The following is a 112,517-nucleotide window of genomic DNA, read 5'->3' on the forward strand; positions in this document are numbered from 1 at the left end:
TGCGCGACCGCGCTCTCGACGATCACGCCGATGCGCCGGGTGCGCTGGGTGGCGAGCGCCCTGGCGACGAGATTCGGGCGGTAGTCGAGCTCCTCGATCGCCTCGAGGACGCGGCGCTTCGTGTCGGGCTTGATGTTCGGGTGATCGTTGAGAACACGCGACACCGTCATGTGCGAGACGCCCGCGATGGTCGCGACCTGACGGATGTTGGGCTTGTCTGAGCCGACGTTCGCCATGCACACCTCCGTCGGCTGAGCCTCGGAGAATGTTACCGAGAACAACCGGGGTGGTGCAATGGATCCCGCTACAGCCCCAGGCGCTCGAGGTACGGGTTCACGAGACGACGCTCGGGGTCGAAGCGCCGCGCGAGGGCGGCGAAGTCATCCCACCGCGCATAGCGCGAGCGCACCTCTGCGGCGTCGAGAGTGAAGACCTTGCCCCAGTGCGGGCGGGCGGTCTCGGGCAGTGCCGCTTCGAGCGTGGGCAGGAACGCGCGCACGGCCGCCTCGTCGGGCTTCCAGGTGAAGTGGATGCCGACGGCATCCGTGCCCTGCGACGAGCTCAGCCAGAGGTAGTCGGGGGCGACCGTGCGGATCTCGTTCACGAGCAGCAGCGGCGCGATCTGACCGGCGAGCGTGCGCACCGCCTGGATCGCGGCGACGGCGTCGGCGCGGGGCACGAGGTACTCGCTCTGGATCTCGGCGCCGGCCGACGGCGTGAACTCGAGCTTGAAGTGCGCGAGGCGCTCGAACCACGGTCCCGACTCGCCGAGCTGCTCGGTGCAGGCGACAGGATCGACGCCGATGATCGGATGCCGCTTGGCGGTCGCCGGCTCCGCCCCCAATCGGGCGAAGAGGTCGTCACGGGCGAGCTCCCGGGCCTCGGGCTGGCGCTGCTTGACCCAGATCTGGTCGGCGAAGTCGGTGTGCTCCCAGCGCGAGAAGATGCTGACGCTCGTGCCGATGCTCGTCACCTCGTCGAAGTCGGCGAGGATCGCATCCCACGACGGATGCTCGAACACGTGCTGCGCCACCTCGTAGGTGGGCTCGACATCGAGCGTGACGTCGACGACAGCACCCAGCGCACCGAGGCTGACGACCGCGCCGTCGAACTCGTCGTCGCCGCGGGCGAGGGTGCGCGTCTCCCCCGCCGGGGTGATGATCGTCAGCGCGCGCACCGCCGAGGCCAGCGAGCCGATGGCGTCGCCCGAGCCATGCGTGCCGGTCGCGACTGCGCCGGCGATCGAGATGTGGGGCAGCGAGGCGAGGTTGGCGAGCGCGAGTCCCTCGGCGTCGAGCAGCGGAGCGAGGTCGCCGTAGCGCAGCCCGCCGGAGACGCGCACCGCGTCACGCGCATCGTTCACCTCGAACACGACGGGCAGCCGATCGAGGGCGATGAGCAGGCCGTCGGTGTCGGCGATGTCATTGAAGCAGTGCCTCGATCCGAGGATGCGCGCGGCTCCGCCCCGGGCGAGCAGATGCCGCAGCTCGTCGATCGAGTCCGGGTGCTCGACGGCGGAAGCACGGTAGGTGAGGTTGCCTGCCCAGTTGCGTTCGATGGTCATCGGGCCATAGTAGTCAGCGAGTGCGGACATTCCGCGGCGCGGCGGACTCGCGGGCGAGCCGGTGGATAGGCTGACCGGATGACAGCGATGCCGCCGCCGCGCGCGACGATGAAGGACGTCGCCGCACTCGCGGGCGTCTCACCCAAGACGGTCTCGAACGTCGTCACCGGCACCGTCGCCGTGCGCGAGGAGACCAAGCTCAGGGTCGAGGCCGCGATGACGCAGCTCGACTTCGTGCCGAACCTCAACGCCCGAGGACTCCGCAAGGGCCGCTCGGGCATCATCGCCGTCGCCCTGCCCGACCTCGCGACCGCGTTCTCGGCCGAGCTCATGCACCGCATCGTCGACGCCGCGCATGATCGCGGCCTCGCCGTGCAGATCGAGGAGACCGCGACCGACCCCGAACGCGAGAGGGAGCTCGTCTCCCGGGCTCGCGCGCACCTGGTCGACGGACTGATCCTGAACCCCATCCGCCTCGAGGACAGCGTGCTGAAGTACGCCGACCGGCTGCCCCCTCTCGTCGTGCTCGGCGAGGTGGAGCAGAACAGGGCCGACCATGTGCGCATCGACAGCCGCCGAGCCGCGGCCGATGTGACCAGGCACGTGCTGTCCCGCGGAGCGACGCGCATCGCCGTGATCGGCGCCGACGACGACCCGTCGGTCGCGACCGCGACGGGCCGTCTGCGACTCGAGGGCGTGCACGACGCGCTTCGGGAGGCCGGCATCCCCCGTGACACCGCCTTGGAGATCAATCCGATGCCGTGGTCGATGACCGGCGGGGCGGATGGCGTGCAGACGCTGTTCCGACGGGGAGTGGCGTTCGACGCGATCATCGCCTTCACCGACTCGCTCGCGCTCGGCGCGCTCCACGCACTGCACGACCACGGCGTGAACGTGCCGGAGGACGTGATCGTGACGGGCTTCGACGACGTCGAGTTCTCGCGCTATACGTCTCCGTCGCTCACGACGCTCGCCTTCGACCGCCGCGCCTTCGCCGATGCGGCGCTCACCCTGCTCGAATCGCGCATGGACGACCGCTCCGCCCCGCCGCGGGCGCTCACCCTGTCGCATCACCTGCTCGAGCGTGACAGCACGCGGGGCCGCCCGCGCGGCCACCGCCCCTGACACGCACCCGCGCAGGGTTCTCCGCCCGCTGGCCCCGCGCTCACCCGGGTTGCGGACTTCACTCTTGCGCCGCCGATTACATCGATGTAATGATGAGACCCGACCCCGCCCGCTGTCACGAAGGAGTGACGATGACGCCCCCGCTCGATCTGTCTCGGCGGCAGTTCCTGACTGCCGCCTCCGTCACGGCCGCCGCAGCGCTGCTCGCCGGCTGCGCCCCTGGCGCCGTCCCCGGCTCGAACGCCACGACCCTGCAGTTCTGGCATCTGCTCTCCGGAGGCGACGGCGTGACCATGTCGCAGCTGCTCGACGCCGCCAACGCGGCGCAGAGCGACTACCGCATCCGCCCCACGGTGCTCGCATGGGGCACTCCGTACTACACGAAGCTCGCCATGGCGGGTGCCGGCGGCCGGGCCCCCGACGTCGCGATCATGCACGCGACGCGCACGGTCGGCTGGGCACCCGGCGGCCTGCTCGACACCTGGGACCTCGACCGGCTCGCAGACCTCGGAGTCGACGCCTCGACGTTCCCGAAGCCGATCTGGGAGAAGGGCTTCGTCGGCGAGAACATGTACAGCGTCGCGCTCGACGCGCATCCGTTCGTCGCGATGTTCAACACCGACATCTGCGACGCGGCCGGCGTGCTCGACAGCGACGGCCGACTGCAGGAGACCTCCTCTCCTGAGGAGTTCCTCGATCAGCTGCGCGCCATCGGGGGCCAGGCCGAGGGTCACGCGCTCTCGTACGGCTACCTCGGCGACGGCGCCCAGATGTGGCGTCTCTTCTACACGTTCTATTCGCAGCACGGGAGTGCGATGGAACTGCCGGCCGGCGGCAAGGCCGTGATCGACAAGGACGCCGCTGTCGCGTCTCTGACGCTCATGCGCACCCTGCTCGACGGGGAGATCGCCCTCGCCCAGGCCGACTACGGCAGCGCGGTGGCCGAGTTCGCCACCGGCAAGAGCGGGATGCTGTTCAGCGGCGTGTGGGAGCTGCGCACGATGCAGGCGGCCGAACTGCCCCTGGACGCCACCATGATCCCCACACTGTTCGGCACGCCGGCGGTCTACGCCGACTCGCACTCGTTCGTGCTGCCGCATCAGACCAACGCCGATCCCGCGAAGCGCGACCTGACCTACCGGTTCGTCGCCGACATGCTGAAGGGCTCGTTCGGGTGGGCCGAGGCCGGGCACATCCCTGCTTTCCTCCCGGTCACCGAATCGCCCGAGTACGCCGACCTCATTCCCCAGGCCAACTACGCCGAGGCCGCGCAGCACGTCGTCTACGACCCCACCGCGTGGTTCACCGGCTCGGGGTCGAGCTTCCAGGGCGAGTTCGGCGCCGCCGTGCAGGGGGTGCTGCTCTCGGGCGACGACCCCGCGGCGGCCATCGACCGGTTCGAGGCCCGGGTGAACACACTCCTCCGACAGCCCAACCCGGCCGACCCCGAGGGGACGTTCGCATCATGACCACCGCGACGGACTCCACGCGCACCATCGTCACCGGCTCGAAGTCGGCCCTGCCCGCTCGACGCGCCGGCTCCTCCCGCAACCGAGAGCAGCTCATCAGCTGGGCGTTCCTCGCTCCCTTCCTCCTCGCGTTCGTGCTGTTCCTCGCGTGGCCGATCGTGCACGGCATCATCCTCAGCTTCACCGACCAGTCGCTCACCGGGGCAGGCGGTTCCTTCATCGGCTTCGCGAACTATGCCGAGGCGCTCGCCGACCCCAAGATGTGGCAGTCGATGGGCAACACGGTGTGGTTCACGCTGCTCTCGACCGTGCCGCTCGTCGTGATCGCGCTGCTCATGGCCGCTCTCGTCGACCGCGGCCTTCCCGGCCAGTGGCTGTGGCGGCTGTCGTTCTTCATGCCCTATCTGCTCGCCTCGACCGTGATCTCGCAGATCTGGGTCTGGATCTTCAACCCGCAGATCGGCGCGGCGAACAACATCCTCGAGTTCTTCGGCCTCGAGCCGCTGGCCTGGCTGCAGAACCCCGACACCAACATGCTGTCGATCGTCATCGCCACCATCTGGTGGACGGTCGGATTCAACTTCCTTCTCTATCTCGCCGCGATGCAGAACATCCCGCCGCAGCAGTACGAGGCCGCATCGCTCGACGGCGCGGGCCCGTGGCGGCAGTTCTGGTCGATCATGCTCCCCCAGCTGGGACCGGCGACCGTGCTGATCCTGATCCTGCAGATCCTGGCATCGCTGAAGCTGTTCGATCAGGCGTACCAGATGCTCGGCGGCGTCGCGAGCGACACCACCCGCTCGATCGTGCAGTACATCTACGAAGCCGGCTTCGTCAGCTACCGATTCGGCTACTCGGCCGCGATCTCCTACGTGTTCTTCGCTCTCATCGTCATCATCGGCGTCGCGCAGGCTCTGATCATGCGCCGCCGGAAGGAGTCGCAGCTGTGATGTCCACCGCCACACTCACCGAGACCATCACCACCGCCAAGCCGGCGCGAGCCCGCCGCTCGCACCTGCCAGGTCAGAAGCCGTTCGGTGCGCTGCGCATCAGCGCCCTCGTCGTCCTGATCATCCTCGCGATCGGCTGGCTGCTGCCGTTCCTCTGGGCGGTCGCGACCGCCTTCAAGACCGAGACGGATGCCGCCAGCGGCGACCCGTCGTGGATCGGCGCCTCGGGCCCGACAGTCGAGGCCTTCGCGGCGATCCTGTCGCAGGGCAACGTCTACACCTGGGCGTTCAACAGCCTGTGGACGTCGGTCGCGGTGACCCTGATCACCCTGACGATCTCGGCACTCGCCGCCTACGCGTTCTCACGGCTCGACTTCACGGGCCGCAAGTGGCTGTTCGTCGTCATCATCGCCTCCATCGTCGTGCCGCCGCAGGTACTGATCATCCCGCTGTTCTACGAGATGCTCGCGTTCAACATGATCGACACCTACTGGGGCCTGATCCTGCCGCAGGTCGTCGCCCCGGCGATGGTGTTCATCCTCAAGCGCTTCTTCGACGCGATCCCGATCGAGCTCGAAGACGCGGCCCGCGTCGACGGCGCCAGCCGCCTGCGCATCTTCTGGTCGATCGTGCTGCCGCTCTCGCGGCCGATCCTGGCATCCGTCGCGATCTTCGTCTTCATCGGCGCGTGGAACAACTTCCTCTGGCCGTTCCTCGTCATCAACGACACCACTTTGATGACGCTGCCGGTCGGCCTGCAGACGGTCATCAGCGCCTACGGCGTGCAGTACGCGCAGGTCATGGCGCAGGCCGTGCTCGCCGCGCTGCCGCTGATCATCGTGTTCATCATCTTCCAGAAGCAGATCGTCAAGGGAGTCGCGACCAGCGGCTTCGGCGGTCAGTAGTCCCCCACAAGCCACAATCAAGGAGAGCAATGAGCAAGGCCCGCATCACCATCGATCGCGACTTCACTATCGCCGACGTCCCCCGAAGGCTCTTCGGGTCGTTCGTCGAGCACATGGGGCGCTGCGTGTACACCGGCATCTACGAGCCGGGCCACCCGCAGGCCGACGAGCGGGGCTTCCGTCAGGACGTGCTCGCCCTGGTGAAGGAGATGGGTCCGACCGTCGTCCGCTACCCCGGGGGCAACTTCGTCTCCGGCTACCGCTGGGAAGACGGAGTGGGCCCGGTCGAAGACCGCCCCGTGCGCATCGACGGGGCATGGCACACCATCGAGACCAATGCGTTCGGGCTGCACGAGTTCATGGACTGGGCGAAGGAGGCCGACGTCGAGGTCATGGAGGCCATCAACCTCGGCACCCGCGGCGTCGAAGAGGCACGGTCGCTCGTCGAGTACGCGAACCACCCGAGCGGCACCTACTGGTCGGACCTGCGTCGCAAGAACGGCGCTGAGAAGCCGTTCGACATCAAGCTGTGGTGCCTGGGCAACGAGCTCGACGGACCGTGGCAGATCGGCGGCAAGACCGCGACCGAGTACGGCCGCCTCGCGCAGGAGTCGGCCAAGGCCATGAAGCTGGTCGACCCGACGATCGAGCTCGTCGCGGTCGGCTCGTCTGCGCGGTCGATGCCGACGTTCGGCACGTGGGAGCACACGGTGCTCACGCACGCCTACGACGAGGTCGACTTCGTCTCGATGCATGCCTACTACCAGGAGCACGACGGCGACGCCGAGTCGTTCCTCGCCGAGTCGGTCGATATGGATGCGTTCATCGACGGCGTCATCGCGACGATCGACGCCGTGAAGGCCGCGGGCAAGCACACCAAGCAGGTCGACATCTCGTTCGACGAGTGGAACGTGTGGGACCAGGTGAAGTACAACGACGTCGAGGCCGGCGAGGTCGCGAAGTCGGGCTGGCGGGAGCACCCGCGTCTGATCGAGGACACGTACAACGTGACGGATGCCGTCGTCGTGGGCACGCTGCTCAACAGCCTGCTGCGCCACGGCGACCGCGTGAAGATCGCCAACCAGGCGCAGCTCGTCAACGTGATCGCGCCGATCCGCTCGGAGGAGAACGGTCCGGCCTGGCGTCAGACGAGCTTCTGGCCGTTCGAGCGCATGGCTCGCCTCGCGAAGGGTCGCATCCTGCGCCTCGCGGTGTCGGCACCGCAGATCGAGACGAAGCGCTACGGCGGCGTCGACGCGGTCGATGCGGCGGCGACGTGGGATGAGGAGACCGGACGCGTCGTCGTCTTCGTCGCGAACCGCTCGCTCGACGAGGAGAGCGACCTGACGGTCGAGCTGCGCGGTCTCACGGCGCTCCGTGTCGTGAACGCCGAGACGCTGACGATCCCCGAGGGCGGCGACCGCCACACCTCGAACCTCGAGACCACGCAGGATGCCGTGCACATGGTGCCGCTCGCAGCCGCAGAGGTCGTCGACGGCGCCGTGCGCGCGACGCTCCCGCCACTGTCGTGGTCGGTGATCGAACTCGCCTGAGGCTCGCCTCGACCGCAGAAGGCCCGGCATCGCAGTCCGATGCCGGGCCTTCCGCTGTGCTCACGGCATCCGCTCGTCGGCGCACGCGGCACCCCGCAGACGGCCGCGCTGTGGAGACGGCGGCGTCCCGGAGATGCGAAGAAGCCCGGCATCTTTCGATACCGGGCTTCTCGGCGAGGGGTTCACGGCCGAAGCCGGTCACACCCTCAGGAGGTGATCAGTGTGTCAGCTCTCGATGAGCTGGCGACGACGGAAGACCAGCAGCAGTCCACCCGACAGCAGCGCGAGCGCGATCGCTGCGGCGGAGAGCGGGACGAGCAGGTCGGCACCGGTCACGGCGAGTCCGCCGTCACCGGGTGCCGCTGCGCCACCGTCACCGGGAGCTGCTCCGCCACCACCGGCGACCGGGGCCGCGAGGACAGCGAACGCCAGGTCGGTCGGAGCCGACGAGACGCCGTCGATGGCCTGCGTGGCCGACACCGTGTATGTGCCCGACTCGAGAGCCGCACCGAAGTCGACGCTCCATGCGCCGTCCTCGACCGTGGCCGTGAACGTGCCGCTCGCTGCGGCGAAGGTGCTTGCGAGAGCCGCGGTGTTCGCCGTGGCCGGCTCTGCGCCGTTGAGCTTCACCGTGACGGTCGCACCGTCGATGCCCGTGCCGGCGAGACCTGCGGGGCCGTCGTTGTGGGCGAACTCCGCGCCGTTCGCGACCGAGGTCACGGCCGGCGAGACCGGGAGGACGGAGAACGTCGAGGTGGCCTCAGGCGAGACCTCGTCTTCGCCCTCGATCGTGCGGGTCTGCGTCACGACGACGCTGTGCGAGCCGTACTCGAGGTTCAGTCCGTCGACGGTCCAGGAACCGTCTGCGGCGACCTCGGTCGTGCCGAGGACATCGCCCTCAGCGTCAGCCACCGTGATGGTGGTGGTCGGCAGGCCGGTGCCGCTGACCTCGGTGACGGTCTCGTTGACCGTCGAGCCGTCTGCTGGCGAGGTGATGACCGGTGCGACGAGCGGTGCGGGCACCACGGTCACGTCGAGCGTGACGGTCTCGGAGGAGCTGAAGCCGGTGCGTGCACGGACCGAGGCGGTGTGGTCGCCGAGCTCGACGGGACCGACGACCGAGAAGGCGCCGTTCACGACGTCCACAGTCTGGTCTGCACCGAAGCCGGTGACCGTGACCTTGGCTGCGCCAGGAGCGGTTCCGGTGATGGCCGTTCCAGGCTGCACCTCGGCACCATCGGCCGGGCTCGTGATGACCGGTGCGTCGAGGTCGAGTGCGACCTCGTAGCCGTCGGTCTTGGGCAGAGCGGTCACGAGCGATGCCGCCCAGGTGAACTGCTCTTCGGTCTCGGTCGCCTCGGACCCACCGCTGATGAGGCCGACGGCCGCATTGCCCTGGATGACCGCGCCGCCGGAGTCACCGGGACCCGCGAGCGTGTTGCTCGAGAAGCCCTGCACCCAGTGTCCGTCGATGTTCGCCCATCCGTCGAGGATGTCGTTGCCGTCGACCGTGCCGGTGGTGAAGCCGGTCGTGCGACCGCTCTTCGAGACCTCTCCGAGCACCGGAGCGGCGACCGACTTGATCGGGACGACGCTGTCAGCGAGCGAGCTGAGCGAGTCGCCGGCCGTGGTCCAGTCGGTGACCGCGGGGACCGGGTTCCATCCAGCGGCCCCGTCGATGTCGATGACCGAGATGTCGGTGGCGGTGGTGTCGCCGTTGAAGCCTGCGCCGCCGTCTCCGCCGCCGAACTGGGCGAAGCCGAACGTGCCGAGCAGTTCGATGTCGCTGGGCAGTGCGACCCGGTCGCTGCCAGCTGCCTTCTCGCTGCTGGGGACGGTCAGCGTGGTGTCGGTGAGGCGCTCGTCGTTCTCGCCGAAGGCGCAGTGTCCGGCGCTCAGCAGCGCGGGATCACCCTCGGGCGAGAATGCGGCGAAGCCGATCGAGCACGACCAGGCCGCGCTGCCGGGCTCATCGGCGAGGAAGCCGGGAAGGTCGGGAGCAACGGACAGGTAGCCCTGTCCGCCGACGACGTCGCCCTCGTCGAAAGCAGTGAGTACCTTGTCGACCTTGACGACGGAGCTGGCGTCGGGCACGCCGACATCTACCGCGACCGCCTCCGAAGACCTGTTCGCCGTGCTGTCGGCGGTCACTACAACCACCTTCTCGCCTTCGGCGGTCGTGCCGACGGCGACGAGATCGATGTCGTTCTCCTCGGCGGCCTTCTGGGAGTTGAGAACCTCGGCAGGAACCTCCGACGTCTCGGTCGGGGCCGGAGCCGGAGTCTGGTCTGCGCCATCTTCAGCGAACGCCGCAGGCGCTCCGAGGAAGAGGCCCGAGAGGGCGAGCGTGGTGGCGGCCGTCAACGCCAATGGGCGTCGGCCTGTCACTCTGTGCTTCATGTGATGTATGTCCTTGCTGGTCACGGATCGTCAGTCAGTTTCATATCCGGCAGTGTGCGATGCACACAGAACCGTTCGCCTCCCGGTGGAGGCGTGAACTGCGACGCTGGCCCCCCGACAAGCAGGATCCTGTCCGTCGGGACGAACAGGGATCTCTAGAAGAGTACCCAGTAAATCCACAGAATGGGGAAATTGTTTACCGGAATTTCACCCCTTGACCTGGACGTCCTCTGTGCGATAAGCGCGCACGCGCGTCGTCGTCCGACAGGGCGAACCGATCGGCCCCGGCCGGATCGAGACTGCGATCGCATTCGCAGGCGGCACCGTTAGCATGGCCAGCATGAGCACCCACCGCAGAGCACGAAACCTCGTCGGCCTCGCGATTCTGGGAGCCTTCGCGCTGATGGGCGCGGCCTGCGCGACGGGGGCACCGGGTGGCGCACCCACCTCGAGCAGCGACGACGACGCCGTCATCGAGAAGCTCGTCGGGCTGTGGGGCGAGGATTCCTCGGGCCAGCCGCACCTCGAGTTCGCCGCCGACGGCACGGTGCACGGCAGCGACGGATGCAACGGCATCACGACGACCTACTCGGTGAACGGCGACCGCGTCGACCTCGCCCGGTTCGCATCGACTCTCAAGGCCTGCCCCGGGGTCGACGACTGGATGCGCGGCATCCGCGCGGTCGAGATCGACGGAGACGTCCTGGTGATCAAGGATGCGTCCGGCGCCGAGCTGGGAAACCTCGCCCGCGCGAGCTGATCACCACCGCAGCGGCGAGCGCGGCCTCCGACGAGCACCCGACGAGCACCCGACGAGCACCCGACCCGGGTGCGCTGACCCGGGCCGGTGCCCTGCTCAGTCCTCGATGTGACGCTCGTCGACGCCGTCATAGAGCGACAGCGGGCGGATCAGCGCGTTCGCTCCGGCCTGCTCGATCACGTGCGCGGTCCACCCGGTCACGCGCGCCGCGACGAACAGCGGCGTGAACGTGAGGGTGTCGAAGCCGATGAGGTTGTAGGCAGGGCCCGACGGATAGTCGAGGTTCGGGTAGATGCCCTTGCGCGCGACGAACTCCGACTCGAGCGCGTCGTACAGCTCGGCCACCTCGGGGCGGTCGTAGTGCTCGACGAGAGTGTCGAGAGCGGCCTTCATGGTGGGCACACGCGAGTCGCCGCTCTTGTAGACGCGATGACCGAATCCCATGATCTTGCGCTTCTCGGCCAGGGCGTCGTCGAGCCAGGGCACGACGTTCGAGGCCTCGCCGATCTCGTCGAAGATGTGCAGCACGGCCTCGTTGGCACCGCCGTGCAGCGGGCCCTTGAGCGCGCCGATCGCTCCGACCACGGCCGAGTAGAGGTCACTGAGGGTCGAGGTGATCACGCGGGCTGTGAACGTCGAGGCGTTGAACGAGTGCTCGGCATACAGGATCATCGAGCGGTTGAACGCATCGACGACCACCGGATCGGGCTCCTCACCGAACGTCATCCAGAGGAAGTTCGCCGAGTAGTCGAGGTCGTCGCGGGGCTCGATGAGCTGCTCCCCTCGGCGGCGACGCTGACCGTAGGCGACGATCGCCGGCAGCGCCGCGAACAGACGGATGCTGCGCTCGAGGTTCTGCTCGGGGCTGCCGCCGGCATCCAGCACCGATCCGCCCGCGTTCGGGTCAGAGGCGCCGATCAGGCTGACCGCCGTGCGCACCTCGTCCATCGGGTGGGCCTCGACGGGCACCAGGTCGATCGCCGTCTTCACGTTGTCTGCCAGCGCGCGGTGCTCACGCTCCGTCGCGCGGAACGCCGCCAGCTGTGCGGCATCCGGCAGCTCTCCGTGCCAGAGCAGGTACGCGACCGCCTCGAAGGGCTGCGTCGCCGCCAGCTCCTGCACGGGGTAGCCGCGGTAGAGCAGGCTGTTCGTCTCGGGGTTGACCTTCGAGATCGCGGTCGTGTCGACGACGACCCCGGCGAGGCCCTTCTTGATGTCCGGCTCGGTCATGCTCACTCCTTCGTGACGGTGAAACCTGCGACGCCCGAGTCGAACTGCTTGTAGGACTCGTAGTCGATCAGGTCGTAGAGATCGGCACGGTGCTGCATCTCACCGAGCTTCGAGGTGAGGTGCCCCTCCTCGTTCAGCGTATCGAGCGCACGGCCCGCCGCGCCCATCGCGATGCGCAGCAGCGACACAGGCCAGATGACCATGTTGACGCCGACGTCGCGCAGCTGGTCGACCGAGAACAGGTCGCTCTTGCCGAACTCGGTCATGTTGGCCAGGATCGGCACGTCGAGTGCGGTCGCCATCGCCTCGAATTCGGAGAGCGTCCGCATCGCCTCGGGGAACACGGCGTCTGCCCCGGCATCCACCAGCGCCTTGGCGCGGTCGATCGCGGAATCGAGCCCCTCGACGGCGCGGATGTCTGTGCGCGCCATGATCAGGAAGTTCGGGTCGCGACGGGCGTCGGCCGCCGCTCGGATGCGACGGATCGCCGTGCTCTCGTCGACCACGCTCTTGCCGTCGAGGTGTCCGCAGCGCTTCGGGTTGATCTGGTCTTCGATGTGGGTGCCGGCGAGGCCCGCATCCTCGAGCTCCTGGATCGTACGGGCGACGTTCATCGGCTCGCCAAAACCGGTGTCGGCGTCGACGATCGCCGGGATATCGGTCATGCGCGCGATCTGCTTCGCCCGCCCCGCGACCTCGGTCAGCGTGGTGAGGCCGATGTCGGGAACCCCGAGGTCGGCGGACAGCACCGCGCCCGAGATGTAGACCCCGTCGAATCCCTTCTGCTCGATCAGGCGGGCGCTCAGCGGGTTGAAGGCACCGGGGAACCGCAGCAGCTCGCCGCTCGCGAGGCGTTCGCGGAACAGGCGGCGCTTCTCGGCCGGGGTGACGTGCGAGTACAGCATCAGTTCTCCTCAAGCGTGTCGCGCATCGATACCGCGTTTCGTCTCGCTCGGCTTCGCCGTGCTCGCTCAACGACCGGGGGTCCCGCTCCCTCGGTCGTTGAGCGAGGCCCGCGAAGCGGACCGAGACGAAACGCAATGCCCTCGGTCGTTGAGCGAGGCCCGCGAAGCGGACCGAGACGAAACGCGGTGAGATTCATCAGAACAGGCCCTTCGGAGCATCCGCCGCGTCGAGCAGGCCGGGCTTGGCGATGATCGACAGTTCGCCGACCTCGGCGGCCGTGAGCTCGGGCAGGCGCTGCACGAGCTCGAGGAACCGCTCGATCTCGGCCGGCTCGAGCACGGGCTCGGCCAGCAGTCGGAACTTCGCGATGTAGTTGGCGCGGGCGAACGGGCGCGCGCCGAGCGGATGCGCGTCGGCGACGGCGATCTCGTCGACCACGGTCGTGCCGTCGGTCAGGCGGAACTCCACGCGACCGCCGAACGCCTTCACATTGGGGTCTTCGGAGTGGTAGCGGCGCGTCCACTCGGCATCCTCGGCCGTGGTGATCTTGTGCCACAGAGCGACGGTGTCTTCGCGACCGGCCCGCTCGGGCGTGTACGAGTCGACGTGGTGCCAACCGCCGTCCTGCAGGGCGACAGCGAAGATGTACGGGATCGAGTGGTCGAGCGTCTCGCGCGAGGCCGTCGGGTCGTACTTCTGCGGGTCGTTCGCGCCAGAGCCGATCACGTAGTGCGTGTGGTGGCTGGTGTGCAGCACGATCGCCTCGATGTTCGCGGGGTCGCGCAGTGCCGGGTTCTCGGTGCCGAGCTTGCGGGCGAGGTCGATCCACGCCTGCGCCTGGTACTCGGCCGAGTGCTCCTTCGTGTACGAGTCGAGGATCGCGCGCTTCGCCTCGCCCGCGGCGGGCAACGGCACCTCGTAGGCGGCATCCTTGCCGTCGAGCATCCAGGCGATCACGCCGTCTTCACCCTCGTAGATCGGGGCGGGGCTGGTCTGCCCCCGCATCGCCCGGTCGACCGCCTCGACGGCGAGCTTGCCCGCGAAGGCCGGGGCGTGCGCCTTCCACGTCGAGATCTCGCCCTTGCGGCTCTGTCGCGTGGCGGTGGTGGTGTGCAGGCCCTGACCGACGGCCTGGTAGATCGTCTCGACGTCGAGCCCGAGCAGGGTGCCGATGCCGGCGGCGGCCGACGGGCCGAGGTGGGCGACGTGATCGATCTTGTGCTTGTGCAGGCAGATCGCGCGCACGAGGTCCATCTGGATCTCGTAGCCGGTCGCGATGCCGCGCAGCAGCGCGCGGCCGTCGGCCTGCACGTGCTGGGCGACGGCGAGGATCGGCGGGATGTTGTCGCCCGGGTGCGAGTACTCGGCCGCGAGGAACGTGTCGTGGTAGTCGAGCTCGCGCACGGCGACGCCGTTGGCCCAGGCCGCCCACTCGGGGCTGGTGCGGTGGTCGAGCGCCGCGCCGAAGACCGTGGCGCCGATGCCGCCGGTCGAGACGGGGTGGCTGAACGCCTGGGCGCGGGCCGCGTTGATGGGGCCGCGGGTGAGCGATGCCGCGGCCACCGACGCGTTGTCGATAATGCGGTTGATGATCATGTCGGCGACGTCCTGCTCGACCTCGACCGGGTCGGCGGCGACCTCGGCGATCTTCCAGGCGAGCTGGTCTTCTCGAGCGAGGTTCTCGTCGCTGCGGTGCACGCGGACGTGGTGGGTGACGGTCATTTCACACCTTCTGGGTTGGCTGTCAGGGAGTCGAGGATGCCGGTGAGCGCGTTGTGCAGATGCACGTGAGTGGCGTGCGCTGCGAGGTCGCCGTCTCGCGCACCGAGCGCTGCGGCGATCGTGCGGTGCTCGGCCGCGGAGGCCGCGAGGCGGTCGGGCTTGTCGCGGGCCATGCGCCGCACCCGCACGAGGTGGGTGCGCACGGTGCGCAGCGCCGAGGCGATGTAGTCGTTGTCGACGGCCTGGTCGAGAGCGGCATCGAAGCGGGCGATGAGGGCGTAGTACGCGTCGCGGCCTTCGACGGCGGCGAGATCGACGTGCGCGAATTCGTCGGCGAGCGCGGCGAACAGCGAAGCGTCCCCTCGCTGAGCGGCGAGTCTGGCGGAGGTCTCCTCGAGCGCGCGGCGGATCTCGAAGAGGGCGCGGATGTCGTCGGCATCCAGGTCTGCGACCACGGTGACACGCGGCGACTGCTGCACGACCAGGCCGTCGGCCGCGAGGCGTCGCAGGGCCTCGCGCATCGGCGTGCGGCTGATGCCGAGGCGAGCGGCCTGCTCGACCTCGCCCAGCACGAACCCGGCGGGGAGGGCGCCCGACTGGATCTCCTCCAGCAGTGCCGCGTGGGCACGGTCGCTCGCGGTAATGCGATCGGCGACAGAGCTCATGCCCTCAGTGTATACATAGAAGCGGTATCTGCGGACTGAGTGACCAATTCAGTGGTTAGACGTATACATTGAGTGCCCGGTGGCCGGATCCGCGCGGACCCGCTGTGCGCGCAGCCCGATCGGCGGATGGTCGAAAGAGCATCCCACGCCCGGTGGGTGGTCAAAGAAGCATCCGAAGAGCCGCCCAGAGGTGCGAATGTGACCACGCACCGGCACCCCGCGTGTGACTACCGCTGCGGCACCCCCACCGCATCCGGAATCGGTTCGACGAACTCCGCAGGGCGCGGCTCGCCGAGCTTCACGACCACCACTCCGACGAGCACGAGCGCTCCGCCGAGAGCCTGCAGCAGGTCGGGCAGCTGTCCGAGCAGCAGCCAGCCGAACAGCAGTGCGGCGACGACTTCGGAGAGTGCGACGAAGGATGCGAGGCGCGAGCCCAGCATCCGGGTCGATGCGATGCCGAGCACGTAGGCGAGGGCAGTGGCGATGAGGCCGATCGCCAGCACCGGCACGAACCACGGCACGGTGCCGAAGCGGTAGGTGATGTCATCGGTCGTCCAGGCGATGGGCAGGATGCCGACGAGGCCGGCGATCGTGAGAGCGACGGCGCCGAGCAGCAGCCCTCCTCCGGCGAGCGCTATCGGCGGCAGGCCGGTGTCGGCCTTGGCCGAGAGCAGGAAGTACGTCGCGGCGCCGACCATCGCGGCGAGCGCCCAGAGGATGCCGGCGACGTTGACCTCGGCACCGGTGATGATGTCGAGCATCAGCACGAGACCGACGAAGGCGATGGCCGCGCCGATCACACTGCGGCGACTCGGCCGTTCACCCCGCCGGATCCACAGCCAGAGGATGACGGCGATCGGGGCCGTGTACTCGATGAGCAGCGCGAGGCCGACGTCCATCACGGCCACAGCCTGGAAATAGCAGAGCTGCGTGGCGGTGACGGCGAGGAGTCCGTAGGCGGCGACCATGCCCGCGTTCTTCCTGAGCACTCCCCAGCGACCCCGGAGCGAGATGATCGTCGGCACGAGCAGCACGAGAGCAGCGACCCAGACCCGCGCGGTCACTGCCGCACCGGGGGTCCATCCCGCGTCGATGAGTCCTCGAGCCCAGGCGCCGGACATCCCGAACGCGAAGGCCGCGCCGATCGCCAGGGGCAGACCGAACCGCACACCCGGCGCAACGATGTCATTTGCAACCTTGCTCATGACAGGTGACGCTACTCTCGCGGGATGTAAGGTGTCAACATGAACTTCACCGATGACACGGAGGAGGCTCTGCGCTCGGCCGTCTGGCTGGTGAACTCGGCAGAGGACCCGGAGACTCTCGAGACGCTCGCCGACTACGACGCCTTCCTCGCCGACTTCCCCTACTCCGGCCGGCTCGACCGGGACGAGGCCGAGCTGGCTTCGCTGCGAGACCTGCGCCCGCGCCTGCGCGCCATGCTGCTCGCGCCCCGCGACGAGATGGCCGAGCACGTCAATGCCGCTCTCGCCGAGGCGCATCTGGCGCCGAGACTGGTGCGCCACGACGGGGTCGACTGGCACCTGCACGCCGTCGCCGACGAACGCCCGCTCGCCGAGCGCGTGCTGATCGAGACCGCCATGGCGCTGATCGACGTCATCCGCGCCGATGAGGGCTCACGCATCTCGATCTGCGCCGACGACACCTGCGAGGCACTCGCCCTCGACCTCTCGCGCAACCGCTCCAAGCGCTTCTGCTCGACGACCTGCACGAACCGCAACGCCGTGGCCGCCTATCGCGCGCGGCGCGCACGCGCCTGAGCCCTGCACCGTGGCCCGACCGGGCCTGAGCCGACGCGCCCTCGGCGTCGTCCGCGGCCCCGCCTGAGATCAGGAGAACCGCGCCGGATCAGGAGGATCTCCGCGGGATGCTCCTGATCTCGGCACACTCTCCTGATCTCGGCCGGGTAGCCTCGGTGACCGATGAGCATCTCCCCCTCCCCCTACGACATCTGGTTCGCCGACGCCGAGTTCGACGCGAGCTACGGCCACACGCTGAGCACGCTCCGTGCGATCGCTCCGGTCGCCGCACCCGATGGATTCGCCGAGCGGTGGCAGGGCTGGCGACAGCAGGCGAAGACGGTGGATGCCGCACCCACCGTGCTGTCCGCCGAGACCGCGCACGGCCGACGCGTGTCGGTCATCGAGCATGCGGGAGTCGACGGCACCCGCCTGCGCGCCTGGCTCGTCGAACCCCTCGCCGCCCCGGCGCGCGTCGGTGTCGTGCACAGCCACGGCTACGGCGGACGGGATGCGGTCGACCTCGCTCGCATACCCGACGATGCGGCCGCGATCTTCCCCGTCGCCCGAGGGCTGCCGACGCTGAACACGGGCGTCGGCGCCCCCGCACCCCAGGCCGAGCATGTGCTGGCCGGGATCGAGAGCCCGGACTCGTACGTGCTCGGCCTCTGCGCCCGAGACCTCTGGCTCGCTGCGGATGCTCTCACCACCCTCGTCGGCGCCCTGCCCCTCTATTACGTCGGCGAGAGCTTCGGCGGCGGCATCGGCGCCCTCGCCCTGCCGTGGGACGACCGCTACGTCGGGGCGACCCTCATCGTGCCGAGCTTCGGACAGCACGACGAGCGCCTCGCCGTGCACTGCGTCGGCAGCGGCGAGACCGTGCGCGACCACGTCGCGGCGCATCCGGAGGCCCGCGAAGTGCTGCGCCTGTTCGACGCCTCGACGGCCCTCGGCTTCGCCCGCATCCCGGTACGCGTCGAGGCGGCGCTGTGGGACCCGTACGTGCCGCCGCCCGGACAGTTCGGCGTCGCGAACGCGGCTCGGATGCTCGAACTCGCCGTCCTCCCCGCGGGCCACGCCGAATATCCGGGGGGCGAGGAGGTGGCGGCCGGGGCGATCCGCGACGGCAGGTCCCACCTCGCACGCGCCCTGCGCGCAGCACCCTGAGATCAGGAGAATGCGTCGAGATCAGGAGGATTCTCGCCGTTCTCTCCTGATTCGGGTCGATCCTCCTGATCTCGCGTCCCGCCGGCAACGGCCCCGCCACCCGCGCCCACACCCGCGCCCACACCCGCGCCCACGCCCGCGCGCTCACCCCCGCGCATCCGAGCACTGGACGCCACTTGTCATAACAGGTACACTCGGCTTGTCATTACAGGTTGCGCAGCGCCGCAGCACCCGTACGAGGAGCATCGATGCCCCAGTTCCACACCCCTCCGATCTCGCCGATGGCGATCGCGTTCGACGCCGAGAAGCTCACGCTCTCGCCCGAGGGGCCCACGCTCACGCGCCGGATGTCCGACCTCGAGGGCCTGTTCCTCGACGCGGATGCCTGGGCCGCCGCATCCGCCGGCGACGATCCCGTCGTCTACACGGTGACCAGCTCGCCCGTGCCCGAGGTCGACCGGGAGCTGCCGCAGTCGATCACGACGATCATGCCGGGAGACACCTCGGGTGAGCTCTGGATGACCAAGGGCCACCAGCATCCGAACCACCAGGGCGAGATCTACCTCGCGCTGAAGGGCCGCGGCGGTCTGCTCATGTTCGACGGCGAGCGCACCGAGTGGCTCGACATGCTCCCGGGCACCATCGGCTACATCCCGCCCGGATGGGCGCACCGGTCGGTGAACACGGGCGACGAGCCCTATGCGTTCCTCGCGGTGTATCCGGGCGGCGCCGGCCACGACTACGGCTGGGTGCTCGAGCACGGCATGGGCTCCCGGGCGTATCGCTCGGCCGAGGGAGTCGACCTGCGCCCCTATTCCGCGTCCCCCTCCGCGGAATAGGCTCGGCCATGCTGATCGCGCACGACCTCGGCACCACCGGCAACAAGGCGTCCCTCCACCACGACGACGGGCGCCTCGTGACCTCGGTCACGGTGCCCTACCCCGCACACTTCGCCGCCGGCGGCATCGCCGAGCAGGATCCGGCGGACTGGTGGGATGCCGTCGCCTCGGCGACCCGGCAGCTGCTCGCCCGCGCGGGAGTCGCCCCCGAGACCGTCGTCGGCCTCGTCGTCAGCGGCCAGATGATGGGCACAGTGCTGCTCGACGCCCACGGCGAGCCGGTGCGCCCCGCGATCATCTGGGCCGATACGCGCTCGGGTGCGCAGACCCGCGCGCTCGAAGAACGGCTCGGCGCCGCAGACGCGTATCGCGCGCTCGGCCACCGTCTGAACCCGACGTACTCGATCGAGAAGATCATGTGGGTGCGGGACAACGAGCCGGATGCCTGGGCTCGGGTGCGTCACTTCTGCGTCGCCAAGGACTACATCGTCTACCGGCTCACCGGACGCCTCGCGACCGAGCGCTCCGACGCCTCGGGTACGAACGCCTACGACCAGCTGCGCGGCACGTGGTCGGCCGAGGTTCTCGCCGCGGCCGGACTGGACGCCGCGCTCTTCCCCGAGATCCTCGAGTCGACGACCGTCGCCGGAACGCTCACGACCGCATCTGCGGATGCCCTCGGGCTGTCGACATCGGTCCGCGTGGTCATGGGAGGCGGCGACGGACCGCTCGCCGCTGTGGGCTCGGGCATCGTCGCCCCCGAAGACGGCGCCTACGTGTGCCTGGGCACGTCGTCGTGGATCTCGTTCGCCAGCCTCACCCCGCTGCATGACCCGCAGATGCGCACCATGACCTTCGACAACGTCGTTCCCGGTTCGTTCGTGCCCACCGCCACCATGCAGGCCGGCGGGGCATCGGTGCAGTGGATCGCCGAGGCGCTCTCGCCCGACCCCGCCCACCCCGACACCGCGCGCCTCACCGCAGAGGCCGGCGGCGACCTCGACACGGAAGACCTGTACTTCCTGCCCTATCTCCTCGGCGAGCGCTCTCCCCTGTGGGATCCGCACGCCCGCGGCGCCTTCGTCGGCATCGGGCGGCACCACACCCGCGCGCACCTCACGCGAGCCGTGCTCGAAGGCGTGGCCTACAACCTGCTCACCTGCATCCAGGCCTTCCGCGAATCCGGAGGCGCGATCGACCGCATCGACGCGGTCGGCGGCGGGGCGCAGAGCGACGCCTGGCTCGGCATCCTCGCCGACGTCTGGGGCGTGCCGATCCGCCGCCGCACGATCGTCGAAGAGGCCAACAGCCTCGGCGCCGCGGTCACCGGTGCGGTCGGGCTCGGGCTCGCGGACTTCTCGGCGGCCAGGGCGCTCAGCGAGGTCACGGCGGAGTTCGCACCGGATGCCGGTCGGCACGCCGCGCACGCGCAGCGGCATGCCCGCTTCGTCGACGCCTACGCGGCCCTCGAGCCGTGGTTCGCCGCCGCGCCGCCGGCCGAGGAGCGCTGATGGGCGTCATCCTCGCCACGAGTCGGTCGTTCTCGGACGGCGATCTCGACCTCGTGGGGCGGGCCACAGCCGCGGGTCACGAGGTCGTCCGCGGACCCGCGCACCACGGTCTCGCCGAGCTCGCGCCCCTGCTCGCGGCAGCCGAGGGGTGGATCGCGGGCACGGGGCCGGTGACCGACGAGCACCTCGCGGCCGCTCCGAACCTCAGGGTCGTCGCCCGCTACGGCGTCGGCACCGAGGCCGTCGATCTCGATGCGGCGCTGCGGCGCGGCATCCCCGTGACCAACACCCCGGGCGCGAACGCGGATGCTGTCGCCGACCACGCCGTCGGCCTCATGCTCGCGGCACTCCGGTTCATCCCCGACGGCGATCGCCGGGTGCGCGCGGGCGACTGGAGCGTGCGACGAGGGCGGGAGCTCGGTGCTGCGACAGTCGGCATCGTCGGCTTCGGACGCATCGGTCAGGGCGTCGCCCGTCGCCTGGGCGGCTTCGGCTCGAGGGTTCTCGCGACCGACCCCTTCCTGCCGGCCGACGTCATCGTCGAGCGCGGCGCCGAGCCGATCGATCTCGATGCGCTGTTCCGCTCGGCCGACCTGATCACCCTGCACGCCCCCGGTGGACAGACGCTGGTCGACGCGGCGCGGCTCGACAGCATCCGACCGGGCCTGATCCTGGTGAACACCGCGCGCCCCGACCTCGTCGACGAGGCGGCCATCGCGGACGCCCTGCGCGACGGCCGTCTCGGTGCATACGCCGCCGACACCCTGAACGGCGACACCGCGGCGAGTGCGAGCCCGCTGCTCGCCGACGACCTCGCAGACCGGGTGACCGTCACCCCGCACCTCGGCGCCCAGACGACCCAGGCCGTCGACAACATGGGCTCGATGTCGCTCGACGACGTGCTCGCCGTGCTCGCAGGGCGCTCCCCCGCCCACCCCGTCTCTCCCCGACTCTGAAGGACCAGGCCATGACCATCACCGAGACTCCCGCCACCACGACCGGCGGCTACATGGGCTTCGTCGGCGTGAGCACCGGCTCGTCGTCGATCATGAAGGTGTTCCCGAAGTGGGCCGAGGTGCTGGGGCTCCCCACCGAGAACCTCATCGGGCACGACCTGCCGATGGATGCCACCCCTGAGCAGTACGTCGCGATGGTCGAGCAGATCCGCGACGACCCCCACCACCGCGGCGCACTCGTCACGACTCACAAGATGAACGTCTTCGCGGCGGCATCCGACCTCTTCGACGAGCTCGACCCGTTCGCCGTATCGTGCTCCGAGATCTCGAGCATCTCGAAGCGGGGCGATCGTCTGATCGGCCGCGCCAAGGACCCTCTCACGGTCGACCTCGCGCTGAACGACTTCCTCCCGACCGACCACTTCGCCCGCACGGGTGCCGAGGTCGTGATCCTCGGCGCCGGCGGCTCCGGCACGGCCCTGAGCTGGGCGCTGGCCGAGCGCGCGGACGCTCCGGCGAAGATCACCGTCACCGCCCGCGACGACGACAAGCTCGACCACCTGCGCGAGGTGCACCGCCAGCACGGCACCCCCGAGGGGCTGATCACCTACGTGCGCACCGACACGGTGCAGGATGCCGCGGCGATCGTCGCGGCCGCCCCGGCGGGGTCGCTGATCGTGAACGCCACGGGCCTCGGCAAGGACCGCCCCGGGTCGCCGCTGCCCGACGACGTCGTGTTCCCGACCGACGCGTGGGTGTGGGAGTTCAACTACCGCGGGTCGCTGGAGTTCCTGCACCAGGCGCGCGGGCAGCAGGCCGAGCGCGCACTGCACGTGATCGACGGCTGGCGCTACTTCATCCACGGCTGGTCGCAGGTCGTCGCCGACGTGTTCGAGATCGACCTCACCCCCGAGATCGTCGAGCGGCTCGCCGAGGCTGCCGAGTCGGTGCGCTGATGCCCGTCATCCGAACCGTGCTCGGCGACGTCGACCCGGCGCAGCTCGGGGCGACGAACTATCACGAGCATCTGTTCCAGATCTCGCCGCTGCTCGTCGGCGACGAGCTCGACGACGAAGACCTGTCGGGTCGCGAGGCCGCGCTGCTGAAGGCCAGCGGATTCACGGCGATGGTCGATGCCACTCCGTTCGGCCTCGGGCGCGACCCCGAGGCGGTGGCCCGCATCAGCGCAGGAACCGGCATGCATGTCGTCGCGACGACGGGGCGCCACCGCGAGGCGCATTACGGTGCGGATCATCCGCTGCAGGTGTGGGGAGTCGAGCGCCTCGCCGAGCTCTTCGTCTCCGAGGTGACTCGCGGCATGGTCGTCGACGATGCACTGGTGTTCGAGACGCCCGACGTCCCCCGTGCGGCAGCACCCGATGGCGCCGTGGTGCGCGCCGGGATGCTCAAAGCGGGCGTCGACTACTGGAGCATCAGCCGCTTCGAGCGCACGACGCTGCTCGCGGTCGCCGACGCGCATCGAACGACCGGGGCACCGGTCATGGTGCACCTGGAGTTCTGCACCGCCGCCCACGAGGTGCTCGATCTTCTCGAGGCCGAGGGCGTGGCATCCGATCGTGTCGTGCTCGCGCATGCCGACCGAGACCCGGACGCCGGCCTGCACGCCTCGCTCGCCAAGCGCGGCGCCTATCTGGGATACGACGGCTTCGCCCGCCCGCGCACGAGGTCGGATGCCGAGCTGCTCGCCCTGACCGAGCGGGTCGTCGAGCTCGGCGCGGTCGACCGGGTGCTTCTCGGCGGCGACGTCGCCCGTCGAACCCGGTACATCTCGTACGGCGGGATGCCGGGACTCGCCTACCTCGGCGAGCGCTGCCTCCCGCGGTTGCGGTCGGCGGTGGGCGAGGATGCAGTCGAGAGGATGCTGGTCGCCAACCCCGCGCGTCTGCTCACCCTGTCTGCCTGATCCCCCATCTCCGAGGAGCACTCCCATGGCCGAGCCCACGATCCTGCACGCGATCTTCACCGCGCGCCCCGAGCAGGGCGACAACGTCGCCGCACTGCTGCGCGACTTCGCCGAGATCGTGCGCGCGGAAGAGGGCAACGTCGTGTTCGATGCGACACGACTGGTCGACGACCCCGACCGCTTCTTCGTCTACGAGGTCTACCGCGACGAGGCCGCCTTCCAGGCGCACCTCGCCGCTCCCGCCGGAGTGCCGTTCAACGAGGCCCTGCAGCAGCTCATCGTCGAGCCCTCGTCGATCCTCACCTTCCTGCGCCGCATCTGACCCCCGCGCACGCAGAGAAGCCCCCCGCCCGAAGGCGAGGGGCTTCTCCGTGATCTCAGCGGGTCACTCGTAGAGGACCGCTGCGATGTCCTCGTCTTCGAGGTTGGTGCTGTCGTACCAGTACGAACCCGTGTCGTAGAACTCGTCGACCGAGTCGCCGTTGGCCGCGTCGTAGGCCGCCTGCACGACCTGCTCGCCGATGCCGATCGGGTCCTGCGTGATGGCGCCGGCCATCGTGCCGTCCTTGATCGCGTTGATCTGGGCTGCTCCCGAGTCGAAGCCGACGATCGTGATCTTGCCCTTCTCGAGACCCAGCTCGTTCACGGCGTTGACGACGCCGATGGCCGAGCCCTCGTTGGTGCCGTAGATGCCCTTGAGGTCGGGGTGCGCCGCGATCAGCGTCTTGGCGATGTCGGCCGACTTCAGGTGGTCGCCGTCGCCGTACTGGATGTCGACGATCTCGATGTCGGGGTAGTCCGCCTCGATCTTCTCGACGAAGCCGTCACGACGCTCGACACCGGTCGAGTTGATCTGCGAGTGGCCGACGATCGCGACCTCGCCCGATCCGCCGATCAGGTCGGCCATGTGCTCGGCGGCCAGCGCGCCGGCGACCTTGCTGTCGGTGGCCGAGAGGCTAAGGCCCACGTCGCCGTCGCACGGGGCGTCGAAGTAGACCACGGGGATGTCCTTCGACTTCGCCTGCTCGAGCGGGGCGACGCACGCCTCGGGGTCGAGGGCTGCGTAGGCGATGGCATCCGGGTTCTTGTCGATCGCGGCGGTCAGCATCTCGAGCTGCTGTGCGATCTCGGTCTCGGCCGCGGGACCTTCGAACGTGATGCGGACACCGAGCTCTTCGGCCTTCTGCTCCGCGCCCTTCTTGACGGCCTGCCAGAACTGGTGCTGGAAGCCCTTCGAGACCATGGCGATGTACATCTCGCCGTCGCCGCTGCCTCCGTCGCCGCCGCTGCCTTCTTCGATGACGTCACCGCCGCCGGCACAGCCCGCGAAGACGAGGGCGGATGCGGCCACGAGTGCCGCGAATGCGGTCTTCTTGCCGAATTTCATGGAAACTCCATTGTTCTCTGTGTGGTGGTGGGGGGGATAGGTCTTGATCAGGTGTGCTGGCGGTTGCGCAGCGAGTCGAGGAACACGGCCAGCAGCACGACGACGCCGACGACGATGTTCTGCCACTCCGTCTGGATCGACATGATGCGCAGTCCGTTGACGAGCACGCTCATGATCAGCGCGCCGATCACGGTGCCCAGGATCGACCCGCGCCCGCCGAGCAGCGAGGTGCCGCCGATGATGACGGCCGCGATGGCCTGCAGCTCGTACCCGGTGCCGATCTGCGGCTGTGCCGAGTCGAGACGGGCGGCGATCACGATGCCCGCGATGCCGGTGAAGGCTCCCGCGAACATGTAGATGAAGATCGTCCAGCGTCGCGTGTTGACGCCAGAGAGGCGCGTGGCCTCCTCGTTCGAGCCGATCGCGAAGGTGTACCGGCCCAGGAGCGTCTTCGACAGCACCAGCCAGGCGACGATCGCGAGCGCGGCGGTGATCAGCACGGCGTTCGGGATGCCGGGGATGATCACGCCGAGCGCGATCTTCTTGAAGTCCGGTGCCGAGGTCGAGAAGTAGATCGGCGCGACGTTGGAGATGACGAGGGCGAGGCCTCCGGCGATCATCATCATCGCGAGGGTCGCGATGAACGGGGGCAGCCGCAGGAATGTGATGTTGATGCCGTTCACGAGGCCCATCAGCACACCGGTCGCGATGCCGCCGATCACGCCGAGCCAGACCGGCAGGCCGAGATTGGTGACGATGACACCCGTCATCACGGCACACAGGGCCATGCCGGTTCCGATCGACAGGTCGATGCCGCCGGTGATGATGACGAACGTCGTGCCGAGGGCGAGGATGCCGATGACCGCGGTCGAGAGCAGCACGGTCGCGATGTTGCTGAAGGTGAAGAAGTTCGGGCTGGCGATCGAGAAGAAGATCACGAGCACGATCAGGGTGCCGAATGCGAGGGACTGCTGCACCTGACGCTTCAGGAAGCCGACCACGTCGCGCTTGTCGGTGTTCTCATCGAGAGCCGTCTGGATGATCGTCGTCGTCGACGACCCGTTCTGCGGAGCGCTCATCAGTCTTCCTCTCCGTGGGCTGCGAGTTGCATGATCTTCTCCTGGCTGGCGTCCTCGTTGCGGAGCGTGCCGGTGATGCGCCCGTTCGCGAAGACCGCGATGCGGTTCGCGACACGGAGGATCTCCGGCAGCTCCGACGAGATGACGATGATGGACTTTCCCTGATCAGCGAGCTGCTGCATCAGGCGGTAGATCTCTTCCTTGGCGCCGACGTCGATTCCTCGCGTCGGCTCGTCGAAGATGAGGATGTCGCAGTCGCGCATCAGCCACCGGGCGATGACGACCTTCTGCTGGTTGCCTCCCGACAGCAGCTTGACGACCTGGTTGACCGAGGGCGTCTTGACGCGCAGCTGCTGGACGTAGTCCTTGGTGCGGTTCTTCGCCTTGCCGTCGCCCATCCAGCCGATCGCGTTGGCATACGACCCGAGTGAGGCGAGCACGGTGTTGAAGGTGACGTCCTGCTCGAGCATCAGCCCGAGCAGCTTGCGGTCCTCCGAGAGGTAGCCGACGCCGTGCTTGACGGCATCCGCCGGCTGAGCGATGCGCACCGGTCGTCCGCCGATCGACACGGTGCCCCCGTCGCGGTGGTCGGCGCCGATGATGGCCCGGGCCGTCTCGGTGCGACCGGCGCCCATGAGCCCGGCGAAGCCGAGGATCTCGCCCCGGTGCAGTTGGAACGACACGTCTGTGAGCAGGCTCTTGGTCGAGAGCCCCTGCACATCGAGCACGATCGGATCGTTGGCGTGCTCGCGGGCCTGCGGTCTGGTTCCCTCGTCGATCACGCGGCCGACCATCATCTCGATGATCTTGGGGACGCTCACCTCGGATTTATCCAGTGATCCGATGTATGTGCCGTCACGCAGCACGGTGACCCGGTCGGCGAGGCGCCGCAGCTCGTCCATGCGGTGCGAGATGTAGACGATGCCGGTGCCTGACGCCCGCAGCTGCTCGATCAGCACGAACAGGGTCTCGGTCTCGGAGTCGGTGAGTGCCGACGTGGGCTCGTCCATGATGAGCACCTTGGCGTTGAACGAGAGCGCTTTGGCGATCTCGACCATCTGCTGCTCGGCCACCGTGAGCTCGCCCACGAGCTGCCGCGGGTTCAGTCTGATGTCGAGACGCTGCAGCAGCGCGGCGGTCTGCGCGTTGAGCTTGCGCTCCGACAGGAAGGGACCGGTCGTGGGCTCGCGCCCCACGTAGATGTTCTGCGCAACGGTGAGGTCGGGCATCAGGTTGAGTTCCTGATGGATGATCGTGATGCCGAGCTGCTGCGCCTGCAGGGGGCTGGTGAGCTCGACCTCCCGGCCCTCGAAGGTGATCGTGCCCTCGTCCTTGGTGTAGATCCCCGAGAGGATCTTCATCAGAGTCGACTTGCCCGCGCCGTTCTCGCCCACGAGCACCAGCACTTCGCCGGCCCGCACCTCGAGGTGCACGTCCTTGAGAGCCTGCACACCGGGGAATCCCTTGCTGATCCCCTCGACTCTGAGAATGGGGTCACTCATGTGCTCACCTGCTTCCTTGAAGGTCGTTATGCGATATTCCAGTCGGGCCTGGAAACATCGGATCAATTCTGCGTCCTGCGCCCCACCCTGCGCAAGTTGTATCTAAATGTAACTAAGACTTGTTCGGATGGGAAGACCTGTAATAACAAGTTGACAACGGGTCTGGATCTCGAGCGGCCTGCGCTGGGTCAGTGCAGCCTGATCGAGTCGACCGCGACGAGCTTGTCGCGGATGTAGGCGTTGGCGTGCGCACCGAGCTCGACGTTGTCGGTCCACAGGTTGCGCCAGATGCCGAGCATCCGGCTGAGGTCGGGGGCGACCACCGCCGAGGAGAACGACTCGAACACGATCGGGCCGTCATAGCCGATGCGCCCCAGCGCCTTGAAGAAGTTGTCGAAGTCGACCGTTCCGGTGCCGAGATAGCCGCGGTGGCTCTCGCCGATGTGCACGTATCGGAGGGCGGGTGCGGCATCGAGGACCGGCGCGAACATATCCGACTCCTCGATGTTCATGTGGTACGTGTCGAGGTGGATGCCGAGGTTCGGCCGATCGACCTCCGCGAGGTAGGCGAATGCCTGCCGCGCGGTGTTCAGCACGTTGGTCTCATAGCGGTTCACGACCTCGAGCGAGACCGAGATCCCTCGCTCGGCCGCGTGATCCGCGACGCGGGCGATGGTGCGACGGCTGCTCTCGAGCCCTTCTGTCGTCACCGGGTCCATGTACTTCTGCATCGCGCTGTAGATCACTCCGCAGAAGTGCCGGCCGCCCAGCTCGGCCAGCACATCGACGGCCTTCATCAGCAGCGCCTCCCCCGCGGCGACGACTGCCGGATCAGAACTGGTCACATCCGTCGCCCCCGAGAGACCGAGCGAGGCGCTGACGGCGAGGTCGTGCTCTTCGAGCGCCTCCTTCGCGGCGGCGACATCGAACGTGAACGGATCCATGAGCGGGAACTCGATCAGGTCGAAGCCTGCCGCCTTCGTCTGCTCCACCGAGAGTCGGATGCCGTCGGCATCGAAGTGTCCGGTCCAGACGAGCCCGTGGCATCCGATGTTCATGAGACCTCTCGGAGACGGGTGTGGGGCACCATCGCCTCTGGGATTTGGCACGTGCCAAGTCCGCGTTCAGGTCACGGTACGCGGGGTCGTACGGGGCTGTCAAGAACTTTCTTGGCACGTGCCAACTGCTCGGCTACTGTGGACTCGTCGGTGCCGCGCCGGTGCGCAGTGGTCCCCGCGCACGAGCGCACCGGCGCAGCCGACAAGGAGCTCCATGCCCGCCAGCGTCAAAGATGTCGCCGCCCTCGCCGGGGTCTCCTCCTCGACCGTCTCGAACTACCTCAACCACCCTCACGTGCTGGGCGAATCGAGCGCCGCGAAGGTCCGGGCCGCGATCGAACAGCTCGGCTACGTACCGAACGAATCCGCACGACAGCTGCGCGCGGGGTCGAGCAAGGCGCTCGCGCTGATCCTCCTCGACGCCTGGCTGCCGTACTTCCACGAGCTCTCGCGCGGTGTCGAGGACGTCGCCCGCGAGGGCGGCTGGTCGCTGTTCTTCAGCAACAGCAACCGCGACGCCGACACCGAGCATCGCAACATCGACATGTTCGAGGCGCATCGGGTGCAGGGCATCGTGATCTATCCGCTCGAAGACGTGGTGCCCCGGCTCGAGCAGCTCGCCGACCGCGGCATCCGCTCGGTGGTGGTCGGGCCCATCCCCGACTCCCCGACCGTCGGCTCCGTCCTCTTCGACGACCGCGGCGGCGGCCGCCTCGCGGGTGAGCACCTGCTGGCGATCGGACGCCGCCGCATCCTGTTCCTCGGGGCGCCGAGCGTCAGTCAGTCGAACGACCGGCTGCAGGGGCTGCGCGACGCCGTCACCGGCTCGGACGCCACGGTCGAGGTGTTCGACGTGCCGCATCTCACGACGGAAGACGGCCTCGAGGTCGCCGAACGCATCCTCGCGCTCCCTGCAGACGACAGGCCCGACGCGATCTTCGCGGCGAACGACATGGTGGCGATCGGCGTGATGACTCAACTGCTGCGTCACGGCATCCGCGTGCCCGACGAGATCGCGCTCGTCGGCTTCGACGACGTCGCGCAGGCGCATCAGAGCGTCGTGCCGCTGACGAGCGTGCGGCAGCCCGGGTACGAGATCGGACGGGCGGCGGGTGCGGCGCTGATCCGACAGCTCGCCGATCCGGCGGCTGCACTCCCCGCCCCGACGCCGTTCGCCGCCGAGCTCGTCGTCCGCGAGTCGACCGTCGGTCGCTGAGTCCGCTCGCCGCGCCCACCCGGTGCACAATTCAGCATGAACGCGAGCTGAAACCGATACCGCCGGCCGGAACCCGCTCTCCCGGGGCGGTTCCTGCTGAGCTGTCGACGCGCGCAGCTCGACTCAGGCCGGAATCAGCCCTTCCGCCGCGAGCTCATCCCACAGCGCCGCCGGGATCTCGAGCGCCGCATACTCGGCATTCTGACGAAGCTGCGCCGGCCGACTGCCCCCGACGACCACCGACCGCACGACGTCGGACTGCAGCGGAAACTGGATGGCCGCGGCGGGCAGCGGCACGGCGTGGTCGGCGCACACGCGGGCGATGCGCAGCAGCCTCTCCCACAGCTCGTCGGGCAGCTGACCGTACTCGTAGCGACCGTCACGGCGCGGCTCGCTCGACGCCAGCAGGCCGGAGTTGAACACCGATGCCGCCACGATGCCGGTGCCGGTCTCACGACAGGCGGGCAGCACCTCGGCAGCGGCGGGCTGCTCGAGCAGCGTGTAGCGACCGGCGACCATGATCAGGTCGAGGTCGGCCGAGCGCACCGATGCGGCGAGCGCGTCCGACACCATCGAGCCGATCCCGATCGCCGACACCTGCCCGTCAGAGCGCAGCTGCTCGAGCGCCGGAAGCGCCTCGGCGAGCGCGAGGTCGAGGTCATGCCGCTCGGGGTCGTGCAGATAGACCAGATCGATCTGCTCGATGCCCAGCCGCTCGCGCGACTCGTCGAGACCGGCACGGATCCCGTCGTCCGAGAAGTCCCACACGCGCTGCAGATCGTCGGGCACGTGGAAGTCGTTCGCGGTGTCGAGCCCGCCGTCGTGGTCGGGGTTCGGTCGCAGCAGCCGGCCGACCTTCGTCGACAGCACGTACTCCTCACGCGGCTTGGTCTGCAGGAATGCGCCCAGGCGTCGCTCCGAGAGTCCGAGCCCGTAGTGCGGAGCCGTGTCGAAGTAGCGGATGCCGCTGTCCCACGCCGCCTCCAGGATCGCCCACGACTCGTCGTCGCTCAGCGGGCGGAACAGATTGCCGACGTTCGCCGCCCCGTACCCGAGAGCGGGGACCGCCAGAGCCTCAGACGCCGACATGCTGTCCCTTCCACGTGTAGGCGGCGATGCTCTCGGCCTTCATCTCCATGCCGGAGCCCGGCGCAGTCGGCGCCATGTACGAGCCGCCCTGGATGTCGGTCGGGATCACGAAGTGCTCGTGCAGGTGATCGACGAACTCGATCATGCGGCCTTCGCGCGTGCCCGTGACGGCGACGAAGTCGAACATCGACAGGTGCTGCACGGCCTCGCACAGGCCGACCCCGCCGGCATGCGGACAGACGGGCACCCCGAACTTCGCCGCGAGCAGCAGGTTGGCGATGTTCTCGTTCACGCCCGCGACGCGCACGGCGTCGATCTGCATGACCGCGATCGCCTCGGCCTGCAGCAGCTGCTTGAAGATGACGCGGTTCTGCGCGTGCTCACCGGTCGCGACGCGGATGGGCGCGACTCCCCTGGCGATCTCGGCGTGACCGAGCACATCGTCGGGGCTGGTCGGCTCCTCGATCCAGGCGGGGTGGAACTCGGCGAGCGCGTTGACCCATTCGATCGCCTCCGACACCTCCCAGCGCTGGTTCGCATCGATCGCGATCGGGAAGTCGGGTCCGCAGACCTCGCGCGCCTTGCGGAAGCGGCGGATGTCGTCGTCGAGGTCGGCACCGACCTTGAGCTTGATCTGGGTGAAGCCGTCGGCCATCGCCTCGCGGGCGAGCCGCTCGAGCTTCTCGTCGGAGTAGCCGAGCCAGCCGGGGCTCGTCGTGTATCCCGGATACCCGGTGGCCAGCAGCTCTCGTTCGCGCTCGATGCGGCCCGGCTCTGCGGCACGCAGGATCTCGAGCGCGTCCTCGCGCGTGAGCGCATTGGTGAGGTAGCGGAAGTCGACGAGGTCGACCAGCTCCTCCGGCGTCATCCGTGCGAGGAGCTGCCAGAGCGGCAGACCCGCGCGCTTCGCCTTGATGTCCCAGAGCGCGTTGATGACCGCGCCGATCGCCATGTGCATGACGCCCTTCTCGGGCCCCAGCCACCGCAGCTGCGAGTCGCCGATGATGTCGCGGAACGTCGTGCCCATGTCGTCGAGCAGCGGCTCGATCTCGCGCCCGACGAGGTGCCCGGCGAGCGCGTCGATCGCGGCGACCTGCACGTCGTTGCCTCGCCCGATGGTGAAGACGAAGGCGTGGCCGTCGATGCCGTCCTCGGCGTCGGTGCGCACGATCACGTACGCGGCCGAGTAGTCGGGATCGGGATTCATGGCATCCGATCCGTCCAGACTCAGCGACGTGGGGAAGCGGATGTCGGTCGTGTCGAGGGCGACGATGCGGCTCACGGGGTCCTCTCGTGCACGGGGTGGGGATTCGTGCAGATCTCTTGGAGTGTAAACATCCGATGTCTATACTGTCAACGAGACGGGCCACCATGGCGCGCCCCGCAACACAGAATCCTCAGTGATCAGGAGAGACATGAAGTTCGCACGGCTAGGCACTCCCGGCGCCGAGATCCCCGTCCTCGTCGACGGTGAGCGCTACCTCGATCTGAGGTCGGTGACATCCGATGTCAATGGCGACTTCCTCGCCGGTGACTTCCGCGCGCGGATCGACGCCGCCCGCGCCGCCGACGAGCTCCCCGTGCTCGAGGATGCCGCAGCGATGCGCATCGGAGCGCCGATCGCGCGCCCGAGCGCCGTCATCTGCATCGGCCAGAACTACGCCGCGCACGCCCGCGAGTCGGGCTCCGAGCCGCCGACCGTGCCGATCATGTTCCTGAAGACGCCGAACACGGTCGTCGGTCCGAACGATGCGGTCACGATCCCCCGCGGCAGCGAGAAGACCGACTGGGAGGTCGAGCTCGGCATCGTCATCGGTGCTCGCGCCGCCTACCTGGATTCACCCGACGATGCCGACGCGCACATCGCGGGCTACGTCACGGCGAACGACGTGTCCGAGCGCGCCTTCCAGATGGAGGTCTCCGGAGGGCAGTGGTCGAAGGGCAAGATCGCCCCGGGCTTCAACCCGACCGGCCCGTGGCTGGTCACCCCCGACGAGGTCGACGTCGACGATCTGCAGCTGCGCAGCTGGGTCAACGGCGACGCGCGACAGGACTCGAACACCGACGACATGATCTTCGACGTGCGTGTGATCGTGCACCACCTGTCGCAGTACGTCACTCTCGAGCCCGGCGACCTGATCCTCACGGGCACCCCGCAGGGCGTCGCGTTCGGCGGCAAGTTCCCGTACCTCAGGGCCGGCGACGTCGTCGAGATCGAGATCGAAGGGCTCGGGCACCAGCGCCAGGAGTTCGTGGCATGGGAGGCACAGAAGTGAGCAGCACACTCGACGGACTGGTCGCGATCGTCACCGGCGGCGCATCAGGAATCGGCGCGGCGGTCGCTGCCCGACTGCACGCCGACGGCGCCCAGATCGCGGTGCTCGATCGCGACACCTCAGGAGCGGATGCCGCGTTCGCCGCGTTCACGGCCGATGTGTCAGACCGCGCATCGGTGGATGCGGCCGTGGCCGCCGTCGCCGAGAGGTTCGGGCGCATCGACATCGTCGTCAACAACGCCGGGGTCGGCGCACAGGGCGACATCAGCGCGAATGACGACGACGAGTGGGCGCGAGTGCTCTCGATCAACGTCACCGGCATCGCCCGCGTCACCTCGGCAGCGCTGCCCTGGCTCAAGAGGTCGCCGAGCGCGGCCGTGTGCAACACGGCATCCATCGCCTCGACCACCGGGCTGCCGCAGCGCGCTCTGTACAGCGCGTCGAAGGGCGCCGTCTCGGCCCTGACGCGCGCCATGGCAGCCGACCACCTGCGCGACGGCATCCGCGTCAACGCCGTGAACCCCGGCACCGCCGACACCCCCTGGGTCGGGCGCCTGCTCGACTCGGCCTCCGACCCGGCCGCCGAGCGTGCCGCTCTCGAGGCCCGCCAGCCGCACGGTCGTCTGGTCTCGCCCGACGAGGTCGCAGCGGCTGTGGCCTACCTCGTGAGCCCCGCCGCGGGGTCGACCACCGGCACGTTCATCGAGGTCGACGGCGGCATGGCGCAGCTGCGCCTCCGCCCCGTCGGCAGCTGAGTCGGCCGCTACGCGCGGTCGCCCCGCAGCCATCCCAGGAAACCGCGACGAGGCCGCTCCTCCCGAGCGTCCTCGCGCAGGGGCCTGGCGCCGACGCGATAGAACTCCTCGGCGTTGCGCCACATGATCGCGTCGACGTCGTGTCCGCGGCGCTCGGCCCAGCCGCTCACGGCATCCGCCCACCGACTGCGCGCCGTGGGCTGGTACATCGGGGTTCCGTCTTCGTTGGCATACGGGTCGTCCGCTTCGGCGGGGCCGATGACCGAGACCGGCCAGTCACTGCCCCACATCAGTCGCTCGGCGCCGAACGCGTCGGCTGCGGCGTCGAGGAACGGATGCATCTGCTCAGCCGACCAGTCGCCCCCGGCCTCGGCCGGAAGCCCCGACAGCTTGCACAGCACGTTCGGATGCCGTGCGAGGTCGTCGAGATCCCGCTCCCATTCCATCGTCGGCGCGACCGGAGCATCCGCGGTGCCGACCTGCGGCTTGCCCAGGTGATCGAGCACGATCCGCAGCTCGGGCACTGCCCCCGCGAGACGGGCGACCTCGGGAAGCTGGGATGCACGGATGCAGGCGTCGAAGGCCCACCCGTGCGCTGCGACCTCGCGGGCGCCGGTCACGAAGGCGGCCGACACCGCCAGCCCGTCTGGCTCGCCCTGCAGGTTGTGCCGCACGCCGACCACGAGCGGCTCGGCCGCAAGGCCTTCAAGGTGGGCGGTCGTGTCGGTGCCGCGATCGAGACGAGCGCCGGCGACGATTCCGACCACTCCGATGCGGGCGGCCAGACTCGCCACCCAGCGCACCTCGTCGAGGAAGTCGTCTTCGATGGTCTCGGCCTGCACGAAGACCGCTCTTTCGGAGGTCGCGTTCCCTATTCGCGCGTGCTCGATCTCGGTCTCACCGAACAGCCAGGCGAGCGGGCCTTCGAGCCAGGTGTAGTGCAGAAGCTCGGGATCCCAGAGATGCAGGTGCGAATCGAGTACGCGCATGCCTCCATCCTGCCGCAGACATCCGATGAATGGTTAGGATGACGCCATGGCAGTGACTGACGACGCGATCGAGAAGATCAAGGCGATGATCGTCTCGGGCGAGCTCGCCCCCGGCGATCGGCTTCCTCCCGAGAAAGAGCTGTCCGAACGCCTCGGCCTGTCGCGCAACTCGATGCGCGAGGCGGTGAAGGCGCTCGAGGTGATCCGGGTGCTCGACGTGCGACGGGGCGACGGCACCTATGTCACCAGTCTCGAACCCCACCTGCTGCTCGAGGCGATCTCGTTCGTCGTCGACATGCACGACGACGACTCGATGCTCGAGATCTTCGCCGTGCGACGGATGCTGGAGTCGCAGGCGACCGGCCTCGCGGCCACCCTCGGCACCGACGAGGCGATCGCCGATCTCGAGCGCGAGGTCGAATCCATCGATTCGACGGTGAGCATCGAGGAGCTCGTCGAGCACGACATCCGCTTCCATCGCGAGATCGTCGGCATGGCGGGCAATGCCTATCTCGCCAGCCTCATCGAGCACCTGAGCAGCCAGACCGTGCGCGCCCGCGTGTGGCGGGGGCTCACCGAGGGCGGAGCCGTCGAGCGCACGCTGTCGGAGCATCGGGCGATCGCCGACGCCATCGCCCGCCGCGATTCGGGCCTCGCGACCTCGCTCGCCACCGCGCACATCGCCGGCGTCGAGCGGTGGCTGCGTCAGGCGGCCACCGCCTGAGAGCGATCGGCGCGCCTCAGGCCCCGAGTCGCACCATCGCCGCGTCGAACTCCGCCGCCGAGCTGTCGCTGACCCCGTGGAACAGCATCTGCTCGATCACGTCCGGTGCCGCGGTGAAGTACGGCACCCCGGCGAGACGCAGGCCGGTGATGTCGTCGGGCGACCGCAGGCTCGCGGCGAGCACGTTCGAATCGCTCCCCGCGCACATCCCCTGCATGCGGGCGATCACGGCGTCGCCGTCGATGCCGGCATCCCGCATGCGTCCGAGGTAGGGAGCGATGTACTGCGCGCCGATCGAGGCGCACACCAGCGCCTGGGCGACCGAGTACACAGCGGTGACGAGCACGGTCGCGCCGTCGCGCACCAGAGCGGATGCCGCGGCGAAACCGTCGCGCGTCGCGGGCACCTTCACGACCACCCGGTCGCCGAGCGCCCTGATGCCCTCGGCGTTGCGGAGCAAGGATGAAGCGTCGCCGCCCCACGTCTGGAAGAAGATCTCGCGTGCACCCTCGCCTGCCCAGCGGGCGTAGAGCTCGGGGATCTCGGCTGCGGTGCGACCGCCGCGCTCGAGGATCGTCGGGTTGGTGGTGACGCCGTGCACGACGCCCGCGGCGAGGAGCGACGAGACGCGGTCGACGTCCGCGCTGTCGACATAGAGACGGGGGGCCAGCGCGGTCATCGGGTCTCCTTGTGCACAACCTGTCGTTACAGGTTCGGATTCGGCTAATGTAATGACAGCCGCGGAGGATGTCAAAGCACCCCGCATCGACGACGATCAGGAGTGCCATGACAGCCGCCACCTCGCCCGATCGCACCGGCGTCGTCATCGTCGGCAGTGTGACCGCAGACGTGACGACCTTCTCGACCCGGCTCCCGGCCCGCGGCGAGACCATCCTCGGAGACGAGTTCACCCTGATGCTCGGCGGCAAGGGCGCCAACCAGGCCGTCGCAGCCGGACGATCCGGAGCACGCACGAGCTTCGTCGGATGCGTCGGCGACGACCTCTTCCACGACCTCGTCGTCACTGGCCTGAGCGACGCCGGCGTCGATCTCGCCCACCTGCGCACCGTGCCCGGGCCGACCGGCATCGCCCACATCCGCGTCGACGCCTCGGCGCAGAACGACATCGTCATGGTGCCGCTCGCGAACGCCGCCCTGAGCACCGAGCAGATCGATGCGGCGCTCACCGCCCTCGCGCCCACCACCTCGGTGCTGCTCACTCAGCTGGAGACCCCGTCGGCCCTCACCGCGCACATCACGTCGCGGGGACGCGAGCACGGCATGACCGTCATCCTCGACCCGGCACCCGCCGCTCCGCTCGACGACGCGGTGTGGGCGAACATCGACATCGTGACCCCGAATGAGACCGAGGCCTCGGTGCTCAGCGGCATCGAGGTGACGGATGCCGCGTCCGCCGCGCTCGCGGGCCGCTGGTTCCTCGACCGCGGGGTCGACGCGGCCGTGATCACGCTCGCCGGTCAAGGCTCGTGCGTCGTGACGGCAGCCGGAGCATCCGTCATCCCCCCGTTCCCGGTCGAGGCCGTCGACACCACAGCCGCGGGCGACGCCTACGCCGGATATCTCGGTGCGGCGCTGGCGAACGGCCTGGAGCTGACGGATGCCGTGCGCATCGCCACGGCCGCCGGCGCGCTCGCCGTCACGAAGCAGGGCGCCTCGCCGAGCCTGCCGCTGCGCGCCGAGGTCGAAGCATTCCTGGCCGCACGAGACGCCCACTGACATCCCCCGAGGAGACATCATGCGCAAGACAGCGACGACCATCAACCCCGCCCTCTCGCGCGTGATCAGCGAGACCGGACACACCGACCTGCTGGTGGTGACCGATGCGGGGCTGCCGATTCCGCCGGGGTCCGAGCGCATCGACCTCGCCTACCGCCCCGGGGCCCCGGCGTTCTTCGACGTGCTCGACACCGTGCTCGCCGAGCTCGTCGTCGAGGGCGCGACCGTCTCTGCGGAGGTGGCCGAGAAGAGCCCCGAGGTGCTCGCCGCGCTGCGCGAGCGCTTCGCCGATCAGGATTTCGAGATCGAGCTGATCCCGCACGTCGAGTTCAAGAAGCTCACGCACTCGGCGCGCGCGTTCGTGCGCTCGGGAGAGTTCACCCCGTACGCGAATGTGATCCTGCACGCAGGGGTGGCGTACTGACATGAACGACACGATCGACCGCCACTCCGCGGCGCCCATGTACGACCAGCTGCGTCAGCTGATCATCGAGGGCATCTCGAGAGACGGCCTGCAGCCGGGCGACCCCCTGCCCGGCGAGCACCGCCTGTGCGAGCGCTATGGCATCTCCCGCACGGTCGTGCGTCAGGCGCTCGCCCAGCTCGAACACGAGGGGCTCGTCGAGCGGGTCAAGGGAAAGGGCACTTTCGTGTCCCGCCCGCGCACCAGCGAGAGCCTGGTGCACACGCTGGTCGGTCTGTACGACGACGTCGAGCGCCGCGGCGGCCACGTGCACAGCGATGTGCTGCGGCACGAGCAGACCCTGGCCGACGACGAGATCGCGGCGGCCCTCGAGGTCGAGGTCGGCGCTCCCGTCGTGGTGCTCGACCGCCTCCGTCACGTCGACGGCGAACCGTGGTCGCTCTCCACGACCTGGATGCCGGATGCCGTCGGCGGCGTCACCCTCGGCGTCGACCTGTCGGAGCGATCCCTGTATCGACTGCTCGCCGATCACGACATCGTGGCCACCAGCGGCGTCCGCTCCGCCGAGGCCACCGTGGCCACCCACGAGCAGGCGCAGTATCTCGGCGTGAGCGCCGGCTCGGCCCTGCTGCGGCTGCGCAGTGTGAGTCGTTCCGCCGACGGCATCCCGATCGAGTACTTCGTGGCCCACCACCGCGGTGACCGCTCGCGCTTCGAATTCCAGCTGCAGCAGGAGCAGTCGCACGCGTCGCTGCTGCACGTCGACGACGACGGCGGCACCTCGCGCGCCGGCACTGTTCGCTGACCGGCACTGTTCGCTGACCGGCACTGATCGGTAGCAGAGTGCGCTGAGGCGGCTAGCCTGGCAGCGGAGCATGCGTCGCACCGGGCGACGCGAGCAGGGGGGCAGACACGATGGTCGACGACGCGCATCCACCGACTTCGGAACCCGAACCGGTCATCCCGCCGCCTCCGACTGCGGCTCCCGGTGATCTCTCTTCGTCGGTCCCCCTGGCGCCGCCGCTGAGTGGGCCACCCGCACCTCCCGGGTCGCCGCCGCCTGCACCCGGCGGGCCCGTCGCGCCGCCGCTGCCCCCGTATGCGTCGGGCCGGCAGCCGGGGCAGCACCCGCAGCAGCCGCCAGGGCAGTACCAGCAACAGGGCGGGAACTACCCGCCTCAGCAGCCCGCCTCGTATCCGGCCCCGTACCAGGCGGGCCAGCAGGCTCCCGCTCCCTCTGGCGCGGCGTATCCGTACCCCTCCGCACCGCCGAGTCCTCCCTCGCGCTCGGGCAGGACCCTCGGCATCGTGATCGCGGCGGTCGCGGCATTCGTGCTGATCATCGCCGTCGGAGTCGGCGTGGCCGTGAGCCTGCTGATGAGTTCGCGCGAGCCGGTCGCCGCACCGATGCCCTCCGCGACGGCCGCGGCTCCCAGCGAGCCCTCCGACGACCCCTCCACCGAGGAGTCGCCGTCCGACGACCCGGGTGACGCCGACGCATCCGCGATCGCCGACGTCCTCCAGGCGAAGATCGACGAGTACAAGCGGCTGCGCGACAGCGGAGCGCTGTGGCAGAGCATCCCCGACACCGAGTTCAACCGCACTGCCGTCTCGGCCTTCCTGTATTTCCTCACCGACATGAAGGTCGCGACGATCTGGGGCGTCGATGAGGCGCAGGCGCAGGAGTACGAGGAGCGGATGACGATGCTCGAAGAGCGCCTGCTCGCTGAACAGCCGCTCGGCGACGACATCCAGATCACGCTCGAAGACGAGGTCTTCACGTACGACGGCGAGACGGGCGAGGGCGGCTACACGGCCAGGTAGCGGGGCGTTACGCTCGAAGGATGAGCGACTGGACCAGCACCGCGATCGCCCTGCTGGAAGCCGACGCGAACCGCAGTGCCGACACGCACCTGCACCTGTTCCCGCTGCCGCCCGAGTGGGGCATCGATCTGTACCTGAAGGACGAGTCGGTGCACCCCACGGGGTCGCTCAAGCACCGTCTCGCGCGCTCGCTGCTCCTGTACGGACTCGTCAACGGCCGCATCACGGAGCACTCGACCCTCGTGGAGTCGTCGAGCGGATCCACCGCCGTCTCGGAGGCGTACTTCGCGAGGATGCTGGGGCTGCCGTTCGTCACGGTCGTGCCGCGGTCGACGAGCCAGGAGAAGATCGACCTCATCGAGTTCTACGGCGGACGCTGCCACTTCGTCGACCGCGCAGAGGACATGTCTCCCGAGGCCCAGCGTCTCGCGTCTGAATGCCACGGGCACTACCTCGACCAGTTCACCTTCGCCGAGCGCGCGACCGACTGGCGCGGCAACAACAACATCGCCGAGAGCGTGTTCAGCCAGCTGTCGCAGGAACGGCATCCGATCCCCCGCTGGATCGTCGTGGGTGCGGGCACCGGCGGCACCAGCGCGACCTTCGGGCGATACGTCAAGTACCGCCGCCACGAGACGCAGATCGCCGTCGTCGACCCCGAGGGCTCGGCCTTCTACGACGGATGGGCGGGAACCGTCGATCCGCCTCCCGGGCGCCCCAGCCGCATCGAGGGCATCGGCCGACCCCGCGTCGAGGCCTCGTTCGTGCCGACGGTGATCGACGAGATGATCCGCGTGCCCGATGCGGGGTCGATCGCCGCGATCCGGATGCTGCGCGAGCGCACCCTGCACCTCGCCGGAGGCTCGACCGGCACCAACCTGTACGGGGCGTTCCAGCTGATCGCGCGCATGCGCGCGGCGGGCGAGACCGGCAGCATCGTCACGCTGATCTGCGACAGCGGCATCCGCTACGCCGGCACGTACTTCAACGACGAGTGGGTCGCGCAGCAGGGCTGGGACCTCGCCCCGCACCGCGAGCGCCTCGATCGCTTCCTCGACACCGGCGACTGGGTCGACTGACCGGGGTTCGGCTCACCTGCCGTTCACAACTCAGCACGGACACGCCGGATCGGCCACCTGGCCACGGTCTTCGGGTGCTTTCCGAGCGATGATGCTGAATTGCGAACGGCTACGCTGGCCGCATGACTACTCTCATCCTCACTGTCGCGGGTGCTGATCGCCCAGGGCTCGTCGCTGCCGTCGCCGATGTCGTCGAGGCCCACGGCGGCAACTGGGAGAACAGCTCGCTGGCCGAGCTCGCCGGAACGTTCGCCGGCGTGATCGAGGTATCGGTCGCAACGGAGCGCACGGACGAACTGCAGGATGCCCTGCGCGGCCTGCAGGGCCAGGGGCTCCTGACCCTCGCGGTTCTCACCGGCTCCCCGGCAGACACGGACGCCGAGGACCAGATGCTCGAGATCCGGGTGCTCGGCAACGACCGGTCCGGCATCGTCCGCGAGGTGTCGAACGTGCTGAGCGCGCACGACCTGAGCATCGAAGAGCTGGCGACCGAGACCCGGGATGCCGCGATGGCCGGCGGCCGCCTGTTCGAGGCGTCCGTGATCGCGCGAGTACCCGCGTCGGTCGACCTCGACGCCCTGCGCCGTGACCTCGAACGCATCGCCACCGAGATCCAGGTCGACATCACCCTCGCCTGACACGTCACCCATGGCCGACGGAATCAGCATCTCGATCGCGGACCGCCTCACAGCGGATGACCTTCGCCGGATCGAGGCGCTTCTCCCTCAGCTCTCGACGACCGCTCGATTCGACTCGGAACGGGTGCTCTCGTTGCTCCAGGCGCAGAACACCGACCTGTTCGTCGCGCGCGAGTCAGGCCGCATCGTGGGAATGGCCACCCTCGTGACGGCCCCGCTCATCACCGGATGGCACGGAAGCATCGAAGACGTCGTGGTCGATCAGAGCACCCGTGGACGAGGCATCGCACGCCTGCTGCTCGAAGCGATCATCGACGAGTCGCAACAGCGGGGGCTGCCGACACTCGACCTGACGTCCCGACCGTCTCGCGAATCGGCGTTGCGCCTCTACGAGTCCGTCGGCTTCGTCCGTCGCAACACGAATGTGCTGCGCTTCGCACCGCAGGGAGACTGAATCGAGGCGAGCATCGCGACCCCGCCGAACTCAGTCCGGCTCGACGGCCGACCCCTCGGCGACGATGTCGGTCTCGGTGTACCGCCGCACCCAGTACTCGGTCTGCGCGACGTGTGCGGATGCCGCAGCCGAGGCCGCGACGGGATCCGCCGCCGCGAGCCCGCGGAGTATCGCGCGGTGCCCGGCGTCCGAGTGCAGCTTCAGCTCGGCCGCGTCACCGGCATCCGGAATCCGATATGCCCGCGATCGTGAGCGCAGCACGTCGATGAGACTCGTGAGGGCGTCATTGCCGGCGACCTCGGAGATCGTCATGTGGAAGGCGTGGTCGAGGCGCGAGTGGTCCTCGAAATCGTCGCTGGCCTCGATCTCATCGAGCACGCCGCTGAGCTCCTCGAGGGTTGCGGCATCGATGCGGGCCGCGGCGAGCGCGGCGGCATGCGGTTCGAGCACGCGACGCAGCTCGGTCAGCTCGAGCACTCCGGCCATGGGCAGCAACCCGACCGTGAGGGACAGACTGCCGATCAGGTCGGCGGCGCGCAGTTCGCTGACGTAGCTGCCGGAGCCGTGGCGGGTCTCGAGCACTCCGAGTGCGGCCAGCATGCGGATGGCTTCGCGCAGGGATCCTCGCGAGACACCGAGCGTCTCGCACAGTTCGCCCTCGCTCGGCAGACGGTCGCCGGGGCGCAGGGCCCCGTCGGCGATCAGCGCACGCAGCCCGTGCAGAGCCGTATCCAAAGCGCTCATCGTGATCCTCTCTGACACCGGCCACTCCCCTGCGAGTCTGTCGGACGCGCGCTCTTCATCAAATTCGTATGACAACTATGTTTCATCTTCACCTTTCCATAGCCATATCGGAACCTCTGTGGCAAAGTTGTGCAACAACTCCCCCACTGCACCGACGAGGACCGATGCCTGCACCACTCTTCCCCGCACCGCTCACGCTGAACTCCGGCATCCGAGCCCGTGATGCGTGGCCGCTCGATCCCGACGTGATCCATCTGAACCACGGCTCTTTCGGCGCAGTCCCCACCGCCGTCGTCGAACAGCAGGATGCGCTGCGCCGCCGCGCCGACCTGAGCCCGGTCGAGTGGTTCCCCCGCATCGCCGAGCGCGTGCAGCAGGCCCGCGAGCGCACCGCACCGTTCGTGGGCGCCTACGCCGAAGACAGCGTCTTCGTCCCCAACGCCTCGGCCGCGGCCACCGTCGTCTACAACGCCCTGCACCTCGAGCGCGGCGACGAGATCCTCGTGACCGACCAGGGCTACGGCGCGATCACGATGGGGGCGCAGCGTCTGGCCCGTCGCTTCGGAGCATCCGTCCGCGCCGTCGAGCTGCCGCTGCTCGCCTCCGACGACGAGGTCGTGCAGCGCTTCGCCGACGCGCTCACCCCGAGCACTCGCCTGATCGTGGTCGACCAGATCACCTCCCCCACGGCCCGGATGCTGCCGACGCGCCGCATCGCCGAGCTCGCCGCCGAGCGCGGCATCCGCACGCTCGTCGACGGCGCCCACGCCCCCGGTCTCGTCGCGGATGCCGCGGCTGTCGCCGGCGGCGACTGGTGGTTCGGCAACCTGCACAAGTGGCCCTGCGCCCCGCGTGGTTCGGCGCTGCTCGTCACGACCGCACCCGACCGAGACGACCTCTGGCCGCTCATCGACTCGTGGGCCGCGAACGAGCCCTACCCCGAGCGCTTCGACACCCAGGGCACGATCGACGCGACGACCTACCTGGCCACCCCCGCGTCGATCGAGTTCATCGAGCGCGAGTTCGGCTGGCACAACGCCCGCCAGGCGATGGTGCAGATGGCGGATGCCGGTGCCGAGATCATCGCCGAAGGCCTGCGCCCCTACGGCGACGAAGACCCCCTCACCCCGCTGCCCTCGCCCGTGCCGTCGATGCGGCTCGTGCGTCTGCCGCTCGGACTCGGATCCACACGGGAAGAGGCCGACGCCCTGCGCATGGATCTGCTCGACGAGACCGGCGTCGAGACCGCGTTCACCAGCTTCCGCGGCGTCGGCTACTTCCGCCTGTCGGCGCACCTCTACACCGAGGCGTCGGACTTCGAGGCCTTCGTCGAGCGCTGCATCCCGCAGATCCTCCGCCGAGCCGGCATCCGTACCCCCGACTCGATCATCGTCTCCTGACCCGACCACCCGATCCGCACCCACCAGCTCCACCCACCACCCGATCCACACCCACCCGACCCACCCGACCCACCACCACCACCAACTGAGAGGCACCTCGTGAAGAAGAACAGAATCTTGACGACCGCCGCGGGAATCGGCACCGTCGCCGCACTCGCGCTCACCGGCTGTTCCGCAAGCGGCGGCGAATCCGCCGACGGCACCGTCACCCTGCAGATGGTCGAGAGCCTGACCAACCCTGCACGCACCGACCTGCTCCGCGGGCTCCTCGACGATTTCGAGAAGGCGAACCCCGACATCAAGGTCAAGCTCGTCTCGCCGCCCACCGAGCAGGCGGATGCGAAGATCCAGCAGATGCTGCAGTCCGGAAAGGGCGTCGACGTCCTCGAGGTCCGCGACATCACGGTCGGCCCGTTCGCCAACAACGGCTGGCTGCACGACATCTCGGGCGACCTCGAGAAGTGGGACGGCTGGGACGCCCTGACCGACAACGCCCAGGCTGCGTCGGTGGCCACCGACGGCAAGAGCTACTTCGTGCCCTACGGCTTCTACGGCCTGTCGCTCTTCTACCGCACCGACCTGGTCGAGGAGGCCGGCTTCGACGGTCCCCCGCACAGCTGGAAGGACCTGCTCGAGCAGGCCAGCGCCATCCAGGACCCGTCGAACAACATCTACGGCTACGCGTTCCGCGGGGGTGCGAACGCGAACAGCAACGTGGTCGCGGCGATCGAGGCCTACACGATCGACGGCCTCGACGTCGATGACGCGTTCCTCATGGAGGACGGATCGACGATCTTCGCCGCCCCCGAGGCGCAGGAGGCCGTCGATGACTACTTCGACCTGTTCAAGGAGGCCTCCCCGCCCTCGGCCGTCTCGTGGGGCTACCCCGAGATGGTCGCAGGCTTCACCAACGGCACCACGGCGTTCCTGCTGCAGGACCCTGAGGTCATCGCCACGGTGCAGGACTCGTCGCTGACCGAAGACCAGTGGGACACCGCTCCGCTGCTCGTCGGCCCGTCGGGCAAGGCCGCGCAGCCGCTGGCCGTCGCCGGCTGGGGCGTCGCCGAGAACAGCGAGCACCAGGATGCCGCAGTCAAGCTCGTCGAGTTCCTCTCGTCGGCCGAGCCCGCGACCGAGTTCGCCCAGGCCAACAGCCTCGTGCCGATCATCTCGGATGCCGCGGACGACGAGTTCTACTCGACCGGCCCGTGGACCAGCTACGTCACCATGACGGAGGATCCCGAGACGTACGTGAACGTGCGTCAGCCGCGCGGCGTCAGCTGGTGGACCGAGTGGATCCAGAAGTCCGACCAGGATGTGCAGAACGTGCTGCTCGGCAACATGTCGACCAGCGAGCTGCTCGAGTCGTGGGATGCCTTCTGGACCGAGAAGTACGCAGCGGAAAAGGGCTGATCCGTGACCCGGACCGCTCTCGAAGGGGGCTCCGTCGGCACCGCCGGCGGGGCCTCCCCGGCATCCCGCCGGCGCCGCCCGTTCCGTGGCCGCCACGCGCTGACGCTGCTGGCCTTCATGGCCCCGGCGATCGTGTTCGTGTGCTGGTTCACCTACTGGCCCATGCTGCAGGGCGCACGCATGGCCTTCCACGACTGGAACCTGTGGGATCTCACGTCTACCCCCTGGGTGGGCTTCGACAACTTCGTCACCGTCTTCCAGGACCCGGCGTTCCCCGTCGTCGCGTGGAACTCGGTGCTCTGGGTGGTCGGCTCGCTCGTGCCGCAGCTCGTGATCGGGTTCCTGATCGCGCTCGCGCTGCGCAAGCGGTTCCGCTTCCGCGGGCTCTACCAGGCCCTCGTGTTCTTCCCGTGGGCGGTGTCGGGATTCCTGATCGGGATGCTCTTCCGCTGGATGTTCAACGCGGAGTTCGGCGTCGTGAACGACCTGCTCATGAAGGTCGGTCTGATCGACGCCCCGCTCCCCTGGCTGGCCGATCCGAAGCTCGCGATGTTCGCGGTCATCGTGGCCAACATCTGGTACGGCGTGACGTTCTTCGCGATCATGATCCTCGCCGCGCTCCAGTCGGTGCCTGACGAGATGCTCGAGGCCGCGAGCCTCGACGGCGCCGGCAAGGTCCGGCAGCTGTTCTCGATCATCATCCCGTACATCTCGATGACGCTGTTGCTCACGATCCTGCTGCGCATCATCTGGATCTTCAACTTCCCCGACATCATCTACGCGATGACGAACGGCGGGCCGGCGAACCAGACGCACATCGTCACGACGTGGATGATCAACTACACCCAGCAGGGCAACTACGGCATCGCGAGTGCGATCGGACTCATCGTGGTCGCGTTCCTGTTCGTGTTCTGCGCGTTCTACCTGATGGCGATGCGGAAGGTGCAGCGATGACCATCACCGGCACAACAGTCACCGAGACCCGTCGTCTCACCGTTCCCGACATCGCGAAGGCACCGCGACCTGCGCGCAAGGTGTCGGTCGGCGGCGTCGTGCGTGTGGTCGGGCTTCTGCTCTGGCTCGTCATCACGCTGTTCCCGCTGTACTGGATCGCGCTGACGTCGTTCAAGTCGCCGGGCACGATCAACTCGTTCCCGATCGAGTACTGGCCGTCAGAGCCCTCGTTCGACAACTACGTCAGTCTGTTCCAGCAGAGCTCGTTCGGGGTGTTCCTCGCCAACTCCGCGATCGTGGCGACGATCGCGGGCGCGGTGGCGACGCTGATCGCGCTGCTGAGCGCCTACGTGATCGCCCGCTTCGAGTTCCGCGGCAAGGGCACGGTGCTGGTCGCGTTCCTGCTGACGCAGATGATCCCGGCGTTCATCGCGCTCGGCCCGCTGTACTCGATGATGACCGACCTCGGCCTGGTCGACACCAAGCCCGGTCTGATCCTCGTGTACATCGCGGTCTGCATCCCGTTCTCCACCGTGATGCTGCGCGGGTTCTTCGAGAACGTCCCCGACGCCCTCGAAGAGGCGGCGATGATCGACGGATGCTCGCGTTTCGGCGCTCTGTTCCGGGTGCTCGTGCCGGTGATGACCCCTGGCATCATCGCCGCGTTCATCTTCAACTTCGTCAACTGCTGGAACGAGCTGTTCCTGTCGGTCGTGCTCATGAACACCGATGAGAACCGCACGGTGCCGTCGGCGCTGAACGGCTTCATCTCGACGTTCAACATCGACTGGGGTTCGATGTCGGCGGCCGCCGTGCTGACGATCCTGCCGACGATGGTGATGTTCGCTCTCGCGAGTCGCTGGATCGTGCAGGGACTGACAGCCGGAGCCGTCAAGGAGTAATCGCTCCCGCGCATGACGAAGGCCGCCGTTCATTTCGAACGGCGGCCTTCGTCATGCGGTCATCAGACCAGGCGCGCCTTCGGCGACACCGAGTAGGTGGCCTCGGCGTCGCGGTTGACCGTGTCGCCCAGTGCGGCGTCGATGGCCGCGAGGGTGTCGGCGTCGAGCGTGACACCCGAGGCCTTGACCGTCTCGGCGAGCTGCTCGGGGCGCGAGGCTCCGACGAGAGCGGCGGCGACGTTCGGGTTCTGCAGCACCCACGCGATCGCGAGCTGCGGCATCGACAGGCCCGCCTCTTCGGCGATCGGCTTGAGCTTCTGCACCGCGGTGAGGATGTCATCCTGCAGGAAGCTCTTGATGAACTCCGAGCCGCTGTGCGGGTCGGTCGCGCGCGAGCCCTCGGGCACCGGCTGGCCCGGAAGGTACTTGCCCGACAGCACGCCCTGCGCCATCGGCGACCAGACGATCTGCGAGATGCCGAGCTCTTCGGAGGCCGGCACGACCTTGCCCTCGATCACGCGGTGCAGCATCGAGTACTGCGGCTGGTTCGAGATCAGCTGCACGCCGAGCTGCTTCGCGAGCGCGTGGCCCTCCTGCAGCTGCTCCGCCGTCCACTCCGAGACGCCGATGTAGAGCGCCTTGCCCTGACGGACGACGTCGGCGAACGCCTGGAACGTCTCCTCCAACGGGGTCTCGTAGTCGAAGCGGTGCGCCTGGTAGAGGTCGACGTAGTCGGTGCCGAGGCGCGTCAGCGAGCCGTTGATCGACTCGAGGATGTGCTTGCGGCTCAGTCCGGTGTCGTTCGGGCCCTTGGGACCTGTGGGGAAGTAGACCTTCGTGAAGATCTCGAGTCCTTCGCGGCGCTGCCCTTCGAGCGCCTTGCCGAGCACGACCTCCGCCGCCGTGTTCGCATACGTGTCTGCCGTGTCGAACGTGGTGATGCCGGCGTCGAGCGCCGCGTGCACCGTCTTGACGGCGGCGTCGTCTTCGACCTGAGAAGCGTGCGTGACCCAGTTGCCATAGGTGATCTCAGAGACCTTGAGACCGCTGTTGCCGAGATAGCGATAGTTGACCATGTCACAACGCTACCGGCCGGCGCAGGGGTGGGGCCCGGATCTCCGTGACCGGTCTCAGCTCTGACGGCTCTCAAGCCGTGATCCCGGTAAGCAGCGTGCCGACATCGTGCGGACGGTCATTCTGCCTGGTCGGATCTGATGGGGAACAGCGTCCGCCCACGGCGCCGTTTCCCTCACTTCGCATTCGCGATAGTCTCGCTGCACAGCTAACGGCAAGGATGCGGTCGTGCCGGCACTTCAATGGGGGAAGCAAGATGAACGATGCTGCGCACGCCTTCGGGTCCCACTTACCGGAGCCACAGGCGAGACAAGCCGACGTCATCTATCTAAACGCCGACCGAGACCAGGTCGTCCTGGGAACAGCTGGGTCTGGGAAGACCCTTATGGCCCTGCACCGCGCATTCTTTCTGTCTAACCCGAATCTGGAACACGGGGGTCCGACTCTTCTAGTCACATTCAACAAAGCTCTGACGAGCAACCTCGCGTATCTTGCCGGGGCACAGACCAAGAATCTACATATCCGCAACTACCACCTCGTCGCTCGCGGCTATCTCTCGAGTCAGGGCTTGATGGGCTATGGAGATGTCCTGGACTGGAGCGCGCGAACGCGCGCTGTCCGCACAGCGATCGAACGACTCTCCGCCGCTGGCGAGACCAACGAAATCCTCAAACGACCCCCAGAGTTTTTCGAGGACGAACTCGACTGGATCTCGGGACACGGGCATAGAACCAAGGAGCAGTATCTCGCGGCAGAACGGAAAGGAAGGCTGGATCCACTCCAGCCCACGCAAAGGGAAACGATGTGGGCCTTACGTGCCGCATATCACGATCGCCGAACCGAGCTAGGTCGCAAGTACGACTGGGACGAACTCGCCTCGGCGATGCGCGCAGCGTTGGCTATCGATGAGTCCCCCCGGATGTACCGCCACGTGGTCATCGATGAGGCGCAGGATCTCCCCCCAGAGGCCCTCCGATCACTCCGTGACCTGATTCCCTCGAACGGCACGGTCACTCTGTTCGCAGACTATGCGCAGCAACTATACGGCCAACGCACTTCCTGGTTATCGTGCGGCCTACACATCATCAGAGAGGAACGCTTCGAGGAGAACTATCGGAATAGCCCAGGCATCGCGAAGCTCGCAATCGCGACGGCCGCACTTCCGCACTTCCGTGATCACGCAGATCTGGTAGAGCCCTCAGCACCTGCGACCTCCGGCATCCAGCCGACGCTTTATCGGGCTGCGAACACACCCGCAGAGCTAAGCGCGGTTCGTGCACAGGCAACTCAATTCGCGAAAAACGGACGAGCAGCGATCCTGACTCGCACTCCGGCGGAAGCGAGAAAGGCCGCGGCAGGCCTAAACTACTCTGAATTGTCAGAGCATTCTTGGTCTGCCGAATCAGGGTTATATATTGGAACGCTATACGCAGCTAAAGGACTCGAATTTGATGCCGTGATACTCCCATTCATGGGATCCGACTTGGCCCCCGAGCCCGGCCATGTGGCCTCTTTCGGACTCGATGAAGCGATGGAGCGCGACTCGAGGTTGGTCTATGTTGGTATCACTCGCGCCCGATCTGAGCTGTTGGTGACTTATCAGGGACAGCTTTCCCCCTTGCTCCCTCCACCAGCGAGCGGACTCTGGACGGTAACCGGGAGCACTCAGTGACCGCGGTAGAGCTAGCCGCTGCGATTTCGAGCCGCGGCATCTCAAGGCTCACTCATTTCACCAATAGCAGAAATCTTCCGCACATTCTCCACGCCGGCGAAATATCGTCAACCGAAAGCCTGCGAGAGCGCGGTGAGCCTTTCGTGATCACTGATCCCGCACGTATCGACGGACACCTCGGGCATGTGTGCTGCAATATCGAATATCCCAACATGTTCTACTTCGATATGGCAACTACGCGGCGCCCCAATGTCAACTATTCGGACTGGGTAGTGTTTTTGATCGACCCAGCTGTCTTACTACAAGAAGGTGTACTCTTTGCGCCGAGTAACGCAGCAAGACGAAGCGGTCGAGATCTTGCTTCCGGACTCGAGGGTTTGATGTCTCAGTATGTCGATACCGTCAACGAACGCCCGCGCTCGTTGAATCACTTTTCCGCGTCTCCGACCGATGTTCAGGCGGAAGTGTTGATCCCGTCCAGTATTCCTTTGTCGGCCGTTCAGGGCATAGTTGTATCCGATGAGGCGTCGCTTAATCGTGGGCTAGCACGACTCGGTCAGCTCCGCCGTGAGCCCGAACGTTTTCCCTGGTTTGTGTCGAGAGAGTTGTTTCGTAAGTACGCGGTCGTGAGTGCCGTGCGATCATCAACAGAAATTCGAGTCGATGGGCCGTACCGTCAATTACTTCCGAAGGAGAGTGAGCCGAATGGACTCCATGGCTGACCGAGCCCGCGGGATGCTCCTCGCAGCTGCAGCGGGCGACGCCCTAGGATGGCCGCAAGAGCCGCGGGGAGGACTTGTCGGCGGTCGCCGCGCGCGCGAGGCTCGTCGACCGCGAGCAGAGTTCACCGCCTGGGAGCGAACATCAGGCTCCCAGTTTCAGCGATACCGAGAGCGGGTTGAGGCTGGCGAGTACAGCGATGACACGCAGCTGATGCTTGCCGTCGCCCGGGCTTGTTTACATGGCACGGGTTGGGCTCGCCATCTCGCCGAAGTGGAGCTCGCCTCATGGCCCGTGTATCAGCGGGGTGGAGGTCGGGCCGTGCTGCGAGCGTCTCGAAGTTGGGCGAAGGGCGGTGCGCCCTGGAGTGATAGCTCGCCGCGTGCACGTGCCACCTCAGACTATCGAGAAGCGGGCGCGAACGGAGTCGCGATGCGTATCGCGCCGCACGTTTTGTACACCCTTAACGAAGCCGATCCGCAGGAGCTATTTCGCCGCGTCATCGTCGATGGCGTGACGACGCACGGACACCCGCGAGCACTGGTCGGGGCGATCACACTGTCCGGAGCGCTGAGGTATGCGCTGACTGCAGACCGACCGGTGGAGCCAATCGATCTGCTGCGCGCCGCGAACGAGTCGTTCCTCTCCGGAGCAGCGGCCGTCGACGTGATGCCGAATGGTTGGTTCACAGGAAGCACGCGTGGCGAGGTTGAGGAACGCGAGGCGTTCGCTTCTCTCTGGGACTCCACGAATGACGAGATGCGGGGGCTTCTCGAGATTGGCGCGCGCTCAATACGCAGAGCAAGTATGTCGAACGTGACGGAGACACTGAGCATCCTGGGTGCCGATGGTGCCGCATCCGGATCCGGGACAGTGAGCGTTGCGGCCGCCATCTACCTCGCAGGCCGATCGGGGACTAGGCCCGAGAGCGGTCTCCTTCAAGCTGCCTTTGAGTCCGGTATTGACACAGACACCGTGGCTGCGATGACAGGCGCACTGCTCGGTGGAATACATGGAACAGCATGGATAGGTGCGCTCGCAAGAGTACAAGATGGCGACTATATCGAAAAGCTCGCTCTGGAGCTCGTTGCCCGAAGCAAGAAGCCGTCGACAGCACGCCGCCCAACGGATCGTGAGTTCTTCGAGCAGCTAGATCGCGATGTGGCGGACGGCCTATTCGCGGATGGCCGACGCTACCGCATTGTGCGGGTCGAGGAGATCTCACGCAAGCCGTGGGTGCGGCGCCACCACCTCCTGCTTGAGGACGGCCAGACGGCGCTTGTCGATCGCGTCCGCAGGTCAGAGCCCGAATGGCACCAGACCCCACTCCCAGCGCCGCTCCCACCAACCAACACGCTCGGATTTGTCGTGACGCTGCCGGCGTCTGACCTGCGGTCAACACGAGTCTTTTACGAACTCGCCCTAGATCAAAAACTCACTGACTCGGACGGACGCCTGCAGGTCAGCGATCACCTCGTGTTCGTGCCGATGAAGAGCGCTCTCGAGTGGACGCCAGACGCCCGTCTTCGGTTCGGGCTGAGTTCAAGTGCTTTCGCGAACGTGCGGTCTCGATTTGAGGATCTAGGTGGAGGGGAGCTCGCAGAAGATGTCCTGACACTCAAGGATCCGGATGGGCGGACCGTCACAGTGGTGAAAATTCTGTGATGCACGCCACTCGGCTCGCGCCAATAGAGCTACACACGAGCGCGCCTCGCGACCTTCGAGCGTCGGCCTTCAGGCTAACGCCGATCCGTAGTCCGCGCGTCCCGGAACAGGCACTAGGGATTTCCACCTCTCGCGCCCATACCCAACCGGCGTGTTGCATCCATCGAGGAGGCACCCGCCCTGCCAAACGATGTAGCACTTCATGCGGTGACGCGTCCCGTAGCTGGATCGGGCCGCTGCTCCAAATGCTCAGTCGGGTCGACGCTCTCACGATTTGACATCGACCGACTCGCTTGATCACCGAAGCAACCACCCGCATGTCGTCGCACGCACCGTACCGTGCTGTCAGGCGCGCGACTCGACCAGCTGCTCCTGCTCCTCGAGCGTCTGGGCCTGCGCACGCTTCTCCGCGAGCTCGCGCTCCTCGGCCTGCGCCCGCTCCTGCTCCGCCTGCTCGGCTTCCTTGCGCTCGGCCCGCGTCTGCGGCTCGGCGGGCGACGCATCCGCCTGGATCCCCTGCGACTGCACGGTCACGATCGCTGCCCTGTCGCGGAATCCCTCGGCCGTCACCTTGTCGAGTGCGACCTGCCTGCGGATCGCGGCGGCCTTCTCATAGAGCGACGGGTCGCCGTACGACGTGAGCACCTTCACGAGCACCGGCAGCAGCTCGATCATGAAGAACAGCGCGGCGATCAGGATGTGCGCCCACAGGATCGTCGGCTCCTTCTCGCTCAGGCGGTTGAGGCCGCTGATCTGGCTCAGCAGACCGATCGCTCCCGCATTGCCGGATGCCACGGATTCGGCCCGCGCGTTGTACGCATCGAGCGCGGCATCGTAGGTGTCGCGCGCGGCGGGCAGCTGCGACTGCGCCTCTTCGCGGTTCTGCGTCTCCGACGTGCTGGTGTTCTCCTTGGCGGCGGTGCCGGCGGCGGCGAGTTCCTCGTTGGCTGTGCGCAGCTGCGCGGCGAGCGCGTCATAGGTCTGCTGCGCCTCGGCCAGCTGGGCCTCGGCGGCATCCGAGCTCGCGCCCTCGCCGTTCACGCCGGTGCAGCCGGGAACCGTGCCCGCGCCCTCACCCGTGAGCTCGCACTGGTACAGGATGCGGGCCTGATCGATCACGGCCTGCTGGGCGGTCATCTTGGCGGTGAGGTCGTCGACCGTCGCCTGAGCGGCGGATTCCGTCGCAGACGACGAGTCGGTGCCGGCGACGATGCCGGTGGCGGCCTGGTTCTCGAGCTCGGCGACGCGGTCGGATGCCGCATCCAGCGCCTTCTTCTCGGGACCCGTCTCCAGTGCCTCCTGGTCGGACTGCGCCTGCGTGATGTTCGTGGCGGCGACCTCGCGGGCGATGTCGTTGTGGAAGATCTGCAGCACGAGCGGCTCGGCGACGACGAAGCCGATGATCGCGGCCATGATCACTCGCGGGATCGCGAGTCCGATGAGCTTCCAGACATTGCGCGTCGACGTCATGGTCGACGTCAGGAACCGGTCGAGGTTGAAGATGATGAGCGCCCACACGACCGCCAGCGGCACGGCCAGCCAAATCGCGGCCTGCACTCCCGTGGTCAGCGCGAACAGCATCGAGATCGCCGAGACCAGCGCGGTGCCGGCGAGCACGAAGAACATCTGCACGAAACGAGGCGTCTCGCCCGGAACGCGGTCGAGGATCTCGCCTTCGGCCCCGCCGAGGATCGCGAGCTTCCGCAGTCGCGAACCCGGCACGCGCGGTGTGCGCTCACGGGGCTGACGGCGGGGCTTCGGCTCGCGCGCAGGCTCGGTGGATGCTGCGGCATCCCGCTCGCCCTCTGTCGCCGGCGCAGAGTCGACCGTGTCCGGCGCCTGCAGATCGGCGCCGGTGGGCTCGTACTCGCGAAGGAAGTCGAGGTCGTCCGTGTCAGCGTTCGGGTCGCTGTCGAGGATGATTCGACCCTGCGAGTCGAACCGGCCGGGGCGGTGGGCAGAATAGGGCATCCCGACAATCTACGAAACGTCGCCTGTGGATAACGTGCACGAACCCTGTGCTTCCGCCGCTCCGCCCGCAGAACCGGTCAGTTCCGCAGCATGCGGGCGAGCGAATCCGCGCTCGCGGCGAGCGCGTCGTCGAGCGAGAAGTGCCCTGCGGCGCACAGGGTTCCGAGACCGTGCACGAGCCCCCAGACGCCGGTGACGCCGCTCTTGCTGTCCAGCCCCGCGGCGACGGATGCGGTCGACAGCAGCTCTTCGAGCTCGGCGATCAGCGGGGCCATCGTCTCGCTCGGCTCGCCGGGGATGCAGACGGTCGGGTCGTAGATCACGTCGAAGCCGTGCGGATGCTCGACGGCGAAGCGGATGTACGCAGCGCCGCCGTCGATCGCAGCCGATGCCGGGTCGGATGCCGCCTCGATCGCCACGCGCACCGCGGCGACGAGGTCGGCCATGCTCCGCTCGGCGAGCACCTTGAGCAGCCCCCGCCGGTCGGAGAAGTGGTGGTACGGGGCGTTGTGGCTCACATCGGCGGCGCGGGCGACCTCGCGCAGGCTGATCTCCCCCGCCGGCTTCTCGGCGAGCAACTGCATCGCCGCCGCCTCGAGGGCGTGGGCGAGGTCGCCGTGGTGGTACCCGGATCGAGAACTTGACACAAGCAACATTGTTGCCTATCTTGACAGTGTCCACCAAGCTTGACACTGTCAACATAGGAGTCCGCATGCCTTCCGCCCTGATCATCGACGGCCACCCCGATGCCCGCTCACTCACCGCCGAGCTCGCCCGGCGTTACGCCGCAGCGCACGGAGATGCGCGCATCCTCGCGCTGCGCGATCTCGAGTTCGATCCGTCGCTGCGCTTCGGCTACCGCCAGCGCATGGAGCTCGAGCCCGACCTCATCGACGCCAAGCGCGCCCTCGCCGAGGCCGCGACGGTCGTCGTGTTCACGCCGCTCTGGTGGGGGTCGGTGCCGGCCCTGCTCAAGGGCTTCTTCGATCGGGCACTGCTCCCTCAGCAGGAGTACCGCTACTCGAAGCTCGGCCTTCCCGAGGGGCTGCTGCCCGCACGCAACGGACGCCTGCTCCTGCTCGCCGACACTCCGTGGTTCCTCACACCCTTCACGGGTCTGCCCGCGCAGACGCACGTCGCCCGTGGCACGCTGCGGTTCTGCGGCGTCCGCTCGGTGCGCACGACCAGGATGCTGGGCGTCAAAGATGCGAGCCCCGAGCGCATCGCATCGTGGCTGACCCGGGCGGAGTCACTGGGCCGCCGAGACGGCATCCGCGACAGCTCGCGCACCCCGTCGGGGCCCGCAGAGCGTCAGGGATCTCAGGCCATCGCGGCGGAAGCCGCTTCGTCCTCGGTCGTCGCGACGAGCTGACCGCAGGCACCGTCGATCTCCTTGCCGCGGGTGTCGCGGAGGGTCGTCGGAATGCCGGCGTCGTTGAGCCTGCGCACGAACTCGTTCTGGGCCTCACGGGTCGACGAGGTCCAGATCGACCCGGGAGTCGGGTTCAGCGGGATCGGGTTGACGTGCACCCATCCGCGGCCGCGCTCGTTGAGCTTGTCGGCGAGCAGGTCGGCGCGCCAGGCGTGGTCGTTCATGTCCTTGATCAGCGCGTACTCGATCGAGACGCGACGGCCGGTCTTCTCGTAGTAGTACCGAGCGGCATCGAGCGCCTCGTCGACCTTCCAGCGCGAGTTCACGGGGATCAGCTCGTCGCGCAGGTGATCGTCCGGCGCATGCAGCGACAGCGCGAAGGTCACCGGTATGCCCTCGTCAGCGAGCTTCTTGATCGCCGGCACGAGTCCGACCGTCGACACGGTGATGCCACGAGCGCTCATGCCGAGGCCGTCGGGCTGCGGGGCGACCATCGAGCGCACCGCATCCATCACGCGCTTGTAGTTGGCGAGCGGCTCGCCCATGCCCATGAAGACGATGTTCGAGACGCGCTCCATCGAGTGGTCGTCGGACTTCTTGCCACCGAGGCCGCCCTCGGCGATCAGACGGTTGGCGCGGACGATCTGCTCGATGATCTCGGCCGTCGACATGTTGCGCGTGAGGCCGGCCTGGCCGGTGGCGCAGAACGGGCAGTTCATGCCGCATCCGGCCTGCGACGAGACGCAGAGCGTGATGCGACCGGGGTAGCGCATCAGCACCGACTCGACCAGGGCGCCGTCGTGCAGACGCCACAGGAACTTGATCGTGTCTCCGCGGTCGGTCTCGAGGCGACGCACCTCGGTGAGCAGTGGCGGCAGCATGCCGGTGACGAGCTGCTCACGGGTGTCGGCGGGGAGGTCGGTCATCTCCGCGGCATCCGACGTGTAGTGGCGGAAGTAGTGGGTCGAGAGCTGCTTCGCGCGGAAGCCGGGGAGGCCGAGCTCCTTGACCTTCTCGATGCGCTCAGCCGGCGTGAGGTCGGCGAGGTGCACCGGCGGCTTGCCGCGCTTGGGGCTCGCGAACTGCAGCAGCGGGCGCCCCTCGGCATCCTTCTGCTGGGTCCATCCCTCGGTCGCCGGACGCACCTGGGCGACGCCGGTGGAACGGACGGCCCCCGAACGGGACGACGCGGGTGCCGTGGCGGGGCGCGTCTCGCGCGTGCGGGGAGTCTCGGTCATACCTCCAGGGTACGCGGTGCCGGGTGGGAAGGCCCTGGGGCCGGCGCGCCCGCATCCCTAGACTGAGCGAATGGACATCATCATCGCTGTCGGCGCGCTCATCGCAGCTGTCGTCGTCGGAGTGGTGATCATCGGCGCAGCGCTGCGGTCGATGCGCCCCCAGGCGCCCGAGCCCCACGTCTTCACCCCTTCGCCCACGATGGCCCGCTCGGTGGCCTCCACGTCGACGTCGACCGCCTCGGCGTCGCAGCTGACTCCCGCGGCGATCGCCGAGATCGACCGGCTCGTCGCGGCGGGGCACAAGATCAACGCCATCAAGCTCTACCGGCAGCACACGGGCGTGCGCCTGCAGGAGGCGAAGGATCGCATCGACCACTGGTCGGTCAGCACCACGGCCCCGCATCTCGCGGCCGTGTCGAACGCCTCGGCCGTGCACTCGTCGATCACGGCGACGCCGTCGTCGGTGCGCGGGGCACTGCCGGCATCCGTCTCATCGGAGGTCGACCGGCTCGTGTCCGCCGACCAGAAGATCCAGGCGATCAAGCTCGTGAGGGAGCACACGGGCCTGGGACTCAAGGAGTCGAAGGACGTCGTCGAGGCGTGGCCACGACCGCGTCAGTTGTAATTACAGGTTGCGGTCGGGGAGAATGGATGCGATCCCCCACTGAAGGAGCACCGATGTCCGACCGTCTCTCCCGCGCCCGCGCCACCGGCGTCCTCGCCGTGCTCCGCGCGCCCTCCCCCGAGCTCGCGCTCGAGGCGTCCGAGGCGATCATCCGCGGCGGCGTGACCGGCATCGAGGTGACCTTCTCGACACCCGACGCCCCCGCCGTGATCCGCGAGCTGATCGCTCGCCACGGTGATGCCGCGTACATCGGCGCCGGCACCGTCACCACCGCCGAGCAGGCCGCACTCGCCGCCGACGCCGGTGCGGAGTTCCTCGTGAGTCCCGGCACCCTCCCCTCGCTGACGCGCGCGATGCTCGACACCGGCCGCGTCGTGATGACCGGCGCGATGACCCCGACCGAGGTCATGGGCGCGCTCGAGCTCGGCGTGGATGTCGTCAAGATCTTCCCCGCCTCGCTCGGCGGCCCCTCGTACCTCGGCGCATTGCGCGGACCCTTCCCCGACGCCCCGCTGATGCCGACCGGAGGCGTCAGCCCCGACAACCTCGCCGAGTGGTTCCGCGTCGGTGCCGTCGCCGTCGGCGCAGGTGGCGACCTGGCGAACGGCGCCTCGCTCGCCGCCTCCGACTGGGCCGACATCGAGCAGCGCTCGGCTCGATTCGCTGCAGCGCTCGCCGCCGCTCGACGCTGATGTGATCGAACTCGCACCCCTGGCGTGGGCCGCGCTCGGCCTCGCCGCGGTCACGATCGGCATCTCGAAGACCGCGCTGCCCGGTGGCAGCATCCTGGCGATCGCCCTGTTCGCGACCGTGCTGCCCGCGCGCACGTCGACCGCCGCGATGCTCCTGCTGCTCATCGTCGGCGACGTGTTCGCCCTGATCACCTACCGCCGCCATGCGCACTGGCCGACTCTGCTGCGCCTGGCGCCGGCCGTGCTCGCGGGGCTGCTGGCGGGTTTCGCGTTCCTCGCGATCGCGGGCGACGGGATCGTCCGACGAGCGATCGGGGTGATCCTGCTCGCGATGATCGCCGTCACCCTGTGGCGCCGCTGGCGACAGAATCGGGCGGATGCCGTGGCGCCCGCGCCCGGCGGCATCGTGCTCTCGGGCGTCTACGGAACGCTCGGCGGGTTCACCACGATGGTCGCGAACGCCGGCGGCCCGGTCATGTCGATGTACTTCCTCGCGACCCGCACTCCGGTGCAGGTGTTCCTCGGCACCTCAGCCTGGTTCTTCGCGATCATCAACCTCGTCAAGATCCCGTTCCTCGCGGGACTCGGCCTGTTCGAGGGGCACGTGCTGCTGATGGATGCCGTGCTCGCGCCGCTCGTCGTGCTCGGCGCACTGGCCGGCATCCGGCTGGCGAAGCGCATGAACCAGGTGCTGTTCGACCGCATCGTGATCGTCCTGACGATCGCCGGCGCCGTCTACCTGCTGTTCTGAGCCGCCCGCCGGAGCGAGAGCGCCTCAGTCGAGGAAGATGTCGGGGAACAGCCGGTCGTCGGGGGTTCCCGGCACGGCGGCGTACTGCGAGAAGTCGGTGACGCCGTCGGCTTCGAGCACGTCCTCGACGATCAGCGTCTGGCCGGTGTACTCGGCCGCGGGCTTGAGCAGCACGGCGTAGGCGGCATCCGCATAGATGTCGGGCGTGCGGCTCGCGGCCATGACCTTGTCGCCGCCGAGCAGGTTCTGCACTGCGGCGGTGGCGATCGTGGTGCGCGGCCACAGGGTGTTCGCGGCGATGCCGTCACGGGCGAACTCCGACGCGAGGCCGAGCGTCACCATGGTCATGCCGAACTTGGCGAGCGTGTACCCGGTGTGCGCGCCGAGCCACTTCGGCGTGGGGTTCAGCGGCGGCGACAGCGACAGGATGTGGGGGTTCTCCGCGTCCTTGAGGATCGGGATCGCCGCGCGGGACAGCATGAAGGTTCCCCGCACGTTCACGTCCTGCATGAGGTCGTACTTCTTCGCGCCGAGGTCGAGCGAGCGCGAGAGGTCGATGACGCTCGCGTTGTTGATGACGATGTCGATGCCGCCGAACTCGCCCTGCGTCTTCATCACGGCCTCGGTGATGTCGTCGTCGTCACGCACATCGCCGACGATCGGCAGCGCCTGGCCGCCGGCTGCCCTGATCTGCTCGGCCGCCGAGTGCACTGTGCCCTCGAGCTTCGGATGCGGGGTGTCGGTCTTCGCGAGCATCGCGATGTTCGCGCCGTCGGCCGCGGCGCGCAGCGCGATCGCGAGGCCGATGCCGCGGCTCCCGCCGGACATGAGGATGGTCTTGCCTGCCAGTGTGCTCATCGGCCGCCTTCTCGTTTCGAATCGCGTGAATTGCTGTATCCGGTGCTCGAATCGGGTGAGTTGCCCGATTCGAACGCCGCAGGGGTCTACCTCGGTGCCATGCGGATCGCGCCGTCGAGGCGGATCGTCTCTCCGTTGAGATAGCCGTTCTCGACGATCTGCTGCACGAGGGCGGCGTATTCGTCGGGACGTCCGAGGCGCGAGGGGAACGGCACCTGCTGGCCGAGCGAGTCCTGCGCGGCCTGCGGGAGGCCCATCAGCATGGGCGTCTCCATGATGCCGGGGGCGATGGTGCAGACGCGGATGCCGTAGCGGGCGAGCTCGCGAGCGACCGGAAGGGTCATCGCGTGCACGCCGCCCTTGGATGCCGAGTACGCGGGCTGACCGATCTGACCGTCGAAGGCCGCCACGCTCGCGGTGTTCACGATCACGCCGCGGTCACCGTCATCTGTCGGCTCGTTCTTCGCGATCACGGCGGATGCCTGCGAGAGGACGTTGAAGGTGCCGACCAGGTTGATGCGCACGATGCGCTCGAAGTCGGCGAGCACCGCGGGGTTGCCCTCGCGGTCGAGCACCTTGGCCGGCGGGGCGATGCCGGCGCAGTTGACCACGATGCGCAGCGGCGCTGCCGCCTGAGCTGCGGCGACGGCCGCGGCGGCATCATCGGCGCTCGTCACGTCGCCGCCCGCGAAGACTCCGCCGAGCTCGTCGGCGATCTCGGCTCCGGCCGAGGACGGCAGGTCGAGGATCGTGACGACGGCGCCCGCGGCGGCGAGGGTTCGTGCGGTGGCGAGGCCCAGACCGGACGCACCGCCGGTGATGAGAGCACTCGAGCCCTGGATCTGCATGCGGTTCTCCTTCGAAACGTGTGCGACTCAGTGTCAGTTTAGCTGATTCCGAGTTTCAGGCGACACGTCAGGAGTGTGGCCTCCGTCGACAGTGTCGATCCCGAGCCTACGCCGCGCACGCCGAAGGGGCGGAGCCGTCATGGCCCCGCCCCTTCCAGGCGACTCGCGAGATCAGACCTCGATCTGCGCGGCGATGCCCTTCAGCTTGTGACGTGCGAGCGCGAGGTTCGCCGACGCGCTGTTGAGCACCAGGTAGATGAAGAGACCGCTTGCGCCGGTGGCGTTGAGCACGTTGATCAGGTGGTACTGCGAGCTCAGGGTGATGAGGATGTCGTCGATCTCGTCGGTGACCCCGAGGTCTCTCATGGTCGCGAGCTTGGCGCGCACGACGTTCGAGTTGCCGGCCGCGGCGATCCCCAGATCGAACGAGGGGTTGCCGCCCTGGGCGAGGGCCATTCCGCTGCCGTAGTCGACGATCGCGGCTCCCGTGGCGCCCTCGATGGCCAGCAGCTGCTGCAGGGCGTCGTCAAGTGAACTCATGTTGTACTGCTCCTCTATGGTGATGCGTGCGCCGGTGTCGTCGGGCGCGGATGCGGATGCGGATGCCGGCACGGATGACTCGGCGTCCTCACTCCAGATCCACTGCACGAACTGGTCGAGATCCCGTTCACCGGACTCCTGCGACGAGATCGCCGGAGCCTTCGGCAGTCCGAACGCGGTAGCCTGAGCGGCGCCCGGACCGGGCACCTCGGATGCGGACGAGGCGGCGTCGGCATCGCTGCCGTGCCGCCGCCACCACTGCGACCGAGACGAAACGCGCACGAAGACCTCTGGGTGTCGAGTGGGATGGATGATGCGGCCGCCGACGGCGACCGGGACTGACACTAACCGCGCATGGCCTCCGAGAACCGGGAAAATACGTGCATTCCGATATACGTTCAGACACGAGGTGAGCGACCCATGAGCATCCCATCCGCCACGACGGACATCCCGCCGATCGTGCGGTCCCTGGCCGCGGGCGCCACGCTGACGCCGGTGTGGCTGAACGGCATCGGCGGGGTCACATTCCGCACCGACGACGGGCGCTACATCAAGTGGGGGCCGCACGACGCCGAGGCGAACATGCGCGATGAGGCTGAGCGGATGCGGTGGGCACGGCGCTGGATCACGGTTCCCGAGGTGATCGATCAGGGCGAGGACGCCACTCACGAGTGGCTCGTCACCGTCGCGCTGCCCGGCCGCAGTGCGGTGGACCACCGCTGGATCGACGACCCGGAGACCTCGGTGCGCGCCGTCGGCGCAGCCCTGCGGACGATGCACGACTCGCTGCCCGTCGAGCAGTGCCGCTGGACGTGGGACCCGGCCTGGAGGATCGCGAACGCCGAAGAGCGGGGCGTCACCGTGCCCGCCGATCTGCGCGAGCCGCCGCCCGCCGACAGGCTGGTCGTGTGTCATGGCGACGCGTGCATGCCGAACACGCTGCTCGACGATGCCGGTCGACCGCTCGCACATGTCGATCTCGCCGCGCTCGGCACTGCCGACCGCTGGGCCGACATCGCCGTCGCCTCGATGAGCACCGAGTGGAACTTCGGTCCCGGCTGGGCCGACGTGCTCATCGAGGCCTACGGCATCGCCCCCGATCGGGAGCGGCTCGAGTACTACCGGCGACTCTGGAACGAGACCTGAGCCTCAGCCCTTCGGCGCAGAGGCGCCCGGATCGGCATCCGCGGCGGCATCGACGTCGACGTCCTCGTGCAGAACCACCCGGATCTCGGCGATCCGTCGCCGATCGACCGCAGTGACCCGGATCGTCGCCCCAGGCACCTCGACCGAGTCGCCGACCACCGCGAGGCGCCCGAGCATCTCGGTCACGAAACCGGCGACCGTGTCCGACGCGCCTCGGGGCAGGGCGATGCCGGTGATCTCGGCGAAGTCCTGCAGATTCAGGCGCCCGTCGAGAGCGCCGCCGGCATCCTGCATCCGGTCTTCCGTGTCGTACTCGTCGAAGATCTCGCCGACGACCTCCTCGACGAGGTCCTCGAGGGTCACGATGCCGTCGGTGCCGCCGTACTCGTCGACGACGACCGCGATCTGGTGCCCGGCCGCCCGCATGCGGGTCAGGGTCGGCAGCACGCCCGCGGTCGACGGCACGTACTCGACCGGGCGCATGAGGCCGAGCACCTCGCGCGTCGCGTCGTCGGCTGCGGCCTCGAAGAGATCGCGCACGTGCACGAAGCCCACGATGTCGTCGAGCGACGCGTCGATCACGGGGTACCGCGAGAACGGCAGCTCCCTGACCTGCGAGATCGCCTCGGCCAGCGTCGCCGCACCGTCGAGTGCGACGACCTCCGGACGAGGCCGCATGACCTCGCTCACCTGGCGGCCACGCAGCGACAGCACGTCGTCGAGAATGCGTCGCTCATCGTCGGGGAGGCTCTGATGCGTCGCGACGATGTCGCGCAGCTCTTCCTCGCTGAGCTCGTCGGCGGCCTTGTGCGGATCGCCTCCGAGCAGGCGCACCACCGCGTTCGTCGACACCGAGAGCAGCCAGATGACGGGCCGCATGACGGTGGCGAAGCCGTCGAGCACCGGCGCGACGGCGTACGCGAACTGCGCGTTGCGCTGGATCGCGAGGCGCTTGGGCACCAGCTCGCCCAGCACGAGCGAGAGGTACGCGATCACCAGCGTCAGCAGCACGGTCGCCAGCGTCAAGGCCAGCGGCGCCGCGACGCCGAGGTTCTCGAGCAGCGGCGCGACCGACGGGGCGATCGAGGTCGCACCGTATGCCGCCGACGCGAAGCCGGCGACCGTCACGCCGATCTGCACCGCCGAGAGGAAGGTGTTCGGGTTGCGAGCCAGGCTCGCGACCTTCTCACCTCGTCTGCCGCGGGCGGCGATCGCGTTGATCTGGCTCTCACGCAGCGTGACGAGCGCCATCTCGGTCGCGGCGAACACGCCGCCGACGAGGACGAAGACGAACACCAGGGCGATGTTCACCGCGAGGTCGCCCATCAGCGGGTCACCTCACGAGGTGCGGGGGTGCCCGAGGTCATTCGGGCGCCGGATCTGTCGGGGTCTGCGGACGCGTCGGAGCGGCGCGACTGGTTCACGAGTGTTCCTTCTGGGTGTGGGTGGTGCCGGTGTCGGAGGAGGAAGCGGAGGTCGAAGCGGAGGTCACCGTGGAGTCGGCATCCGAGGATCCGGGGAGCGCAGCTGCGGCTTCGGTCTCGAGCGCGGTGCGCTTGTCATCGCGTCGCGTCTTCATGAGGCTCGCGATGGTGGCGACGGCGATGGTCGCGCCGATGAAGACCAGCGAGAACCAGATCGGGATCTCGGGCACCCACAGCAGCGGCTCGCCGCCGTTGATGAACGGCAGCTCGTTGACGTGCAGGGCGTGCATCACGAGCTTCACGCCGATGAAGGCGAGGATGACCGCGAGACCCTGGGCGAGGTACACCAGGCGCTGCAGCAGACCGCCGATGAGGAAGTACAGCTGACGCAGACCCATGAGGGCGAACGCGTTGGCCGTGAAGACGATGTACGCCTCTTCGGTCAGACCGTAGATCGCGGGGATCGAGTCGACCGCGAAGATCAGGTCGACGAAGCCGATCGCGATGATCACGAGGAACATCGGAGTGAAGAAGCGCTTGCCGTCGCGCTGCACGGTCAGGCGATCGCCGTTGTACTCGTCGCTCACCGGCAGGACACGGCGTACGAACCGCATGAAGCGGCCGTTGGCGGGGTCGGACTCGCCGTGCGCGAAGGCCTGTCGGTAGGCGAGGAACAGCAGCAGGGCGCCGAAGAGGTAGAAGATCCACGAGAAGTTCTCGATCAGCGTGGCGCCGAGGGCGATGAACCCACCGCGCATGATCAGCGCGATCACGATGCCGATCATCAGCACCTTCTGCTGATAGATGCGCGGCACGGCGAAGCCGGTCATCACGATCAGGAAGACGAAGAGGTTGTCGATCGACAGCGCCTTCTCGGTGAGGTACCCGGCGAAGTACTCGCCGCCGTAGGTCCAGCCGGACACGGTGCCGATGCCGACACCGAACAGCAGCGCGAGGCCGATGTAGAAGGCAGACCAGCGGGCGGACTCGCCGATGGTCGGCTCATGGGGCTTTCGCACGTGGGCGAAGAACTCGTACACGAAGAAGGCGATCGTGACGGCGATCGTGATGATCCACACGAGAGGCGTGATGTTCAAGAGGTCTCCAGAAGACGTAGGCGTGACGATGTCGACGCCAAGGTCTTCTCCATCCTCGAGAACGAGAACCGGGGACCCGGGATGCAGGGACATCCGTAATGACGAGCCGCCCGTGGTGGAGTACTCCCCTTGGGTTCACTCGATGCTAGCGAATACATCGGCATTCCAGCTATGAGAAAGCTGAGTGGATGCTGCGGGTCTGTCGTTCGTGCGCCTCAGGCGGTCGGACCGAGGATGAAGTTCCACGCACCGGTGAGCACAGCCACAACGATCGCCACCACCGGGATCACCGCCGCGACGACGACCAGCACCGTGTCCCGCCGATCCCACCTCGACTCCCTCGCCCACGAGCGGGGCGCTGTGCCGCCGAAGCCGCGGGCCTCCATCGCGGTGGCCAGGGAGGATCCGCGTCGGATGGCCAGCACGAACAGCGCGAAGGCCATGCCGAGAGCTCGGCGAACCCGCCCTTCGTCGGCGACGCCGCGAGCCCTCCGCGCGAGTGCCAGTGCGCGCCAGTCATCGGCGAGCAGGCCCAGCATCCGCATGCCCGCGAGCGCGCCGACGACGAACCGCGCCGGCAGCTTCACCCGTTGAGCCAGATCGTCGGCGAGATCGGTGGGATCGACCGTGACGAAGAGCACCACGGCCGGCAGCCCGATCGCGAGAACGCGCACGGCGGTCGCTGCGGCGAGGGCGAGCGACCCGTCGCTGACGCGCATGACCAGCCACTCGAAGTGCACCGTTCCGCTGGTCGCGCCGTAGAGCGCGATGGTGACCGCGCTCAGCGGCGCTGCGATCCACAGCACGGCGGTGCGGGTCCAGAACTCCTTGGCCCGCAGGCCGGCGAGAAGGAGCAGCGGGATCTCGAGCAGCAGGGCGACGGATGCCGAGACGACGTCGATCGTCAGCACGAGCGGCAGCGCGATCAGCAGCGCCGCGGCGAGCTTCGCGAGCGCTGAGCGAGGGGCGATCGGCCCCGGTCTCTCGATGCGGGCGGTCAGCGGATCGATCATCGGCCGACCTCCAGGCGCCGCGCATGCAGGGCGTCCAGCACGGCCTCGTCATGGCTGATCGCCACGATCGCCGTGCCCTCGTCACGCAGGCGTGCGATCAGGCCGACGAGTTCGGCCCAGGTCGTGGCGTCCTGCCCGAAGGTGGGTTCGTCGAGCACCAGCATCCGCGGCCGGGTGGCGAGGGCCGCGGCGACCGTGAGCCGCCGCTTCTCCCCGCCGGACAGCGTGTACGGGTTGGCTCCGGAGAGCGAGGTGAGCCGCAGTCGTTCGAGGAGGTCGTCGACACGAGCGGTGATCTGGGGCTCGGAGAGCTTCAGAGCCCGAGGGCCGACAGACAGCTCGTCGCGCACGGTCTTCGCGAGCAGCTGGTGCTCGGGAGTCTGCATGACCGATGCGATGCGGGTGAGCAGCGCGCGCGACGACCAGCGGATGGGGTCGGGCTTCTCTCCGGCGGCGAGCGCGGGCAGAGCCGCGACCCGGCCGTCCTCGGCGGGGATGAGCCCTGCGAGCGTGAGTCCGAGCGTCGACTTTCCTGCGCCGTTCGCGCCGGTGACGCCGAGCACCTCGCGCGCGCGAACCTCGACATCGAACGGCCCGGCGACCGCGAGCCCCCGTCGCCGAGCGACCGTGAGGCCGCGCGCTTCGAGGAGGGTCTCCCCCGGCTGGTGCGCCGGCGCGGGCGGAACGGCGGGCGGGTGGCCGGGAACCCACACACCGGATGCCGCGAGCTCGGCCCCTCGCGCGCCGAGCACCTGCTCAGGGCTCCCGTCGGCGAGGACGACGGTGCCCTCCGGCTCGGCGCCGAGCACGATCACCCGCGTGACGAGCGGCAGCCAGACGTCGATGCGATGCTCGATCACCACGAGGGTGGCGCCCGTGGCGTCGAGGGCGGCGGCGACGGCATCCCGCACGTCCTGCACTCCCTCGGGGTCGAGGTTCGCGGTCGGCTCGTCGAGCAGGATCGCGCCCGGTCGCATCGCCAGCACACCGGCGAGCGCGAGACGTTGCTTCTGACCGCCCGACAGCGCGGCCGTCGATCGATCGAGTGCGACATCGAGCTCGACGGCGTCCAACGCCGCGCGCACCCGCTGCCAGATCTCCTCGCGAGGGACGCCGAGGTTCTCGCAGCCGAATGCCACGTCGTCGCCGACCCTCGCGAGGATCGTCTGCGTGTCGGGGTCCTGCAGCACCATGCCGACTCGACCACGCGCCTGGATGGGCGGCACGCCGTCGACGAGCAGCCCTCCGTGCGTCTCGCCCTCGTCCGCCCCTCCGAGCACCCCGCCGAACCCCTGCAGCAGGGTCGACTTGCCCGAGCCGGAGGCCCCCAGCAGCAGCACCCGCTCGCCCGGTTCGATGCGCAGGTCGACGTCGCGCACCGCCCACCGCAGTCGCGTCGCGTACCGCCACCCCCAGCCGTGGGCTTCGAGGGTGGCGGGCGTCGTGGGCGACCTCACACCCGTGCGGTGACCTCGCGGCCGGCGGCGAACCGGCTGAGGGCTCCCGTCGCCGCGAGTCCTCGGGCGATCAGCCACGCGCCGAGTCCGGCGATCACCGCACCCGAGATGGTGGTCGAGACGATGTAGATGGTCGTGAAGAGCGTGTCTGCTCCGGCGTACCAGAGGATGCGGTCGTTGATGCCGCACGCGAGTCCCGCTCCGGCACCCGCCAGCATCGCGACGGGCAGACGCCAGACGCCGTAGAGGAACACGAGGAAGATCAGTTCGGCACCGAGACCCTGCACGAGGCCCGAGACGATGGTCAGCGGACCCCAGGCGTTGCCGACGAGGGCCGAGATGATCGCGGCGACCAGCTCGGTGTAGAGCGCGGCGCCCGGCTTGCGGATGATCAGCGCGCCCAGCACACCGGCGATGAGCCAGGGGCCGGCGAGCAGGCCCTGCACGCCGGGGAGCAGCGGCTTCAGGATGCTGCTGGGCACCTCGTAGCCGACGTTCCAGAGCAGGAAGATCAGCGCGCACGCGACGGCGATGACGCTGGCGACGACGATGTCGACGACCCGCCAGCGCCAGAGCTCAGGGCGACCGAGGCCCTTCGAGGCGCGCGAGACGGCTGCGGATTCCGTGGTGGATCCGGACGTGGATGTACTCATCAGTGACTCCTCCCTGCGCTGGCATTACCCAGATCAGGTTCGACGGTCGAAGCGCGATTCGCTCCCTCTCAGCCCGGCTCGCCGGACTCCCGTGGTTGTTCTGACGATCTTACCCAGTGACGACACTCACGTCTGCTCCTGTTGCAGCGACACTGATCCCTGCGCGAGTTCGGTACCGTGAGGGGGTGACCGCTCCTGACTCCGCCGAGGCCACCGCCTCCGCCGTTCCTGCGGGCGATGCGTCGACGCCCGATGCGACAGCGCCTCATGCGTCAGCGCCTGCCGGTGCCGCGGCTGACTCGTCGGAGCCCGCCGGTTCGACTGCGGCGCTTCCTGATGCCGACGTCTCGTCGGCCGGCACGACGGGTGCGGCACCCAGATCAGATGCTGACGACGCCCCCGGACTCATCGCTCTCGAGGCGGCTCTCGAGACTCCCGAGACGACTCCCCACGCCCAGTGGGCAGAGGGCGCCAGCGGTGGGACGCCCCTGACGTGGGTCGACGCGGTCGAAGTGGCGCGGCACCCGGCAACCGAGGCGCTCGATGACACGCCTCCCGCCGCGAGCGGCGGCGCACTTCTGACCGGAGCGCATCTGCGCCCGGCGATCACCCGCCCCGGCGTGCTGGTCCCGCTCGGCGTTCTCGTCGGATTGCTCGGCACCTATGTCGGGTCGGCCATGCTGTGGCCGTTGCACGAGGTGGCGCCGACCGTGCAGGCAGTGGAGCTCTCCACGGTCGCCGCGCCCGCAGCCGCCATCACCTGGCCCACCCAGGGAAGCGCCGCCGTGGGAATCGGCGGCATCGGCACGACGTCGTCATCGCTCGATGCGGCGGCGATCGCGAGCGTCACCAAAGTGGTCTCGAGTCTGATGGTGCTCGATCGGATGCCTCTCGCCGTGGGCGAGCAGGGCCCGGAGTTCTCGTTCACGCGGGCGGACAACCTGGCGTACTGGGACTACCGCCGCTCCGACCAGTCGGCGCTCGACGTGCCCGTGGGCGGCACTCTCACCGAGTTCCAGCTCCTGCAGGGAACGCTGCTCGGTTCGGCGAACAACTACATCGACCGTCTCTCTCAGGAGATCTGGGGCTCCCCCTCGGCGTTCACCGCTGCGGCGGAGGTGTGGCTGCGCGACCGTGGCCTCGACAGCATCACGATCGTGACCCCATCGGGGTTCGACGCCCGCAACACGGCCACGCCGGAGTCGCTCGTCGCGCTGGCCGAACTGGCGATGCAGAACCCCGTGTTCGCCGGCATCGTCGGCACTCCGTCTGTCGATCTTCCGGGCGCCGGCACAGTGGTGAACACGAACGGGATGCTGGCGGATCCTGGCGTGGTCGGGGTCAAGACCGGCACGCTCGGCGACAGTTGGAACCTGCTGACCGCGAAGGTCATCACAATCGACGACACGACCGTGCACCTCTATGCGTCGGTTCTCGGGCAGGCCGACGATGAGCAGCGCCTCGCCCAGACCCGTTCGCTGTTCTCGCAGGTCGAGACGGCATTGGAGCAGCAGGCCCCCGCTGTCGCGGCCGGCACGGTCGTCGGCACGGTCACGACGCCGTGGGGCGCGACCGCCGATGTGGTGACGGATGCCGATGCCGACATCGTGCTGTGGAACGGCGCGATGGCCGAGGCCTCGACGGACTTCTCCCTGGGCGACAACCGCGAGTCGGGCGACGAGGTCGGCACGTTGACGAGCTCAGGACCGTTGAACACGGTGACGACGTCGCTGTCGCTCGCCGATGACGTCGATGCCCCGAGCCCGTGGTGGCGCCTGACCCATCCGCTCGAGCTCCTCGGCATCACCGAAGCTCAGCGCTGACGACGGCAGAATGCCCCGCCCCCGGATGAACGGGAGTCGGGGCATTCTGCTTCTCGGCCGTCGTGCGGGTCGGCCGTCGGGCGGATCAGCCCTTCTGGCCCCCGTCGTCCGAGCGTTCGACGACGGACTGTGCCGCAGCGGCTTCGGCGGCAGGAACCTGCGCCCCCACCGAGACCCCGACCTGTGCTGCCGCCGCAGCTTCTTCGGCGTCGCCGCTGACGACGACAGGGGTCGAACCCGTGAGTGCGTCCTCTGCGTCGATGTCGGTGGCTGCCTGCTCGAACTGCGACTGATAGAGGCGCCAGTACGCGCCCTGCGCCGTGATGAGCTCGTCGTGCGTGCCCTTCTCGACGATGTCGCCGTGTTCCATCACGAGGATGAGGTCCGCGTCGCGGATCGTCGACAGTCGGTGAGCGATCACGAACGAGGTGCGTCCCTGTCGCAACGCCGCCATCGCGTGCTGCAGCAGCACCTCGGTGCGGGTGTCGACCGCCGACGTCGCCTCGTCGAGGATCAGGATCGACGGCTGAGCGACGAACGCTCGCGCGATCGTGATCAGCTGACGCTCACCCGCCGAGACGTTCGACGCGTCCTCGTCGAGCACCGTGTCGTAGCCCTCGGGGAGGGAGCGCACGAAGCGATCGACATACGTCGCCTTCGCCGCCTCGAGAACCTCGTCGTCGGTCGCCGTGGAGCGTCCGTATCGGATGTTCTCGCGAATGCTGCCGGCGAACAGCCACGGGTCCTGCAGCACCATGCCGGTGCGTGAGCGCAGCTGCTCGCGCGTGACCTCGGAGATGTCCTGACCGTCGAGCAGGATCCGCCCGCCGTTCAGTTCGTAGAACCGCATGATCAGGTTGACGAGCGTCGTCTTGCCCGCTCCGGTCGGACCGACGATCGCGACCGTCTGACCGGGCTCGACCCGGAAAGAGAGGTCTCTGATGAGCGGACGCTCGGGCGTGTACGAGAACGCGACGTTCTCGAACTCCACGACGCCCTTGCCGTCGGCGAGCTTCGGAGCATCTGCGGCGTCGGCCTCCTGCTCTTCGGTGTCGAGCAGCTCGAACACCCGCTCGGCCGACGCCGTTCCCGACTGCACGACCGCGGCCATTCCACCGAGCTCCGACAGCGGCTGCGTGAACTGCTGCGAGTACTGGATGAACGCCTGCACGTCTCCGAGACGCAGCTGCCCGCTAGCGACCATGAGACCGCCGAGCACGGCGATGCCCACATAGGTGAGACTGCCGACGAAGGTCATCGCCGGCATGATGATGCCGGAGAGGAACTGCGCCTTGAAGCTCGCCTGGAACAGCTCCTCGTTCTCGTCCTTGAACTTCTCCAGCGCATCCTGCTCGCGACCGAAGACCTTGACCAGCGCGTGGCCGGAGAAAGCCTCTTCGACGCGGGCGTTCAGGCGACCGACCTTGCGCCACTGGGTGCCGAAGGCCTTCTGCGACCGAGGGCCGATGACACCGAAGATCACACCCATGAGCGGGAGCGCGACCAGCGCGACGAGCGCGAGCTGCCACGAGATCGAGAACATCAGCACGAGCACTCCCACAACGGTGAGAACGGCCGTGATCGCACCGGACAGCGACTGCTGCATGGTCTGCGTGATGTTGTCGATGTCGTTGGTCACACGGGAGATCAGGTCTCCGCGCTGCACCTTGTCGAAGTACGACAGGGGCAGGCGGTTGATCTTCGCCTCGACCGCTTCGCGAAGGCGCCACATGGTGCGGACCATGATGACGTTGATCACGTAGCCCTGGAGCCAGCTGAGGAAGGCTGCGGTGATGTAGATCGCCAGCACGGCGATGATGACCCAGCGCAGCGCGTCGAAGTCGACTCCGTCACCGACCCTGAAGCTGCCGAGAGCCTCGACCTGGTTGGCGAAGTCGTCCTGCCCGCCCTGACGGAGCGCGGCGACGACATCGTCCTGCGGGGTGCCGGCGGGGAATCCGGGGAAGTCCCCCTTCGCCTGCGCGAGCTGCACCGAGATGAAGCCCTTGTAGATGAGGTTCGTGGCCTCACCGAGCACCTTCGGCGCGGCGACCGTCAGCACGACGCCGACGGCGCCGGCGATCGACACGAGGATGAACCACACGGCCGACGGCTTGAGCAGCCCGATCATCCGACCGAAGCTCTTGCCGAAGTTGTCGGCCTTGCCGGGTGCGACGCTGTCCCAGCCGCCGCCGTCCTGGCGCGCCTTCTCGGCGAGCTCGGCTTCGTACTTCTCTTCTTCGGTCATCTCGGGCTCGACCGCAGTGGTCGCGGCCGTCGCCTTGGCTGCGCGCCCGCGGCGGGTCTGGGGCGTGTTCTGCTCGCTCATGCGTCCACCCCCAGCTGCGATTCGACGATCTCTCGGTACGTGGTGCTCGTCTCGAGGAGCTCCTCGTGCGTGCCGACGCCGACCATGGTGCCCCCTTCGAGCACGACGATGCGGTTCGCATCGGTGATGGACGAGACGCGCTGCGCGACCACGATCTTGGTCACGTGCGGCAGCTCACGCCATAGCGCCTGCCTCAATCGGGCGTCGGTGGTGAGGTCGAGAGCCGAGAACGAGTCGTCGAACACCAGGATCTGCGGCTGACGCACGATCGCGCGGGCGATCGCCAGACGCTGACGCTGTCCGCCCGAGACGTTCGTGCCGCCCTGCGTGATGCGCGATTCGAGGCCCTGCGGCATCTCCTCGACGAAGTCGCGGCCCTGTGCGATCTCGAGGGCATGCCAGAGCTCTTCGTCGGTCGCGTCCTCTCTGCCGTAGCGGAGGTTCGACGCCACCGTGCCGGTGAAGAGGAACGGGCGCTGCGGAACGAGACCGATCGTCGCCCACAGCGATTCGACATCCGCCTCGCGGACATCCGTGCCGCCGACGAGGACGGCTCCGCCCGAGACGTCGAAGAGTCGCGGGATCAACGACACGAGTGTCGTCTTGCCCGCACCGGTCGACCCCACGATCGCGACGGTCTCGCCGGGCTCTGCAGCGAAGCTGATGCCCTTGAGCACGGGAGAGTCGGCCCCGGGGTAGGTGAACTCGACGTCGTCGAAGGCGACCGAGCCGGGCGTCGGGAAGTCGGTGACGCCGTTCGCCGGACGCTCCATGCTCGACTGCGTGTCGAGGACCTCGCCGATGCGCTCGGCCGAGACCGCGGCGCGCGGGATCATGATCGCCATGAAGCTGGCCATGATGACGCCGCCCATGATCTGACCGATGTACTGCATGAACGCGAAGATCGTGCCGACCTGCACCGTGCCACTGTTGACCTCGATGCCGCCGAACCACACGACTGCCACGATCGTGACGTTGAGGATCAGCATGAACAGCGGGAACAGCAGCACGAACAGCGAGCCGACCTTGCGGCCGACCACCATGATGTCGGTGTTGGCTCCGCGGAAGCGCTCTTCTTCGATGCTCTCCCGGACGAAGGCCCGCACGACGCGCACACCGGTGAGCTGCTCGCGCAGCACGCGGTTCACGGTGTCGAGCTTGCCCTGGTAGCTGCGGAACAGCGGAACCATGCGGCTGACGACGAGCCCGGCGACGATCAGCAGCAGCGGCACGGACACGGCGATGAGCCAGCTCAGACCGATGTTCGTCTGCACGGCGAAGATGATGCCGCCGATCGCGAGCAGCGGCGCGGTGACGAGCATGGTGGCGCCCATCATCGCGAGCATCTGCACCTGCTGCACGTCGTTCGTGTTGCGCGTGATGAGGGAGCCTGCACCGAACTGCGACACCTCACGCTCGGAGAATCCGCTGACCTTGGCGAAGACGTCGGCGCGGATGTCGCGGCCCGCACCCATGGACGCACGGGCGGCGAAGTAGGTGGCGATGACCGATGCGATGATCTGCCCGAGCGAGACAGCGAGCATGAAGAGACCGGTGCGCCAGATGTAGTCGGTGTCCGACTGGGCGACGCCCTTGTTGATGATGTCTTCGTTCAGGCGCGGGAGGTAGAGGGTGGCGAGCGCGCTGGCGAACTGGAACACCAGGACGGCCGCGAGCAGCCATTTATAGCGGGCGAGATAACGGAGGAGGATTTTTCCCAGCACAGGCGGACTTTCTAGGAAGGATGAATCGGCGGATCTCCCGACGGGCGGACGCAGGCCGACGATCGCGCACAAGCAAGAGTGGCATGAACTTCGGACATTCGTATCCCCCGATGGGCGGACCTTCGCTGACAGCGAACCATTTGGCCCGCGGCCAGCGGTTTATGCACCGCGGCGAACAACCGCAGATATATCGAAATACCTCAGAAGAGCGAGCGTTCGGGCACGAAATCCCGAGCCTCAGCACCGGCATCCGACGGGAGCTCGGCGATGGTCGCCGGGTTCCACTTCGGATTGCGGTCCTTGTCGACGACCTGCGCGCGGATGCCCTCGACCAGATCGGGATGCTGCGTCACGAACCACATCACGCGGCGGTACTCGCCCTCGAGAGCGGCGCGCAGGTTCGGGAGTCGGCGTGCCTCCCTGACGGCGTCGAGGGTGACGGCGAGTCCGGTCGGCGCCAGGCTCTCGAGCAGGTCCGCGGTCGCCGCGGCATCCGCAGCCTCCTCAGAACGGAGCCGCGACACGGTCTCCGCGATCGTGTCGGACGAGAACGCGCGGTCGATCCATTCGCGTGACGCCGGGAGCGCAGACGGCTCGGGGGTCTCGTCGAACAGCAGCACGATCTCGGCCGGCCCGGTCGGGTCGGCACGATAGGCCAGCGCCTCGCGCAGCGCATCGAGCCGATCGGACGGCACGAAGTGGTCGGCGAAGCCGAGCAGCACCGCATCCGCTCCGTTCATCGTCGAGCCCGTGAGTCCGAAGTACTCCCCGAATCGCCCTGGCATCCGCCCCAGCAGCCACGTGCCGCCGACGTCGGGGGTGAATCCGATGCGCGTCTCGGGCATCGCCAGCCGGGAACGCTCGGTGACGATGCGGATGGCCGCGTGACCCGACAGGCCGACGCCGCCGCCCATCGTGATGCCGTCGGCGATGGAGACGATGGGTTTCGGGTACTCGGCGATCATCGCGTTCAACGCGTACTCGGCGCGGAAGAACTCGGCGGTCTCCTCAGTGCGTCCGGCCACGATCTGCCCATGCAGTGCGCGAACGTCTCCCCCGGCGCACATGCCTCGGTCGCCCGCGCCGTCGATGACGACGATCTGCACATCGGTGTCGTCGCGCCAACGCTCGAGGGCCTCGGTCAGCTGCTGGATCATCCCGGGGTCGAGCGCGTTGATCGCTTCCGGCCGGTTCAGGGTCAGCCTGCCGAGGGCCCCTTCGGTGTGGACGAGGACCCGGGAAGCAGCGCTGGATTCGGTCACGGGTGCCAGGCTACCCGGTCGACGGACCCTTGCATCCGGCCGCGTTCGTAGGGTAAATGCACGATCCTGCGGCTTTTCCGGCAGGATAGACAGAACTGCCCACTGCAACGAGAGGTCGCAGATGCCCGACGGACAGGTGCTCGAGTTCACGCACGTCACGAAGCGCTTCAACGACGTGACGGCGGTGTCCGACTTCTCCGCGCGAGTCGAGCCCGGTGTCGTGACCGCTTTCCTCGGCCCGAACGGCGCCGGCAAGACCACCACCCTGCGCATCCTCCTCGGCCAGGTGCGCGCCACGAGCGGCACCGCCACGATCGGCGGAGTCTCGCATGCAGAGCTGCGTCACCCGCTGCGCACGATCGGTTCCGTCCTGGAGGAGACCGCGTATCGCCCTCGCCGCTCGGCCTCACGCCAGCTGACGATCGCTGCCAAGGCCAACGGCATCCCGCTCTCGCGTGTCGACGAGGTCCTCTCGCTGGTCGGTCTCGAGCACGAGGCTGAAGGTCGCATCGGCAGCTTCTCGCTCGGAATGCGTCAGCGGCTGAGCGTGGCACACGCGCTGCTCGGCGACCCCGGCGCTCTGGTCTTCGACGAGCCGGCCAACGGCCTCGACCCGGAGGGCATCCGCTGGATCCGCCTCCTTCTGCGTCGCCTCGCCGACGAGGGCCGCACGGTTCTCGTCTCCTCGCACGTGCTGAGCGAGATCGAACAGGTCGCAGACCACGTGCTCGTGCTCTCGAAGGGCCAGCTCGTTCTCTCGAGCGGCATCGAGACGCTCGCCGACCCTTCTGCCGGTTCTGTCGTGGTCGACGCGGCGGATCGTGCCGCACTGAAGTCCGCGCTCTCGGCAGCGGGCCTCGAGGTCGAGGTGCTCCGATCGGGTCTCACGGTTCGCGGCAGCAACGCGGGAGCCGTCGGCGCCATCGCGGCATCGGCCGGCATCGCCCTCGCCACCCTGGTGCAGCGCGGCCCCACTCTCGAGGACGTCTTCATCGAGCTCGTCCGCGGCGGCAGGCTCGCGCCGCAGGCCATCACCGCCGCGCCGGTCGATTCCGCAGCGCCGGTCGCGGATGCCGGAGCGCCTGCCGTCGATTTCGCGGCGCCATCCGAGTCGTCGGACGTGGCCGACTCCGACCACGCCGATTCCGAGACCCTTCAGGCGCAGGATGTCGCGGGGTCCGATGTGTCCGAGTTTTATGCAGCTGCGACCGATGCGGATGCGTCGGTTCTCTCCGAATCCGATGCGGACGCGACCGACGCCGCCCGCGCAGAGGCCGACGCGGCGGATGCCGAGGCCGACGACGCGGCTGATGCGGCGGATGCGGCTCGTGACGTCGAGTACGCCGCGGCAGAGCTCCGCTATGCGGCCGATGCCTCGGATGCGAACGACGCGGAAGATGCGGCCGACGTCGCCTCGGAGGCCGCGCATGCGGGCCGCGAGGACGCCCACGGCGATGATGACCCGGCAGGCGGATCGACCGAGCCGCAGACGCCCGCGGACGCCGAAGCGGCGAACGCCCAGCCGTCGTTCGACGACATCCTCTTCGGCACCGCCCCGGCAGACGCGCCGGACGCTCATGCCGCCGACCACACCGACGCCCGCGTCAGCGACGACACCGACGGTCACGTCGCTGACGCGACAGACCAGACTGCGAACGAAGACGGCACCGGCGAGCACTCCGGAGTCGAGTTCTTCGCCGAGGCACACGAGTCCGACGAGTCCGACGAGTCCGACGAATCGTCGGATGACGCGTCGGCTGAAGCGTCTGGCGACGACGACCCTCGTTCGGCTGCCGTCACCTCCATGCTCGCCGCCGCTGCACGCGCGTACTACGAGGACGAGCCCAAGGACTACCCGCTCGGAGAAGTCGACGCATCAGCAGAGGCGGAGACAGAGGCGGATGCCGCTCCCGAGGCGAACGACGGTCGCGAGGGCGAGCACCACGAGGGCGACCACCACGAGCAGCACGAGGGCCAGCACCACGAGCACCACGAGGACGCGCACCACGAGCACCACGAGGGCGAGCACGACCGCTCCTGAGGTCACCCCTCGAGGGCACCGACGCGAACGCCCTCCGCGCCGTGAGGCTGCGGAGGGCGTTCGCTCGTTCTCGGATCGCTCAGGCGGGCCGTGGGCGGATCACCGGACGGCGACTCCCCTTCGACACCGGCGTGGGCGATGTGGCCACGATCTCCTCGACGTCTGCCGGTTCATCCGACACGTCGAGTCGGAGCGCCTGGGTCAGAGCGAGGCCGTGCCTCGTCGTGAGGATCAGTCGTCGGTACTGCTCGTCACCGGAGAGGTCGATGACGACGCTGGGACGTCGGCGGCGGATGAGGACGAAGTCGACGCTGCCCGCAGCCTTCCACGTTCCGGCGGCGAGCACCCCGGGGATGTGCGTTCCCGGATTCGGCACGCCACGCAACCAGGTCCATGCGTCGTCGATCAGCTGGACCTTGGTGATGGTGTCGCGCACGAGCCTCACATTGTCGCGGTGGAAGCTCGCCGCACGTTCGATCGGCGAGAGCACGATCTCGAGTTGCGTCTGGTCCAGCAGCAACGTCACCATGCGTCCAGTCTGCCAGCGGCACCCTTCCAGATGTCTGTGTCTTGTTCACAGGAAGGCAACGATCCGTTGTCGGTTCCCACGATTCCACCTTCTTCCATTCCGATGTTCTGCTCGACCTTCGAACAAATCTACTAGAGTCGGAGCATGCCATCCGCCACCGATTCCGACCTCGAGCAACGCGCTGCGCTGCTCGACTCGTGGGTCGAGAAGCGGCGACAGATCGCACGCCTCGAAGCCGAGGCGTCCGATCTTCTTGCCGAGCGGATGCGCCTGAGCCGGTCTGACTCCGACGAGAACCCGTTCCACCGCGACGCCATCCACAGGTCGATGATCGCGGAGTACTCCGCGGCCGGCCGCCTCACTCAGGGCAGCGTCGAATACGCGTTCACCGATGCCGGCTTCCTCGCCGCCAGCCACCCCGGTGTGCGTTCGGCTTTCAGGGCCGGCCGCATCACGGCGGCGCATGTCCGCGAGATCGTGCGGGCCGCAGGAGTGGTCCGGGAGGCGGTCAACAACGGGCGAGCGGATGCCGATGTGCTGCCGCTGTACGCCACGGTCGCGGTCATCGTGGCCGAGCGGGAGACCCCTGCACGAACACGAGCGCACCTGCGCGAGCTGGCCGCCGTCCTGGCAGGCTCCACGGTCGCCGAGCGCCATGCGCGCTCGAAGTCGGAGCGCACCGTCACCGTACGCCCGGCAGGAGACGGTCTGTGTGTGCTGACAGTCGTGCTCCCCGAACATCTCGCGACGGCGATCCTCGACCGACTCACCCGACTCGCGCACGTCGTCATCGCCGGGCGGAACGACCGTGAGCCGACGCTCGATCCGATGGACGACGGCGAGAATCCGATCTATCCTGACGACATCGCGCAAGACGACCCGTCGCGCGACGATTACGCGATCTTCGGCGACGGGACTTTCACAACCGATCCGACCGGCCCCACGGTCGAACACATCCCGTCCGACACCCGCACGATCGATCAGGTGCGGGCAGATCTGCTGATCGACCTCCTGCTCGCCTCCGATCCGAGCGCGGCAAACGGCTCAGGACTCGACAACATCCAGGGGCGCATCCAAGTCACAGTCGCCGCCACCACGCTCGCGGGGTGCGACGATCGCCCCGCGCAGCTCGACGGACACGGGCCGCTGCACCCCGATATCGCCCGCGATCTCGCGGGCCGCAACGGCGGATGGTCCCGGTTGTTCCTCGATCCGACCGGACTTGTCGTCGAGACCGACACCTACCGGCCGACAGAACCCATGCGGCGGTTCCTCCGTGCGCGAGATCAACACTGCCGATTCCCCGGCTGCAGGATGCCGGCGCATCGGTGCCAGATCGATCACACTTTCGATCATGCGAAGGGCGGGCGGACCGAGATCCACAACCTCGCCCATCTGTGCGCGCGGCACCACTCTCTCAAGCATCCAGACGTCGCTGACGACCATCGTTGGACGGCGCAGCAGCTTCCCGACGGCACGATCGACTGGTTCAGCCCACTCGGCCGCACCTATCGGGACTCACCGTCACGACGAGTCATGTTCGTCTGACGTTCGTCACGCCGTTAGTCCGTCTCAGACCTGGGATCGTGCAGCTTACGCCTGTGCGCGGGCAGCGGCCTCGGCCGCGATCGGGAGCGCCGCTTCGATGCGCTGAAGCTCTTCCTCGCCGTGCGCGGCAGTCAGGAACCAGGCCTCGAACACGCTCGGAGGCAGCGCGACGCCCTGCTCGCGCATCGCGTGGAAGAACGGCGCGTACCGGAACGACTCCTGGGCCTGGGCCTCGGCATAGTCGCGAGGCGCTGAAGCGCGGAACGAAGCGCTGAAGAGGTTTCCCGCGTGCGCGACGGCGTGGGTGACACCTGCGTCCGCGAGAGCGGCGTCCAGGGCGCCAGAGACCCTGGCTGCGGCGGCATCGACGGTCGCATAGACCTCAGGGGTCGCGAGCCTCAGAGTCGCCAGGCCGGCGGCGACCGACAGCGGGTTGCCCGAGAGCGTGCCCGCCTGGTAGACCGGGCCGAGAGGTGCCAGCAGGTCCATGACCTCAGCGCGTCCACCGAGAGCGGCCAGGGGCATTCCTCCGCCGACGACCTTGCCGAACGTGAAGATGTCGGGCAGGTAGTCCTCGCCGGCCGCGGCCTGGAGCCCCCAGAAGCCTGCGGGGTGCACGCGGAAGCCCGTCAACACCTCATCGAGGATCAACAGCGCGCCATGAGCGTGTGCGGTCTCGGCCAGCAGCCGGTTGAACCCTGGCAGCGGCAGAACCACACCCATGTTCGCGGCTGCGGCCTCGACGATCACCGCGGCGATGCGCGGACCGTGCTCGGCGAAGACGGCCTCGAGCGCGCCCGGGTCGTTGTAGTCGATCACGAGGGTCTGCGCGGCGATCGGCGCGGGCACCCCCGCGGAGCCGGGCAGAGCGAGAGTCGCGACGCCGGAACCGGCCGCGGCGAGGAGACCGTCGGAGTGACCGTGGTAGTGGCCGGCGAACTTGACCAGCAGGTCGCGTCCGGTGGCGCCGCGGGCAAGGCGGATCGCGGTCATCGTCGCTTCTGTGCCGGTCGAGACGAGGCGCACTCGCTCGATGGGCCGGGTCTCCCCGAACCGCACACGATCCGCGATCAGCTGAGCGAGTTCGACCTCGCCCGCGGTCGGGGCGCCGAACGAGAGTCCTCGAGTGGCCGCCTCCTGCACGGCGGCGACGACCTCAGGCTGCGCATGGCCGAGCAGGGCCGGACCCCACGACGCGACGAGGTCGACGTACTCGTTGCCTGCGGCATCGGTCACCGTCGCACCCGCGGCCGATGCGAGGAAGCGCGGCGTGCCTCCGACCGAACCGTATGCGCGCACGGGCGAGTTCACACCACCGGGGATCACCGTGCGGGCAGCGGAGAACAGGTCATCATTGCGGTCGGTCACAGCACACTCCTCAGCGATGCACGGAGCTCTCCCGGCATCCCCTCCAGGCTAGTCCGCAGACCTGAGGGAGGGACTCAGACGACCTCGCCGAGTCGACGGAGCGCGATCAGGGGCGCAGCCAGCGAGCGGCTTCTGTCGCCCAGTACGTCAGGACGACATCTGCGCCAGCGCGGCGGATCGACAGCAGCGACTCGAGGATCGACGCGCGGCGATCGATCCAGCCGTTCGCGGCAGCGGCCTCGATCATCGCGTACTCGCCGGACACCTGATATGCCCACACCGGAATGTGCACGGTGTCTCGCACCTCACGCAGCACGTCGAGGAAGGCCATGGCGGGTTTCACCATGACGATGTCCGCACCCTCCTCCTCGTCGACGACAGCCTCCCGCACGCCCTCGCGGCGGTTGCCGGGGTCGAGCTGGTACGTGCGACGGTCGCCCTTCAGCTGCGAATCCACGGCCTCACGGAACGGACCGTAGAACGCGCTCGCATACTTCGCGGCGTAGGCGAGAAGCAGTGTGTCGGTGAAGCCCTCGGAATCGAGCGCCTCGCGGATGACGGCGACCTGGCCGTCCATCATTCCCGAGAGGCCGAGCAGCTGAGAGCCCGCCCGAGCCTGAGCCAGGGCCATCGACGCGTAGCGTTCGAGCGTCGCGTCGTTGTCGACGGTGCCGTCAGGCGCGAGCACGCCGCAGTGCCCGTGGTCGGTGAACTCGTCGAGGCACAGGTCGGTCTGCACCACGAGGGCGTCCCCGACCTCGGCCGCGAGCACCTCGGTGGCGACGTTCAGGATGCCCTGGGGATCGTCGGCTCCCGAGCCCTGCGCGTCTCTGACTGCGGGGACTCCGAACAGCATCACACCGCCGACACCCGCCTCGGCCGCCTCGGTGGCGGCGGCACGCAGAGAATCGAGCGAATGCTGCGCGACTCCGGGCATCGACCCGATGGGGGCGGCCTCAGTGAGTCCCTCACGGACGAACAGCGGGAGCACCAGCTGCCGCGGCTCGAGGGAGGTCTCGCGCACCAGACCCCTGACGGCAGGGGACTGCCGCAGTCGGCGCAGTCGGACGTCGGGGAAGCTCACGGCGCCAGCTCGTCCGCCGCGTGCGGGAGGGTGTAGCTCGACACGGCATCGATGAGCGCGTCGACCGTCTGACGATCGGCGACGACCGTGATCGGAAGACCTGCCTTGTCGGCATCCTTCGCAGTCCGCGGACCGATCGCAGCCAGCAGCGTCTCATCCGGGATCAGCGGGAACTGCTCGCGCACCTGCTCGGCGACCGAACCGCTCGTGATCAGGATCGCGTTGATGCGTCCGTTCTCGACGTCGCGCTTGATGCGGTCGGTGACCGGCACGCCCACGGTCCGGTAGGCGACGACGCTGTCGACGTCGTGACCGGCCTCCTGCAGGAGGACGCTGAGCACGGGCTTCGCGATCTCGCTGCGCAGAGCCAGGATGCGACGCGGCTCGGCCTCGAGGGCGATGAGCTGCTCTGCCATGCCCGCAGCCGAATTGTCTTCATCCGGCACCATCGCGACTTCATACCCGACGGCCTGCAGAGCGGCTGCGGTCGTCTCTCCGACTGCCGCGATCTTCGTACGACGCGGCACCACAGCGCGGTGCGCGAACATCACGTCGACGGTCGTCGCACTGGTCACCGTCAACCAGTCGTACTCTCCGGCAGCCAGGCGGGTGAGCGCCACGTCGAGCGCGGCCTGATCTGTGGTGGCCGCGAAGTTGATCAGCGGCGCGACGACGGGCACCGCTCCCCGGGAACGGAGACTGGCGGCGACGCCGTCGCCCCACGGGCCTCCACGGGGTACGAGGATGCGCCAGCCGTCCAGCGGTCGGTCCTGCTTCGAATTGGTCATGATGAGGAATGCTCTCGGGAGACGAGGTCGGCCGCCCCTTGCTCGAGCAGCCGATGGGCGACAGACAACCCGAACTCGCGTGCTGTGCGCATCGGGTCTGCACCACCGGCAGCATCCGCTCCATTGCCGCTGCCGTTCCGACGAATATACTCCCCGTTCAGACTCTCCGTGACGTCGAGGCCGATCCGGCGACCGCCGTCGGTCGAGTAAACGACCGTCCTGACGCGGATCTCATCGCCGTCCACGACCGCATGAGCGGCCATCGGCGCCTGGCATCCGGAGTCGAGTCCTTCCAGAATCCCGCGCTCGACCGTGATGGCCAGCCGAGTGTCGTGGTCGTCGAGTTCGGCGAGCGCGGCGAGGAGCTCAGCCGGAGCATCGGACCGGGTCTCGACCGCGAGCGAACCCTGACCCGGTGCGGTCGGCCATTCGGACAGCCCCAGCTCCTCACGGCGAAGCGGCGAGTCGGTGCCGAGGCGCGAAAGGCCGGCGGCAGCGAGGATGACGGCGTCCAGCTCACCCGACGCGACCCGTTGCAGACGCGAGTCGACGTTGCCGCGGATGTCGACGACCTCCGCGTGCGGAGCCCTGCGGTGCACCTGCGCGATGCGGCGAGGTGACCCCGTGCCGACCTTGCTGCCGGTGCGCAGCTCGTGCAGCGGCGTGCCCCCGCGCGTGATCGCGACATCGCGCGCGTCCTCACGCACCGGAGTGGCGGCGATGACAAGCCCCTCGGGGATCGCGGTGGGAAGGTCTTTGAGCGAATGCACGAGGATGTCGCACTCCCCCGCGAGCAGCGCCTCACGCAGACGCGTGGCGAAGATGCCCTGGCCGCCGATCTCCGACAGCGACGCACGATTCGTGTCGCCCTCGCTGGTGATCGGCACGAGCTCGACGGGGCGCCCCGAGATCTTCTCTAGGGCGGCGGCGACATGACCCGACTGCGCCTGCGCGAGCGCGCTGCGGCGAGTGCCCAGTCGGATCGGGACGGCAGTGTGACTCTGAGTGCTCATCGTCGACCTACTGCAGCACGTCCGCGATCTCGTCGAACCGGAGGCGACGGCCCGTGTAGAACGGGATCTCCTCCTTCACGTAGAGACGCGCGTCGGTGTAGCGCAGGTCACGCATGAGGTCGACCAGCTCGGTGACCTCGTCGGCTTCGAGCGGCAGGATCCACTCGTAGTCACCCAGAGCGAATGCGGCGACCGTGTTGGCGATGACTCCCTTGAAGGCAGCGCCCTTGCGACCGTGATCGGCGAGCATCTTGCGACGCTCCTCCTCCGGTGCGAGATACCACTCGGGCGTGCGGACGAACGGGTAGAGGCACAGCCAGTCCTTCGGCTCGACACCGCGGAGGAACCCGGGCACGTGCGCACGGTTGAACTCGGCATCCCGATGCACGCCCATGACGTTCCACACAGGAAGCAGAGTGCGCAGCAGCTCGGTGCGCCGCAGGCGCCGCAGGGCCTTCTGAAGATCTTCCGCAGTGTCCCCGTGCAGCCACACCAGCAGGTCGGCGTCGGCCTTCAGGCCCGAGACGTCGTAGAAGCCGCGGACCGTGACTCCGGAATCCTCGATGTAGGAGACGATCGTCTCGAGTTCCGTGGAGTCGGACTCGGTGACCGCGACATCGGGGTTTCGTCGCCAGACGGCCCAGAGGGTGAAGCCGGACGGGTTCTCTTCGCGTGCATCGGACATGGATCCAGTCTGCCCCCTTTGTGAATCACTCGCGAACGCGAGTCAGGATGGGAGGATGCGCCTCCGGTCAGCGAGAAAGCGCGCGGGCGATCGCCCAGACGGCTCCGCCCACGATCACGGCGACTCCCACCGCTCCGGCGATGGCGGCGGCTGGGTTGCGGTCGGCGAAGACCCGCGCCTTCGCCGCAGCGCGCTTCGATGCCTTGTCGATCCGCCGAGGGAAGTTGCCCTTGACCTCGATCGCCGCGAGCGCGGCCTTGAGCTCGGCGCGGGCGGACTGCACCGGATCGACGATCCCTGCGGGGACAGCCGTCTTGGGCAGCGGCCTCGTGATCTCAGAGTTCGTCATAGCCGGCTTCCTTCACGAGTCTGATGTCCTCGCCCACCGCCTGGGCGGGGTTCTTCCGAGCGAGCACCTTGCGGAACTTCAGGATGCCGAGCAGCGCGAACAGCAGCACGGCGAGGATCAGGATTCCGAACACTGCCAGCGCGGAGAGCCAGACCGGCCACCACGACGACAGCCCGGCGATCGCGAAGACCAGGATCACCGGCACGGCCCAGAACAGGAAGAAGAGCGCGACGAGGAACCAGACGGAGCCGATCCCGGCATCCTTCGCCGTCTTCGAGATCCAGGTCTTGGCCGCGTTGATCTCGGCCTTCACGAGGCTGCTGATGAGCTCGGGAAGATCGCCGATCAGGGACAGCAGGCTGTCCTCGGCACGATCGCGGTATCCGCGGGGCATGTCAGCTGCCAGACTTCGCGGCGGTGGAGCGCGAGGATGCCGGCTTCTTGGCCGCCGGCTTCTTCGCGTCGTCCTTCTTCGCGGCGTCCTTGACCTCTTCGACAGCGTCTTCGGTGGCGTCGACGATGTCGTCAGCGGCCTTGCGTCCGGCAGCGACAGCGGAATCGAGTCGCTGACCTGCGGTCTTGTCGCCGCCGCTGGCCGACTTGACGACCTTCTGCACGCCGGTCCAGATCGCACCGGGCACTGCTGCGGCCTTGTCGCCGACGTAGCCCTTGACCTTGTCGACCTGATCCTGCACGGGGTCGAGGTTCCAGACCTTCAGCCACTGCGTCTTGATCTGCTCGTAACGCTCGCGTCCTGCGCGCGTTCCGAGTACGTATCCCACGCCGATTCCTACGACGAGTCCGATCTTCCCCTTCATGGGGTCTCCTCACGTTGTTCCGGTGTGAACGCCTGGGGCGAACCGACGACACGGAGCCGCCTGCCAGGTGTCCAGCGTAGCCCCGTATGCCGATTTCGGCATCTGTCAGGCAGAGGGTTGACAGCAGGGCGACTTTCGGGTTGACCTCAGGGTGCGCGTCACGCTCTCGGCCGCGCCCGGAACGCAGCCCCACCCCATGCGTGTCAGTCCCAGATCAGAGAGCGCCGCAGCCGATCGGCTTCCTCGCGCGCATCGGGGATCACCTGCGCGAGTCCGGTGCCGGCGAGCCACGCACCCACCGCCGCGAGGCCGGGAACGGCCTGGATGGCCGCGCGCGCCGCCTCCCGCCGCTCGCCCGAGCCGATGATCGACGCGGGTTGCGACTGGACGAACCGCGAACGGTGCGCACCGATGAGATCGCCAGGGGCGAGCGGAACGCCGAGAAGAGCGGATGCCTCACGGAGCGCGAGTCGAGCAGTCGCGTCATCGTCGAGGCCTGCGGTGGCTGCCGGTTCTCCCTGAGCGCCGAAGGAGACGCGCACCAGATGCCGATCCCCGGCGGCGACCCTGAGCCATTCCCACTTCGCCGTCGAGTGCGTGAGCGCCTTCGCTGTGTGGCTTCCTGGAACTGTGAGGACGCCCGTTCCCCGAGGAGCACCCTGCAGTGCGGAGGCCCGCAGCAGCAGCGTGACGATCTCGATCTCCGGCGCATCCGCCGCCGCGGTCTCGGCGAGTGCGGGTGCGATGTTCTCGAGCAGATGCCGTGCCCCGGCCTCCGAGGTTCCCAGCACCACGCCGTCGGCGCTGAACTCGAGGGCCTCCGTGGCCGACTCCGCATCGGCATCCGAATCCGCGAGCGCTCGCTCTTCGGCACTCACCGTCCAGCTCGCAGCCGACTGCGCGATCTCAGACACCCGCACGCCCGTGCGGACGACGCCGCCGAGCTTCTCGATGTCGGCGACCAGCGCCTCGATCAGCACCATCATGCCGCCGGCGATGCCTTCCACGGCCGCACCGGGCGCCTGCGCCGCAGCCGCCTGCGCCGCCCGCGCCGCGCTCTCGTCACGCAGAGCCTGCACAGCACCCGACAGAGAACCGACGCGCGTGAGGGCGGCGTTGAGCCCGGGCGCAGCGATGTCGACATCGACGTCTTCGGGTGATGCGGAGTACACGCCCGTCGTCACCGGAGCCACCAGCCGGTCTCGCACCTTGACGCCCATGCGCGAAGACACCAGCTTGCCGAGGCTCTGGCTGTGGCCGATCGTGAGGGGCGGGCGCACGCGGTCGAGGTAGGCACGCCAGACTCCCGACCAGCCGATGATGCGGCGCACGTCCTCTTGGAACGGGTTGCTCGGGATGCCGAGGATGCCGCCGACCGGCAGCGGCGCGGCACCGACGCCGGGGATGCCCGCGAGCCAGGCGCTGCCTGCCGCCGGGGCGACGATGCGATCGGTGAGGCCGAGTTCGTCGAGGAGCGCTCGCACCCGTCCGCCCCGCGTCGCGTAGCTCTCCGCCCCGGCATCCACGACCACACCGTCGATCTCGGTCTGACGGATCGCGCCGCCGACGGCATCCGACGCCTCGAGCACGGTGACGTGCATGCCGACCTTGACGCATTCGCGAGCCGCGATCAGCCCCCCGATGCCACCGCCGATGACGACGATGTGGCGCGTGGCCGCGCGGGCTGCCAGCGTGGCGGGCTCGGCTCGGGACGACTCACGGTTCGCGGGATTCGACGGCATACGTCAATCCTTTCACCCGCGACCCGGTTGCCTCGCCGGTTGCGACCGGAGAAACGGGCACGGTGCGGAGATCCATCCAGGGGCCGCTCAGTCGAGGATGCGCCGACTCAGGCCTCGACGGCCGCAGTGGCGGCGCGCCCGGAGCCGCGCTTGCGCACCTCGCGGAGCACGATCTGCTCGGGGCACACGGTCGAGAGGAAGTCGCCGACGGAGAGCGCGAGACGCTCGCCGACGAGGGAGTACAGGATGCGGTTGGCATCGCGACGCTCACTGACGAGGCCCGCCTGGCGCAACACGCTCAGGTGCCGCGAGATCGTGGGGCCGCTCGCCGAGAACCGCGAGGCGATCTCACCCGCCGCGAGCTCGCCGTCCTTGAGGTCCTGCAGGATCTGACGACGCGTCGGATGGGCCAATGCCGCAAAGATGTCTGACGCACTGTCTGTCATGTTTGCAATATAGCACTCATGCTAGATAGCGTCCTGCGTCCGAGATGATGACGTCGGAACGAACCGGCCCTGGCTGTCAGATCGGGTGCACCGGTTCTGTCAGATCGAGTGCACCAGTTCGACGATGCGGGTGAGCTGATCGGGGTCGGTCTCGGGGGGAACCCCGTGTCCGAGGTTGACGATGTGGCCCCTGGCCGCGCGCCCGCGCTCGACCACGTCGCGCACGTGCGTCTCGAGCACCGACCACGGCGCCGAGAGCAGCGCCGGGTCGATGTTGCCCTGCACCGAGACGTCGGGTCCGAGGATCGCCGCGGCCTCATCGAGCGGCAGGCGCCAGTCGACGCCGACGCCGTCCGCGATTCCGTCCAGGCGCATATCGTCGAGGAAGGGCCCGGTGCCCACGCCGAAGTGGATGCTCGGCACGCCGATGCCGTCGAGCGCGACCTTCGAGTGCGGAGCCACGAACGCGCGGTAGTCGGCGGTGCTCAGGGATCCGGCCCACGAGTCGAACAGCTGCACCACGGATGCTCCCGCGTCGCGCTGGATCTCGAGGAACCGGCGCGAGACCTGCGCCAGCCAGCCCGCGAGACGGTTCCACGAGTCGGGGTCGGCGTGCATCATGGCGCGGGCACGCAGGTGCTCCTTCGACGGGCCGCCCTCGACGAGGTAGGCGGCCAGCGTGAACGGAGCGCCGGCGAAGCCGATCAGCGGGGTCTCCCCGAGCTCTGCGGTGACGATGCCCACGGCGTCGGCGATCGCGGAGCCGTCGAGCGAGAGGGGATCGATGGAGGTGATGCGATCGACGTCGCCCGCGGTGCGCACGGGATTCGCGAACACCGGGCCGCGTCCGGCCTCGATCTCGACCTCCACGCCCGCCAGTCGCAGCGGGATGACGATGTCGCTGAAGAACACCGCAGCATCGACGCCGTGACGCCGCACCGGCTGCAGAGTGATCTCTGCGGCGAGGTCGGGCGTGAGGCAGGCGTCGAGCATCCGCGTTCCGACCCGCAGCTCGCGGTACTCGGGCAGCGATCGGCCGGCCTGGCGCATGAACCACACGGGGGCGTGCTCAGGTCGGGGGCCGGTGAGGGCGCGCAGCAGCGGAGCGTCGGAGAGAGGCATGCGTCCATCCTCCCATCCGCCCCTGGGCCGACCTGCATGAAGCCTCAGGTAGAATCGAAAGGTGCTGCTGGTTGTCACGGCGAGTCACAAGACCGCCCCCTTCGAATTGCTCGAACGCCTGAGCCGCACCCCCGACGACGTCGCCTCCACGGTTGTGGACATGGCGTCCTGCGTGCAGGGTGCGGTCGTTCTTGCTACCTGCAACCGCTTCGAGGCCTACGTCGAGATGGACGAGCCCGTCACCGCCGCAGGTGCGATCGGCGTCGAGGCAGTGCTCGAGGCTGTCGAGGCGTCCACGGGCATCCGCGCCACCGAACTCGACGGCGCCTACGAGGTGCACTCCGGCCGCCGTGTCGCAGAGCACCTCTTCTCGGTCGCATCCGGCCTCGAGTCCGTCGTGTCGGGCGAAGGCGAGATCGCCGGCCAGGTGCGTCGTGCGCTCAAGTCCGCACGCAAGGAGGGCACGACCTCCCCCGAGCTCGAGCGCCTCTTCCAGCGGGCCAGCCAGGCGCAGCGCAAGGTCAAGAACGTCACTGCGCTCGGCCGCGCCGGTCGTTCACTCGTGCGACTCGCTCTCGAGCTCGCCGACAGCCGCATCGTCGACTGGTCGGCCGAGCGCGTGCTGCTCGTCGGCACCGGCGCCTATGCAGCCGTCACCCTCGCGACGCTGCGCGAACGAGGAGCCGTGAACATCTCGGTGTACTCGCCCTCGGGCCGCGCTGAGAAGTTCGCCGCGAAGCACGGCATCCGCCCGGTCTCCGCTGAGGACTACGCGCGCGTCGCCTCGCGATCGAGCCTGCTGATCACCTGCACGACGGCCGCCGCTCCCGTGCTCACCCCCGAGCACCTGCAGGCGCCGACCGGCATCGCCCCTGAGGGCTGCCCCGTCGCATCCCACAACCAGATGGTCGTAGACCTCGGCATGCCGCGCAACGTCGACCCCGCTGTCGCTGCCCTCGAGGGCGTGGCTCTGCTCGACCTCGAGACCATCAGCCTGCACGCACCGCTCGAGGAGCTGCAGGCGACGGATGCCGCGCGCACCGTCGTGCGCGAAGCCGCCGACACCTTCCACGTCGTCGGCAGCCGCCAGAGCGTCACCCCCTCGGTCGTCGCGCTGCGGTCGCACATGTTCGCACTGCTCGAGTCCGAGATCGCCCGAGCCCGCGCCAGGGGCGACGACGACGGCAAGGTCGAGCAGGCCCTGCGCCACCTCACCGGCGTGCTGCTGCACGTGCCGACCACGCGAGCGCACGAGCTCGCCGCCACCGGCCGGGCAGACGACTTCGCCGCCGCGCTCTCGACGATGTACGGCATCGAGCCGATCGAGCCCGCGCAGGCGTCTGACGCAGACGACGCAGCGACCGCCTGAGGGCCTCACCTTCACTGCACGATCAGCCTCGGCCGAGACCCTCTCCCCCGGCTCCGAGGATCTCGGCTCCGACGCCTGCACGCATCGTCCGTGCTTCATATCGTCGACCCATGACAAATCCCTTCCCCGAACGCAGACTGGGAGGATGCTCGTGGATCCGGATGTGATCGGCATCATCATCGCCCTCTTCGCGTTCACCGCGACCGTGCTCGGCGGAGTCTCCAGAATGCTCGCGAAGCAATCCCGGGGACTGGACACCCGCTTCGACAGCATCGATGAGAGGTTCACGCGAGTCGAGACGCAGATCACCGAACTCAGGGTCGAGCTCAAAGCCGACATCGCCGAACTCCGCACGGAACTCAAAGGCGACATCGCCGAACTCCGCACGGAACTCAAAGGCGACATCGCCGAACTCCGGGTCGAACTGAAGACAGAGATCGCCGACGTGAAGACCGAACTCAAAGCCGATATCGCCGACGTGAGAGTGTCCATCGCACGCCTCGAGGGTCCGCTCCCGAAGCTGCAGCGCATCTGACTCCGCTGCCGCCATCGGGGATGCCAGACTGGACGTATGGCCCTTCACATCACCGGAGACACCGCCGCAGACGCCCTGCTCACCGACAACCCGCTCGCGCTGCTGGTCGGGATGCTGCTCGACCAGCAGGTCCCGATGGAGACGGCGTTCGCAGGACCCCTCAAGATCGAGCAGCGCACCGGCGCGACCGATGCGGCCACCATCGCGGCGATGGACCCCGACGAGTTCCTCGAGGCGTTCAAGACGACCCCAGCCGTGCATCGGTTCCCCGGTTCGATGGCGACTCGCGTGCAGACGCTCTGTCAGGAGATCGTCGATCAGTGGGGCGGAGACGCCTCGGCACTCTGGACCGAAGGCGACCCGTCGGGCGCCGAGGTGCTCAAGCGACTCAAGGCTCTCCCCGGCTTCGGCGAGCAGAAGGCGAAGATCTTCCTGGCTCTGCTCGGCAAGCAGTACGGGTTCACCGGCGCCGGGTGGCGCGAGGCCGCGGGCGACTACGGTACCGAGGGTTCCTACCGCAGCGTCGCCGACATCGTCTCGCCCGAATCGCTCACCAAGGTGCGCGAACACAAGAAGGCCATGAAGGCCGCGGCGAAGGCGAAGGCATGAAGCCCACCGGCGACGACGTCGCCGGGCTCATCGCCCGATCCACTCCGGCGGTCCGACGTCGGGATGCCGAGACCCTGACCGCCCTGATGCAGGAGATCACAGGCCGCGACCCTCAGACCTGGGGCACGATCATCGGCTTCGGCAGCTGTCACTACCGCTACCCGACCGGCACCGAGGGCGACAGCGGACTCCTCGGCTTCGCCCCCCGCAAGGCGGCTACGACGATCTATCTGTTCGACGGCGTCGACGCACACTCCGAGGCACTCGAGAAGCTCGGCCCGCACAGCACGGGCGTCGGATGCCTCTACATCAAGGACCTCGAGAAGATCGACCTCGACGTGCTCCGCGGCATCCTCGAGCGATCGCTGGCCTGGGTCGAGGCGGGCGGCACCGATCAGGTGCAGCTGACCGTCACCGGCTGATCCGGTTCGCGGGAACCCTCAGCGGAGAACCTCGACCAGCGCGACCCACGAGACGACGATCGCCGACACGATCGCGAGCAGGCAGCCGGCAGCCGCGAGGTACAGGCCGACCGGATGACCGACGGCGACGAAGACGCCTGCGACGAGGTACGCCGCGATCGGCAGGAACCCCACCAGATACTTCAGCGGCCTGGCGCGATCGGCGGGGTCGGTATCGCGGGCGATCAGCCGCGTCGCGTGGATCTGGAACACCGACGCGAGCAGGGCGGACACGAGCGTCAGAGTGCCGAGCCAGACCCCGTCGATGCGTGGGACGAGGCCCAGCGCCGACACCGTGAGCGCAAGCACGAGCGCGGCGATGCCTGCGAGCAACCTCGCTGTGAGCGTGCGTGACTTCACGATCTCGCCGATGTTCACGCTCGCGGCCACGATCACGAGACCGGCCAGAGCCGCCGTCGCGCCCGCCATCGCGACGTTGAACTCGCTCCACTGCTCGATCATGGGGTCAGCATAGAAGAACTCCGGCTTCGCCCACAGGGGACAAGGGAGCGGTCTCTCCTCAGGGCCCTCCGCCCGCGCCTGACCGGTTCAGCTGCCGGATCACACGGATCCGGCAGCTGACGCGTCACGCGCCCTTGAGTCGCTCAGCCAGGTACTGGTGCAGCTCGTCGATCGAGACGCGCTCCTGCGCCATGGTGTCGCGGTCGCGCACGGTCACGGCACGGTCGTCGAGCGAGTCGAAGTCGATCGTGACGCAGAACGGCGTGCCGATCTCGTCCTGTCGGCGATACCGGCGACCGATCGCACCCGCGTCATCGAAGTCGACGGCCCACGAGCTGCGCAGCGTGTCGGCGACCTCGCGAGCGAGCGGCGACAGCCGCTCGTTGCGGCTCAGCGGCAGCACGGCCGCCTTGACCGGGGCCAGCCGCGGGTCGAGCTTGAGCACTGTGCGCACGTCGGTGCCGCCCTTGGCGTTCGGCACCTCCTCTTCGCGGTACGCGTCGACGAGGAAGGCCATCATGGCGCGGGTGAGGCCGAACGACGGTTCGATCACGTACGGCGTGTAACGGTCGCCCGTGGCCTGGTCGAAGTAGGTGAGGCTCTGACCAGACGCCTCGCTGTGGCTCGACAGGTCGTAGTCGGTGCGGTTGGCGACGCCCATGAGCTCGCCCCACTCCTTGCCTGTGAAGCCGAAGCGGTACTCGACGTCGATGGTGCCGGCGGAGTAATGCGCGCGGTCGTCCTCGGGCACGTCGAACTGACGCATGTTCTCGGGGTCGATCCCGAGATCGATGAACCAGTTCCAGCACGCCTCGACCCAGTGCTCGAACCACTGCTGCGCGTCAGCGGGGGGCGTGAAGAACTCGATCTCCATCTGCTCGAACTCACGCGTGCGGAAGATGAAGTTGCCGGGGGTGATCTCGTTGCGGAACGCCTTGCCGACCTGGCCGATGCCGAACGGCGGCTTCTTGCGGCTGGCCGTCAGAACGTTCGAGAAGTTGACGAAGATGCCCTGTGCCGTCTCCGGGCGGAGGAAGTAGAGGCCCGACTCATCGTCGACCACACCGAGGTACGTCTTCACGAGACCCGAGAACGACTTCGGCTCGGTGTACTGGCCCTTGGTGCCGCAGTTGGGGCACGGCACGTCGGCGAGGCCGTTCTCCGCCTTGCGACCCTTGCGCGCCTCGAAGTCCTCGATCAGAGTGTCGGCGCGGAAGCGCTTGTGGCAGCTCAGGCACTCGACCAGCGGGTCGGTGAAGGTCGCGACGTGACCAGAGGCCTCCCACACGCGCTTGGGCAGGATGATGCTCGAGTCGAGTCCGACCATGTCGCCACGGCCGCGCACGAACGTCTGCCACCACTGGCGGCGGATGTTCTCTTTGAGCTCCGTGCCGAGGGGCCCGTAGTCCCACGCGGACCGGGAACCGCCGTAGATCTCACCCGCCTGGAAGACGAACCCGCGGTGGCGGGCAAGGGCGATGACCTTGTCAAGACGGGACTGTTCGGCCACGGTGGCTCCAATGGTCGCATGCGGGAAAGCCCGTGATCACGGGCACATCAATCTTATCCGCGACCGGTTCGCCTCAGGACCCTGGCCAGGTCTGTCCGAGCCCTCAGGCCGTGAAGAGGTAGCCCTTCTCGACATCGAACCCCGAGAGCGTCAGGCCGCTGCTCAGCAGACCCTCCATCTGCGCACGCAGACGGGTGCGCCATTCGTGCGCAGCATCCGGATCCTCGACGCGGATGCTCTCGATGTCGCTCGGGATCTCCAGCGTCTCCACAACCTCGTCGGATGCCGGCGACTTGGCGATGTCGGCGAGCGCCCATTCGACGTCGAGCCGGTCGCTCTCGTCTCCGGCATCGCCTCCGCCGAAGATGCCGTAGCGGTTCACCGAGTACCCGGTCACGCGGGCACCGAGCACTGTGAGGAAGAAGTGCGCGTTGCGGGCGACCAGCGGATCGAACGTCCAGGTGATGCGACCGACGTCCCGCGAGAACGCCCATTGGCGCTGGTGCTCTTTGAGCTCTCGTCCCCAGCCGCGTCCGCGGTATTCGGGCAGCAACGCCGTGATGTGCGAGTGCATCGCCCGGCGTCCGGGGGCGCCGAAGAAGGCGATCGAGGCCCCCACCATCCGCTCTTCCCCGTCCTCGGCATCGAAGAGTCCGACGACGTAGTTGCCCGACTGCTGAAGAGCTCGCAGAGTGCCGGCGTCGATCACGCGCTCGGGGCCGCGGATGGAGTCGAGCAGGCCCTGCGCGGCGATGATGAGTTCAACGGTGTCCAGATCACGGATGGTTCGCACGCCCCCAGTCTGCCCCTCCGGTCGCAGATATCGGAATCGAACACGGCTGCTCAGGCTCGCCCGCGCTCCGGAAAGGCCGTACCTCCCCCAGCGGCGAGCGACGCGGCGACGATCTCGAGGAACTCGTTCATCATCTCCTCGGTCATCTCGGGGAGCATCCCGTCCCAGTACGAGAGCACCGCGCCTCGGCCCTGCATCATCCCGGCAGGCCGGGCGAAAGCCCAGAGGTGAAGGTGCGCCGAACCGTCGTTGAACCTGCTGAAGTGACACCGCGCAACACCGGGGATGCTCTTCACGGCCTCCGAGATCCGCTGCATCAACGGCCCGAGCGCGGCAAGGACCTCGACGGGAGCGTCTTCGAGCAGCCAGTGCTCGCGCGGGGCGATCGCCCCGATGAACGGAAGCCCGCCCGGCTCCCATCCGGCCCGCACCTGCCACAGGTCGTCGTGCCAGATCGTGTGCTCATCGGGCTTGCACGAGCCGCAGTTCTCGGGATCGAGCTCCCCGTTGCGCGGCTTCTCGGGCACCAGCATCGGCTCGAGCGGACGCATGACGACCGACTCGTAGGCGTTGGCAGGCCCGTGCGTCATCCACGCACCGTCCGGGCGTTCTCCGTAGACGAGCCTGCGGTGGAACGGGGTGTCGGCGGGATGCTGCTCGAAGTCGACGCTCATCTGCATATCGAACCACGACGCGACCGGGCGTACCGTGGAGGAATGGCAACCAGCGACACGACGGCCGAGAAGTCCGACACCCGATTCTTCGGGCAGCCCTGGGCACTCGTCCACATCTTCGGCGTCGAGATGTGGGAGCGGTTCAGCTTCTACGGCATGCAGGGCATCCTGCTCATCTACCTGTACTTCTCGGTCACCGAGGGGGGTCTCGGACTCTCCCAGGCCGTCGCCGGCGGGATCGTCGGCGCCTACGGCGGGTCGGTCTACCTCTCGACGATCCTCGGCGCCTGGATCGCCGACCGGATGCTGGGCTCGGAACGTGTGCTGTTCCTCAGCGCGATCGTGATCGTCGCAGGGCACGTCGCCCTCGCCCTTCTCCCCGGATTCATCGGCGTAGGGGTCGGCCTCGTGCTCGTCGCGCTCGGCTCGGGCGGCCTGAAGGCGAACGCGACCTCCGTCGTCGGCACCCTCTACAGCGCAGACGACACCCGTCGGGATGCCGGATTCTCACTGTTCTACCTCGGCATCAACCTCGGCGCCTTCATGGGTCCGATCCTCACCGGCATCCTGCAGTCGACCCTCGGATTCCACTACGGCTTCGGGCTCGCCGCGATCGGCATGACGCTCGGACTCGTGCAGTACTCCTTCGGCCGCAAGGCGCTGCCGGATGAGGCACGACGCGTGCCGAACCCGCTGCCCTCCTCGCGCTACCCGCTCGTCGCGATCATCGCGGTCGCCGCCGTCGCCCTCATCGCGGTGCTGGTGCTCGTCGGCGTGGTCAGGGCCGACAACCTGGCGTCCATCGTGATCATCGGAACGATCGTCGCGACGGTGGCGTACTTCGCGGTCATCCTCAGCAGCCGCCGGATCGACGGCACCGAGCGCTCGCGCGTCTGGGGATTCCTGCCGCTCTTCGTCACGAGTGTCGCGTTCTGGTCGCTGTACCAGCAGCAGTTCACCGTGCTCACGGTCTACTCCGACGAGCGCCTCGACCGCAACATCTTCGGATTCGAGATGCCCGTCTCGTGGGTGCAGTCGATCAATCCCGTGTTCATCATCATCCTGTCCGGCGTCTTCGCGGCGATCTGGACCCGCCTCGGCCGCCGTCAGCCCTCGACGCCGGTCAAGTTCGCACTCGGCGCGATCATCATGGGGGCGGCGTTCCTGCTGTTCCTGCCGTTCGCGGGCGGTGGCGCCAACTCCACCCCGTTGATCGCCATCATCGGCATCCTGTTCGTGTTCACGGTCGCCGAGCTGCTGATCTCGCCGGTCGGGCTGTCTGTCACCACGAAGCTCGCCCCGAAGGTCTTCCACACCCAGATGGTCGCGCTGTTCTTCCTGTCGATCGCGCTGGGCACGGCGATCTCGGGCTGGCTCGTGCAGTTCTACGACCCGAAGAACGAGGTGCCCTACTTCTCGATCCTCGGCGCCATCGCGATCGTGGTCGGCCTCGGACTGCTCGTCGCCGTCAAGCCGGTGCTGCGACTGATGAAGGGCGTGAGCTGACGATCGCAGCACGCGGGCACGCGCCTCGAGTGTCTCAGACGCCGATAGCCTGAAGCGATGGGAGAGAACGATGATCGCGCGCGCAGAAGACTCTCCCGGACATCACCGAAATGGGCGATCGTCGCGGTGCTGGCGTTCGCCGGTCTCTGCTCGTCGTTCATGTTCACACTGGTCGTGCCGCTGCAGGCCGAGCTTCCTCACCTGCTGAACGCATCCCGCGAGGACACCACCTGGGTCGTCACGATCACGCTGCTCGTCGCCGCGGTCGCCACTCCCATCTCGGGCCGACTGGGCGACATGTACGGCAAGCGCCGCGTCGTGATCGTGCTGCTCGGACTGCTGATCCTCGGGTCGCTGATCGCCGCGCTGTCTGGCTCGATCGTCGGCGTGATCATCGGCCGGGCGCTGCAGGGGGCGGTGACCGGTGTGGTCCCGCTGGGCATCGCCATCATGCGCGACGTGCTGCCGCCCGAACGCCTGGGCACCGCCGTCGCCCTGATGAGCGCGACGATGGGCGTGGGCGGTGCGATCGGGATGCCGGTGGCCGCCCTGCTCGCGGTGAACGCCGACTGGCACTGGCTGTTCTGGCTCGCGGCCGCTCTCGGCGTCATCGGCCTCGCCCTCGTGCTGCTCGTGATCCCCGAGGATGTGCTGCGGTTCCCCGGGCGCCTCGACGTGATCGGCGCGATCGGACTCGCGATCGGCCTCACCGGCATCCTGCTGTTCGTCTCGCGCGGCGCGGAGTGGGGCTGGACGGCACCGCTGACCCTCACATGCATCATCGGAGGCGTGGGGGTGCTGCTGGTGTGGGGGTGGTATCAGCTGCGCACGAAGGATCCGCTGCTCGATCTGCGCGTCGCTGCCCGCCCCGCCGTGCTGTTCACCAACATCGCCGCGATCGGCATGGGCTTCGCCCTGTTCGCGTCGAACGTGACTTTCCCGCAGCTGCTCGAGGGCCCGACCGCCTCCGGTGCGGGCTTCGGACTCGACATGGTCTCTGCCGCACTCGTGATCATGCCGGCGGGTCTCGTGATGATGGTGATCTCGCCGTTGTCTGGCTGGCTCGAGCGCACCGTCGGGCCTCGCCCGCTGTTCAGCGTCGGCGCTGCGGCGATCGTGCTCGCCTACGTGTTCGTGCTGCTGTGGTCGAGCGAGGTCTGGCACATCCTCGTCGGCAACCTGCTGATCGGCGTCGGCATCGGATTCACGTTCGCCGCCATGCCGATGATCATCATGCGATCGGTGCCCGCGAACGAGACGGGCGCCTCGAACGGACTGAACGCGCTCTTCCGCTCGATCGGCACGTCGAGTGCGTCCGCCGTGATGGGCGGGGTGCTCGCCGCCATGAGCATCGACGTCGGCGGAGTCTCGGTGCCCACGCGGGCGGCGTTCGATCTGTGCTTCTGGCTGGCGATCGGGGCCGGGATCGTCGCTCTGGTCCTGTCGCTGTTCATCCCCCGGCAGCGTGCAGCAGAGCAGCATCCGTCGCTGCCCGGCTAGCCGTCAGCCCGGATCGCGATCAGAGCACGCGCGGATCGGGATCGCCCGTCGTCGGCGCTCGCAACCGCGCGGGGATCGGCCACTCGAGCACGTACTGCTGCACGGGCGGACGCGCCATGTCGCCGAAGTCGTCGATCTTCACGACGATGCGTCCGGGAACGCCTTCGTCGTCGGGAGTGACCTCGAGGATGCGCACGCGAAGGGGCCTGTCGGCTTCACCCTCGAGCATCCACGGATCGGCGAGCCAGCCGATCCCCCGCTCCTCGAGCGCGGTCTCGGCGTCGAGCCACTCGGTGGGAGCGGAGACCGGGCGACCCAGCACGTCGACGGCCACCCAGTCGTCGCCGTCGGGGTGGATCCATCCGAGCAGCTCGCCGTCGTCACGGCGGTGCGGAGTCCAATCGGGGCGGGGCATGCCTCCAGGCTAGCGACGCCGGGGCGAGGGCGCCCGTGAGCTCAGTGCGTGTACTCCATGAGCTCGACCCCGAGCACGCGGAAGGCATCGTGTGCACGAAGCCGGTGCGTGATCGACAGGTCGTCGAAGCAGACGATCAGGGAATAGGCGACGCCGGCGCGCGGCCCGGCGAGGACTCCCGCCTCTGCCCTCACGCCGCGATCGCGCCCGGTCTTGTTGATGAACAGCAGACCGTGGGCGTCGTGGTCGTGAGCGAAGGGATCGAGGCCCGTCGACGAGGCCACCAGGCTCAGGTCCTGGTTCAGACTGAGCCACTCGGACACCTGAGCGCTCACCGAGGCGCCCACCACCTGCGAGTTCACGAGTGCCGAGAAGAGTCCGGCGAATTCGCGCGCGGAACCCACGGCGACCTGGGGCGCGTCGTCGGGACCGCGCTCGTCGCGGAATCGATCGAGAAGGGCTGTGCGGCGGAGTCCGAGGGCCTCGATACGCTCACGCACGCGATCGTGACCGACCCGCTGCAGCAGGGCGTTGACCGCGATCGGGTCACCGGCTGTCGCCGCGAGCACGGCGAGATCTTCGAGCGGCAGTGCGGGCGCATGCAGGTGTCGCCAGAGACCCGAGGTCGACACCGACTCGACGGCGGTGCGCTCGACGATCTCGAGCGGGTCGAGGGTGCCTGCATCGAACGCTGCCGCCACCTCGATCAGCAGCGGTACGACCCCGAGCCCCGCGACAGGCATGGTCACATGGTCATCACCGGAGAGGACATGCGCGTGGTTGTCGAGATCGACGACATGAACCGACACCTGCGCGCCCGCGTCCGCGAGCTGTTCGAGCGCCCGGAGGGTCGAAGTGAACGACCGCCGCCCCGAGGCCGCACGACGCGGCAAGCGTCGGCTGGGCCGCTGAGAGCGGCGCAGCGAGGCCAGTGGCGGGCCGTCGGCAGGCTCGGAAGCACCCACGCGTGATCCTTAATAGGGGGGTTGGATTGGCGGGATGCTGCGGTGTCCATCCTCCGCAGCACCGATATCGTAACCCCGTCAGGTGAGGATGCCCTACATACTCCGGTATACGGTCATCAGATCGTCATCCAGGAGACAGCAGGGCACCCGTCGACACCTGATCGGTTATAGAGAACGACTCACCAGATCGTCACTCGCGAACCCTGCGGCAGCCACAGCGCGTCGGATTCGGAGACGTCGAACGCCTCGTAGAAGGCGTCGATGTTGCGGACGATCTGGTTGCAGCGGAACTCGTTCGGCGAGTGCGGGTCGATCGTGAGCAGTCGCAGTGTCTCGGCGTCGCGGCTCTTCTGCTGCCAGACCTGCGCCCACGACAGAAGAAGGCGCTGCACGCCCGTGTAGCCGTCGATGACCGGGGCCTCCTCTCCGCCGAGCGCGATCTCGTAGGCCTTGAGCGCGATGCCGAGGCCGCCCAGGTCGCCGATGTTCTCGCCGATCGTCAGGGCGCCGTTGACGTGATGCTCGGCGTCGAGGCCTTCGGGCACGAGCTCGTCGTACTGCGCGATCAGTGCCTTGGTGCGCTGCTCGAACGCCGTGCGATCCGCATCCGTCCACCAGTCCTCGAGCTTGCCGTCTCCGTCGTAGCGGCTGCCCTGGTCGTCGAATCCGTGACCGATCTCATGGCCGATGACCGCGCCGATCCCGCCGTAGTTGGCAGCCGCGTCACGCGACGCATCGAAGAACGGATACTGCAGGATCGCCGCCGGGAACACGATCTCGTTCATCGACGGGTTGTAGTACGCGTTGACCATCTGCGGCGGCATGTGCCACTCGTCCCGGTCGATCGGCTTTCCCACCTTCGCGACGTTGCGGTCGTGCTCGAAGATCGCCGCCCGCCGCACGTTGCCGAACAGGTCGGCGCGGTCGATCTCGAGGCTCGAATAGTCGCGCCAGACGGCGGGGTGGCCGATCTTCGGCGTGAACGAGTCGAGCTTGGCGAGAGCTCGCTCGCGGGTCTCGGCCGTCATCCACTCGAGGTCGGTGATGCTCTGCCGATAGGCCTCGATGAGGTTCGCGACGAGCTCGTCCATCGCCGCCTTCGCCGTCGGCGGGTAGTGCCGCTCGACGTACACCTTGCCGATCGCCTCGCTCAGCGCGCCCTCGGTCACCGAGACGCCGCGCTTCCACCGCTCGCGGATCGAGGGGACGCCGGTCAGCTCGGTGCCGTAGAACGAGAAGTTCTCCTGCACGAAGTCGTCGGTGAGATACGGAGCCGCCGCGTGAACGACCTGCGCGCGCAGCCAGGCCTTCCAGTCGTCGAGGCGCTCGGGGGTGAGCAGCGATCCGAGCCCTTCGAGGAAGCTCGGCTGCGAGACGACCACCTCGGCGAAGGCCTCGGGGTGGGCCGGCGCGACGGAGTCGCGCCACGGCTCGAGGTCGACACCGGCGAGCTCCTGGATCTCGGCCCATGTCTTGAGGTTGTAGGTGGCGACGGCGTCGCGACTGCGCACGTTGTCCCAGTGGTGGCCCGCGAGCTCGGTCTCGAGGGCGATGGAGCGGTCGGCGGTGCCCGCGGCATCGGCGACACCGGCGAGCGCCAGCAGACGCTCGAGGTGGGCGCGGTAGGCCGCTCGGGTCTCGGCGAAGGTGTCGAGTCTGAAGTAGCTCTCGTCCGGCAGCGACAGGCCGGACTGCACGATCACCGGAAGGTAGCGCTCGGGGTTTCCGGGGTCGCCGTCGACGTAGAACCCGATCAGGTGCGCGCGACCGTCGCGGTCGTAGGCGCCGACGGTGCGCAGGAACGCGGGGATGTCATCGATCGCCTCGATCTCGGCGAGGGTCTCGGCGAGCGGCGTGACACCGGCCTCGGCGATGCGCTCGGTGTCCATGAAGCTCGCGAACAGGTCGCCGATCTTGCGGGCGAGGGTGCCCGGTTCGGCATCCTGCGACTCCTCGATGATCGCCCTGACGTCCTTCTCGGCCTGCTCGGCGAGCAGATGGAACGAGCCCCAGCGCGCCTTGTCGCCGGGGATCTCGGTGCGGGCGAGCCATGCGCCGTTGACATGGCGGTACAGGTCGTCCTGCGGGCGGATGTCGGAGCTGAACTCGGAGGTCTCAAGGCCAGAGGGAAGCACGTCGGTCATGCCGACCAGCCTAGGCGTCGCTCCGACATTCGGGCGGGAACGGGCTGGCGGTCCTCGCCGACGTCAGCCCCGGCGACGGATGCCGAAGCGACGCGTGCGCGGCTGGATCGGCTCCGGCGTCGGCCGGGCGGCCAGGCGCGCCGCACGACGCTCGGCCCACGCGGCCACCTCGGCGTCGATGTCGCGAGGCTCCGTCACGACGGGCGGTCCGCCCTGCAGCTGACGTCGAGCCTCGATGACCCGACGGTTGAAGTCCTCGAGCACCTCCCGCACGTCGACCTCGCGACCGAGCAGGTCGAGCTGGTCGTCGAGCTCTCGGTTCTCTGTCCGCAGCAGGATGGCGGGCGGGCCGAGACCAGTCAGGTTCTCCTGCTCGATCTTGCGCCGGATCCACCAGTCCGGGTCGTGGTGCGTGCCGAGACCCTCGAGCGGCTTGCCGGCTCCGGGGAGATCGTCGAAGTCGCCCCTGCGGATCGCCACCTGGATCGCCGTCTCGATGAAGGCGGCCCGGTCGGTGGCTGCGGCGATGCCCGGTGCCGTGCCGGATTCGGCGTCCTCGCCGGCGTTCTCACTCTGCTGTCGCGCGCGGTACCTCGCCGCGGCCTCTCGTGGATCCGTCATGGGCGCCTCCGTCGCATCCGGGATTCCTCCAGGGTACGACTGCACGGGATCCGGCGGGCCGAGTGCGGGCGCGCTGGATGCTCTGAGGTCGGCGCCAGCCCATAGGCTCGGAGGATGACCGAGCGCACTCTCAATCGTGAGATCCTGCGCCTCGCTGTCCCCGCGCTCGGCGCCCTGATGGCGGAGCCCGCGTTCCTCATCGTCGACGCCGCCCTGGTCGGGCACCTCGGCACGACGTCGCTCGCCGGGCTCGGCATCGCGGGTGCGGTGCTGCAGACGATCGTCGGGCTCATGGTCTTCCTCGCCTACTCGACGACCCCGGCCGTCGCCAGGCTGTTCGGCGCCGGCAGGCCGGGCGAGGCCGTCTCGGTCGGCATCAACGGCATGTGGCTGGCGCTGGCGATCGGGGCCGTGCTCGCCGCGGCCGGGGCGGTCGCCTCGCCGTGGCTCGTGTCGCTGTTCGGCGCGAGCGAGGCCGTGGCCGCCGATGCCAACGCCTATCTGGTCGTCTCGATGTGGGGGCTCCCGGCGATGCTCATCGTGTTCGCCGCCACCGGACTGCTCCGCGGGATGCAGGACACCATGACGCCCCTGTGGATCGCCGGCATCGGCTTCGGCGCGAACGCGCTGCTCAACGTGCTGTTCATCTACGGGCTGGGCTGGGGCATCGCCGGGTCGGCGGCCGGCACGGTCGTCGCCCAGTGGGGCATGGTCGGCGCCTACGTGCTGGTGATCCGGCGCCTCGCCGCGAAGCACGATGCGTCGCTGATGGCGCAGCGAGCGGGCATGGGCAGCACTGCGCGTTCGGGCGGCTGGCTGTTCCTGCGCACGGTGAGCCTGCGGGCTGCGCTGTTGGCGACCGTCGCGGTCGCCACGGGCATCGGCACGGAGGAACTCGCCGGGTGGCAGATCGTCTTCACCATCTTCTCGGCGGCCGCGTTCGCACTGGATGCCCTCGCGATCGCGGCCCAGGCACTGATCGGCAAGGAGCTCGGCGCGGGCGACGAACGGCAGGTGCACCGGGTGCTCAGACGCACGGTCGCCTGGGGCGTGTGGTTCGGCGTCGTGGTCGGCGCGCTCATCGCGGCGCTCTCGGGTGTGCTCGGCATCGTGTTCACGGGCGATCCGTCGATCGCCGCGCTCGTGCAGCCTGCGCTCCTCATCCTCGCGGTCGCGCAGCCGATCGCGGGTGTCGTCTTCGTGCTCGACGGGGTGCTGATGGGTGCGAACGACGCGCGCTATCTCGCGATCGCGGGTGGCCTGAACCTCCTGCCGTTCCTCCCGGCGCTGTGGGTCATCGCCGCGACCGGCGTCGACGACGCCGCAGGTCTCGTCTGGCTCTCTGTCGCGTTCTTCGGGGTGTACCTGCTCGCTCGGCTGGCCACCCTCGGCTGGCGCGTGCGCTCAGGACGCTGGGTCACTGCCGGGGTCTGAGATCAGGCGTTCTCGAGTTCGGCGATCACGATCTTCTTCATGTGCATGAGCGCCTGGATCTGCTCCGGCCTCTGCTGCAGCAGATCGAGGCCTGCGGGCACGACCTGCCAGCTGACGCCGAACCTGTCCTTGCACCAGCCGCACGCCTCCGACTCCGGCACGGCCGAGAGCGCCTGCCAGTAGTGGTCGATCTCGGCCTGGTCCTCGCATCCGATCACGAACGAGATCGACTCGTTGAACGCGAACTCAGGTCCGCCGTCGAGGCATCCGAACGGCGAGCCGTTCAGCGTGAAGTCGCCGTTGAGGACCTTGCCGGTCATCCCTTCGAAGTGTCGATCGAGCGACTCGTCGGGGTAGAGCACCACCTGGTCGATCGACGAGTTCGGGAACACCGAGACGTAGTACTCCATCGCCTCCTGCGCCTGACCGTCGAACCAGAGGAACGGGCGGATGCGACTGATCTCTGCCATGTCGACCTCCTCAGATCGGCACTCACGCTACGCCCGCGCAGCCGCCGTGTCGAGAGGGTCCGCCCACCTGTCAGCCCGCGTGCCTCCGGCACCACTCGTACATGATCACGGCGGCTGCCGCGCTGGCGTTGATCGATCGCGTCGAGCCGTACTGCGTGATCTCGATATGGGCCGACGCCGCGGCGAGCGCGGCATCCGACAGCCCCGGCCCCTCCTGTCCGAACAGCAGCACGCAGCGCTGCGGCAGGTCGGCGCGGTCGACCGGCACTGCGCCGTCGACGTTGTCGACCGCGATGACCGGCAGCCCCTCTGCCGCGGCCCAGGCGGTGAACGTCTCCACGTCCTCGTGGTGCACGACGTGCTGGTAGCGGTCGGTGACCATGGCGCCCCGTCTGTTCCAGCGGCGCCGCCCGATGATGTGCACGGTGTCGGCGAGGAACGCGTTGGCGCTGCGCACGATCGAGCCGATGTTCATGTCGTGCTGCCAGTTCTCGATCGCGACGTGGAACGGATGCCGTCTGGTGTCGAGGTCGGCGACGATCGCGTCCATCCGCCAGTAGCGGTAGCGATCGATCACATTGCGCGTGTCGCCGACCGTCAGCAGCTCAGGGTCGTACTGCTCTCCCGCGGGCCATTCCGCCTCGCCTCCGGGCCACGGCCCCACTCCGTAGCCGGGCTGCGCCGACGATCCGCCTGTCTCTGCTGCATCCGCGGCCGCCTGCTCTTCCATTCCGCCAGGCTATCCGCCGCGCCCCGCACAACATATTTAGGTACACCGAAAGATCCGCTACGATTTCGGCATGCCTAAAAATTCCGCACTCGAGACGGCTGCGCCGACCGCTCGCGCCACCGCGCCCCGCAGCCTCTGGCTTCTCGGCCCCGCGCTGGTGGCCGGCGTCGCGTATCTCGATCCGGGCAATGTCGCGAGCAACATGACCGCGGGCGCTCAGTACGGGTACCTGCTCGTGTGGGTCGTGGTCGCCGGCAACATCATGGCCTGGCTGATCCAGTACCTCTCGGCCAAACTCGGAGTCGTCACCGGTCAGAGCCTGCCCGAAGTGCTGGGAACGCGACTGAAGAACCCATGGGCACGACGCGCGTACTGGCTGCAGGCCGAGCTCGTCGCGATGGCGACCGATCTGGCCGAGGTCATCGGCGGCGCCGTCGCTCTGTATCTGCTGTTCGACATCCCCCTGCTGCTCGGCGGGATCATCACAGGGGCGGTGTCGATGATCCTGCTGGCGGTGCAGAGCCGCCGAGGGCCCCGGCCCTTCGAGTTCGTGATCATCGCGCTCATGGTGATCATCACCGTGGGTTTCATCGCGGGCCTCTTCGTCGCCCCGCCCGACGCCTCGAGCATCGTCGGCGGCCTCGTGCCCCGCTTCGAGGACACCGGATCGGTGCTGCTCGCCGCATCCATCCTCGGCGCCACGATCATGCCGCACGCGATCTACGCGCACTCGTCGCTCACCCGAGACCGCTTCGGCTCGACGACGACCGATGCGCCGACGGAGGCCGTGCGCACGGAGACCTCGCGCATCCGTCGCCTGCTCACCGCGACCCGGTGGGACGTCTCGATCGCGATGGTCATCGCGGGTACGGTGAATCTCGGCATCCTGCTGCTCGCGGCCGCGAACCTCGCCGGCGTCGAGGGCACCGACTCGCTCGAAGGCGCGCACGCCGCGCTGGCCGCAGGGCTCGGTCCTGTCGTCGCGACGTTCTTCGCGGTCGGGCTGCTGGCCTCGGGCCTCGCCTCGACGTCGGTGGGCGCCTACGCGGGGGCCGAGATCATGCACGGACTGCTGCACGTGCGCATCCCGCTGCTCGCGCGTCGGCTGGTGACTCTGATCCCCGCGCTCGTGATCCTCGGCATCGGCTTCGATCCGACGCTCGCCCTCGTGCTCAGCCAGGTCGTGCTCTCGTTCGGCATCCCCTTCGCCCTGATCCCGCTCATCGCGCTCACGGCTCAGCGCCGCACACTCGGCGTCTGGGCGAACCGCCTGTGGACGACGGCGGCCGGCATCATCGCGTCCGTCCTGCTCATCGCCCTCAACGGCGCCCTGCTCTGGCTGGTGCTCACCGGAGCCTGAACCGCAGCCCCTCGAGCAGACCGGCACCGGGACGCAAGACGCAGAGGTCAGGACGCAAGACGCAGGGCGCACAGAACCGCCCCGAGCCGGCACGGGAAGAGTCGACTCGGGGCGGCGGTCTGTCACCGAGAGCGGAGGTTCTCCGTCCATCGCGAGGTCGCGCCGTCGGCGATGCGGTAGCCGGCGTCCGGCACCGCCACGACGGTCACCTCACCGGTGACCCGCACCTTGCCGCCCGGCGATTCGACCTTCTCGCCGTTCAAGTAGTAGCTGACGCCCTTCACGTTCGTCGGCACCTTGACCTCGTCGCGAGAGGTGCCCGGCTTGTCGGTGAACTTCGGCGCCTTCGGCTCCGTCGGGGCGGTCAGCACCGGCACGTCCGCCCAGTCGAGGTCGCTCGCGAGATAGAACGAGGTGTACGCCGGCTGGTTGTAGGTCGTCTGCTGACGCGCGGTCTCAGCCCGGTACTGCACATCGTGCATGAGGGTCGTGAGCTTGTGCGCCGTGGGCTCGGTCGTGGTGAAGAACCGCAGCGCGCTCGAGTCGGCCGTGCGCACCAGCAGCTCCTCGCGCCAGTCGCCCAGCACATCGGCGACGAGCGAGGGGTTGCCCTTCGTGCCGTTGTTGGTGAGCGTACCCGTCGCGGTGAGCACAGTGCCTCGCGTCCAGTCGTCGATGGTCGGCGTCTGGTCGCCGCTGCCGTTGACGAGCTCCGTCGTCAGGTCGCCCGCCCAGCGGATCGACATGTTCGTGCCGGGCGTCTGCGCCTGCAGCACCTCGCCCGTCGCACTGAGCAGACCGCTGCCCTCCGTGCCGCCCGGCATGCTCGACCACACCTCGATGCCGGGCACGTCCGGCCGCACGTCGCCGATCATCGCCCGACCCGTGTCTCGGCCCGAGTAGGCGCCGAAGAGGGACTCTCCCGTGGCGGCGTCGCGCATCACCGACCCGTACGGCGCGCTGGTCGCACCCTCATGTGCCGTCCAGATCTCCGCACCCGGGCGGCTCGGATCGATGTCGGTCACGTGCATCGCGTCGCCGTGTCCCAGGCGCACCGATGCTCCGGGATCCGCACTGCCCCCGGGGAGCACGTCGAACGAGCTGTACAGCAGGCTGCCGTCGTCGTCGATCGTCGCGGAACCGTAGACGAGCTCCTGCCTGCCGTCGCCATCCACGTCGGCGAAGCTCAGCGAGTGATCGCCCTGCGTCGTGATCGTGCCGAACTTGGGGTCACTGCCGTCGCGGCCGTGCGGCGAGTCGTTGAACGGGTTCGTCAGGGGCACGTGGCCGCTGTCGACATCCCAGCGGGCCTTCAGCCGCTTGCCGTCCCAGTCGAAGGCCGCGACGGTCGTACGTGTGTAGTAGCCGCGGGCGAAGACGGCGGACGGATGCTGGCCGTCGAGGTATCCGACTCCCGCGAGGAAGCGGTCGACGCGGTTGCCCGGCTCGATGCGCGACATCGCGTAGTCGCCCCACAGCAGGCCGTCGTCGCCGCGCTCGGTCGGATACGGGATGGTCTGCAGCTCCTTGCCCGTCGCGCTGTCGAAGACGGTGAGGTACTCGGGTCCGTCGACGATGAAGCCCTCGAACTCTCGCAGCAGGTTGCGAGCGCTGCGACCGGGCGCGTACACGTCGATGAAGGTCGTGGCGAGCTCCTGCGCCGACTCGGGAGAGAGCGGATACTCGTGCGTGACGGGCATGCCCCACGCCTCTTCGAGAGTGGCCGGCCACTGACCCGACACGACCTCCTCCCGCTCACTCCAGCCGAGGAACATCTCGACGAGGTGCTGCTCGTAGTCCGCGGCGCTGAGTCGGTAGTCGTCGTCGTTCGAGTAGCCCGCCTTGCGGTCGTCCTTCGGCAGCGTGATGTACGACTCGCTCGCGACGCTGCCGTCGGCGGTGTACTGCACGGACTTCGTGCCAGGGGCCGTCTTCAGCATCGTCTCGGAGCGTCCGTCGCCGTCGAAGTCGTAGACGAGGAACTGCGTGTAGTGCGCACCGGCGCGGATGTTCACGCCGAGATCGAGGCGATTGAGCAGCGTGCCGTCAAGCTCGTAGGTGTCGAGGTAGACGGGGCCCGTGTAGCCGCGCTGCGAGACGTCCTTCGAGTTCGAGGGATCCCACTTCACGACGTACTCGTACTGCCCGTCGCCGTCGACGTCGCCGACCGACACATCGTTGGCCGAGTAGGTGTAGGCCTCGCCCTTCGGTGTGACTCCGTCGGCGGGCTTCTGCAGCGGAAGGTCGTAGTGCCCCTCAGCCCACGCAGACACGGACGGCGAAGCGGATGCCGTCAGCTCGACGCCGTTCACCACCGGGACCACGGAGTACTGCGATGCGGCCGCGCCGTCGGCATCCGCGAAGTTCGTGCTGTCGGTGATCGTGGCGATCTTCGCTCCGTCGCGGTAGACGGCGAAGTCGGGACCCGCGAGCCCGGTGGCGGTCGCACCGCTCGCCTCGGTGGCGAGCAGTCTCCAGCTGAGGAAGACCCCGTCGGCGGTCGAGACGGCGACAAGACCGCGGTCGAGCGTCTCGAGCTGTGGCGTCTTCGGCCCCGAGTCATGGCGACCGGCCGTCGGCGCTGTGGGCGACGCCGCCGTCGCACTCTGCGCGCCTCCCACGAGGAGGCAGCCGACTGCGGCCACCGCCACGACGGCGCGGAACGATTGGTGTCGGATATTCATCGTCGAAATCCTTCTCTGGGCATGGCGCCCGCTCGGATAGCGTTTTCCCGTGCCCGGTCGAAGCTACCCGCAGAGCTCGTCCCCGTCAAGGAATCCGGGCCGATTGACACGATTCACAGCGTGCGCGGCGGAGTGCTCCGACGGTTAGGCTCGAAGGATGTCTGCCGAAACCGCGCGCCGCAACGTCCGCATCCTCACCTGGATCGGCATCGCGACCGGCGTGATCGGCGGGCTGCTCGTCGCCTTCCCCACCGTGCTGCCCTTCGGCGGCCCCTGGGTGCAGCTCGCCCTGGGCATCGCGACCCTCGTGCTGGCCTTCCGCGCGCGCAAGATCGGCATCGCCGAGATCGAAGGCTTCGACGGTCGGCTCTCGCTCTTCGCCGCCCTGCTCGGGTTCCTCATCATCTTCTTCGCGGGCCAGGTCGCCTTCGGGATCCTCGTCGACGTCGCGAACCCCTGATCTAGGCTGGACCCGTGGCATCCCCTGCAGCAGACGACTACCTGAAGACCGTCTACGCGCACACCGAATGGCAGGACGCGCCGATCACCCCCTCGGTGCTCGCGGCGAAGCTGGGCATCGCCCCGTCGTCGGTGACCGAGATGGTCAAGAAGCTCGCCGCCGCCGGGCTCGTCTCGCACGTGCCCTACGGCGCGGTGCGGCTGACGGATGCCGGCACGCAGCGAGCTCTGGCCATGGTGCGTCGACACCGCCTGATCGAGACCTGGCTGGTGCAGGAGTTCGGCTACGGATGGGACGAGGTGCACGACGAAGCCGAGGTGCTCGAGCACACGATCAGCGACCGTCTGCTCGAGGGCATCGACGCACGCCTCGGACGCCCGCGGTTCGACCCGCACGGCGACGCGATCCCCGATGCCGCAGGCGTCGTCGAACGCGAGCCCTTCGTGCTTCTCGCCGATGCGCCGTCGGGGCACGTCGGACGCGTGCTGCGCGTCGATGACCGAGACCCGGAACTGCTGCGTGCTCTCGAGGGGGCGGGCGTCACCGTCGCCGCGAACATCACGACCACCCCCACGGGCATCGAGCTCGAGGGCACCGCGACCGAGCTCCCCGACGGCGCCGCACAGGTCGTCTGGCTCAGCGCCTGAGAACCTCGTCAGAACCTGACACCTGCCCGTAACCGCCGCCGCATAGGCTGTGCACATGGCACACCGCGACAACATCGAATGCTGGCTGACCGACATGGACGGCGTGCTCGTTCATGAGAACGATGCCATCCCCGGAGCGTCCGAGCTGCTCGCAGGATGGGAGCAGAACGAGATCCCCTACCTCGTGCTGACGAACAACTCGATCTTCACGGCGCGTGACCTGTCGGCCCGCCTCCGCGCCAGCGGGCTCATCGTGCCCGAGGAGCGGATCTGGACCTCGGCACTGGCGACGGCCGACTTCCTCGCGCAGCAGCTGCCCGGCGGCTCTGCCTTCGTGATCGGCGAGGCGGGCATCCTCACGGCTCTGCACGAGGCCGGCTTCATCATGACCGAGACGAACCCCGACTTCGTGGTCGTCGGCGAGACCCGCAACTACTCGTTCGAGGCGATCACCAAGGCGATCCGGCTCATCATCAAGGGCGCGCGCTTCATCGTCACGAACCCGGATGCCACCGGGCCGTCAGCCGACGGTGTGATGCCGGCGACGGGCGCGATCGCCGCCCTGATCACCAAGGCCACGGGCAAGGAGCCGTATGTCGTCGGCAAGCCGAACCCGATGATGTTCCGCTCGGCCCTCAACAAGATCGGCGCGCACTCGAAGAAGACCGGCATGATCGGCGACCGCATGGACACCGACATCATCGCCGGCATCGAGGCGGGGCTGCACACCGTGCTCGTCATGACGGGTATCAGCGACGAGGCCGAGGTCGAGAAGTACCCGTTCCGCCCCGACGAGATCGTCGACTCGGTCGCCGATCTGCTGCCGACGGTCACCGAGTCGATTCCGACGCTCGACGAGGACTGACGTGGGCGCGCTCGACGAAGGAGAGCGGGTCGTCGCAGCGGACGCGGCCGCCTGGCGCGCCTGGCTCGAAGAGCATCACGAGCGCACCTCGGGCGTCTGGCTGTTGAGCGTGCGCGGTCAGAACGAGGGCAGGGTGGGATACGACGACGCCGTGCGTCAGGCTCTGTGCTTCGGATGGATCGACGGCCCCGTGCGCACGTTCGACGACGAGACCGTGGGTCAGTGGTTCTCGCCCCGCCGACGCGGCAGCGGGTGGGCGGCGACCAACAAGGCGCGGCTGATCGACCTCGAGGCCGCCGGGCTGCTCGCGCCCGCCGGCATCCGCGTGCTCGAGGCCGCCAAGGCCGACGGGTCGTGGACGCTGCTCGACGGCCCCGAGGCGGGCATCGAGCCGCCGGAGCTGACCGAGGCGCTGGATGCCGTGCCCGCTGCACGAGCCAACTGGGACGCCTTTCCGAAGTCGGTCAAGAAGTTCGGCCTGACGCACATCGCGATGGCCAAGCGTGCAGAGACGCGATCCGCCCGGATCGCGAAGATCGTGGCGGATGCCGCCGAAGGGAAGCGCCCATGAACCAGTCCGACCTGCTGTTCCTGGTGATCTTCGTGATCCTGCTCAGCTCGCTCACCGTGTTCATCGTGCAGTTCGTCCGCTCCCGTCGCCGCGGCGGAGGCGACGGCGACGGCCGCGCCGGCTGGTGGGAAGGCCCCTGGGACGACGACGACCGCAAGCGCTGACCGGCGGCGCTTCGCACCCGACGTGGATCAGCGCATCGTCAGACTGCGCACGCCCTCGACCGGTTCCGGCATCCGCAGCGGCCCCGCACCCGGCGTGATCGTGCCGAGGATGCGCGGCTCGCGCGCTCCCGTGCCGCCGGGCGTCACCGCGGGGACACCGTGCAGGGTGCACCACCCGATCAGGGCGAAGAGGATCGCCTCCTTGCTGTCGACCGGGGCACCGAGCTCGTCGGCGAGCACGACATCGACGTCGGGGAGCGCATCGCGCAGCCCCTGCATGATCAGCGGGTTGTGGCATCCGCCGCCCGAGACGGCCAGGAACCGGATGCCGGCGGCACGCACGTCCTGAGCCACCGTGCGGACGGTGAGCTCGGTGAGGGTGCGCACGAGGTCTTCCGCTGCGATGTCGTGCTGCGCCCGGTCGACGTGGCCGCGCACATAGTCGAGGTGGAAGTGCTCCTTGCCCGTGCTCTTCGGGGCGGGGAGCGCGTAGTACGGGTCGGCGAGGAGCGCGGTCAGCAGCGCATCGTCGACCGTTCCAGTGCGCGCGATGGCCGCATCCGCGTCGTACCCGCGCTCGTTCAACCCCTCCGCCACGACGACGGCATCGACCAGCGCATTCGCCGGACCGATGTCATACGCCGAGAGCCCGTTGTGGCCCACGACGGTCATGTTCGCGATGCCGCCGAGATTGACGGCCGCCGAGACGCCCGCTCGGCCACGCAGCAGCAGCTCGTCGAGGAACGACACCAGCGGAGCGCCGTGTCCACCGGCGGTGATGTCGCGGATGCGCACATCCGACACGACCGGCGCGCCGACCCGCTCGGCGATCCATGCCGGTTGGCCGATCTGCAGCGTGCCGAGCGCGTGGCCGTCGGCGACCCAGTGGAAGACGGTCTGCCCGTGCGTGCACACGGCATCCACTCCCCCGACCGCGTCGGATGCTGTGGCGGCGACGTCGGCGAAGGCCTGCCCGATCAGAGTGTCGAGTTCGCAGACCTCGGCGAGGGTCGTGGGCGACGGGGGCA

109 protein-coding genes and 1 riboswitch (2 of these 110 cut by a window edge) are annotated in these 112,517 nt (G+C 68.4%); of the genes, 53 read left to right on the plus strand and 56 right to left on the minus strand.

The window, feature by feature from the left end; all coding sequences use genetic code 11:
* Together OPU70_RS06265 and OPU70_RS06270 are read right to left on the minus strand one after the other, a co-directional pair.
* A protein-coding gene (locus OPU70_RS06265) for a LacI family DNA-binding transcriptional regulator (RefSeq protein ID WP_042541402.1) crosses the window boundary here: on the minus strand, positions 1-236 show its 5' end (the start). 784 nt of this gene lie to the left of the window's left edge; only the first 236 of its 1,020 coding nucleotides appear in the window; the start codon lies at positions 234-236; its stop codon lies beyond the left edge, outside the window.
* Positions 237-304: 68 nt separating this feature from the next.
* A complete protein-coding gene (locus OPU70_RS06270) occupies positions 305-1,564 on the minus strand; it encodes a D-arabinono-1,4-lactone oxidase (protein WP_498557354.1) in 1,260 nt (419 codons plus the stop codon).
* A gap of 78 nt (positions 1,565-1,642) precedes the next feature.
* Here OPU70_RS06270 and OPU70_RS06275 point away from each other — a divergent pair, with 78 nt between their 5' ends.
* The 5 genes from OPU70_RS06275 to arfA all read left to right on the plus strand — a co-directional run bounded on the left by OPU70_RS06275 (position 1,643) and on the right by arfA (position 7,566).
* Positions 1,643-2,689 carry a LacI family DNA-binding transcriptional regulator gene (locus OPU70_RS06275; RefSeq protein ID WP_042541401.1) on the plus strand — a complete coding sequence of 349 codons (1,047 nt, stop codon included), beginning with the start codon at positions 1,643-1,645 and terminating at the stop codon, positions 2,687-2,689.
* A 131-nt stretch (positions 2,690-2,820) separates the two neighbouring features.
* A complete protein-coding gene (locus tag OPU70_RS06280; protein ID WP_498557355.1) occupies positions 2,821-4,158 on the plus strand; it encodes an extracellular solute-binding protein in 1,338 nt (445 codons plus the stop codon).
* Positions 4,155-5,108 carry a carbohydrate ABC transporter permease gene (locus tag OPU70_RS06285; protein ID WP_498557356.1) on the plus strand — a complete coding sequence of 318 codons (954 nt, stop codon included), beginning with the start codon at positions 4,155-4,157 and terminating at the stop codon, positions 5,106-5,108. The genes OPU70_RS06280 and OPU70_RS06285 overlap by 4 nt, the downstream gene beginning before the upstream one ends.
* Entirely contained in the window at positions 5,108-6,013 is a 906-nt protein-coding gene (locus OPU70_RS06290) for a carbohydrate ABC transporter permease (protein WP_042541398.1), read from the plus strand. Before OPU70_RS06285 ends, OPU70_RS06290 begins: the two co-directional genes overlap by 1 nt.
* Positions 6,014-6,042: 29 nt before the next feature.
* Complete coding sequence (arfA, locus tag OPU70_RS06295; protein ID WP_498557357.1) at positions 6,043-7,566, plus strand: arabinosylfuranosidase ArfA; 1,524 nt, start codon at positions 6,043-6,045, stop codon at positions 7,564-7,566.
* A 225-nt stretch (positions 7,567-7,791) separates the two neighbouring features.
* On the opposite strand, the gene OPU70_RS06300 is transcribed toward arfA, so the two are convergent.
* On the minus strand, positions 7,792-9,954 hold the full coding sequence (locus OPU70_RS06300; protein WP_498557358.1) for an Ig-like domain-containing protein: 2,163 nt from the start codon (positions 9,952-9,954) through the stop codon (positions 7,792-7,794).
* Positions 9,955-10,306: 352 nt separating this feature from the next.
* Here OPU70_RS06300 and OPU70_RS06305 point away from each other — a divergent pair, with 352 nt between their 5' ends.
* The gene (locus OPU70_RS06305) at positions 10,307-10,726 is read left to right on the plus strand and encodes an META domain-containing protein (protein WP_194285965.1); all 420 of its coding nucleotides are present in this window, start codon (positions 10,307-10,309) and stop codon (positions 10,724-10,726) included.
* Positions 10,727-10,822: 96 nt separating this feature from the next.
* Here OPU70_RS06305 and OPU70_RS06310 read toward each other — a convergent pair whose 3' ends face one another.
* The 5 genes from OPU70_RS06310 to OPU70_RS06330 form a co-directional block, all read right to left on the minus strand.
* A complete protein-coding gene (locus OPU70_RS06310) occupies positions 10,823-11,956 on the minus strand; it encodes a bifunctional 2-methylcitrate synthase/citrate synthase (protein ID WP_079113636.1) in 1,134 nt (377 codons plus the stop codon).
* A gap of 2 nt (positions 11,957-11,958) precedes the next feature.
* On the minus strand, positions 11,959-12,861 hold the full coding sequence (gene prpB / locus OPU70_RS06315) for a methylisocitrate lyase (protein WP_475435114.1): 903 nt from the start codon (positions 12,859-12,861) through the stop codon (positions 11,959-11,961).
* 196 nt (positions 12,862-13,057) lie between these two features.
* Positions 13,058-14,584, minus strand: coding sequence for an MmgE/PrpD family protein (locus tag OPU70_RS06320; RefSeq protein ID WP_498557359.1), 1,527 nt, complete (start codon positions 14,582-14,584; stop codon positions 13,058-13,060).
* Complete coding sequence (locus OPU70_RS06325; RefSeq protein WP_498557360.1) at positions 14,581-15,249, minus strand: GntR family transcriptional regulator; 669 nt, start codon at positions 15,247-15,249, stop codon at positions 14,581-14,583. The genes OPU70_RS06320 and OPU70_RS06325 overlap by 4 nt, the downstream gene beginning before the upstream one ends.
* Positions 15,250-15,476: 227 nt before the next feature.
* On the minus strand, positions 15,477-16,457 hold the full coding sequence (locus tag OPU70_RS06330) for an EamA family transporter (RefSeq protein ID WP_498557361.1): 981 nt from the start codon (positions 16,455-16,457) through the stop codon (positions 15,477-15,479).
* Positions 16,458-16,496: 39 nt separating this feature from the next.
* On the opposite strand from OPU70_RS06330, the gene OPU70_RS06335 reads away from it, so the two are divergent.
* The 8 genes from OPU70_RS06335 (at position 16,497) to OPU70_RS06370 (ending at position 23,731) form a co-directional block, all read left to right on the plus strand.
* Positions 16,497-17,033, plus strand: coding sequence for a CGNR zinc finger domain-containing protein (locus tag OPU70_RS06335; protein ID WP_309691566.1), 537 nt, complete (start codon positions 16,497-16,499; stop codon positions 17,031-17,033).
* A gap of 162 nt (positions 17,034-17,195) precedes the next feature.
* Entirely contained in the window at positions 17,196-18,179 is a 984-nt protein-coding gene (locus OPU70_RS06340) for an acetylxylan esterase (RefSeq protein WP_498557362.1), read from the plus strand.
* 248 nt (positions 18,180-18,427) lie between these two features.
* Complete coding sequence (locus tag OPU70_RS06345) at positions 18,428-19,018, plus strand: glucose-6-phosphate isomerase family protein (RefSeq protein ID WP_042541387.1); 591 nt, start codon at positions 18,428-18,430, stop codon at positions 19,016-19,018.
* Positions 19,019-19,026: 8 nt separating this feature from the next.
* On the plus strand, positions 19,027-20,529 hold the full coding sequence (gene xylB / locus OPU70_RS06350; protein WP_498557363.1) for a xylulokinase: 1,503 nt from the start codon (positions 19,027-19,029) through the stop codon (positions 20,527-20,529).
* Positions 20,529-21,485: an NAD(P)-dependent oxidoreductase gene (locus OPU70_RS06355; RefSeq protein WP_498557364.1), complete on the plus strand. Its 957-nt coding sequence runs from the start codon at positions 20,529-20,531 to the stop codon at positions 21,483-21,485. Before xylB ends, OPU70_RS06355 begins: the two co-directional genes overlap by 1 nt.
* 11 nt (positions 21,486-21,496) lie before the next feature.
* Positions 21,497-22,441, plus strand: a complete 945-nt coding sequence (locus OPU70_RS06360) for a shikimate dehydrogenase family protein (protein WP_042541382.1) — start codon at positions 21,497-21,499, stop codon at positions 22,439-22,441.
* The gene (locus OPU70_RS06365; protein WP_498557365.1) at positions 22,441-23,409 is read left to right on the plus strand and encodes a phosphotriesterase family protein; all 969 of its coding nucleotides are present in this window, start codon (positions 22,441-22,443) and stop codon (positions 23,407-23,409) included. Before OPU70_RS06360 ends, OPU70_RS06365 begins: the two co-directional genes overlap by 1 nt.
* A gap of 25 nt (positions 23,410-23,434) precedes the next feature.
* The gene (locus OPU70_RS06370) at positions 23,435-23,731 is read left to right on the plus strand and encodes a putative quinol monooxygenase (RefSeq protein WP_367824314.1); all 297 of its coding nucleotides are present in this window, start codon (positions 23,435-23,437) and stop codon (positions 23,729-23,731) included.
* Positions 23,732-23,794: 63 nt separating this feature from the next.
* Here OPU70_RS06370 and OPU70_RS06375 read toward each other — a convergent pair whose 3' ends face one another.
* The 4 genes from OPU70_RS06375 to OPU70_RS06390 all read right to left on the minus strand — a co-directional run bounded on the left by OPU70_RS06375 (position 23,795) and on the right by OPU70_RS06390 (position 28,435).
* Entirely contained in the window at positions 23,795-24,796 is a 1,002-nt protein-coding gene (locus OPU70_RS06375; protein WP_042541376.1) for an ABC transporter substrate-binding protein, read from the minus strand.
* Between the two features lie 47 nt (positions 24,797-24,843).
* The gene (locus tag OPU70_RS06380; protein WP_194285966.1) at positions 24,844-25,875 is read right to left on the minus strand and encodes an ABC transporter permease; all 1,032 of its coding nucleotides are present in this window, start codon (positions 25,873-25,875) and stop codon (positions 24,844-24,846) included.
* A complete protein-coding gene (locus OPU70_RS06385; protein ID WP_079113648.1) occupies positions 25,875-27,377 on the minus strand; it encodes a sugar ABC transporter ATP-binding protein in 1,503 nt (500 codons plus the stop codon). Before OPU70_RS06385 ends, OPU70_RS06380 begins: the two co-directional genes overlap by 1 nt.
* A 188-nt stretch (positions 27,378-27,565) precedes the next feature.
* Entirely contained in the window at positions 27,566-28,435 is an 870-nt protein-coding gene (locus tag OPU70_RS06390; protein WP_498557366.1) for a sugar phosphate isomerase/epimerase family protein, read from the minus strand.
* 214 nt (positions 28,436-28,649) lie between these two features.
* On the opposite strand from OPU70_RS06390, the gene OPU70_RS06395 reads away from it, so the two are divergent.
* Entirely contained in the window at positions 28,650-29,651 is a 1,002-nt protein-coding gene (locus OPU70_RS06395; protein WP_498557367.1) for a LacI family DNA-binding transcriptional regulator, read from the plus strand.
* A 123-nt stretch (positions 29,652-29,774) separates the two neighbouring features.
* On the opposite strand, the gene OPU70_RS06400 is transcribed toward OPU70_RS06395, so the two are convergent.
* Both OPU70_RS06400 and OPU70_RS06405 read right to left on the minus strand, forming a co-directional pair.
* Positions 29,775-30,740 (minus strand): aldo/keto reductase, encoded by a 966-nt coding sequence (locus OPU70_RS06400; RefSeq protein WP_042541370.1) that lies wholly within the window; start codon positions 30,738-30,740, stop codon positions 29,775-29,777.
* The gene (locus tag OPU70_RS06405; protein ID WP_042541369.1) at positions 30,727-32,022 is read right to left on the minus strand and encodes an L-fuconate dehydratase; all 1,296 of its coding nucleotides are present in this window, start codon (positions 32,020-32,022) and stop codon (positions 30,727-30,729) included. The genes OPU70_RS06400 and OPU70_RS06405 overlap by 14 nt, the downstream gene beginning before the upstream one ends.
* A 133-nt stretch (positions 32,023-32,155) precedes the next feature.
* Between OPU70_RS06405 and OPU70_RS06410 the strand changes: the two genes are divergently transcribed.
* Together OPU70_RS06410 and OPU70_RS06415 are read left to right on the plus strand one after the other, a co-directional pair.
* Positions 32,156-33,016, plus strand: coding sequence for a fumarylacetoacetate hydrolase family protein (locus tag OPU70_RS06410; protein ID WP_498557368.1), 861 nt, complete (start codon positions 32,156-32,158; stop codon positions 33,014-33,016).
* Entirely contained in the window at positions 32,998-33,771 is a 774-nt protein-coding gene (locus OPU70_RS06415; protein WP_042541366.1) for an SDR family NAD(P)-dependent oxidoreductase, read from the plus strand. Before OPU70_RS06410 ends, OPU70_RS06415 begins: the two co-directional genes overlap by 19 nt.
* A gap of 8 nt (positions 33,772-33,779) precedes the next feature.
* Here the strand turns inward: OPU70_RS06415 and OPU70_RS06420 are convergent, their stop codons facing one another.
* Positions 33,780-34,760, minus strand: a complete 981-nt coding sequence (locus OPU70_RS06420; protein ID WP_498557369.1) for an amidohydrolase family protein — start codon at positions 34,758-34,760, stop codon at positions 33,780-33,782.
* A 46-nt stretch (positions 34,761-34,806) separates the two neighbouring features.
* Here OPU70_RS06420 and OPU70_RS06425 point away from each other — a divergent pair, with 46 nt between their 5' ends.
* Positions 34,807-35,484 carry a FadR/GntR family transcriptional regulator gene (locus OPU70_RS06425; protein ID WP_042541364.1) on the plus strand — a complete coding sequence of 226 codons (678 nt, stop codon included), beginning with the start codon at positions 34,807-34,809 and terminating at the stop codon, positions 35,482-35,484.
* Positions 35,485-35,500: 16 nt separating this feature from the next.
* On the opposite strand, the gene OPU70_RS06430 is transcribed toward OPU70_RS06425, so the two are convergent.
* Positions 35,501-36,163, minus strand: a complete 663-nt coding sequence (locus OPU70_RS06430; protein ID WP_475435138.1) for a transaldolase family protein — start codon at positions 36,161-36,163, stop codon at positions 35,501-35,503.
* Positions 36,164-36,270: 107 nt separating this feature from the next.
* Between OPU70_RS06430 and OPU70_RS06435 the strand changes: the two genes are divergently transcribed.
* From OPU70_RS06435 to OPU70_RS06465, 7 genes are all read left to right on the plus strand, one after another.
* Entirely contained in the window at positions 36,271-37,221 is a 951-nt protein-coding gene (locus tag OPU70_RS06435) for a ribokinase (RefSeq protein WP_042541361.1), read from the plus strand.
* Between the two features lie 19 nt (positions 37,222-37,240).
* Entirely contained in the window at positions 37,241-37,645 is a 405-nt protein-coding gene (gene rbsD / locus OPU70_RS06440; protein WP_042541360.1) for a D-ribose pyranase, read from the plus strand.
* Between the two features lies 1 nt (position 37,646).
* Positions 37,647-38,450, plus strand: a complete 804-nt coding sequence (locus OPU70_RS06445) for a GntR family transcriptional regulator (RefSeq protein ID WP_042541358.1) — start codon at positions 37,647-37,649, stop codon at positions 38,448-38,450.
* Between the two features lie 503 nt (positions 38,451-38,953).
* Positions 38,954-39,469, plus strand: a complete 516-nt coding sequence (locus OPU70_RS06450) for a flagellar basal body-associated FliL family protein (RefSeq protein WP_052492983.1) — start codon at positions 38,954-38,956, stop codon at positions 39,467-39,469.
* Between the two features lie 20 nt (positions 39,470-39,489).
* Positions 39,490-40,548 (plus strand): PLP-dependent cysteine synthase family protein, encoded by a 1,059-nt coding sequence (locus OPU70_RS06455; protein ID WP_079113657.1) that lies wholly within the window; start codon positions 39,490-39,492, stop codon positions 40,546-40,548.
* A 122-nt stretch (positions 40,549-40,670) separates the two neighbouring features.
* Positions 40,671-41,186, plus strand: coding sequence for a glycine cleavage system transcriptional repressor (locus OPU70_RS06460; RefSeq protein WP_042541354.1), 516 nt, complete (start codon positions 40,671-40,673; stop codon positions 41,184-41,186).
* A 10-nt stretch (positions 41,187-41,196) separates the two neighbouring features.
* On the plus strand, positions 41,197-41,640 hold the full coding sequence (locus OPU70_RS06465) for a GNAT family N-acetyltransferase (RefSeq protein WP_042541351.1): 444 nt from the start codon (positions 41,197-41,199) through the stop codon (positions 41,638-41,640).
* Positions 41,641-41,670: 30 nt separating this feature from the next.
* On the opposite strand, the gene OPU70_RS06470 is transcribed toward OPU70_RS06465, so the two are convergent.
* A complete protein-coding gene (locus OPU70_RS06470; RefSeq protein ID WP_042541350.1) occupies positions 41,671-42,384 on the minus strand; it encodes a FadR/GntR family transcriptional regulator in 714 nt (237 codons plus the stop codon).
* A gap of 164 nt (positions 42,385-42,548) precedes the next feature.
* Here OPU70_RS06470 and OPU70_RS06475 point away from each other — a divergent pair, with 164 nt between their 5' ends.
* The 4 genes from OPU70_RS06475 (at position 42,549) to OPU70_RS06490 (ending at position 47,053) form a co-directional block, all read left to right on the plus strand.
* Positions 42,549-43,784, plus strand: a complete 1,236-nt coding sequence (locus OPU70_RS06475; RefSeq protein ID WP_056374460.1) for an aminotransferase class V-fold PLP-dependent enzyme — start codon at positions 42,549-42,551, stop codon at positions 43,782-43,784.
* Between the two features lie 99 nt (positions 43,785-43,883).
* Entirely contained in the window at positions 43,884-45,197 is a 1,314-nt protein-coding gene (locus OPU70_RS06480) for an ABC transporter substrate-binding protein (RefSeq protein ID WP_042541347.1), read from the plus strand.
* Between the two features lie 3 nt (positions 45,198-45,200).
* Positions 45,201-46,151: a carbohydrate ABC transporter permease gene (locus OPU70_RS06485; protein ID WP_042541346.1), complete on the plus strand. Its 951-nt coding sequence runs from the start codon at positions 45,201-45,203 to the stop codon at positions 46,149-46,151.
* Entirely contained in the window at positions 46,148-47,053 is a 906-nt protein-coding gene (locus OPU70_RS06490) for a carbohydrate ABC transporter permease (RefSeq protein WP_197066066.1), read from the plus strand. The genes OPU70_RS06485 and OPU70_RS06490 overlap by 4 nt, the downstream gene beginning before the upstream one ends.
* A gap of 62 nt (positions 47,054-47,115) precedes the next feature.
* Here the strand turns inward: OPU70_RS06490 and OPU70_RS06495 are convergent, their stop codons facing one another.
* Positions 47,116-48,129 (minus strand): aldo/keto reductase family protein, encoded by a 1,014-nt coding sequence (locus tag OPU70_RS06495; RefSeq protein ID WP_042541345.1) that lies wholly within the window; start codon positions 48,127-48,129, stop codon positions 47,116-47,118.
* A 254-nt stretch (positions 48,130-48,383) separates the two neighbouring features.
* Between OPU70_RS06495 and OPU70_RS06500 the strand changes: the two genes are divergently transcribed.
* From OPU70_RS06500 to OPU70_RS06510, 3 genes are read left to right on the plus strand one after another with little or no spacing between them, the layout of a single operon-like run.
* Positions 48,384-49,799, plus strand: coding sequence for a 3'-5' exonuclease (locus OPU70_RS06500; RefSeq protein ID WP_455903722.1), 1,416 nt, complete (start codon positions 48,384-48,386; stop codon positions 49,797-49,799).
* Entirely contained in the window at positions 49,796-50,521 is a 726-nt protein-coding gene (locus OPU70_RS06505) for a DarT ssDNA thymidine ADP-ribosyltransferase family protein (protein ID WP_498557370.1), read from the plus strand. Before OPU70_RS06500 ends, OPU70_RS06505 begins: the two co-directional genes overlap by 4 nt.
* 13 nt (positions 50,522-50,534) lie before the next feature.
* Positions 50,535-52,184 carry an ADP-ribosylglycohydrolase family protein gene (locus OPU70_RS06510; RefSeq protein ID WP_455905586.1) on the plus strand — a complete coding sequence of 550 codons (1,650 nt, stop codon included), beginning with the start codon at positions 50,535-50,537 and terminating at the stop codon, positions 52,182-52,184.
* A 345-nt stretch (positions 52,185-52,529) separates the two neighbouring features.
* Here OPU70_RS06510 and OPU70_RS06515 read toward each other — a convergent pair whose 3' ends face one another.
* Complete coding sequence (locus OPU70_RS06515) at positions 52,530-54,155, minus strand: DUF4407 domain-containing protein (RefSeq protein WP_455903724.1); 1,626 nt, start codon at positions 54,153-54,155, stop codon at positions 52,530-52,532.
* 77 nt (positions 54,156-54,232) lie between these two features.
* Positions 54,233-54,802 carry a TetR/AcrR family transcriptional regulator gene (locus tag OPU70_RS06520; RefSeq protein ID WP_079113663.1) on the minus strand — a complete coding sequence of 190 codons (570 nt, stop codon included), beginning with the start codon at positions 54,800-54,802 and terminating at the stop codon, positions 54,233-54,235.
* A gap of 65 nt (positions 54,803-54,867) precedes the next feature.
* Between OPU70_RS06520 and OPU70_RS06525 the strand changes: the two genes are divergently transcribed.
* Positions 54,868-55,527 (plus strand): NAD(P)H-dependent oxidoreductase, encoded by a 660-nt coding sequence (locus tag OPU70_RS06525; protein WP_455903725.1) that lies wholly within the window; start codon positions 54,868-54,870, stop codon positions 55,525-55,527.
* Here OPU70_RS06525 and rlmN read toward each other — a convergent pair.
* Positions 55,476-56,765: a dual-specificity RNA methyltransferase RlmN gene (gene rlmN / locus OPU70_RS06530; protein WP_194285969.1), complete on the minus strand. Its 1,290-nt coding sequence runs from the start codon at positions 56,763-56,765 to the stop codon at positions 55,476-55,478. The two genes, OPU70_RS06525 and rlmN, sit on opposite strands and share 52 nt — an antisense overlap.
* Before the next feature lie 70 nt (positions 56,766-56,835).
* Here rlmN and OPU70_RS06535 point away from each other — a divergent pair, with 70 nt between their 5' ends.
* The 3 genes from OPU70_RS06535 to OPU70_RS06545 are packed head-to-tail and all read left to right on the plus strand — an operon-like array spanning position 56,836 to position 58,833.
* Positions 56,836-57,390, plus strand: coding sequence for a ribosomal protein L7/L12 (locus OPU70_RS06535; RefSeq protein WP_498557371.1), 555 nt, complete (start codon positions 56,836-56,838; stop codon positions 57,388-57,390).
* Between the two features lie 53 nt (positions 57,391-57,443).
* Positions 57,444-58,082 carry a bifunctional 4-hydroxy-2-oxoglutarate aldolase/2-dehydro-3-deoxy-phosphogluconate aldolase gene (locus OPU70_RS06540; RefSeq protein ID WP_309691632.1) on the plus strand — a complete coding sequence of 213 codons (639 nt, stop codon included), beginning with the start codon at positions 57,444-57,446 and terminating at the stop codon, positions 58,080-58,082.
* Position 58,083: 1 nt separating this feature from the next.
* Positions 58,084-58,833: a sulfite exporter TauE/SafE family protein gene (locus OPU70_RS06545; RefSeq protein WP_079113667.1), complete on the plus strand. Its 750-nt coding sequence runs from the start codon at positions 58,084-58,086 to the stop codon at positions 58,831-58,833.
* Between the two features lie 24 nt (positions 58,834-58,857).
* Here the strand turns inward: OPU70_RS06545 and OPU70_RS06550 are convergent, their stop codons facing one another.
* The 3 genes from OPU70_RS06550 to OPU70_RS06560 form a co-directional block, all read right to left on the minus strand.
* Positions 58,858-59,691: an SDR family oxidoreductase gene (locus OPU70_RS06550; protein WP_042541335.1), complete on the minus strand. Its 834-nt coding sequence runs from the start codon at positions 59,689-59,691 to the stop codon at positions 58,858-58,860.
* Positions 59,692-59,777: 86 nt separating this feature from the next.
* On the minus strand, positions 59,778-60,539 hold the full coding sequence (locus OPU70_RS06555; protein WP_455903727.1) for an SDR family NAD(P)-dependent oxidoreductase: 762 nt from the start codon (positions 60,537-60,539) through the stop codon (positions 59,778-59,780).
* 171 nt (positions 60,540-60,710) lie between these two features.
* Positions 60,711-61,361, minus strand: a complete 651-nt coding sequence (locus OPU70_RS06560; protein ID WP_228385586.1) for a hypothetical protein — start codon at positions 61,359-61,361, stop codon at positions 60,711-60,713.
* A gap of 138 nt (positions 61,362-61,499) precedes the next feature.
* Between OPU70_RS06560 and OPU70_RS06565 the strand changes: the two genes are divergently transcribed.
* A complete protein-coding gene (locus OPU70_RS06565) occupies positions 61,500-62,225 on the plus strand; it encodes a phosphotransferase (RefSeq protein WP_309691642.1) in 726 nt (241 codons plus the stop codon).
* 3 nt (positions 62,226-62,228) lie between these two features.
* On the opposite strand, the gene OPU70_RS06570 is transcribed toward OPU70_RS06565, so the two are convergent.
* From OPU70_RS06570 to OPU70_RS06590, 5 genes are all read right to left on the minus strand, one after another.
* Complete coding sequence (locus OPU70_RS06570; protein WP_309691644.1) at positions 62,229-63,551, minus strand: hemolysin family protein; 1,323 nt, start codon at positions 63,549-63,551, stop codon at positions 62,229-62,231.
* A 94-nt stretch (positions 63,552-63,645) separates the two neighbouring features.
* On the minus strand, positions 63,646-64,746 hold the full coding sequence (locus tag OPU70_RS06575; RefSeq protein WP_455903729.1) for a TerC family protein: 1,101 nt from the start codon (positions 64,744-64,746) through the stop codon (positions 63,646-63,648).
* A gap of 215 nt (positions 64,747-64,961) precedes the next feature.
* On the minus strand, positions 64,962-65,759 hold the full coding sequence (locus OPU70_RS06580; RefSeq protein ID WP_042541330.1) for an energy-coupling factor transporter transmembrane component T family protein: 798 nt from the start codon (positions 65,757-65,759) through the stop codon (positions 64,962-64,964).
* The gene (locus tag OPU70_RS06585) at positions 65,756-67,216 is read right to left on the minus strand and encodes an ABC transporter ATP-binding protein (RefSeq protein ID WP_498557372.1); all 1,461 of its coding nucleotides are present in this window, start codon (positions 67,214-67,216) and stop codon (positions 65,756-65,758) included. The genes OPU70_RS06580 and OPU70_RS06585 overlap by 4 nt, the downstream gene beginning before the upstream one ends.
* Positions 67,213-67,869: an ECF transporter S component gene (locus OPU70_RS06590; protein WP_042541329.1), complete on the minus strand. Its 657-nt coding sequence runs from the start codon at positions 67,867-67,869 to the stop codon at positions 67,213-67,215. The genes OPU70_RS06585 and OPU70_RS06590 overlap by 4 nt, the downstream gene beginning before the upstream one ends.
* A riboswitch (TPP riboswitch) is annotated at positions 67,863-67,972 on the minus strand. Its footprint overlaps the gene before it by 7 nt.
* 82 nt (positions 67,973-68,054) lie before the next feature.
* Here OPU70_RS06590 and OPU70_RS06595 point away from each other — a divergent pair.
* A complete protein-coding gene (locus tag OPU70_RS06595) occupies positions 68,055-69,692 on the plus strand; it encodes a D-alanyl-D-alanine carboxypeptidase family protein (RefSeq protein ID WP_498557373.1) in 1,638 nt (545 codons plus the stop codon).
* 85 nt (positions 69,693-69,777) lie between these two features.
* On the opposite strand, the gene OPU70_RS06600 is transcribed toward OPU70_RS06595, so the two are convergent.
* The 3 genes from OPU70_RS06600 to OPU70_RS06610 all read right to left on the minus strand — a co-directional run bounded on the left by OPU70_RS06600 (position 69,778) and on the right by OPU70_RS06610 (position 75,007).
* Positions 69,778-72,021, minus strand: coding sequence for an ABC transporter ATP-binding protein (locus OPU70_RS06600; protein ID WP_498557374.1), 2,244 nt, complete (start codon positions 72,019-72,021; stop codon positions 69,778-69,780).
* A complete protein-coding gene (locus OPU70_RS06605) occupies positions 72,018-73,745 on the minus strand; it encodes an ABC transporter ATP-binding protein (RefSeq protein ID WP_079113675.1) in 1,728 nt (575 codons plus the stop codon). The genes OPU70_RS06600 and OPU70_RS06605 overlap by 4 nt, the downstream gene beginning before the upstream one ends.
* Positions 73,746-73,945: 200 nt before the next feature.
* Complete coding sequence (locus OPU70_RS06610) at positions 73,946-75,007, minus strand: enoyl-CoA hydratase/isomerase family protein (protein ID WP_498557375.1); 1,062 nt, start codon at positions 75,005-75,007, stop codon at positions 73,946-73,948.
* Between the two features lie 121 nt (positions 75,008-75,128).
* Between OPU70_RS06610 and OPU70_RS06615 the strand changes: the two genes are divergently transcribed.
* On the plus strand, positions 75,129-77,048 hold the full coding sequence (locus OPU70_RS06615; RefSeq protein ID WP_498557376.1) for an ATP-binding cassette domain-containing protein: 1,920 nt from the start codon (positions 75,129-75,131) through the stop codon (positions 77,046-77,048).
* A 79-nt stretch (positions 77,049-77,127) separates the two neighbouring features.
* On the opposite strand, the gene OPU70_RS06620 is transcribed toward OPU70_RS06615, so the two are convergent.
* Positions 77,128-77,577, minus strand: coding sequence for a hypothetical protein (locus OPU70_RS06620; protein WP_056374511.1), 450 nt, complete (start codon positions 77,575-77,577; stop codon positions 77,128-77,130).
* A 144-nt stretch (positions 77,578-77,721) separates the two neighbouring features.
* On the opposite strand from OPU70_RS06620, the gene OPU70_RS06625 reads away from it, so the two are divergent.
* Positions 77,722-79,125, plus strand: coding sequence for an HNH endonuclease signature motif containing protein (locus tag OPU70_RS06625; protein WP_498557377.1), 1,404 nt, complete (start codon positions 77,722-77,724; stop codon positions 79,123-79,125).
* A gap of 45 nt (positions 79,126-79,170) precedes the next feature.
* On the opposite strand, the gene OPU70_RS06630 is transcribed toward OPU70_RS06625, so the two are convergent.
* From OPU70_RS06630 to hemE, 11 genes are all read right to left on the minus strand, one after another.
* Positions 79,171-80,493, minus strand: a complete 1,323-nt coding sequence (locus OPU70_RS06630; protein ID WP_498557378.1) for a glutamate-1-semialdehyde 2,1-aminomutase — start codon at positions 80,491-80,493, stop codon at positions 79,171-79,173.
* Positions 80,494-80,599: 106 nt separating this feature from the next.
* On the minus strand, positions 80,600-81,577 hold the full coding sequence (gene hemB, locus OPU70_RS06635) for a porphobilinogen synthase (protein ID WP_475435179.1): 978 nt from the start codon (positions 81,575-81,577) through the stop codon (positions 80,600-80,602).
* Positions 81,574-82,365 carry a uroporphyrinogen-III synthase gene (locus OPU70_RS06640; RefSeq protein WP_056374518.1) on the minus strand — a complete coding sequence of 264 codons (792 nt, stop codon included), beginning with the start codon at positions 82,363-82,365 and terminating at the stop codon, positions 81,574-81,576. Before OPU70_RS06640 ends, hemB begins: the two co-directional genes overlap by 4 nt.
* Positions 82,362-83,378 (minus strand): hydroxymethylbilane synthase, encoded by a 1,017-nt coding sequence (gene hemC / locus OPU70_RS06645; protein ID WP_042541317.1) that lies wholly within the window; start codon positions 83,376-83,378, stop codon positions 82,362-82,364. The genes OPU70_RS06640 and hemC overlap by 4 nt, the downstream gene beginning before the upstream one ends.
* A gap of 7 nt (positions 83,379-83,385) precedes the next feature.
* A complete protein-coding gene (hemQ, locus tag OPU70_RS06650; protein ID WP_042541315.1) occupies positions 83,386-84,063 on the minus strand; it encodes a hydrogen peroxide-dependent heme synthase in 678 nt (225 codons plus the stop codon).
* A gap of 67 nt (positions 84,064-84,130) precedes the next feature.
* On the minus strand, positions 84,131-84,412 hold the full coding sequence (locus tag OPU70_RS06655) for a hypothetical protein (RefSeq protein ID WP_042541313.1): 282 nt from the start codon (positions 84,410-84,412) through the stop codon (positions 84,131-84,133).
* Positions 84,399-84,806 carry a phage holin family protein gene (locus OPU70_RS06660; protein ID WP_056374522.1) on the minus strand — a complete coding sequence of 136 codons (408 nt, stop codon included), beginning with the start codon at positions 84,804-84,806 and terminating at the stop codon, positions 84,399-84,401. The genes OPU70_RS06655 and OPU70_RS06660 overlap by 14 nt, the downstream gene beginning before the upstream one ends.
* A 1-nt stretch (position 84,807) precedes the next feature.
* Positions 84,808-85,230 carry a hypothetical protein gene (locus OPU70_RS06665; protein ID WP_042541310.1) on the minus strand — a complete coding sequence of 141 codons (423 nt, stop codon included), beginning with the start codon at positions 85,228-85,230 and terminating at the stop codon, positions 84,808-84,810.
* Positions 85,231-85,433: 203 nt separating this feature from the next.
* Positions 85,434-86,972 carry a protoporphyrinogen oxidase gene (hemG, locus tag OPU70_RS06670; protein WP_498557379.1) on the minus strand — a complete coding sequence of 513 codons (1,539 nt, stop codon included), beginning with the start codon at positions 86,970-86,972 and terminating at the stop codon, positions 85,434-85,436.
* A 107-nt stretch (positions 86,973-87,079) separates the two neighbouring features.
* Positions 87,080-87,418 carry a metalloregulator ArsR/SmtB family transcription factor gene (locus tag OPU70_RS06675; protein ID WP_079113683.1) on the minus strand — a complete coding sequence of 113 codons (339 nt, stop codon included), beginning with the start codon at positions 87,416-87,418 and terminating at the stop codon, positions 87,080-87,082.
* Between the two features lie 99 nt (positions 87,419-87,517).
* Entirely contained in the window at positions 87,518-88,540 is a 1,023-nt protein-coding gene (hemE, locus tag OPU70_RS06680) for a uroporphyrinogen decarboxylase (RefSeq protein WP_498557380.1), read from the minus strand.
* Positions 88,541-88,601: 61 nt separating this feature from the next.
* Here hemE and OPU70_RS06685 point away from each other — a divergent pair, with 61 nt between their 5' ends.
* The 4 genes from OPU70_RS06685 to OPU70_RS06700 all read left to right on the plus strand — a co-directional run bounded on the left by OPU70_RS06685 (position 88,602) and on the right by OPU70_RS06700 (position 91,475).
* Positions 88,602-89,909: a glutamyl-tRNA reductase gene (locus tag OPU70_RS06685; protein ID WP_042541306.1), complete on the plus strand. Its 1,308-nt coding sequence runs from the start codon at positions 88,602-88,604 to the stop codon at positions 89,907-89,909.
* 145 nt (positions 89,910-90,054) lie between these two features.
* Positions 90,055-90,444: a hypothetical protein gene (locus tag OPU70_RS06690; protein WP_498557381.1), complete on the plus strand. Its 390-nt coding sequence runs from the start codon at positions 90,055-90,057 to the stop codon at positions 90,442-90,444.
* Between the two features lie 36 nt (positions 90,445-90,480).
* Complete coding sequence (locus OPU70_RS06695) at positions 90,481-91,053, plus strand: HhH-GPD-type base excision DNA repair protein (RefSeq protein WP_079113687.1); 573 nt, start codon at positions 90,481-90,483, stop codon at positions 91,051-91,053.
* A complete protein-coding gene (locus OPU70_RS06700; protein WP_042541300.1) occupies positions 91,050-91,475 on the plus strand; it encodes a DUF1801 domain-containing protein in 426 nt (141 codons plus the stop codon). Before OPU70_RS06695 ends, OPU70_RS06700 begins: the two co-directional genes overlap by 4 nt.
* An 18-nt stretch (positions 91,476-91,493) precedes the next feature.
* On the opposite strand, the gene OPU70_RS06705 is transcribed toward OPU70_RS06700, so the two are convergent.
* The 4 genes from OPU70_RS06705 to OPU70_RS06720 form a co-directional block, all read right to left on the minus strand.
* A complete protein-coding gene (locus OPU70_RS06705) occupies positions 91,494-91,976 on the minus strand; it encodes a hypothetical protein (protein ID WP_498557382.1) in 483 nt (160 codons plus the stop codon).
* Positions 91,977-92,100: 124 nt separating this feature from the next.
* Positions 92,101-93,486 (minus strand): glycine--tRNA ligase, encoded by a 1,386-nt coding sequence (locus tag OPU70_RS06710; protein ID WP_042541298.1) that lies wholly within the window; start codon positions 93,484-93,486, stop codon positions 92,101-92,103.
* Between the two features lie 103 nt (positions 93,487-93,589).
* Positions 93,590-94,279 carry a GNAT family N-acetyltransferase gene (locus OPU70_RS06715; protein ID WP_042541296.1) on the minus strand — a complete coding sequence of 230 codons (690 nt, stop codon included), beginning with the start codon at positions 94,277-94,279 and terminating at the stop codon, positions 93,590-93,592.
* A 50-nt stretch (positions 94,280-94,329) separates the two neighbouring features.
* Positions 94,330-94,953, minus strand: coding sequence for a hypothetical protein (locus OPU70_RS06720; RefSeq protein ID WP_079113688.1), 624 nt, complete (start codon positions 94,951-94,953; stop codon positions 94,330-94,332).
* 42 nt (positions 94,954-94,995) lie between these two features.
* Between OPU70_RS06720 and OPU70_RS06725 the strand changes: the two genes are divergently transcribed.
* Entirely contained in the window at positions 94,996-96,459 is a 1,464-nt protein-coding gene (locus tag OPU70_RS06725) for a peptide MFS transporter (protein WP_498557383.1), read from the plus strand.
* A 57-nt stretch (positions 96,460-96,516) separates the two neighbouring features.
* Complete coding sequence (locus tag OPU70_RS06730) at positions 96,517-97,959, plus strand: MFS transporter (protein ID WP_042541292.1); 1,443 nt, start codon at positions 96,517-96,519, stop codon at positions 97,957-97,959.
* A gap of 19 nt (positions 97,960-97,978) precedes the next feature.
* Here the strand turns inward: OPU70_RS06730 and OPU70_RS06735 are convergent, their stop codons facing one another.
* The 4 genes from OPU70_RS06735 to OPU70_RS06750 form a co-directional block, all read right to left on the minus strand.
* Complete coding sequence (locus tag OPU70_RS06735) at positions 97,979-98,374, minus strand: hypothetical protein (RefSeq protein WP_042541290.1); 396 nt, start codon at positions 98,372-98,374, stop codon at positions 97,979-97,981.
* 41 nt (positions 98,375-98,415) lie between these two features.
* Positions 98,416-99,339, minus strand: coding sequence for a serine hydrolase (locus OPU70_RS06740; RefSeq protein WP_498557384.1), 924 nt, complete (start codon positions 99,337-99,339; stop codon positions 98,416-98,418).
* Between the two features lie 179 nt (positions 99,340-99,518).
* The gene (locus tag OPU70_RS06745; RefSeq protein WP_498557385.1) at positions 99,519-101,483 is read right to left on the minus strand and encodes a M13 family metallopeptidase; all 1,965 of its coding nucleotides are present in this window, start codon (positions 101,481-101,483) and stop codon (positions 99,519-99,521) included.
* Between the two features lie 63 nt (positions 101,484-101,546).
* The gene (locus OPU70_RS06750; RefSeq protein WP_498557386.1) at positions 101,547-102,104 is read right to left on the minus strand and encodes a DnaJ family domain-containing protein; all 558 of its coding nucleotides are present in this window, start codon (positions 102,102-102,104) and stop codon (positions 101,547-101,549) included.
* Between the two features lie 114 nt (positions 102,105-102,218).
* Between OPU70_RS06750 and OPU70_RS06755 the strand changes: the two genes are divergently transcribed.
* The gene (locus OPU70_RS06755; RefSeq protein ID WP_498557387.1) at positions 102,219-103,538 is read left to right on the plus strand and encodes an MATE family efflux transporter; all 1,320 of its coding nucleotides are present in this window, start codon (positions 102,219-102,221) and stop codon (positions 103,536-103,538) included.
* Positions 103,539-103,540: 2 nt separating this feature from the next.
* Here OPU70_RS06755 and OPU70_RS06760 read toward each other — a convergent pair whose 3' ends face one another.
* Positions 103,541-104,008 (minus strand): VOC family protein, encoded by a 468-nt coding sequence (locus tag OPU70_RS06760; protein WP_153302259.1) that lies wholly within the window; start codon positions 104,006-104,008, stop codon positions 103,541-103,543.
* A 70-nt stretch (positions 104,009-104,078) separates the two neighbouring features.
* Positions 104,079-104,738, minus strand: a complete 660-nt coding sequence (locus OPU70_RS06765; RefSeq protein ID WP_194285970.1) for a TrmH family RNA methyltransferase — start codon at positions 104,736-104,738, stop codon at positions 104,079-104,081.
* A gap of 70 nt (positions 104,739-104,808) precedes the next feature.
* Between OPU70_RS06765 and OPU70_RS06770 the strand changes: the two genes are divergently transcribed.
* Positions 104,809-106,098 carry an Nramp family divalent metal transporter gene (locus tag OPU70_RS06770; RefSeq protein WP_309691697.1) on the plus strand — a complete coding sequence of 430 codons (1,290 nt, stop codon included), beginning with the start codon at positions 104,809-104,811 and terminating at the stop codon, positions 106,096-106,098.
* Between the two features lie 122 nt (positions 106,099-106,220).
* On the opposite strand, the gene OPU70_RS06775 is transcribed toward OPU70_RS06770, so the two are convergent.
* Entirely contained in the window at positions 106,221-108,782 is a 2,562-nt protein-coding gene (locus OPU70_RS06775) for a rhamnogalacturonan lyase (RefSeq protein WP_498557388.1), read from the minus strand.
* 157 nt (positions 108,783-108,939) lie between these two features.
* On the opposite strand from OPU70_RS06775, the gene OPU70_RS06780 reads away from it, so the two are divergent.
* From OPU70_RS06780 to OPU70_RS06800, 5 genes are read left to right on the plus strand one after another with little or no spacing between them, the layout of a single operon-like run.
* Positions 108,940-109,242, plus strand: coding sequence for a hypothetical protein (locus OPU70_RS06780; protein ID WP_042541277.1), 303 nt, complete (start codon positions 108,940-108,942; stop codon positions 109,240-109,242).
* A gap of 14 nt (positions 109,243-109,256) precedes the next feature.
* Positions 109,257-109,889 carry a metal-dependent transcriptional regulator gene (locus tag OPU70_RS06785; protein WP_042541275.1) on the plus strand — a complete coding sequence of 211 codons (633 nt, stop codon included), beginning with the start codon at positions 109,257-109,259 and terminating at the stop codon, positions 109,887-109,889.
* Positions 109,890-109,944: 55 nt separating this feature from the next.
* Positions 109,945-110,754, plus strand: a complete 810-nt coding sequence (locus tag OPU70_RS06790) for an HAD-IIA family hydrolase (RefSeq protein ID WP_042541273.1) — start codon at positions 109,945-109,947, stop codon at positions 110,752-110,754.
* A gap of 1 nt (position 110,755) precedes the next feature.
* The gene (locus OPU70_RS06795) at positions 110,756-111,325 is read left to right on the plus strand and encodes a YdeI/OmpD-associated family protein (protein ID WP_498557389.1); all 570 of its coding nucleotides are present in this window, start codon (positions 110,756-110,758) and stop codon (positions 111,323-111,325) included.
* Entirely contained in the window at positions 111,322-111,489 is a 168-nt protein-coding gene (locus OPU70_RS06800; protein WP_194285971.1) for a hypothetical protein, read from the plus strand. The genes OPU70_RS06795 and OPU70_RS06800 overlap by 4 nt, the downstream gene beginning before the upstream one ends.
* 27 nt (positions 111,490-111,516) lie before the next feature.
* Here OPU70_RS06800 and OPU70_RS06805 read toward each other — a convergent pair whose 3' ends face one another.
* Positions 111,517-112,517, minus strand: the 3' portion of a protein-coding gene (locus OPU70_RS06805; RefSeq protein WP_498557390.1) for an anhydro-N-acetylmuramic acid kinase. It continues 157 nt past the right edge of the window; the window shows 1,001 of its 1,158 coding nt (coding positions 158-1,158); its start codon lies off the right edge, out of view; the stop codon is at positions 111,517-111,519.

It is taken from the genome of Microbacterium sp. SWDP-B6 (assembly GCF_059803615.1).

What these genes read in the sequence shown, in the direction of transcription:
- OPU70_RS06755 (WP_498557387.1), top strand. Translation starts at nt 102,219, where the DNA reads ATGACCGAGCGCACTCTCAATCGTGAGATCCTGCGCCTCGCTGTCCCC.
- OPU70_RS06280 (WP_498557355.1), top strand. Translation starts at nt 2,821, where the DNA reads ATGACGCCCCCGCTCGATCTGTCTCGGCGGCAGTTCCTGACTGCCGCC.
- OPU70_RS06655 (WP_042541313.1), bottom strand. Translation starts at nt 84,412, where the DNA reads ATGACGAACTCTGAGATCACGAGGCCGCTGCCCAAGACGGCTGTCCCC.
- OPU70_RS06730 (WP_042541292.1), top strand. Translation starts at nt 96,517, where the DNA reads ATGGGAGAGAACGATGATCGCGCGCGCAGAAGACTCTCCCGGACATCA.
- OPU70_RS06615 (WP_498557376.1), top strand. Translation starts at nt 75,129, where the DNA reads ATGCCCGACGGACAGGTGCTCGAGTTCACGCACGTCACGAAGCGCTTC.
- OPU70_RS06385 (WP_079113648.1), bottom strand. Translation starts at nt 27,377, where the DNA reads ATGAGTGACCCCATTCTCAGAGTCGAGGGGATCAGCAAGGGATTCCCC.
- OPU70_RS06735 (WP_042541290.1), bottom strand. Translation starts at nt 98,374, where the DNA reads ATGCCCCGCCCCGATTGGACTCCGCACCGCCGTGACGACGGCGAGCTG.
- OPU70_RS06525 (WP_455903725.1), top strand. Translation starts at nt 54,868, where the DNA reads ATGCCTTCCGCCCTGATCATCGACGGCCACCCCGATGCCCGCTCACTC.
- OPU70_RS06590 (WP_042541329.1), bottom strand. Translation starts at nt 67,869, where the DNA reads ATGAGTACATCCACGTCCGGATCCACCACGGAATCCGCAGCCGTCTCG.
- OPU70_RS06540 (WP_309691632.1), top strand. Translation starts at nt 57,444, where the DNA reads ATGTCCGACCGTCTCTCCCGCGCCCGCGCCACCGGCGTCCTCGCCGTG.
- hemQ (WP_042541315.1), bottom strand. Translation starts at nt 84,063, where the DNA reads ATGTCCGATGCACGCGAAGAGAACCCGTCCGGCTTCACCCTCTGGGCC.
- OPU70_RS06700 (WP_042541300.1), top strand. Translation starts at nt 91,050, where the DNA reads ATGAAGCCCACCGGCGACGACGTCGCCGGGCTCATCGCCCGATCCACT.
- OPU70_RS06375 (WP_042541376.1), bottom strand. Translation starts at nt 24,796, where the DNA reads ATGAAATTCGGCAAGAAGACCGCATTCGCGGCACTCGTGGCCGCATCC.
- OPU70_RS06445 (WP_042541358.1), top strand. Translation starts at nt 37,647, where the DNA reads ATGAACGACACGATCGACCGCCACTCCGCGGCGCCCATGTACGACCAG.
- OPU70_RS06600 (WP_498557374.1), bottom strand. Translation starts at nt 72,021, where the DNA reads ATGAGCGAGCAGAACACGCCCCAGACCCGCCGCGGGCGCGCAGCCAAG.
- OPU70_RS06360 (WP_042541382.1), top strand. Translation starts at nt 21,497, where the DNA reads ATGACCATCACCGAGACTCCCGCCACCACGACCGGCGGCTACATGGGC.
- OPU70_RS06285 (WP_498557356.1), top strand. Translation starts at nt 4,155, where the DNA reads ATGACCACCGCGACGGACTCCACGCGCACCATCGTCACCGGCTCGAAG.
- OPU70_RS06725 (WP_498557383.1), top strand. Translation starts at nt 94,996, where the DNA reads ATGGCAACCAGCGACACGACGGCCGAGAAGTCCGACACCCGATTCTTC.
- OPU70_RS06720 (WP_079113688.1), bottom strand. Translation starts at nt 94,953, where the DNA reads ATGAGCGTCGACTTCGAGCAGCATCCCGCCGACACCCCGTTCCACCGC.
- OPU70_RS06430 (WP_475435138.1), bottom strand. Translation starts at nt 36,163, where the DNA reads ATGACCGCGCTGGCCCCCCGTCTCTATGTCGACAGCGCGGACGTCGAC.
- OPU70_RS06660 (WP_056374522.1), bottom strand. Translation starts at nt 84,806, where the DNA reads ATGCCCCGCGGATACCGCGATCGTGCCGAGGACAGCCTGCTGTCCCTG.
- OPU70_RS06275 (WP_042541401.1), top strand. Translation starts at nt 1,643, where the DNA reads ATGACAGCGATGCCGCCGCCGCGCGCGACGATGAAGGACGTCGCCGCA.
- OPU70_RS06475 (WP_056374460.1), top strand. Translation starts at nt 42,549, where the DNA reads ATGCCTGCACCACTCTTCCCCGCACCGCTCACGCTGAACTCCGGCATC.
- OPU70_RS06460 (WP_042541354.1), top strand. Translation starts at nt 40,671, where the DNA reads ATGACTACTCTCATCCTCACTGTCGCGGGTGCTGATCGCCCAGGGCTC.
- OPU70_RS06620 (WP_056374511.1), bottom strand. Translation starts at nt 77,577, where the DNA reads ATGGTGACGTTGCTGCTGGACCAGACGCAACTCGAGATCGTGCTCTCG.
- OPU70_RS06625 (WP_498557377.1), top strand. Translation starts at nt 77,722, where the DNA reads ATGCCATCCGCCACCGATTCCGACCTCGAGCAACGCGCTGCGCTGCTC.
- OPU70_RS06580 (WP_042541330.1), bottom strand. Translation starts at nt 65,759, where the DNA reads ATGATCGATCCGCTGACCGCCCGCATCGAGAGACCGGGGCCGATCGCC.
- OPU70_RS06550 (WP_042541335.1), bottom strand. Translation starts at nt 59,691, where the DNA reads ATGAGCACACTGGCAGGCAAGACCATCCTCATGTCCGGCGGGAGCCGC.
- OPU70_RS06355 (WP_498557364.1), top strand. Translation starts at nt 20,529, where the DNA reads ATGGGCGTCATCCTCGCCACGAGTCGGTCGTTCTCGGACGGCGATCTC.
- OPU70_RS06435 (WP_042541361.1), top strand. Translation starts at nt 36,271, where the DNA reads ATGACAGCCGCCACCTCGCCCGATCGCACCGGCGTCGTCATCGTCGGC.
- OPU70_RS06415 (WP_042541366.1), top strand. Translation starts at nt 32,998, where the DNA reads ATGGGAGGCACAGAAGTGAGCAGCACACTCGACGGACTGGTCGCGATC.
- prpB (WP_475435114.1), bottom strand. Translation starts at nt 12,861, where the DNA reads ATGCTGTACTCGCACGTCACCCCGGCCGAGAAGCGCCGCCTGTTCCGC.
- OPU70_RS06675 (WP_079113683.1), bottom strand. Translation starts at nt 87,418, where the DNA reads ATGACAGACAGTGCGTCAGACATCTTTGCGGCATTGGCCCATCCGACG.
- OPU70_RS06370 (WP_367824314.1), top strand. Translation starts at nt 23,435, where the DNA reads ATGGCCGAGCCCACGATCCTGCACGCGATCTTCACCGCGCGCCCCGAG.
- OPU70_RS06745 (WP_498557385.1), bottom strand. Translation starts at nt 101,483, where the DNA reads ATGACCGACGTGCTTCCCTCTGGCCTTGAGACCTCCGAGTTCAGCTCC.
- rlmN (WP_194285969.1), bottom strand. Translation starts at nt 56,765, where the DNA reads ATGACCGAGACTCCCCGCACGCGCGAGACGCGCCCCGCCACGGCACCC.
- OPU70_RS06705 (WP_498557382.1), bottom strand. Translation starts at nt 91,976, where the DNA reads ATGATCGAGCAGTGGAGCGAGTTCAACGTCGCGATGGCGGGCGCGACG.
- OPU70_RS06395 (WP_498557367.1), top strand. Translation starts at nt 28,650, where the DNA reads ATGCCCGCCAGCGTCAAAGATGTCGCCGCCCTCGCCGGGGTCTCCTCC.
- OPU70_RS06470 (WP_042541350.1), bottom strand. Translation starts at nt 42,384, where the DNA reads ATGAGCGCTTTGGATACGGCTCTGCACGGGCTGCGTGCGCTGATCGCC.
- hemE (WP_498557380.1), bottom strand. Translation starts at nt 88,540, where the DNA reads ATGCCTCTCTCCGACGCTCCGCTGCTGCGCGCCCTCACCGGCCCCCGA.
- OPU70_RS06325 (WP_498557360.1), bottom strand. Translation starts at nt 15,249, where the DNA reads ATGAGCTCTGTCGCCGATCGCATTACCGCGAGCGACCGTGCCCACGCG.
- arfA (WP_498557357.1), top strand. Translation starts at nt 6,043, where the DNA reads ATGAGCAAGGCCCGCATCACCATCGATCGCGACTTCACTATCGCCGAC.
- OPU70_RS06330 (WP_498557361.1), bottom strand. Translation starts at nt 16,457, where the DNA reads ATGAGCAAGGTTGCAAATGACATCGTTGCGCCGGGTGTGCGGTTCGGT.
- OPU70_RS06515 (WP_455903724.1), bottom strand. Translation starts at nt 54,155, where the DNA reads ATGCCCTATTCTGCCCACCGCCCCGGCCGGTTCGACTCGCAGGGTCGA.
- OPU70_RS06340 (WP_498557362.1), top strand. Translation starts at nt 17,196, where the DNA reads ATGAGCATCTCCCCCTCCCCCTACGACATCTGGTTCGCCGACGCCGAG.
- hemG (WP_498557379.1), bottom strand. Translation starts at nt 86,972, where the DNA reads ATGCCGTCGAATCCCGCGAACCGTGAGTCGTCCCGAGCCGAGCCCGCC.
- OPU70_RS06490 (WP_197066066.1), top strand. Translation starts at nt 46,148, where the DNA reads ATGACCATCACCGGCACAACAGTCACCGAGACCCGTCGTCTCACCGTT.
- OPU70_RS06555 (WP_455903727.1), bottom strand. Translation starts at nt 60,539, where the DNA reads ATGCAGATCCAGGGCTCGAGTGCTCTCATCACCGGCGGTGCGTCCGGT.
- OPU70_RS06770 (WP_309691697.1), top strand. Translation starts at nt 104,809, where the DNA reads ATGCCTAAAAATTCCGCACTCGAGACGGCTGCGCCGACCGCTCGCGCC.
- OPU70_RS06495 (WP_042541345.1), bottom strand. Translation starts at nt 48,129, where the DNA reads ATGGTCAACTATCGCTATCTCGGCAACAGCGGTCTCAAGGTCTCTGAG.
- OPU70_RS06310 (WP_079113636.1), bottom strand. Translation starts at nt 11,956, where the DNA reads ATGACCGAGCCGGACATCAAGAAGGGCCTCGCCGGGGTCGTCGTCGAC.
- hemC (WP_042541317.1), bottom strand. Translation starts at nt 83,378, where the DNA reads ATGAGCACTCAGAGTCACACTGCCGTCCCGATCCGACTGGGCACTCGC.
- OPU70_RS06420 (WP_498557369.1), bottom strand. Translation starts at nt 34,760, where the DNA reads ATGCGCGTACTCGATTCGCACCTGCATCTCTGGGATCCCGAGCTTCTG.
- OPU70_RS06790 (WP_042541273.1), top strand. Translation starts at nt 109,945, where the DNA reads ATGGCACACCGCGACAACATCGAATGCTGGCTGACCGACATGGACGGC.
- OPU70_RS06465 (WP_042541351.1), top strand. Translation starts at nt 41,197, where the DNA reads ATGGCCGACGGAATCAGCATCTCGATCGCGGACCGCCTCACAGCGGAT.
- OPU70_RS06455 (WP_079113657.1), top strand. Translation starts at nt 39,490, where the DNA reads ATGAGCGACTGGACCAGCACCGCGATCGCCCTGCTGGAAGCCGACGCG.
- OPU70_RS06690 (WP_498557381.1), top strand. Translation starts at nt 90,055, where the DNA reads ATGCTCGTGGATCCGGATGTGATCGGCATCATCATCGCCCTCTTCGCG.
- OPU70_RS06775 (WP_498557388.1), bottom strand. Translation starts at nt 108,782, where the DNA reads ATGAATATCCGACACCAATCGTTCCGCGCCGTCGTGGCGGTGGCCGCA.
- OPU70_RS06320 (WP_498557359.1), bottom strand. Translation starts at nt 14,584, where the DNA reads ATGACCGTCACCCACCACGTCCGCGTGCACCGCAGCGACGAGAACCTC.
- OPU70_RS06570 (WP_309691644.1), bottom strand. Translation starts at nt 63,551, where the DNA reads ATGGGCGACCTCGCGGTGAACATCGCCCTGGTGTTCGTCTTCGTCCTC.
- OPU70_RS06400 (WP_042541370.1), bottom strand. Translation starts at nt 30,740, where the DNA reads ATGTCGGCGTCTGAGGCTCTGGCGGTCCCCGCTCTCGGGTACGGGGCG.
- OPU70_RS06270 (WP_498557354.1), bottom strand. Translation starts at nt 1,564, where the DNA reads ATGACCATCGAACGCAACTGGGCAGGCAACCTCACCTACCGTGCTTCC.
- OPU70_RS06365 (WP_498557365.1), top strand. Translation starts at nt 22,441, where the DNA reads ATGCCCGTCATCCGAACCGTGCTCGGCGACGTCGACCCGGCGCAGCTC.
- rbsD (WP_042541360.1), top strand. Translation starts at nt 37,241, where the DNA reads ATGCGCAAGACAGCGACGACCATCAACCCCGCCCTCTCGCGCGTGATC.
- OPU70_RS06410 (WP_498557368.1), top strand. Translation starts at nt 32,156, where the DNA reads ATGAAGTTCGCACGGCTAGGCACTCCCGGCGCCGAGATCCCCGTCCTC.
- OPU70_RS06305 (WP_194285965.1), top strand. Translation starts at nt 10,307, where the DNA reads ATGAGCACCCACCGCAGAGCACGAAACCTCGTCGGCCTCGCGATTCTG.
- OPU70_RS06800 (WP_194285971.1), top strand. Translation starts at nt 111,322, where the DNA reads ATGAACCAGTCCGACCTGCTGTTCCTGGTGATCTTCGTGATCCTGCTC.
- OPU70_RS06565 (WP_309691642.1), top strand. Translation starts at nt 61,500, where the DNA reads ATGAGCATCCCATCCGCCACGACGGACATCCCGCCGATCGTGCGGTCC.
- OPU70_RS06335 (WP_309691566.1), top strand. Translation starts at nt 16,497, where the DNA reads ATGAACTTCACCGATGACACGGAGGAGGCTCTGCGCTCGGCCGTCTGG.
- OPU70_RS06345 (WP_042541387.1), top strand. Translation starts at nt 18,428, where the DNA reads ATGCCCCAGTTCCACACCCCTCCGATCTCGCCGATGGCGATCGCGTTC.
- xylB (WP_498557363.1), top strand. Translation starts at nt 19,027, where the DNA reads ATGCTGATCGCGCACGACCTCGGCACCACCGGCAACAAGGCGTCCCTC.
- OPU70_RS06500 (WP_455903722.1), top strand. Translation starts at nt 48,384, where the DNA reads ATGAACGATGCTGCGCACGCCTTCGGGTCCCACTTACCGGAGCCACAG.
- OPU70_RS06290 (WP_042541398.1), top strand. Translation starts at nt 5,108, where the DNA reads ATGTCCACCGCCACACTCACCGAGACCATCACCACCGCCAAGCCGGCG.
- OPU70_RS06640 (WP_056374518.1), bottom strand. Translation starts at nt 82,365, where the DNA reads ATGACCAATTCGAAGCAGGACCGACCGCTGGACGGCTGGCGCATCCTC.
- OPU70_RS06510 (WP_455905586.1), top strand. Translation starts at nt 50,535, where the DNA reads ATGCTCCTCGCAGCTGCAGCGGGCGACGCCCTAGGATGGCCGCAAGAG.
- OPU70_RS06695 (WP_079113687.1), top strand. Translation starts at nt 90,481, where the DNA reads ATGGCCCTTCACATCACCGGAGACACCGCCGCAGACGCCCTGCTCACC.
- OPU70_RS06750 (WP_498557386.1), bottom strand. Translation starts at nt 102,104, where the DNA reads ATGACGGATCCACGAGAGGCCGCGGCGAGGTACCGCGCGCGACAGCAG.
- OPU70_RS06390 (WP_498557366.1), bottom strand. Translation starts at nt 28,435, where the DNA reads ATGAACATCGGATGCCACGGGCTCGTCTGGACCGGACACTTCGATGCC.
- OPU70_RS06765 (WP_194285970.1), bottom strand. Translation starts at nt 104,738, where the DNA reads ATGGAAGAGCAGGCGGCCGCGGATGCAGCAGAGACAGGCGGATCGTCG.
- OPU70_RS06380 (WP_194285966.1), bottom strand. Translation starts at nt 25,875, where the DNA reads ATGAGCGCTCCGCAGAACGGGTCGTCGACGACGACGATCATCCAGACG.
- OPU70_RS06780 (WP_042541277.1), top strand. Translation starts at nt 108,940, where the DNA reads ATGTCTGCCGAAACCGCGCGCCGCAACGTCCGCATCCTCACCTGGATC.
- OPU70_RS06760 (WP_153302259.1), bottom strand. Translation starts at nt 104,008, where the DNA reads ATGGCAGAGATCAGTCGCATCCGCCCGTTCCTCTGGTTCGACGGTCAG.
- OPU70_RS06425 (WP_042541364.1), top strand. Translation starts at nt 34,807, where the DNA reads ATGGCAGTGACTGACGACGCGATCGAGAAGATCAAGGCGATGATCGTC.
- OPU70_RS06665 (WP_042541310.1), bottom strand. Translation starts at nt 85,230, where the DNA reads ATGAAGGGGAAGATCGGACTCGTCGTAGGAATCGGCGTGGGATACGTA.
- OPU70_RS06535 (WP_498557371.1), top strand. Translation starts at nt 56,836, where the DNA reads ATGGACATCATCATCGCTGTCGGCGCGCTCATCGCAGCTGTCGTCGTC.